The sequence below is a fragment of the Agreia pratensis genome (assembly GCF_900177685.1).
Lineage (GTDB): Bacteria > Actinomycetota > Actinomycetes > Actinomycetales > Microbacteriaceae > Agreia > Agreia pratensis.
In genome coordinates this window covers 163,722-276,469 of sequence record NZ_FXAY01000005.1, presented here as the reverse complement: position 1 = coordinate 276,469, position 112,748 = coordinate 163,722, and the positions used below count along the sequence as shown (strand labels likewise).

Annotated in this window: 111 protein-coding genes and 1 riboswitch (2 of these 112 cut by a window edge); of the genes, 51 read left to right on the top strand and 60 right to left on the bottom strand. The window is 66.3% G+C overall.

The genetic code is table 11. The annotated features are described in order from the left end of the window. The 11 genes from B9Y86_RS15040 to B9Y86_RS14990 form a co-directional block, all read left to right on the top strand. Positions 1–1,057: the 3' portion of an FHA domain-containing protein gene (locus B9Y86_RS15040; RefSeq protein ID WP_085487530.1), read on the top strand. It extends 434 nt beyond the left edge of the window; only the last 1,057 of its 1,491 coding nucleotides appear in the window; its start codon lies off the left edge, out of view; its stop codon occupies positions 1,055–1,057. After that, a complete protein-coding gene (locus B9Y86_RS15035) occupies positions 1,054–2,694 on the top strand; it encodes a serine/threonine-protein kinase (protein ID WP_085487528.1) in 1,641 nt (546 codons plus the stop codon). Before B9Y86_RS15040 ends, B9Y86_RS15035 begins: the two co-directional genes overlap by 4 nt. Next, a complete protein-coding gene (locus tag B9Y86_RS15030) occupies positions 2,694–3,461 on the top strand; it encodes an FHA domain-containing protein (RefSeq protein ID WP_085487624.1) in 768 nt (255 codons plus the stop codon). The genes B9Y86_RS15035 and B9Y86_RS15030 overlap by 1 nt, the downstream gene beginning before the upstream one ends. Before the next feature lie 3 nt (positions 3,462–3,464). Next, positions 3,465–7,922, top strand: coding sequence for a type VII secretion EssC family protein (locus B9Y86_RS15025; protein WP_085487526.1), 4,458 nt, complete (start codon positions 3,465–3,467; stop codon positions 7,920–7,922). Between the two features lie 174 nt (positions 7,923–8,096). After that, the gene (locus tag B9Y86_RS15020) at positions 8,097–8,363 is read left to right on the top strand and encodes a WXG100 family type VII secretion target (RefSeq protein ID WP_044441009.1); all 267 of its coding nucleotides are present in this window, start codon (positions 8,097–8,099) and stop codon (positions 8,361–8,363) included. A gap of 93 nt (positions 8,364–8,456) precedes the next feature. Then, positions 8,457–8,930 carry an LpqN/LpqT family lipoprotein gene (locus B9Y86_RS15015; protein ID WP_085487524.1) on the top strand — a complete coding sequence of 158 codons (474 nt, stop codon included), beginning with the start codon at positions 8,457–8,459 and terminating at the stop codon, positions 8,928–8,930. Positions 8,931–9,068: 138 nt separating this feature from the next. Next, positions 9,069–10,091, top strand: coding sequence for a hypothetical protein (locus B9Y86_RS15010; RefSeq protein WP_085487522.1), 1,023 nt, complete (start codon positions 9,069–9,071; stop codon positions 10,089–10,091). 128 nt (positions 10,092–10,219) lie between these two features. Continuing rightward, entirely contained in the window at positions 10,220–10,933 is a 714-nt protein-coding gene (locus tag B9Y86_RS15005; protein WP_085487520.1) for an AfsR/SARP family transcriptional regulator, read from the top strand. Between the two features lie 112 nt (positions 10,934–11,045). Continuing rightward, positions 11,046–11,819, top strand: coding sequence for an AfsR/SARP family transcriptional regulator (locus B9Y86_RS15000; RefSeq protein WP_176223378.1), 774 nt, complete (start codon positions 11,046–11,048; stop codon positions 11,817–11,819). Positions 11,820–11,902: 83 nt separating this feature from the next. Then, a complete protein-coding gene (locus B9Y86_RS14995) occupies positions 11,903–12,496 on the top strand; it encodes an HdeD family acid-resistance protein (protein ID WP_085487516.1) in 594 nt (197 codons plus the stop codon). Next, positions 12,493–12,741 carry a hypothetical protein gene (locus B9Y86_RS14990; protein WP_085487514.1) on the top strand — a complete coding sequence of 83 codons (249 nt, stop codon included), beginning with the start codon at positions 12,493–12,495 and terminating at the stop codon, positions 12,739–12,741. The genes B9Y86_RS14995 and B9Y86_RS14990 overlap by 4 nt, the downstream gene beginning before the upstream one ends. Before the next feature lie 472 nt (positions 12,742–13,213). Here B9Y86_RS14990 and B9Y86_RS14985 read toward each other — a convergent pair whose 3' ends face one another. From B9Y86_RS14985 to B9Y86_RS14975, 3 genes are read right to left on the bottom strand one after another with little or no spacing between them, the layout of a single operon-like run. Next, complete coding sequence (locus B9Y86_RS14985; protein ID WP_085487512.1) at positions 13,214–13,750, bottom strand: HEAT repeat domain-containing protein; 537 nt, start codon at positions 13,748–13,750, stop codon at positions 13,214–13,216. A 36-nt stretch (positions 13,751–13,786) separates the two neighbouring features. Further along, positions 13,787–15,169: an adenylosuccinate lyase gene (gene purB / locus B9Y86_RS14980; RefSeq protein ID WP_085487510.1), complete on the bottom strand. Its 1,383-nt coding sequence runs from the start codon at positions 15,167–15,169 to the stop codon at positions 13,787–13,789. Positions 15,170–15,214: 45 nt separating this feature from the next. Continuing rightward, positions 15,215–15,751, bottom strand: coding sequence for a low molecular weight protein-tyrosine-phosphatase (locus tag B9Y86_RS14975; protein WP_085487508.1), 537 nt, complete (start codon positions 15,749–15,751; stop codon positions 15,215–15,217). On the opposite strand from B9Y86_RS14975, the gene B9Y86_RS17850 reads away from it, so the two are divergent. The 3 genes from B9Y86_RS17850 to B9Y86_RS14965 are packed head-to-tail and all read left to right on the top strand — an operon-like array spanning position 15,743 to position 17,567. Then, a complete protein-coding gene (locus B9Y86_RS17850; RefSeq protein ID WP_267240126.1) occupies positions 15,743–15,868 on the top strand; it encodes a hypothetical protein in 126 nt (41 codons plus the stop codon). The genes B9Y86_RS14975 and B9Y86_RS17850 overlap by 9 nt on opposite strands. Next, positions 15,865–16,137: a hypothetical protein gene (locus tag B9Y86_RS14970; RefSeq protein ID WP_085487506.1), complete on the top strand. Its 273-nt coding sequence runs from the start codon at positions 15,865–15,867 to the stop codon at positions 16,135–16,137. Before B9Y86_RS17850 ends, B9Y86_RS14970 begins: the two co-directional genes overlap by 4 nt. Beyond that, the gene (locus B9Y86_RS14965; protein ID WP_085487504.1) at positions 16,134–17,567 is read left to right on the top strand and encodes a hypothetical protein; all 1,434 of its coding nucleotides are present in this window, start codon (positions 16,134–16,136) and stop codon (positions 17,565–17,567) included. Before B9Y86_RS14970 ends, B9Y86_RS14965 begins: the two co-directional genes overlap by 4 nt. A gap of 32 nt (positions 17,568–17,599) precedes the next feature. Here the strand turns inward: B9Y86_RS14965 and B9Y86_RS14960 are convergent, their stop codons facing one another. The 3 genes from B9Y86_RS14960 to B9Y86_RS14950 are packed head-to-tail and all read right to left on the bottom strand — an operon-like array spanning position 17,600 to position 21,504. Beyond that, positions 17,600–17,998: a phage holin family protein gene (locus tag B9Y86_RS14960; RefSeq protein WP_085487502.1), complete on the bottom strand. Its 399-nt coding sequence runs from the start codon at positions 17,996–17,998 to the stop codon at positions 17,600–17,602. Between the two features lie 24 nt (positions 17,999–18,022). After that, complete coding sequence (locus B9Y86_RS14955; RefSeq protein WP_085487500.1) at positions 18,023–19,318, bottom strand: glycosyltransferase; 1,296 nt, start codon at positions 19,316–19,318, stop codon at positions 18,023–18,025. Further along, a complete protein-coding gene (locus B9Y86_RS14950) occupies positions 19,315–21,504 on the bottom strand; it encodes a glycosyltransferase (RefSeq protein ID WP_085487498.1) in 2,190 nt (729 codons plus the stop codon). Before B9Y86_RS14950 ends, B9Y86_RS14955 begins: the two co-directional genes overlap by 4 nt. Before the next feature lie 194 nt (positions 21,505–21,698). On the opposite strand from B9Y86_RS14950, the gene B9Y86_RS14945 reads away from it, so the two are divergent. From B9Y86_RS14945 to B9Y86_RS14930, 4 genes are read left to right on the top strand one after another with little or no spacing between them, the layout of a single operon-like run. Next, a complete protein-coding gene (locus B9Y86_RS14945) occupies positions 21,699–22,538 on the top strand; it encodes an alpha/beta fold hydrolase (protein WP_244894783.1) in 840 nt (279 codons plus the stop codon). Between the two features lie 2 nt (positions 22,539–22,540). After that, entirely contained in the window at positions 22,541–24,331 is a 1,791-nt protein-coding gene (locus B9Y86_RS14940) for a sensor domain-containing protein (protein ID WP_085487496.1), read from the top strand. Between the two features lie 42 nt (positions 24,332–24,373). Further along, positions 24,374–24,784 (top strand): hypothetical protein, encoded by a 411-nt coding sequence (locus tag B9Y86_RS14935; RefSeq protein ID WP_139824930.1) that lies wholly within the window; start codon positions 24,374–24,376, stop codon positions 24,782–24,784. Then, the gene (locus B9Y86_RS14930) at positions 24,781–25,446 is read left to right on the top strand and encodes a DUF1345 domain-containing protein (RefSeq protein WP_244894782.1); all 666 of its coding nucleotides are present in this window, start codon (positions 24,781–24,783) and stop codon (positions 25,444–25,446) included. Before B9Y86_RS14935 ends, B9Y86_RS14930 begins: the two co-directional genes overlap by 4 nt. Here the strand turns inward: B9Y86_RS14930 and B9Y86_RS14925 are convergent. Both B9Y86_RS14925 and B9Y86_RS14920 read right to left on the bottom strand, forming a co-directional pair. Further along, positions 25,443–26,483, bottom strand: a complete 1,041-nt coding sequence (locus B9Y86_RS14925; protein WP_217809216.1) for a LacI family DNA-binding transcriptional regulator — start codon at positions 26,481–26,483, stop codon at positions 25,443–25,445. The two genes, B9Y86_RS14930 and B9Y86_RS14925, sit on opposite strands and share 4 nt — an antisense overlap. Before the next feature lie 48 nt (positions 26,484–26,531). Further along, on the bottom strand, positions 26,532–28,076 hold the full coding sequence (locus tag B9Y86_RS14920) for a sugar ABC transporter ATP-binding protein (protein WP_085487492.1): 1,545 nt from the start codon (positions 28,074–28,076) through the stop codon (positions 26,532–26,534). Positions 28,077–28,491: 415 nt separating this feature from the next. Here B9Y86_RS14920 and B9Y86_RS14915 point away from each other — a divergent pair, with 415 nt between their 5' ends. From B9Y86_RS14915 to B9Y86_RS17605, 6 genes are all read left to right on the top strand, one after another. Next, positions 28,492–29,487, top strand: a complete 996-nt coding sequence (locus B9Y86_RS14915) for an ABC transporter substrate-binding protein (RefSeq protein ID WP_085487490.1) — start codon at positions 28,492–28,494, stop codon at positions 29,485–29,487. A 120-nt stretch (positions 29,488–29,607) separates the two neighbouring features. Then, the gene (locus B9Y86_RS14910) at positions 29,608–31,197 is read left to right on the top strand and encodes a sugar ABC transporter ATP-binding protein (protein WP_085487616.1); all 1,590 of its coding nucleotides are present in this window, start codon (positions 29,608–29,610) and stop codon (positions 31,195–31,197) included. Beyond that, positions 31,197–32,264 carry an ABC transporter permease gene (locus B9Y86_RS14905; protein WP_085487488.1) on the top strand — a complete coding sequence of 356 codons (1,068 nt, stop codon included), beginning with the start codon at positions 31,197–31,199 and terminating at the stop codon, positions 32,262–32,264. The genes B9Y86_RS14910 and B9Y86_RS14905 overlap by 1 nt, the downstream gene beginning before the upstream one ends. Beyond that, positions 32,261–33,301, top strand: coding sequence for an ABC transporter permease subunit (locus tag B9Y86_RS14900; RefSeq protein WP_085487486.1), 1,041 nt, complete (start codon positions 32,261–32,263; stop codon positions 33,299–33,301). The genes B9Y86_RS14905 and B9Y86_RS14900 overlap by 4 nt, the downstream gene beginning before the upstream one ends. Positions 33,302–33,459: 158 nt before the next feature. Then, entirely contained in the window at positions 33,460–39,954 is a 6,495-nt protein-coding gene (locus B9Y86_RS14895) for an immunoglobulin-like domain-containing protein (protein ID WP_085487484.1), read from the top strand. Positions 39,955–40,045: 91 nt separating this feature from the next. Next, a complete protein-coding gene (locus B9Y86_RS17605) occupies positions 40,046–40,216 on the top strand; it encodes a hypothetical protein (protein WP_176223377.1) in 171 nt (56 codons plus the stop codon). A 12-nt stretch (positions 40,217–40,228) separates the two neighbouring features. Here the strand turns inward: B9Y86_RS17605 and B9Y86_RS14890 are convergent, their stop codons facing one another. The 3 genes from B9Y86_RS14890 to B9Y86_RS14880 all read right to left on the bottom strand — a co-directional run bounded on the left by B9Y86_RS14890 (position 40,229) and on the right by B9Y86_RS14880 (position 41,728). After that, positions 40,229–40,453 carry a hypothetical protein gene (locus B9Y86_RS14890; protein ID WP_085487482.1) on the bottom strand — a complete coding sequence of 75 codons (225 nt, stop codon included), beginning with the start codon at positions 40,451–40,453 and terminating at the stop codon, positions 40,229–40,231. A gap of 52 nt (positions 40,454–40,505) precedes the next feature. Continuing rightward, positions 40,506–40,916 carry an NAD(+)--rifampin ADP-ribosyltransferase gene (gene arr, locus B9Y86_RS14885; RefSeq protein WP_085487480.1) on the bottom strand — a complete coding sequence of 137 codons (411 nt, stop codon included), beginning with the start codon at positions 40,914–40,916 and terminating at the stop codon, positions 40,506–40,508. 155 nt (positions 40,917–41,071) lie between these two features. Beyond that, positions 41,072–41,728, bottom strand: a complete 657-nt coding sequence (locus B9Y86_RS14880; protein ID WP_217809215.1) for a TetR/AcrR family transcriptional regulator — start codon at positions 41,726–41,728, stop codon at positions 41,072–41,074. A 116-nt stretch (positions 41,729–41,844) separates the two neighbouring features. On the opposite strand from B9Y86_RS14880, the gene B9Y86_RS14875 reads away from it, so the two are divergent. From B9Y86_RS14875 to B9Y86_RS14860, 4 genes are all read left to right on the top strand, one after another. Continuing rightward, a complete protein-coding gene (locus tag B9Y86_RS14875; protein WP_085487478.1) occupies positions 41,845–43,338 on the top strand; it encodes an MFS transporter in 1,494 nt (497 codons plus the stop codon). A gap of 122 nt (positions 43,339–43,460) precedes the next feature. After that, positions 43,461–44,402 carry an alpha/beta fold hydrolase gene (locus tag B9Y86_RS14870; RefSeq protein WP_085487476.1) on the top strand — a complete coding sequence of 314 codons (942 nt, stop codon included), beginning with the start codon at positions 43,461–43,463 and terminating at the stop codon, positions 44,400–44,402. A gap of 4 nt (positions 44,403–44,406) precedes the next feature. After that, positions 44,407–45,630: a sensor histidine kinase gene (locus B9Y86_RS14865; protein WP_085487474.1), complete on the top strand. Its 1,224-nt coding sequence runs from the start codon at positions 44,407–44,409 to the stop codon at positions 45,628–45,630. Then, positions 45,630–46,232: a response regulator transcription factor gene (locus B9Y86_RS14860; protein WP_085487472.1), complete on the top strand. Its 603-nt coding sequence runs from the start codon at positions 45,630–45,632 to the stop codon at positions 46,230–46,232. Before B9Y86_RS14865 ends, B9Y86_RS14860 begins: the two co-directional genes overlap by 1 nt. Before the next feature lie 9 nt (positions 46,233–46,241). On the opposite strand, the gene B9Y86_RS14855 is transcribed toward B9Y86_RS14860, so the two are convergent. Further along, positions 46,242–46,952, bottom strand: a complete 711-nt coding sequence (locus tag B9Y86_RS14855) for an ABC transporter ATP-binding protein (protein ID WP_085487470.1) — start codon at positions 46,950–46,952, stop codon at positions 46,242–46,244. Beyond that, the gene (locus tag B9Y86_RS14850) at positions 46,949–48,013 is read right to left on the bottom strand and encodes an ABC transporter permease (protein ID WP_085487468.1); all 1,065 of its coding nucleotides are present in this window, start codon (positions 48,011–48,013) and stop codon (positions 46,949–46,951) included. Before B9Y86_RS14850 ends, B9Y86_RS14855 begins: the two co-directional genes overlap by 4 nt. A 163-nt stretch (positions 48,014–48,176) precedes the next feature. Here B9Y86_RS14850 and B9Y86_RS14845 point away from each other — a divergent pair, with 163 nt between their 5' ends. From B9Y86_RS14845 to B9Y86_RS14830, 4 genes are all read left to right on the top strand, one after another. Then, on the top strand, positions 48,177–49,367 hold the full coding sequence (locus B9Y86_RS14845; protein ID WP_085487466.1) for a sensor histidine kinase: 1,191 nt from the start codon (positions 48,177–48,179) through the stop codon (positions 49,365–49,367). Continuing rightward, positions 49,364–49,990 (top strand): response regulator transcription factor, encoded by a 627-nt coding sequence (locus tag B9Y86_RS14840; protein ID WP_085487464.1) that lies wholly within the window; start codon positions 49,364–49,366, stop codon positions 49,988–49,990. The genes B9Y86_RS14845 and B9Y86_RS14840 overlap by 4 nt, the downstream gene beginning before the upstream one ends. Positions 49,991–50,385: 395 nt before the next feature. Continuing rightward, on the top strand, positions 50,386–50,730 hold the full coding sequence (locus B9Y86_RS14835; RefSeq protein WP_176223376.1) for a hypothetical protein: 345 nt from the start codon (positions 50,386–50,388) through the stop codon (positions 50,728–50,730). Between the two features lie 47 nt (positions 50,731–50,777). Further along, the gene (locus B9Y86_RS14830) at positions 50,778–51,032 is read left to right on the top strand and encodes a DUF4287 domain-containing protein (RefSeq protein ID WP_085487460.1); all 255 of its coding nucleotides are present in this window, start codon (positions 50,778–50,780) and stop codon (positions 51,030–51,032) included. A gap of 21 nt (positions 51,033–51,053) precedes the next feature. Here B9Y86_RS14830 and B9Y86_RS14825 read toward each other — a convergent pair whose 3' ends face one another. The 5 genes from B9Y86_RS14825 to B9Y86_RS14805 all read right to left on the bottom strand — a co-directional run bounded on the left by B9Y86_RS14825 (position 51,054) and on the right by B9Y86_RS14805 (position 55,787). Beyond that, positions 51,054–52,061, bottom strand: a complete 1,008-nt coding sequence (locus B9Y86_RS14825; RefSeq protein ID WP_085487458.1) for a FecCD family ABC transporter permease — start codon at positions 52,059–52,061, stop codon at positions 51,054–51,056. Continuing rightward, positions 52,061–53,071 (bottom strand): iron chelate uptake ABC transporter family permease subunit, encoded by a 1,011-nt coding sequence (locus B9Y86_RS14820; protein WP_244894781.1) that lies wholly within the window; start codon positions 53,069–53,071, stop codon positions 52,061–52,063. Before B9Y86_RS14820 ends, B9Y86_RS14825 begins: the two co-directional genes overlap by 1 nt. Continuing rightward, positions 53,068–54,018, bottom strand: a complete 951-nt coding sequence (locus B9Y86_RS14815) for an ABC transporter substrate-binding protein (RefSeq protein WP_085487456.1) — start codon at positions 54,016–54,018, stop codon at positions 53,068–53,070. Before B9Y86_RS14815 ends, B9Y86_RS14820 begins: the two co-directional genes overlap by 4 nt. Positions 54,019–54,088: 70 nt before the next feature. Beyond that, the gene (locus B9Y86_RS14810) at positions 54,089–54,979 is read right to left on the bottom strand and encodes a siderophore-interacting protein (protein ID WP_085487454.1); all 891 of its coding nucleotides are present in this window, start codon (positions 54,977–54,979) and stop codon (positions 54,089–54,091) included. A gap of 67 nt (positions 54,980–55,046) precedes the next feature. Beyond that, entirely contained in the window at positions 55,047–55,787 is a 741-nt protein-coding gene (locus B9Y86_RS14805; RefSeq protein ID WP_085487452.1) for an alpha/beta fold hydrolase, read from the bottom strand. A gap of 73 nt (positions 55,788–55,860) precedes the next feature. Here B9Y86_RS14805 and B9Y86_RS14800 point away from each other — a divergent pair, with 73 nt between their 5' ends. The 6 genes from B9Y86_RS14800 to B9Y86_RS14775 all read left to right on the top strand — a co-directional run bounded on the left by B9Y86_RS14800 (position 55,861) and on the right by B9Y86_RS14775 (position 60,050). Continuing rightward, positions 55,861–56,559: a helix-turn-helix transcriptional regulator gene (locus B9Y86_RS14800; protein WP_085487610.1), complete on the top strand. Its 699-nt coding sequence runs from the start codon at positions 55,861–55,863 to the stop codon at positions 56,557–56,559. 41 nt (positions 56,560–56,600) lie between these two features. Then, entirely contained in the window at positions 56,601–57,308 is a 708-nt protein-coding gene (locus tag B9Y86_RS14795) for a phosphoribosylanthranilate isomerase (protein ID WP_085487450.1), read from the top strand. A gap of 264 nt (positions 57,309–57,572) precedes the next feature. Next, a complete protein-coding gene (locus B9Y86_RS17675) occupies positions 57,573–58,358 on the top strand; it encodes a GNAT family N-acetyltransferase (protein WP_244894780.1) in 786 nt (261 codons plus the stop codon). A 52-nt stretch (positions 58,359–58,410) separates the two neighbouring features. Then, complete coding sequence (locus B9Y86_RS14785; protein ID WP_085487608.1) at positions 58,411–59,058, top strand: LysE family translocator; 648 nt, start codon at positions 58,411–58,413, stop codon at positions 59,056–59,058. After that, complete coding sequence (locus B9Y86_RS14780; protein WP_085487448.1) at positions 59,055–59,504, top strand: GAF domain-containing protein; 450 nt, start codon at positions 59,055–59,057, stop codon at positions 59,502–59,504. Before B9Y86_RS14785 ends, B9Y86_RS14780 begins: the two co-directional genes overlap by 4 nt. Positions 59,505–59,594: 90 nt before the next feature. After that, complete coding sequence (locus tag B9Y86_RS14775; RefSeq protein WP_085487446.1) at positions 59,595–60,050, top strand: GNAT family N-acetyltransferase; 456 nt, start codon at positions 59,595–59,597, stop codon at positions 60,048–60,050. An 81-nt stretch (positions 60,051–60,131) separates the two neighbouring features. Here B9Y86_RS14775 and B9Y86_RS14770 read toward each other — a convergent pair whose 3' ends face one another. From B9Y86_RS14770 to B9Y86_RS14760, 3 genes are all read right to left on the bottom strand, one after another. Beyond that, a complete protein-coding gene (locus tag B9Y86_RS14770) occupies positions 60,132–60,968 on the bottom strand; it encodes an alpha/beta fold hydrolase (protein WP_085487444.1) in 837 nt (278 codons plus the stop codon). Between the two features lie 161 nt (positions 60,969–61,129). Next, entirely contained in the window at positions 61,130–61,393 is a 264-nt protein-coding gene (locus B9Y86_RS14765; protein ID WP_085487442.1) for a hypothetical protein, read from the bottom strand. Beyond that, the gene (locus tag B9Y86_RS14760; protein ID WP_085487440.1) at positions 61,383–61,751 is read right to left on the bottom strand and encodes a pyridoxamine 5'-phosphate oxidase family protein; all 369 of its coding nucleotides are present in this window, start codon (positions 61,749–61,751) and stop codon (positions 61,383–61,385) included. Before B9Y86_RS14760 ends, B9Y86_RS14765 begins: the two co-directional genes overlap by 11 nt. Positions 61,752–61,822: 71 nt before the next feature. Here B9Y86_RS14760 and B9Y86_RS14755 point away from each other — a divergent pair, with 71 nt between their 5' ends. Beyond that, positions 61,823–62,158 (top strand): PadR family transcriptional regulator, encoded by a 336-nt coding sequence (locus B9Y86_RS14755; RefSeq protein WP_085487438.1) that lies wholly within the window; start codon positions 61,823–61,825, stop codon positions 62,156–62,158. Then, positions 62,155–62,769, top strand: coding sequence for an HAAS signaling domain-containing protein (locus B9Y86_RS14750; RefSeq protein ID WP_085487436.1), 615 nt, complete (start codon positions 62,155–62,157; stop codon positions 62,767–62,769). The genes B9Y86_RS14755 and B9Y86_RS14750 overlap by 4 nt, the downstream gene beginning before the upstream one ends. 85 nt (positions 62,770–62,854) lie before the next feature. Here the strand turns inward: B9Y86_RS14750 and B9Y86_RS14745 are convergent, their stop codons facing one another. The 19 genes from B9Y86_RS14745 to ykgO form a co-directional block, all read right to left on the bottom strand. Further along, entirely contained in the window at positions 62,855–63,484 is a 630-nt protein-coding gene (locus B9Y86_RS14745) for an MBL fold metallo-hydrolase (RefSeq protein WP_085487434.1), read from the bottom strand. Continuing rightward, positions 63,484–64,578, bottom strand: coding sequence for an S-(hydroxymethyl)mycothiol dehydrogenase (locus B9Y86_RS14740; RefSeq protein WP_085487432.1), 1,095 nt, complete (start codon positions 64,576–64,578; stop codon positions 63,484–63,486). The genes B9Y86_RS14745 and B9Y86_RS14740 overlap by 1 nt, the downstream gene beginning before the upstream one ends. An 89-nt stretch (positions 64,579–64,667) precedes the next feature. Further along, entirely contained in the window at positions 64,668–66,323 is a 1,656-nt protein-coding gene (locus B9Y86_RS14735; protein WP_085487430.1) for an MDR family MFS transporter, read from the bottom strand. Beyond that, positions 66,320–66,955 (bottom strand): TetR/AcrR family transcriptional regulator, encoded by a 636-nt coding sequence (locus tag B9Y86_RS14730; protein WP_085487428.1) that lies wholly within the window; start codon positions 66,953–66,955, stop codon positions 66,320–66,322. Before B9Y86_RS14730 ends, B9Y86_RS14735 begins: the two co-directional genes overlap by 4 nt. Before the next feature lie 65 nt (positions 66,956–67,020). After that, a complete protein-coding gene (locus B9Y86_RS14725) occupies positions 67,021–68,562 on the bottom strand; it encodes a GMC oxidoreductase (protein WP_244894779.1) in 1,542 nt (513 codons plus the stop codon). Further along, on the bottom strand, positions 68,553–70,043 hold the full coding sequence (locus tag B9Y86_RS14720; RefSeq protein WP_085487426.1) for an alpha/beta hydrolase: 1,491 nt from the start codon (positions 70,041–70,043) through the stop codon (positions 68,553–68,555). Before B9Y86_RS14720 ends, B9Y86_RS14725 begins: the two co-directional genes overlap by 10 nt. Continuing rightward, complete coding sequence (locus B9Y86_RS14715) at positions 70,040–70,939, bottom strand: SDR family oxidoreductase (RefSeq protein WP_085487424.1); 900 nt, start codon at positions 70,937–70,939, stop codon at positions 70,040–70,042. The genes B9Y86_RS14720 and B9Y86_RS14715 overlap by 4 nt, the downstream gene beginning before the upstream one ends. Before the next feature lie 143 nt (positions 70,940–71,082). Continuing rightward, on the bottom strand, positions 71,083–71,352 hold the full coding sequence (locus tag B9Y86_RS14710) for a hypothetical protein (protein ID WP_085487422.1): 270 nt from the start codon (positions 71,350–71,352) through the stop codon (positions 71,083–71,085). 11 nt (positions 71,353–71,363) lie between these two features. Beyond that, positions 71,364–71,792 carry an Hsp20/alpha crystallin family protein gene (locus B9Y86_RS14705; protein WP_085487420.1) on the bottom strand — a complete coding sequence of 143 codons (429 nt, stop codon included), beginning with the start codon at positions 71,790–71,792 and terminating at the stop codon, positions 71,364–71,366. A gap of 225 nt (positions 71,793–72,017) precedes the next feature. Beyond that, positions 72,018–73,373, bottom strand: coding sequence for an Ig-like domain-containing domain (locus B9Y86_RS14700; protein WP_085487418.1), 1,356 nt, complete (start codon positions 73,371–73,373; stop codon positions 72,018–72,020). After that, positions 73,363–74,187 (bottom strand): TIGR03943 family putative permease subunit, encoded by an 825-nt coding sequence (locus tag B9Y86_RS14695; RefSeq protein ID WP_244894778.1) that lies wholly within the window; start codon positions 74,185–74,187, stop codon positions 73,363–73,365. The genes B9Y86_RS14700 and B9Y86_RS14695 overlap by 11 nt, the downstream gene beginning before the upstream one ends. Further along, positions 74,177–75,166, bottom strand: a complete 990-nt coding sequence (locus B9Y86_RS14690; protein WP_228515866.1) for a permease — start codon at positions 75,164–75,166, stop codon at positions 74,177–74,179. Before B9Y86_RS14690 ends, B9Y86_RS14695 begins: the two co-directional genes overlap by 11 nt. A 122-nt stretch (positions 75,167–75,288) precedes the next feature. Further along, positions 75,289–76,284, bottom strand: a complete 996-nt coding sequence (locus B9Y86_RS14685; protein ID WP_085487603.1) for an arsenic resistance protein — start codon at positions 76,282–76,284, stop codon at positions 75,289–75,291. Beyond that, positions 76,278–77,411 (bottom strand): NAD(P)/FAD-dependent oxidoreductase, encoded by a 1,134-nt coding sequence (locus B9Y86_RS14680; protein WP_085487414.1) that lies wholly within the window; start codon positions 77,409–77,411, stop codon positions 76,278–76,280. Before B9Y86_RS14680 ends, B9Y86_RS14685 begins: the two co-directional genes overlap by 7 nt. Beyond that, positions 77,408–78,199 carry a class I SAM-dependent methyltransferase gene (locus tag B9Y86_RS14675; protein ID WP_085487412.1) on the bottom strand — a complete coding sequence of 264 codons (792 nt, stop codon included), beginning with the start codon at positions 78,197–78,199 and terminating at the stop codon, positions 77,408–77,410. The genes B9Y86_RS14680 and B9Y86_RS14675 overlap by 4 nt, the downstream gene beginning before the upstream one ends. Next, positions 78,196–78,996: an ABC transporter ATP-binding protein gene (locus tag B9Y86_RS14670; RefSeq protein ID WP_085487410.1), complete on the bottom strand. Its 801-nt coding sequence runs from the start codon at positions 78,994–78,996 to the stop codon at positions 78,196–78,198. Before B9Y86_RS14670 ends, B9Y86_RS14675 begins: the two co-directional genes overlap by 4 nt. Beyond that, positions 78,993–79,994 (bottom strand): ABC transporter substrate-binding protein, encoded by a 1,002-nt coding sequence (locus tag B9Y86_RS14665; protein ID WP_085487408.1) that lies wholly within the window; start codon positions 79,992–79,994, stop codon positions 78,993–78,995. The genes B9Y86_RS14670 and B9Y86_RS14665 overlap by 4 nt, the downstream gene beginning before the upstream one ends. 20 nt (positions 79,995–80,014) lie before the next feature. Further along, positions 80,015–81,106 carry a FecCD family ABC transporter permease gene (locus B9Y86_RS14660; protein WP_244894777.1) on the bottom strand — a complete coding sequence of 364 codons (1,092 nt, stop codon included), beginning with the start codon at positions 81,104–81,106 and terminating at the stop codon, positions 80,015–80,017. 20 nt (positions 81,107–81,126) lie between these two features. Beyond that, positions 81,127–81,249: a type B 50S ribosomal protein L36 gene (ykgO, locus tag B9Y86_RS14655; protein ID WP_044441107.1), complete on the bottom strand. Its 123-nt coding sequence runs from the start codon at positions 81,247–81,249 to the stop codon at positions 81,127–81,129. A gap of 50 nt (positions 81,250–81,299) precedes the next feature. Here ykgO and B9Y86_RS14650 point away from each other — a divergent pair, with 50 nt between their 5' ends. Next, positions 81,300–82,379: a CobW C-terminal domain-containing protein gene (locus B9Y86_RS14650; RefSeq protein ID WP_085487406.1), complete on the top strand. Its 1,080-nt coding sequence runs from the start codon at positions 81,300–81,302 to the stop codon at positions 82,377–82,379. Between the two features lie 120 nt (positions 82,380–82,499). Here B9Y86_RS14650 and B9Y86_RS14645 read toward each other — a convergent pair whose 3' ends face one another. Both B9Y86_RS14645 and B9Y86_RS14640 read right to left on the bottom strand, forming a co-directional pair. After that, positions 82,500–83,126 (bottom strand): HAD family hydrolase, encoded by a 627-nt coding sequence (locus B9Y86_RS14645; protein WP_085487404.1) that lies wholly within the window; start codon positions 83,124–83,126, stop codon positions 82,500–82,502. 135 nt (positions 83,127–83,261) lie between these two features. Beyond that, entirely contained in the window at positions 83,262–83,711 is a 450-nt protein-coding gene (locus B9Y86_RS14640; protein ID WP_085487402.1) for a DUF6278 family protein, read from the bottom strand. A gap of 114 nt (positions 83,712–83,825) precedes the next feature. Here B9Y86_RS14640 and B9Y86_RS14635 point away from each other — a divergent pair, with 114 nt between their 5' ends. Continuing rightward, positions 83,826–84,464: a hypothetical protein gene (locus tag B9Y86_RS14635; protein WP_085487400.1), complete on the top strand. Its 639-nt coding sequence runs from the start codon at positions 83,826–83,828 to the stop codon at positions 84,462–84,464. A gap of 35 nt (positions 84,465–84,499) precedes the next feature. After that, positions 84,500–84,898, top strand: a complete 399-nt coding sequence (locus tag B9Y86_RS14630) for an META domain-containing protein (RefSeq protein ID WP_085487398.1) — start codon at positions 84,500–84,502, stop codon at positions 84,896–84,898. A 5-nt stretch (positions 84,899–84,903) separates the two neighbouring features. On the opposite strand, the gene B9Y86_RS14625 is transcribed toward B9Y86_RS14630, so the two are convergent. Next, positions 84,904–85,866, bottom strand: coding sequence for an NAD-dependent epimerase/dehydratase family protein (locus tag B9Y86_RS14625; RefSeq protein WP_085487396.1), 963 nt, complete (start codon positions 85,864–85,866; stop codon positions 84,904–84,906). 119 nt (positions 85,867–85,985) lie between these two features. Here B9Y86_RS14625 and B9Y86_RS14620 point away from each other — a divergent pair, with 119 nt between their 5' ends. Further along, a complete protein-coding gene (locus tag B9Y86_RS14620) occupies positions 85,986–87,368 on the top strand; it encodes an FUSC family protein (protein ID WP_085487394.1) in 1,383 nt (460 codons plus the stop codon). On the opposite strand, the gene B9Y86_RS14615 is transcribed toward B9Y86_RS14620, so the two are convergent. The 12 genes from B9Y86_RS14615 to B9Y86_RS14560 all read right to left on the bottom strand — a co-directional run bounded on the left by B9Y86_RS14615 (position 87,258) and on the right by B9Y86_RS14560 (position 103,873). Further along, entirely contained in the window at positions 87,258–88,775 is a 1,518-nt protein-coding gene (locus B9Y86_RS14615; protein ID WP_085487392.1) for a glycoside hydrolase family 32 protein, read from the bottom strand. The two genes, B9Y86_RS14620 and B9Y86_RS14615, sit on opposite strands and share 111 nt — an antisense overlap. 6 nt (positions 88,776–88,781) lie before the next feature. Beyond that, on the bottom strand, positions 88,782–89,792 hold the full coding sequence (locus B9Y86_RS14610; protein ID WP_085487390.1) for a LacI family DNA-binding transcriptional regulator: 1,011 nt from the start codon (positions 89,790–89,792) through the stop codon (positions 88,782–88,784). 28 nt (positions 89,793–89,820) lie between these two features. Next, complete coding sequence (locus B9Y86_RS14605; RefSeq protein ID WP_085487388.1) at positions 89,821–90,717, bottom strand: carbohydrate ABC transporter permease; 897 nt, start codon at positions 90,715–90,717, stop codon at positions 89,821–89,823. Next, positions 90,714–91,595 (bottom strand): carbohydrate ABC transporter permease, encoded by an 882-nt coding sequence (locus B9Y86_RS14600; RefSeq protein ID WP_085487386.1) that lies wholly within the window; start codon positions 91,593–91,595, stop codon positions 90,714–90,716. Before B9Y86_RS14600 ends, B9Y86_RS14605 begins: the two co-directional genes overlap by 4 nt. Before the next feature lie 61 nt (positions 91,596–91,656). Next, on the bottom strand, positions 91,657–93,006 hold the full coding sequence (locus B9Y86_RS14595; RefSeq protein WP_085487384.1) for an ABC transporter substrate-binding protein: 1,350 nt from the start codon (positions 93,004–93,006) through the stop codon (positions 91,657–91,659). A 72-nt stretch (positions 93,007–93,078) separates the two neighbouring features. Beyond that, positions 93,079–94,569 (bottom strand): glycoside hydrolase family 32 protein, encoded by a 1,491-nt coding sequence (locus B9Y86_RS14590; RefSeq protein WP_085487382.1) that lies wholly within the window; start codon positions 94,567–94,569, stop codon positions 93,079–93,081. 245 nt (positions 94,570–94,814) lie between these two features. Further along, positions 94,815–96,329, bottom strand: a complete 1,515-nt coding sequence (locus tag B9Y86_RS14585) for a bifunctional hydroxymethylpyrimidine kinase/phosphomethylpyrimidine kinase (RefSeq protein ID WP_139824929.1) — start codon at positions 96,327–96,329, stop codon at positions 94,815–94,817. Next, entirely contained in the window at positions 96,326–96,991 is a 666-nt protein-coding gene (gene thiE, locus B9Y86_RS14580) for a thiamine phosphate synthase (protein WP_139824928.1), read from the bottom strand. Before thiE ends, B9Y86_RS14585 begins: the two co-directional genes overlap by 4 nt. Next, the gene (thiM, locus tag B9Y86_RS17395; protein ID WP_139824927.1) at positions 96,988–97,794 is read right to left on the bottom strand and encodes a hydroxyethylthiazole kinase; all 807 of its coding nucleotides are present in this window, start codon (positions 97,792–97,794) and stop codon (positions 96,988–96,990) included. Before thiM ends, thiE begins: the two co-directional genes overlap by 4 nt. After that, positions 97,788–97,880: riboswitch (TPP riboswitch) on the bottom strand. Its footprint overlaps the gene before it by 7 nt. Positions 97,881–98,123: 243 nt before the next feature. Next, complete coding sequence (locus tag B9Y86_RS14570; RefSeq protein WP_085487374.1) at positions 98,124–100,067, bottom strand: YhgE/Pip domain-containing protein; 1,944 nt, start codon at positions 100,065–100,067, stop codon at positions 98,124–98,126. Then, positions 100,064–103,075 carry an MMPL family transporter gene (locus B9Y86_RS14565; protein ID WP_085487372.1) on the bottom strand — a complete coding sequence of 1,004 codons (3,012 nt, stop codon included), beginning with the start codon at positions 103,073–103,075 and terminating at the stop codon, positions 100,064–100,066. Before B9Y86_RS14565 ends, B9Y86_RS14570 begins: the two co-directional genes overlap by 4 nt. A gap of 420 nt (positions 103,076–103,495) precedes the next feature. Next, positions 103,496–103,873 (bottom strand): bleomycin resistance protein, encoded by a 378-nt coding sequence (locus B9Y86_RS14560; RefSeq protein ID WP_085487370.1) that lies wholly within the window; start codon positions 103,871–103,873, stop codon positions 103,496–103,498. Positions 103,874–103,988: 115 nt separating this feature from the next. On the opposite strand from B9Y86_RS14560, the gene B9Y86_RS17600 reads away from it, so the two are divergent. The 5 genes from B9Y86_RS17600 (at position 103,989) to B9Y86_RS14535 (ending at position 107,910) form a co-directional block, all read left to right on the top strand. Further along, on the top strand, positions 103,989–104,531 hold the full coding sequence (locus B9Y86_RS17600; RefSeq protein WP_085487368.1) for a hypothetical protein: 543 nt from the start codon (positions 103,989–103,991) through the stop codon (positions 104,529–104,531). A 74-nt stretch (positions 104,532–104,605) separates the two neighbouring features. Continuing rightward, positions 104,606–106,375 (top strand): DUF7125 family protein, encoded by a 1,770-nt coding sequence (locus B9Y86_RS14550; RefSeq protein ID WP_085487366.1) that lies wholly within the window; start codon positions 104,606–104,608, stop codon positions 106,373–106,375. Then, entirely contained in the window at positions 106,372–106,659 is a 288-nt protein-coding gene (locus tag B9Y86_RS14545) for a circadian clock KaiB family protein (protein WP_085487364.1), read from the top strand. Before B9Y86_RS14550 ends, B9Y86_RS14545 begins: the two co-directional genes overlap by 4 nt. Before the next feature lie 56 nt (positions 106,660–106,715). Continuing rightward, positions 106,716–107,123, top strand: coding sequence for an ASCH domain-containing protein (locus tag B9Y86_RS14540; protein ID WP_085487362.1), 408 nt, complete (start codon positions 106,716–106,718; stop codon positions 107,121–107,123). Between the two features lie 88 nt (positions 107,124–107,211). Continuing rightward, positions 107,212–107,910 (top strand): phosphatase PAP2 family protein, encoded by a 699-nt coding sequence (locus B9Y86_RS14535; protein WP_176223375.1) that lies wholly within the window; start codon positions 107,212–107,214, stop codon positions 107,908–107,910. A 345-nt stretch (positions 107,911–108,255) separates the two neighbouring features. On the opposite strand, the gene B9Y86_RS14530 is transcribed toward B9Y86_RS14535, so the two are convergent. The 3 genes from B9Y86_RS14530 to B9Y86_RS14520 all read right to left on the bottom strand — a co-directional run bounded on the left by B9Y86_RS14530 (position 108,256) and on the right by B9Y86_RS14520 (position 110,552). Further along, complete coding sequence (locus tag B9Y86_RS14530; RefSeq protein ID WP_085487358.1) at positions 108,256–108,843, bottom strand: TetR/AcrR family transcriptional regulator; 588 nt, start codon at positions 108,841–108,843, stop codon at positions 108,256–108,258. Beyond that, positions 108,836–109,657: an alpha/beta fold hydrolase gene (locus tag B9Y86_RS14525; protein WP_085487356.1), complete on the bottom strand. Its 822-nt coding sequence runs from the start codon at positions 109,655–109,657 to the stop codon at positions 108,836–108,838. The genes B9Y86_RS14530 and B9Y86_RS14525 overlap by 8 nt, the downstream gene beginning before the upstream one ends. Before the next feature lie 115 nt (positions 109,658–109,772). Then, positions 109,773–110,552: an L-threonylcarbamoyladenylate synthase gene (locus B9Y86_RS14520; protein ID WP_085487354.1), complete on the bottom strand. Its 780-nt coding sequence runs from the start codon at positions 110,550–110,552 to the stop codon at positions 109,773–109,775. Positions 110,553–110,819: 267 nt separating this feature from the next. Here B9Y86_RS14520 and B9Y86_RS14515 point away from each other — a divergent pair, with 267 nt between their 5' ends. Together B9Y86_RS14515 and B9Y86_RS14510 are read left to right on the top strand one after the other, a co-directional pair. Continuing rightward, positions 110,820–111,818: an acetamidase/formamidase family protein gene (locus tag B9Y86_RS14515; protein ID WP_085487352.1), complete on the top strand. Its 999-nt coding sequence runs from the start codon at positions 110,820–110,822 to the stop codon at positions 111,816–111,818. Then, a complete protein-coding gene (locus B9Y86_RS14510) occupies positions 111,797–112,195 on the top strand; it encodes a YybH family protein (RefSeq protein WP_085487350.1) in 399 nt (132 codons plus the stop codon). Before B9Y86_RS14515 ends, B9Y86_RS14510 begins: the two co-directional genes overlap by 22 nt. A 28-nt stretch (positions 112,196–112,223) precedes the next feature. Here B9Y86_RS14510 and B9Y86_RS14505 read toward each other — a convergent pair whose 3' ends face one another. Both B9Y86_RS14505 and B9Y86_RS14500 read right to left on the bottom strand, forming a co-directional pair. Further along, complete coding sequence (locus B9Y86_RS14505; protein WP_139824924.1) at positions 112,224–112,607, bottom strand: VOC family protein; 384 nt, start codon at positions 112,605–112,607, stop codon at positions 112,224–112,226. Positions 112,608–112,723: 116 nt separating this feature from the next. After that, positions 112,724–112,748 carry the 3' portion of a hypothetical protein gene (locus tag B9Y86_RS14500; RefSeq protein ID WP_085487346.1) on the bottom strand. 257 nt of this gene lie beyond the right edge of the window, so only the last 25 of its 282 coding nucleotides appear in the window; the start codon falls outside the window, past its right edge; its stop codon occupies positions 112,724–112,726.

Here is a 112,748-nt window from a genome sequence, read left to right as displayed (position 1 = left end):
CACTATGAACGGACAGTCGTCGGGAGCGGCCGCGTCTGTCGTCGCGGTGGATGCGGCGCCCGTCCCGACCCCCGTGCCCGTCCCGACCCCCGTGCCCGTCCCGACCCCTGTGTCTGCTCCGACGCCTGAGCCCGTGCCCGTCGAGGAGTCTCCTCCGGTACCCGTTCAGCAATCGGCACCAGAGCCTGATCCCGTTGTCGTCTCTGATCTAGACGATCCCGATGACACGGTCGACGACGTCGAGCCGATCGAGGCGGAAGACTTCGGCCCCACCGTCACCGAGCTTCCGGACGACGCCTACGATCACCTCTGGGGTGCGACCGTCGTCAAGTCGGTCGAGGAGGCCGCAGTGCGCCTCGATGACGAGGAGTCCTCAGAGGAGGAGAGTTCGTCTGCCGCAGCAGCCGCACCCGCCGCGGCGGCTACGGCGGCTCCCGCTCCTGCGGCTCCTGCGGTCGAATCCTTCACTCCCCCGACGGCTTCGAGACCCTCTTCGAAGGAGTGGACCGCTCCGCCCCCCACGGGTCTCATCGATCGGGTGCCGGGATTCGCCGGAGTCGGAGCAGCGGCCACGAACTGGAATGACCAAGCCACTCCTGCCGTTCCGTCGGCCTCGGCGTCGGACGAGAGCGATCACGACGGCCTCACGGTGACGGTCTCCGAGCTCGAGGCGATGCGCCGCCTCGAGTCGGCCGACGACGCAGCGACGACCGGGGGCCCCGGGCGCATCGTGCTCGCCACCGGAGACGTGGTCTCGCTCGACCGCCCGGTTATCGTGGGTCGCCGCCCGAGGGCGCAGCGCGTGCAGGGCGATGTGCTGCCTCACCTGGTCACGGTTCCGAGCCCTGAACAAGACGTGTCGCGCAGTCACCTGGAGGTGCGCGTCGAGGGACGACACGTTCTCGTGGTCGACCTCGACACCACCAACGGCTCGGTGCTGCACCGAGCGGGCACCCCACCCCTGCGGCTGTCGCCCGGAGAGGCCGTGCTCGTTCTGAACGGTGACATCGTCGACATCGGCGACGGCGTCACCCTGCTCTTCGAGGATCTTCCGTGAACGCGCGCCGGCCGCCGTCGCCGCCACCCGAGATCCCGGGTTTCACGCACGAACAGCTGCTCGGTTCCGGCGGGTTCGCCGACGTCTTTCTTTATGAGCAGCGGATGCCGCGGCGGCGCGTTGCCATCAAGGTCCTGCTCAGCGAGGCGCTCACCGCCGGAGCGCGCGAGAACTTCGACGCCGAGGCGAACCTCATGGCGCAGCTCTCGACGCACCCCTCGATCGTCACCATCTATCAGGCCGATATCGCGGCCGACGGTCGACCGTATCTGGTCATGGAGTACTGCTCCAGGCCGAATCTGGCCGCCCGCTACCGGCGCGAGAAGATCAGCGTGGCCGAGGCGCTGCGCATAGGCATCCAGGTGGCCGGCGCGGTGGAGACCGCGCATCGCGCCGGAATTCTGCACCGTGACATCAAGCCCGCGAATATTCTCACCACGGAATACAACCGCCCGGCTCTCACCGACTTCGGAATATCGGTGACGATGGTGGGCGGCGGAGACGACGCGGCCGTCGGCATGTCGATCCCGTGGTCGCCCCCGGAGGTGTTCGGGCAGAATTCTTCGAGTGGCCCCGGCGGCGACATCTATGCCCTCGGCGCCACGGTGTACACGCTTCTCGCAGGGCGGAGCCCCTTCGAGGTCGTCGGCGGAAGCAACGGCGGCCTCGACCTCATTACGCGCATCCAACAATCGCCTCTATCGCGCACGGGCCGCGCCGATGTGCCCGACTCTCTCGAGCAGATCCTCGCCACTTCTATGGCGAAGCGTGAGGAGGACCGCTTCGGCTCAGCGCTCGAGTTCGCCCGGGCCCTGCAGAAGGTGCAGCTCGAACTGAGCCTCTCGGTGACTCCAGCCGACGTGCTTGACGACTCGCTTCCATCGGCCGCCGAAGAAGAGGAAGACGACGGCAACACGCGCATCCGGGGCATTGTCACAATCGACCCCACCGCGCCCGTGGCGGGAACGGCGAACCGACGCCCCACGTCATCGGCGGCCGCCCCGGTACCACCCGTGGGCATCCCGCCGGTGACCTTCAACCAGCCGAATCGCGCAGCCATGCCGGATGCCGTGGAGGCGACCCAGCGCCGCGGTCAGATTCCGACCGCGGCATACGTTCCATCATCCACTCCCGCGTCGTTCGGACTCACCGCGCCGGCGATCGAGCAGACCCAGCATCGTGCTCCTCAGCCCACCCAGCATGCCGAGGCGCCGCAGAGCAGGAGGTCGAAGAAGCTGCCCATTCTGATCGGCGCGATCTCGCTGGTCGTCCTGCTCGCTGTCGGCGGCACGATCTTCGCGATCAACGCCGCAGGAGGAAGCCCAGCGGCAGTGAAGACCGAAGACCCCGTCGACCCGGTCGACGTGATTCCCAGTGGAACCGTCGCGCCGCCCGTGGGCGTCGTAGGGGCCCCCGGTGAGGGCGGCGTCGTCTTCACCTGGACGAACCCCGAGCCTGAGAAGGGAGACGTGTACCAGTGGGGACTGCTCGTTCCCGGAACCGAACCCACCCTCGCATCGACCACGGATGCGACGGTGACGGTGGTGCCGGCGGAGGGGCAGAAGACCTGTATCGAAGTGAGTGTGCGTCGCAAAGACGGGCGCGCCTCTGAACCAACGACGGGATGCGCGCCCTGATGACCGACGTCACCACCACCGAGACGACCACGACAGACGCCAGTGTCGAGTACTGCGGCGAGTGGTTCACGCTCGACAGGAACAAACCCTTCGACATCGGCCGCGATGCCGACCTCGACATCGACGACAATCAGTATCTGCATCGCCGCTTTCTGCAGATCGCCTACATCGACGGACTCTGGTGGCTCATCAACGTGGGCTCCCGACTCTCGGCGTCGATCTCGGATGCGACGGGTTCGATGCAGGCCTGGCTCGCGCCGGGCGCGCGGTTGCCGGTCGTCTTCGGCCTGACCTCCGTGGTGTTCACCGCCGGGCCGACGACATACGAATTCGTGGTGCACACCTCGACCCCGGCCTTCGTCGACTCGAAGCCCGTATCGTCGAGCGACGGAACCACCACGGTCGGAGCGGTCACCTTCACCCGCTCGCAATGGCTGCTGATCCTCGCTCTCTCCGAGCCCATGCTCAAGCGTGAGGGAACGGGTACGAGCGAGATTCCGTCTTCGGCGGCGGCAGCCGAACGACTCGGCTGGGTCTTGAGCCGATTCAACCGCAAGCTCGACAACGTGTGCGACAAGCTGAGCCGCCAGGGCGTCGACGGCCTTCGCGGCGGCGTCGGGGCGCTCGCCACCAATCGGCGCGCGCGGTTGGTCGAGTACGCCGTGCTGTCTCGACTCGTCACCCCGGCAGATCTTCCCGCGCTCGACGACGACACGGCCGACACTCCCCAGGCTCCCGCCGCGACCCCATCGAAGGATGCCCGCTAGTCCATGCACATCAAACTCACGCTTTCCCGCGGCGGCGGAACCTCGACGAATGTCGCCGTCACGGCGGATGCGACCACATCGGTCTCGAACGTGGCCGAGGCTCTGTATACGGCCGATCCGAACAACGACGTTCAGGTCGCACCACCGCGGCTGACGCTGCAGGTGACCGAGACGTCGGGCCAGACCCGCGTGCTCGACCCCCAGTCGAACCTCCTCGATTCCGGAGTGCGCTCCGGCTCGACCATCGAGATCCGCCAGCACAGCGACGACTTCAACGCGCCGGGTTCCGACAGGGGCGCCGCCGCCGCGACCCTGCGGGTTCTCTCAGGCCCGGATGCCGGTGCCGAGTTCGCGCTGCCCTTCGGCACCAGCTACATCGGCCGTGAGCGCGGGGTGGATGTGCGACTCACCGACTCGCTCATCTCCAAACGGCACGCCCGCATCAACGTGGGCGAGACCGTCGAGATCACCGACATGAACTCGGCGAACGGCTTGCTGATGGGTGGAGAGCAGGTCGCGCGCACCGTGCTCAGCTCGGCCGACGTCGTCGTCTTGGGCGACACCGCACTCTGCGTCGTTCCGCTGCAGCGCCTCGGAGGGGCAGCTCCTTCGACGCCGGTGATCGAGTTCAACCGCTCTCCCCGCGTGGTCGCCCGTTACCCGGGTGACAAGTACCCGGCCCCCGAACCGCCCGGACGCCCGCAGCCGCAGCGCTTTCCGATCGTCGCCCTGGTCGCGCCGCTCATCATGGGCGTCGTTCTCTATGCCTTCACCCGCAACATCCTGAGCGTGGTCTTCATCGCCCTGAGCCCGCTGCTGATGATCGGTACCTACATCGATCACAAGCTCACCACGCGGCGCCAGATGAAAGACGCGATCAAGCAGTTCACCCTCTCGCTGAAGGCGTTCGTCGACAAGCTGCACGAGCGCCAGCGCTTGCAGCGCGCCGTTCGCCTGGGCGAGGCGCCGTCGGTCGGGGACAGCCTCGAGTCGGCTCACCGGCTTGGTCATCTGCTCTGGACACACCGGCCGGAGCACGGCGCCTTTCTCGCTGTGCGGCTGGGGCTCGGAACGGCGCACAGCCGCGACAGCGTCACCCTGCCGCAGGCCAATGACACCCTCCCCGAGTACTGGGGTCAACTCGAAGAGGTCGCCGAGAAGTTCTCGCTCATCGACAACGTGCCGATCGTCGCAGACCTGCGCGAATCGGGCGCCCTCGGTGTGGCCGGCAGCCTCGAGCTGCGCCGCGGTGTGACACGCGGCGTCGTCGCTCAGCTCACCGCACTGCACTCCCCCGCCGAGCTCGTGGTCTGCGCTCTCGTCTCACCGGCATCGCGCGAAACCTGGGAATGGCTCGAGTGGATGCCGCACACCGGTTCGCCGCACAGCCCGCTGGCCGGCGATCACCTCGCCGACAACCCCGGCTCCGGGCTCGCCCTGTTGTCTCGACTCGAAGAACTGGTCGCCCAGCGCACGACTGGGGCGCCCAGCGCTCGCGGAGCGCTCGAGAGCCCGGACCTGCGGCCGAAGAAAGACGACGAGTCCGACGTTCCGCTTCCCATCACCCCTGCCGTCATCGTGGTCATCGAAGACGACGTGCCCGTCGACCGGGGCCGACTGAACCGCCTCGCCGAGCGGGGCGCCGATGCCAACGTGCACATCGTGTGGTCCGCGCCATCCATCGCCCATCTGCCGGCCGCATGTCGCAGCTTCGTGAGCGTCGATTCGGACGCCGCCGGCGGCACGGTGGGCCAGGTTCGGCTCGGTGAGCACACCTACCCCGTCGTCTGCGAGACGGTCGAGCTCGACGCAGCCCACCGCTACGCCCGTCACCTGGCACCGGTCGTCGATGTCGGCTCGCCGATCGACGACGAATCCGACCTGCCGCGCTCGGTGTCGTACCTCTCACTCGTGGGCCCTGAGCTCGCCGAGCAGCCCGACGCCGTTGTGGAGCGTTGGCGAGAGAGCAACTCCATCGCTCTTCGCGACGGTTCGCCTCCCGTGCGCCGCAAGAAGGAGGGCTCACTTCGTGCCCTTGTCGGCCACAGCGGAACCGAGCCGTTCTATCTCGACATTCGCAACCAGGGCCCGCACGCCCTCGTCGGTGGAACGACCGGAGCCGGAAAGAGCGAGTTCCTGCAGTCGTGGGTGCTCGGAATGGCCGCGGCGCACTCCCCCGACCGCGCGACCTTCCTCTTCATCGACTACAAGGGAGGCGCCGCGTTCGCCGATTGCGTGGCACTGCCCCACACCGTCGGACTCGTCACCGACCTGTCGCCGCACCTCGTTCGCCGCGCCCTCACGTCGTTGCGAGCGGAGCTGCGCTACCGGGAGCACCTGCTCAACCGCAAGAAGGCGAAGGACCTGGTCTCGCTCGAGAAGACCGGCGACCCCGAGACTCCGCCCAGCCTGCTGATCGTGGTGGACGAGTTCGCCGCGCTGGTGCAGGAGGTGCCCGAGTTCGTCGATGGCGTCGTCGACGTCGCTCAGCGTGGTCGATCTCTCGGACTGCACCTGATTCTCGCTACCCAGCGCCCCGCCGGCGTCATCAAAGACAATCTGCGCGCCAATACGAACTTGCGCATCGCTTTGCGCATGGCCGATGCCGAAGACTCCTCCGACATCCTCGGAACTCCGATGGCCGCCTACTTCGATCAGTCGATTCCGGGGCGCGGAGCCGCGAAGACGGGTCCTGGCAGGCTCGCTTCCTTCCAGACCGGATACGCGGGCGGGTGGACGACGAATGAGCCTCCACGTCCACGCATCGACATCAGTGAGATGAACTTCGGCGCCGGAGCGGAATGGGAGGTGCCGGAGGTCGAAGTGGTCGAGGCGGCCGACCCCGGGCCGAACGATATCGCGCGACTGGTCGCATCCATTCGCACGGCGGCCCGCAGGGCCGACATCCCCGACCCGCGCAAGCCGTGGCTCGACGAACTCGCCGCTGTCTACGACTTCTCTCTGCTGCCCAACCCGCGCACCGACGAGCGGCTGCTGCTCGGCGTGATCGACGAGCCGGAGAATCAGATTCAGCCGACGGTGTTCTACGAGCCCGACCGCGACGGCAACATGGCCGTCTACGGAACGGGTGGCTCTGGCAAGAGCGCCACATTGCGCACGATCGCGGTCGCCGCGGCCATCACGCCCCGCGGCGGTCCGGTGCACGTCTACGGTCTCGACTTCGGATCGAGCGGGCTCAGCATGCTCGAGGAGCTGCCCCACGTGGGCGCGATCATCGACGGCGACGACGAGGAGCGGGTCATCCGCCTGCTTCGCATGCTGCGCGACACCGTCGACGACCGTTCCGTGCGGTACTCGGCCGTTCGGGCAGGCAGTATCGGCGAGTACCGGCGCATCGCCGGGGTTCCCGAGGAGCCCCGCATCATCGTCCTGGTCGACGGCATCGGTGCCTTCCGCGAGCAGTACGAGTTCGGCGGGCACTCCGCCTGGTTCACGACGTTCTCTCAGATCGCGAGCGACGGACGCCAGGTCGGTGTGCACATCGTTCTCTCGGGCGACCGTCCCAACTCGGTTCCGGCCTCACTCGGATCCACGGTGCAGCGCCGACTGGTGCTGCGCATGGCGAGCGAAGACGACTATCAGCTGGTGGGAGTGCCCAAAGACACCCTTACCGTGACCTCGCCTCCCGGCCGTGGCCTGATGGGCGGAAACGAGATCCAGATCGCCGTGCTCGGTGCCGACCCGAACGTGGCGATCCAGTCGCGCGAAGTATCCAAGCTCGCCGAGGCCATGCGCCGCCAGGGAATCCCCGAGGCCCCGCCCATTCAGAAGCTGTCCGACTCGATTGCGCTCTCGACCCTTCCCGCCACGGCGGGCGGGCTGCCGGTGATCGCCGTGCGCGACGACAACCTGGCCCCGCTCGGCATCGCGCCGCGCGGAGCGTTCATGGTGTCGGGCTCCGGACAGAGCGGCCGTTCTACGGCGCTCGCGACCATGGCTGCCGCACTGCGTCGGGCGCAGCCGGGCATCCGGCTCGTGCACATCTCGCCGCGCAAGACGTCGCTCACGCCCCTGCCGTTCTGGTCGATGTCGATCTCCGACCCGACCCAGGTCACCGCTTTCGCCGATGACCTGCAGAGCCAGCTCGACGCAGGAACCCTGCGGCCCGACTCGCTCGCGATCTTCGTGGAGAACATCGGAGACCTCACGGGGACGATGGCGGAGAACGATATCGACCGCCTGATCAAGCGGGCGCTGCGCGATGACGTGTTCGTGGTGGGCGAGAGCGAGACGGCCACCTGGTCGGCCGCGTGGACGCTGGCCGGCTCGTTCAAGGGCGCCAAACGCGGCCTGCTGCTGGTTCCGGGCGAACTGGATGGCGACACGCTGCTCGGCACATCGCTCGGCCGCTTCCGCCGCGCAGACCTGCCGCCGGGCCGCGGATTCCTGGTGCAGCAGGGCCGCATCACCAAGGTGCAGGTGGCGCTCCCCGATGCGTGAGATCCTGCGCTGATCGAGTAGCGAGGAACGAGCGTATCGAGATCATTCGCCGCATGGGGAGTTCTCCCCATCGACTCCACTAGCCGCATCGCCCTAGTCTGAACACGTGAGATCGACTCACAGGATGTAGCGAAACCGGAACCGCCGGCTCGCCAGGAAAATAAGGAGAAAACAATGGCCGTATGGGGTCTTGACGTTGACCAGGTTCGTAGCCTCGGAAAGCAGCTCAACCAGCAGTCGCAGCAGGTCCAGACGATCCTGACGACGCTCACCAGCGCACTGCAGAGCGTGCAGTGGACCGGTCCTGACGCGGAGAACTTCCGCAGCGAGTGGAGCGGAACTCACACCGCCGCCCTCAAGCAGGTCATCGCCGCACTCGAGGACGCTTCGCAGAAGGCAGCAAAGAACGCTGCCGACCAGGAGAGCACCTCGAACGCGTAGCACTCTTCTCCGGGTTCTCCGGAATCAGGCGGGCGTCGAGCATTCGACGCCCGCCTGTGGTGTTTCTCCCCTCATGAAAGGCTCCACGGCTCGATGTCGCGCACACTGACCTTCCCCAGTTCGGATGCCCCGGCACTTCCGATCGTGTCGATCGACGTGCCCGACGACTGGCACGTGCTGTCGACAACGGCCGCGCTGCTCGCCACAGCCAAAGAGGTCGAACAGGGCGAGTTCCGTCCCAACGTCGTCGTGGCCATCTCACGGTTCGGGCAGGGCTACACCCTCGACACCGCCATTCGTGCCGTGATCGAGAAGGTCTCGTCTATCGAGGGGGTGGCCGAGCTGGGCCGCGATCGCCCCGAGGTTCTCGGCCGCGCCGGGTTCCGCATTGAGTTCAGCTACCCCGATCGGCGCGCGGGCACGCTCATGCAGGCCGTTCGACTGGCCCTCGTCTCCAACGGCCCTGCACTCGATCTGGTGCAGGTGACGGCCACGGCCACGGCCACTCAGGCCAGGGAGATCTGGGCCGAGATCCGCTCGATTCAGGCCAGCGCCACGCTGTCCTGATCCGCTGTCACTGCGGCGTCACTCGCGGGTCACCGTCGTGTCATACCCGTGTCACGGATGCGTTATGGCGCCGTCACGACAGAGTCACGGCCCGGTCATGGGTGCCAAGCGAGACTTCTCTTGATTAGGGGAGTCATCATGACCACACACGTCCGCGCTCAGTCGCGACACTTTCTCGGCCTCGGGGCCGCTCGCCGCAGACTGCTCGTCGCCGCCGCGCTGCTGGCCGTCGCCGCCGTCTCGTGCCTGCCGCTTCTGGGAGCGAGCAGCGCATCCGCCGTACCGCAGCCGATCTCGCAGTGCAACGGCACAGACAACGACACGAACCTGGCCGTCGAGTGCCGCGTGGTCGTCACGAACACAGTGAACGTCGCCACCGGGGTGAACAGCAGCTCGACCGTCGTCACCGAGTGCCACGGGGTCGCCGGTGCGCCTCCTCTCTGCGCGACGCCTGTGACGTTCAACACGAACGATCTGGTGTCGACGGTCACCCAGTGCAACGGCTCGGGCAATGGCACGGGCGGCACGGTGATCTGCCGGGTGGATGTCGTGAACAACATCGTGGGAACGGCCACGCCGCAGTCAATAACGGTCAACCAGTGCCAGGGCTCGGCGGATGGCGGTGGCACCTTCCTCAACTGCTCCTCTTTTGAGAGCACCGACCCGTCGACCGCGACGGTCGTACAGTGCAACGGCTCAGGAGTGGGTGGTGGCGGCGGCGTGACGTGCACCGTCGGCGGCAACTCGACAGCCTCGATCATCCCGACCAAGGTCAACCAGTGTGTCGGTTCCGGCACTGCAGGTGGAGCCTTCGTGACCTGTGCGGTGACGTTCACGACGAACATCGTTCCTGCCCCGACTGACGGCGGTACCGACGGGGGAACCGGCGGGACCGATGGGGGAACCGGCGGTACTGACGGAGGAACCGGCGGTACGGACGGTGGCACAGGTGGTGGCGACTCAGGCACTCCCGGCGGCCCGGGAACGCCTGGCAACCCCGGAACCCCCGGAAACCCTTCGGGAACCGGTGCTGGAGCGGGCGGAACGCTCGCCAATACGGGAATGCCTGTCGAGAACATGCTGCTCGGTGGGGCGTCGGTTCTGCTCCTCGGACTGGGCGTAGCAGCACTCGCGCGTCGCCGACACACAGTGAAGCGCTGAACGCCCAGGATTCGCCGCTGGCTCCACATGCCCGCATATGGGAATATGTGTCTCTAGGAGCGAATCCATCACATGTTGCCTCAGCACAGCCCGAGCTCTCCGGTCGTTACGACACGGAGGGTTTCGGGGTGGGCGGCGACATGATCGAGGTCGACGTTCTCGGTCCCTTGACCGTTCGCTACGACGGTCACGAGATACTCGGTCTTTCGGTCGGAACCAAACGGCTTATCGCTTTTCTCGCCCTCAGGCCGCGAGGAGCGCGTCTAGCCATTTCCGGCGAAATGTGGCCCGATGTCACCGAACGTCGTGCCAGTGACAGCCTGCGCTCGGCACTCACCCGCCTCGAAGACGCGATCAAACCGGCGATCACGATGACGCCGGCCGGGCTCAGCCTGGCTCCCGGTGTGATCGTCGACCTGAACGTGGCACGAGAATCGGCGAGGCGTCTGCTGCAGCCCGGCAACGCATCCACGGCCGCTGATCTCAGCACGGCCGCAATCGAGGCTTTCGCCACTCGCATCCTGCCCGACTGGTACGACGAGTGGGTTCTCTCCGAGGTCGAGGATTGGCGCCAGCTTCGGTTGCACGCGCTCGAGGCGCAGGCGGAGCTGCTGATTCTCGAGGGCAATCTCCGCGCTGCTGCATGGGCGGCTCGCGCCGCCATGAGGGTGGAGCCGCTACGTCAGAGCGCGATCGTGAGCCTCATCAAGGTGCACTTGGCCGAAGGCAATCAGTCGGAAGCGCTGCGTGACGTCGATATCTATACGGCACTACTGCAGAAGGAGCTCGGACTCGAGCCCACGTCGATTCTCACCGATCTGGTGGCGCCGCTTCGCCGCTAGCCGCTGATGCTCGCCTGCGCGTGCGCTCTTGACCTTTCTCAGGGGCGGGCGCAATCCCCCTCGGTCACATGGCATGGTGTGGGAGCGTGTCTCCCTAGGGGGTCGACATCACATGTCGTCACAAAACTGGATTCACCGGATCTATCCCGTCGATGCGCCCGAGCTCGGGACGGGCTCGGCCATGATCGAGATCGATCTACTCGGGTCGTTCGCGGTGCGCCACAATGGCGCCGAGGTACTCGGCCTATCGTCAGGAACCAAGCGTCTCCTGGCCTTCCTGGCCCTGCGAGCACATGGAACGAGGCTCGCCATCTCGGGCGAGATGTGGCCGCATGTCACCGAGCGGCGCGCGGGCGACAGCCTCCGCTCCGCGCTCGCCCGCCTCGAAGACGAGATCAGACCCGCCGTAACCATGGATCATGCCGGCCTGGGTCTAGCACCGGGCGTCAGGGTCGACCTCAATCTGGCAAAGGAGGCGGCGCGACGGCTGTTGCAGCCGGGCGAGGCATCCATCGTCGACGATCTCGGCATCACGGCGATCACGGCCTTCTCGTCGCGTATCCTTCCCGATTGGTACGACGGTTGGGTGCTGGCCGAGGTTGAGGACTGGCGGCAGTTGCGCCTGTACGCTCTCGAAGAACAGGCCGAGCTGCTGATCGGCGAGGGCAATCTCAGGGCGGCCGCTCAGGCTGCGCGGGCGGCGATGCGAGTCGAACCGCTTCGGCAGAGCGCCGTCGTCAGCCTCGTCCGCGTGCACCTCGCTGAGGGCAACCAGTCGGAGGCCCTGCGGGACTTCGAGGCCTACAGGACACTCCTGCTGACGGAACTGCACCTCGAACCGACGGCCATTCTGACCGATCTCGTCGCACCGCTGCGCACGCACTGAGGGAGCGCAGCGGCATATGGGCAACGACAAGCATCGGGCCGCGTAAACTGGAGCAGTTCACGAACTCGAAAGCAGGCCGCGCGGTGACTACCCAGCACGCCACGCTCGAGGCGCAGTCGCCCTACTGGGGCGTACCGATCGCCCGGGCGATTCCGGCGATCGTCGTAGCCCTCGTGGTCACCTTCACGCCGAACCATTCGAGCGTCATCGGCCTTCTGGTTTTCGGTGCCTTCGCGCTCGCATCCGGCGTACTGACGGGCATCCTGACCCTGCGGGCCGTGCCCGCGGGCACGAACCGCAGCCTTCTTCTGACCCAGGCCGCCACGAGTGTCGTGGCGGGCGGGCTCGCGCTGGGGTTGCAAGGCTTCGGGCTCGGCTTCCTGCTCTATCTCGTGAGCGTCTGGGCCGCGATAACCGCAATTCTCGAGCTGGTCACCGGGCTGCGCTCGCGGAGCGAAGCGCCCGCGAAAGACTGGATCGCCATGGGCGGGCTCACCGGTGTTCTCGCGCTGGTCTTCCTTCTCCTCCCTCTCACAGACCTCGTCGCCGTGGGCCTCTTCGGCGCATACGGAGCGGTTCTCGGAATCTATCTCGTCATCGCGGGGCTGTCGCTCCGCTGGGGCACGCAAGCCGCCCCCTCAATGAAGGACAATGTGATCCCGCAGGTGCAGCCGTGACCCAGCCATCCAAGCGCGACGTCTTCAAGCCGGTCGAACTCATCGTTCTGTCGGCCGTGATGGCCCTGTTCGTAGGGCTCACTGTGCTGCTGTCCACGCGCAATCCGTTGCTGGCGGTGATCTTCTTCGGGGTCGCCTTCATCGTCGTTCTCGTGGTGATCGCGATGATGGTGTTGACGTTCAAGCCGAACAAAGATGAGCAGACGGAGCTCGATGACGAGGAACTGCCGCCTTCTGGGCATTAGGGGTTCTTTGTGGGGCGCGGGTTGGGGTGGCTCGGCTCGGGGTGTGCGTTTTCAGCTCAGACAATGACTGTGGATGACGACCACTCCGCGGCGCTCGTTCCTCGCGCTGCTCCGGGTCATCATCCACAGCCATAACTCGCAAGAAAACGCACACCCCTCCCCGGGCTGAGTTCGCTTCGGTCGCCGAGTTCGCTTCGCTCACCGGCTGCTTCGGCTTGGATGCGCTGTTCCCCATCCGTTCTTCTCTAGAACGGGAGGAGATTTCGCACATCGACGCGCTATTTGCGTCGGATGTACGTAGTTCCTCCCTTTCGTACGCGCGGATGGCTCGAGGTCGGCGTGCGCCAGGGGAGGACAATCCGCTTGGAAGCTAGCGGTGCAACGTATTCAGGCGCGGGTTCCCGCTGCTTCGCAGGTCGCGAACACGAAAGTGTGCTCAGTTCGCCAAAAATGCTTCGGGAGGAGTGACCCCTTAAGACAGGGCTTCTTTCAGGGTCTTGAGGGACTGCTGGGCGGTTCTGCGCACCTCTTTGTCGGGGTCGCGCAGGAGCGACTCGAGCGTGTCCTGAGTCGAGGGGTCGCCTGTCGCCGCGAGTGCTCTGGCCGCCGCCGCGCGGACGCGGGCGTGGTCGTCTGTCGTGAGGGCCGTGAGGGCTTCGGGGGCTGCGATCGAGCGCAGGGCCGCCACCTTGGCGCACATCTCGCGCACCCGCCATGCCTGGTTGCCGAGGCCGGCGATGACGGCCGGCGCCGCGGCATCCGACCAGACGTAGTTCAGGGCGCGTGCGCCCCACAGCTCGGGCCAGTAGAGCGACGGCGCGCCAGCAAGGATTCCGTCGGCGTGTGGGCCCCCGACGACGCGCAAGAACTCCTCACCCTCGTAGCCGCCCTCGAGCAGAGACCGCGCGCGCAGCACAACCGAGGTCTCGCCCTCGCTGTCGACGGCTGCCTGGATGCGCTCTTCGAGCGACGCGGTGTGGTGGGAAGGAGTCTCGCTGTCGTGTGCCATAAGACACCAAGGCTACCGCGGGCGCCCGAGAGGGCTTTAGAGGATGTGCTCCACCAGAGCCGAGGAGATGCCCACATAGGTGTGCGGGGTGAGTGCGAGCAGCCGCTGCTTGGCCGCGTCGCCGATGTCGAGGCCATCGACGAACGCGGCCAGGTCGTCGGCGCCGATGCGCTTGCCTCGGGTGAGCTCTTTGAGCAGGGCGTAGGGATCGGTGATCGACGAACGACCGGCCGTTATCTCGGCCCGCACCACGGTCTGGATGGCCTCCGCCAGGACCTCCCAGTTGGTGTCGAGGTCTTCGGCCAGCAGCTCGCGGTTCAGTGAGATCTGGCCGAGGCCTGCCGTGATGTTCGACAGCGCGAGCAGCGAGTGACCGAGGGCGACGCCCACATTGCGCTGCGTGGTCGAGTCGGTGAGGTCGCGCTGCAGACGGCTGGTGACGAGGGTCTGCGCGAGCGAGTCGAGAAGAGCGCTCGAGAGCTCGAGGTTGGCCTCGGCGTTCTCGAACTTGATCGGGTTGATCTTGTGCGGCATGGTCGACGAGCCCGTGGCGCCAGCGACGGGGATCTGGGTGAAGTAGCCGAGCGAGATGTAGGTCCACACGTCGGTGCAGAGGTTGTGCAGAATGCGGTTGCCGTGGGCGACCTGAGAGTAGAGCTCGGCCTGCCAATCGTGCGACTCGATCTGGGTGGTGAGCGGGTTCCAGGTGAGTCCGAGCGACGTCACGAACTCGCGCGACACCGCCTGCCAGTCGAGGTCGCCGTCAGCCGAGAGGTGGGCTGCGAAGGTTCCGGTGGCGCCGGAGAACTTGCCGAGGTACTCGGCCGCCTCCACCTGCTTGCGGATGCGCTCGAGACGGTAGACCGTGACGGCCAGCTCTTTGCCCATGGTGGTGGGCGTCGCGGGCTGCCCGTGGGTGCGAGCGAGCATGGCATCGTCGCGGTACTGCACCGCCTGCGCCCTGAGCTCGTCGATGACCGCCCGGAACGCCGGCAGCCAGACCTCGGTCACGGCATCCCGAATGACGAGCGCGTAGCTGAGGTTGTTGATGTCTTCGCTGGTGGCCGCGAAGTGCGTGAGCTCGGCGATGTCATTGAGGCCCAGTTCGCTGAGCCTGCGGCGCACGTAGTACTCCACGGCCTTCACGTCGTGCTTCGTCGTCGACTCGAGGGCTCCGAGCTCTGCGACCTCGTCGTCTCCGAAGTTCGGGGCGAGCTGGCGTAGCTGGCGCTGCTTCTCGAGCTCGATCGGAGTCGAGCCGAAGAGCGAGTGGTCGGTGAGGTAGATCAGCCATTCGACCTCGACCTGGATGCGGGCGCGGTTGAGCCCGGCCTCTGACAGAAACTCGCCCAGCTCGGATACGGCCGACGCATAGCGACCGTCGAGGGGGCTGAGGGGCTGGGGGGAAAGGGCGCTCATAGTGAGGGGTAACTCCAGGGCTGGGCGGCCTTCAGGCCGCGATGGTCAAGCGTGGGTGGATGTCTGCGGCGCGCGAAACGCCGGCTCGAGCTGGGCGAACAAGGCCGCGCAGGCCTGCTCGATGGTGGTGAGCACGGCCGCGAACGTGGCCGGGTCGGCGTAGTACGGGTCTGGAACGTCGAGTTGGCGCCCCGGATCGGTGTCGAAGCTCGTGAGCAGCCTGATCTTCGACCTGTCGGAGTCGCTCGATGCCCACGAGCGGATTGCCCGCTCATGCGTGCGGTCGAGCGCGATGATCAGATCGAGGTCGTCGAACGACGACGAGTCGAACTGCTTGGCTCGATGCATGGATGCGTCGTAACCGCGATCCGCGAGGGCGTCGATCGTGCGCGGGTCGGCTTGCTCCCCCACGTGCCATTCGCCCGTGCCAGCGCTGGTCACCGAGACCCGATGGCCGAGGCCGGCCTTCTGAACCATGTCGCGAAGCACGATCTCCGCCATCGGAGAGCGACAGATGTTGCCCGTACAGACCATGCAGACGCGAAAGACTCCAGGGGGAATCTCGTCTCGCTCGTGGGGCATGCCTCTATCTTGGTGCAGATTCCTCTCCTCCACATCAGCCGTCTGCTCATCACCGCTCCCCCGATCGTGGCCGCGGCTGCGTCGTCGACCGGATCGACGGTGACACTGGTGCCGTGACAGATCATCCAAACCCCCTTCTGACCCACGTGAGCTCCGCCCTCGAGCACGACCGAGCCGCCGTGCAGGCACTGAGCACCGCCCTCTGCACCGAACTGTTGCCCACCGTCGTGCGCGACGACTCACCGGGGTGGCAGGGCCTCGCACGACGGTCATTCGACATGAGGTGCGAGCACGTGGCAGCTGATGTGCGCCGAGTGTCATCGGCTCTCGGCGAGATCGACGGCTTGCTGGTCGGCGCCATCGAGAGGCTCGGAGCGACGCCGTGACCCGTGACACAGACGAACTCGTGGTTTCTGGCGGGGGCAGTTTTGCCGTATCGACAGACGAGATCGCGACCACCGCCTTTCGGCTGAGATCCATCGAGACCGAGGCACTCGCGGCGGCCGGGCGGCTCAGGGCACTCCAGCTCTGCCTCGACCCGCTGGTGGCCGCTCAGGCGCCGACAGTGCCGACGCTGGTTCTGCAGGCCGCGCACGAGCTCGAACAGGCATCGCACACTGCGGGCGAACTCGACTTCTCTCTGCGGTTGGCCGCCGAGGCATACGGAATGGTCGAGGACACCATGGTCGACGGAATCCGCATGGCCTCCGGCGTCGTCGGCAACGTGCTCGGGCATATCGCCCCTTTCCTCTTTCTGGCGGGCTCACCGCTTCTTGCTGCAGCAGGATCGGGGGTGCTCTTCGGCCTGGCGACGCGGCCGGGCACCTCGAAGAATCCCGCCGATGCCGCCGAGTGGATGCGCGAGCATCCGGAACTCGCCAACAACCCGGCCGTCACGGCCGCCGTTCGCCTGCTCTTCTCATCGAGTGACGACATCATCGCGGGGCTGCTCGGAGTTCCTCCCGGCGCGGGCGCCGTCATCGGCGATGATGGGCTCGGTCTCTTCGGCATCAGAGAGGCCGCCGGGCTCGTGCTCGTCGCGGCAGGGGTCGCGGGCGCTGGCAGTGCGGGGCGTGGGCCACTCATCGAGACTCCAGTGCGCACCACGAGGGTCTCGACATCGCCTGTCACGGCACCCTCCAGCATCTCTGATCTGGCTTCTCGGATGCCGGCCACGAGCAGCGCGGGATCGCAGATCAAGATCGAGAAGTACGCCGACGCCGACGGAAACCCGTCGTACATCGTCTATCTCGGCGGAACCGTCGACATGAACGCCATGCCGAGCGGTGAAGCGTTCGACATGACGAGCAACGTCACGTCGATGGGTGCGGGCGACGGCGCCTCGTACCGCGCCGCGGTCGAGGCGATGCGTGATTCGGGCATCCAGCCGGGCGACCCGATCTTCGAGGTCGGCTACTCGCAGGGCGGTCTTCTGGCCGTGCAACTCGAGCAGTCGGGTGACTACAACGTGCAGGGCGTGGTGACGCTCGGCTCACCCGTGGGTCAACTCGAGACCGACGCGCCGACGCTCACCATCGCTCACACCGAAGATCTCGTACCGGCCCTCGGCGGCCTCGACACGGCATCCGGCGACGACCGCGTACTCGTTCGTCGCACCCTCTACGACGATGCGCCTATCCCCGTGGGCGACGCCTTTCCGTCGCACGATCTGGGCGCCTACCGAGAGACGGCCGAGCTGGTCGACGGATCGAGAGACCAGAGGGTCGAGAAGTTCATCGACGATGCAGCGCCGTTTCTGTCGGGAACAGCGCCAGGAACGGCGACGGAGTATCGCGCCGAACGGGTCGAGAGGTGAGCGCAGCTGTGACCAGGCGCCGTCGCCTCGGGTCAGTCCTTGTCGTTGCCGGCGAGGGGGCGCAGGATCGAGCCGATGATCGCCGAGAGGATGGCGAGCACGAGGGCGCCGAGCACGGCCCAGCCGAAGCCGGCCACTGTCAGGCCGAATCCGAAGAGCTGCGAGAACCAGGCTGCGAGCATCAGGAGCAGGGCGTTGACCACCAACGAGAGCAGGCCGAGGGTGAGGACGTACAGGGGGAAGGCGACGATGCGGATCGCCGTGCCCACGATGCCGTTGACCACACCGAAGATCAGCGCCACGAACAGGAACGAGAGAATCGTGCCGAGAGTGTCGTCTTCAAAGGGGTCGACGGCGACTCCTGTGACGATGAGCGTGGTCAGCCACAGGGCGATCGCGTTGGCCACCAGAGAGACGAAAAATCTGCGCATGCGCCCAGTATTCCAGGTCGTCGGCTAGCTCGACAGCGCCCCGTAGGCTCTGTCGCGACCGGGCGTCGCGCGCAGCTCGGAGCCGAGCAGACGGCTGCGGTCGCGGAGTTCTGTGTCGGTGAGCAGCGACTGGGCAGCGGCGCGCAACTCGTCGACCGATGCCGTATTCGGGGCCAACGCGAGGCCGTATCCCCGCGATTCGACAGCCTCTGCGCCCGCGAATTGGTCGGTCGAGAACGGCAACACCAGCATCGGCACCCCGGCCGTCGCCGCCTCGGTGACACTGTTGTTGCCTCCGTGCGTCACGGCGAGCACAGCGTGCTTCAGCATCGTGACCTGCGGCAAGAACTCGCGCACCAGCCACGTGTGGGGCAGCTCGCCCAGATCGCGTCGGTCGGCCGAGCCGATGGCCACCGCCACCCGCACGTCGAGCGGCCGCAGCGCATCCGCCACTCGAGCCAGCACATCGGCGCGAACAGAGAGAAAACTGCCGAAGCTCACGTAGACGATCGGCGCCCCTCCCCTGCTGAGCCAGGCGTCGACCTCGGGGTCGGCGGGCTCGTCACGGATGGCGGAGCCGAGAAAAGCGTGCGTAGCGAGCTGCGCCGTGCGCTCCGGGTCGTGCAATTGGCCCGGGTAGTTGAGCAGCAGAGTATCGCCGTGCTCGGCGAAGGCGTCCGACGACGAGGCAGCACTCGGATCCAGCACGGCAAGTGCGTCGTTCCATTGCTCGGTGAAACGATCGCGCACGAGAATGCAGCTGGCGCGCAGACGCTCGAGCGCATCGACGTCGGGATCGAAAGCTCGCGGCCATGACGTCGGATAGCCGTATACCTCTCCGGCTATGGGTAGTGCGCTGGGGTGGCCGAGCACCACATCGGCGTGGCGGATGCCCGCGGCCTGCAGGGCGAGCCGGGCCGTGAACGCGAGATGGTCGACGATCACCGCATCCGGTTTCACCTGATCGATGACCTTCAGTACAGCGCTCGCGGTCTCGAGCGGCTGCCACAACAGATCGGTCGTGCGTTGAGACGCCTGATAGGCGAGGGTGTCGACGAGTCCTCGACGGGTGGCATCGAAGAAGCCGCGCAGGGAGTCGTCTTCGCCCGCCGGTTGCTCCTCCGCGCGGATCGTTCCCGGATTGGAGCCACGCCCGAGTCGCAGCTCGGCGCCGCGAAAGCCGAACGACGAGACGATCGACGAGGTCGCGGGCCCGGATGCGACGACCACGTCGTCTCCTCGGTCGCGCCACGCTGTGGCCAGGGTTGCAAGAGGCAGCAAGTGCGACGCGTAGTCGGGGCTGATGACGAGCAGCGTCACGAGGCGTTGCCCGTGCTCGACAGCGACATGCCCTCGAGGCGCCTGGTCTCGGCGACGTTCGTGTACACCCGCTCGAGAGCCGTAGCCATGGCTTGCACGGTGAAGCGATCGCGCACGATGCCGCGGGCAGCCTCCACCCGGGCAAAATCATCGTCGGCGGCGATTCGCAGGGCCTCGGTCATGCCGCGACGCACCCCGGTGGCAGAGCCGGTGTCGACCAGAATTCCCGTGACACCGTCGTCGACATACGTCGCCGGACCGCCCGCATCGGGCGTGACCACGACGAGCCCGGCAGCCAGGGCTTCGAGAATCGCGATGCCGAACTCCTCTTTCAGACTGCCGCACACGTAGATGCCGGATGCGCCTACGAGATCACCCGATCCGAGTCGCGTCGCGGCGAGCCAGCGTGACACGACATCGTTGGGTCGATGCCCGGCGAGCACGAGGCCGTCGGCTGCTCGAGGGTTCTCGCGCAGCACCCGGTCGATCGCGTCGAGTTGCGACTGCTCGTCGGCCGACGGTGCGAGCAGGTCGCCACCCACGATCACGAGATTGCAGTTGTCGAACAGAGCCGCATCCGTCGCCCAGGCCTCGACGATGGTCGCCATGCCCTTCACCCGGTGAAGGCGGCCCACGCTCAGCGCGATGGGCAGGCCTCGACGGTGCTCCGGTAGGGCAGCGATCAGCGCGTCGAGCGCATCGATGGCGTCATGTGCTTCGCCGGCGCCGGCGTTGCGCGCCTCGACCTCGATGAGTGCGTTGTCGATGGTCGCGAGGTCGATTCCTTCGGGCACCACGGTGTAGTGATCTGGTGACTCGTCGATGTCGATGCCCAGCAGCTCTTGCAGTTCAGCGCGCAGCGCGGGTCGGGGAAACAGCACGGTGTGCTCGGCGTCGGCGGCGAGACGCTGCACGAGCCGGTGACGGAACCAATAGTGCTCCTGCTCGTCGACGTCGCCGAAGTTGGCGGCGGTCAGAGAGCCCGCAACGTCGAGTGCGCGAATGACGCCGTGGGGATCGGGCGCCAGCGTGAACACCACAGGGATTCCCAGCTCGCGAGCCACGCTCGACGCGGCCATGCTGCCGACATCGGCCATCCGCAGATGAAGAACGTCGACAGGGCCGAGCGCCGTCAGCGCGCGACGAATTCCGCGCTCGGCCGCGACCCTGGTGTGCCATGAGCGGGCCTGCGGGCTCGGCTCCGACAGCAGGGGCACGGGAACGAAGTCATGGTCGGCGCCCGTGCGCGCTGCAAGGTCGAGCAGGCTGTCGGCAGCAGCGCCGGCATCCCCTCGAGACATGGTCAGCACACGGTCGATGCCATCGAGGTTGGCCAGGGCGTCGCCGAGGCGCACGAGCAGCGTGGCCACTCCCCCGTTGTCGCCGGCGCCGGCGCGGGTGAGGCCCCGGTCGATGTCGGCATGCAAGAAGAGCTGGGCCACAGTGAGGCCGTCGCCGAGCCGGATGGCGGCCGGAGCGTCGCCGAGGTCGATCAGGGCCAGGCGCGCCGCGTTGGCGATCGTTCGCGATCCCGTGGCGTCGGCGTCGCTGTCGACCGAGGCGAGTTCGCGCACCAGATTGAGTCCACGCTCGTCGCCTCTGCGGTCGCCGAGTCCGGCGATCGCGGCGATCCGCACGTCGTCGTGCTCTGCAGTGTCGGAGGCGATCTCGCGCAGAGCCCGCCCGGCGACCCGCCCGGATACGAGTCCGAGCGTCTCGACGAGCCGGGTTCGTGCGTCGATCGCGACCTCGGCGACGAGAGCGCCCTCCAAAGCCAACGCGACGTGATCCGGGGCCGAGACCGCCCACTGCTGCAGCGTGCGCTGAGCGAGCATGCCGGTGAAGCCCGCCTGCACGACGCAGGCGACAAGACGCGACACGGCATCCAAGCGGGGAAGTCGGCTACCGAACGCCCAGGCGGCGTGCTCTCTCAGAAACGCCCTGTCGCTCGAAAGCAGTTCAGATAGAGCGTCGTCGGCCTCGTCGTCGAAGACGCGGCCGAGCGCGTGCACCGCGGCTATCGCCACGAGCTGGTTCTGTTCGTCGTCGATGGCACGACGCAGGATGCCGACGGCCTGGCGCCCTCCCGCCCGCGATGCGGTCAGCGCGAGATCATCGGCGGCGCGCACCACATCGAGGAGGAAAGGGGTTCGGCGAAGACGCTCGAGGGCGGCGGTCAGTTCCATCGCGGTGGTGTTTCCATGGTGCGGGTGATCCGAATTCGTGAGTATGAGGTGTCGCGGGTCTATTCGGAGCCGTCACTGTGACGGATCGGACTCGTACTCTTCGAGTACACGCGACTTCTCATTGCGCTGCAATGCCATTGACAGGCGCCCACTCAACACACAGTTGGAGCCGCGCATGTGCGAAGGTGGAGCGTATGGCACTCATGCGAAACGCCACGGCCCGGGCAGGCGAGGTGATAGTGCGCAATAACGTGCAGATCTCCGGTCCAGACGACGCGCCAGTGCTGGTGTTCGCTCACGGCTTCGGCTGCGACCAGACCATGTACTCGCGCATACTGCCCTATTTCGAAGGCCGGTACCGCATCGTTCTGTTCGACCACGTGGGCTCAGGCCGGTCGTCTCTCGACGAGTACGACGCGGTCAAGTACGCGACGCTCGACCAATATGTCGACGATCTCATCGAACTCTGCCATGCGTTGCAACTCACCGACGTGACCCTGATCGCGCACAGCTTCTCGGCCCTGCTCGCCATCGCCGCAGGCGTCACGTCCCCCGAGATCTTCCGTGAGCTCGTTCTCCTCGCCCCGACGCCCTCCTACATCGACGACCCCGACACCGGCTACGAAGGCGGGTTCAGTCGCGCGGACATCGACGGACTCATGGAATCGCTCGACGACAACCATCTGGCCTGGGCTGCGATGATGGCGCCGGTGGTCATGAAGAACCCCGAGGTGCCGCAGTTGACCGACGAGCTCGAGGAGAGCTTCTGCCGCGTCGATCCTCGGGTGATGCGCACATTCGCCCGGGTGGCCTTTCTCTCGGACGTGCGCCCATTGCTGCCGCAGGTCGAGGTGTCGACTCTTATCGTGCAGTGCACGAACGACTCCCTCGCGCCGCTCCACGTGGGCGAGTACATGGAGGCGCACATGCCCCGCGCGACCGTCGTCGTTCTCGAGGCCGAGGGGCATGTGCCGCAGGTGAGTGCTCCAGAGGAGACCTCTCGCGCGATCCTGCGGTTTCTGGCCGAGCGCTGATCATGCCGACGCCGGGGCCCGTGGAGTTCGATTACGAGACGCTCTTCCGATCGGGGCCGGGCGGAATCCTGATCACGGATTCGAGCAACACCATCGTGCAAGCCAACGATCACATGCTCGCGTGGACCGGTTTCTCGAGGGACGAGCTGATCGGGACATCGTTGATCCGACTTCTCCCGCCGGCCGACCGCATTCTGTTCTCGGCTCGCGCAGTACCGCTGCTCCATCTCGAGGGGCGTGTCTCTGACATGTCGTTCAACGTGCTGGGCAAGGACCGCTCCGCGCGGCCCGTGCACCTCTCGGCCTCACGAGTGAATCAACGGCCTCAGGTTGAGTCGCAGAGGGCGGCTTCGATCGTCGGCACGACGGTGTTTCTCTTCACTCCTCGCAGAGATCGCAGCGCGGAGGAGGAACACCTCATCAGTGCGGTGCGTCACGCCGAGAAAGCCGATGCGCTGAGGCGAGAGGCGGAACACGATCTCGCTCGGTCAGCTCAATTCGATGCGCTGACATCTCTTCTGAGTCGTGTGGGTCTGATGCCGCGCCTCGTAGACATGGTGAGCCACGTGGAGCCCGGCGACGATCTCGTCACCATCGCGCTCGGCCTCGACCATTTCAGGGTCGTGAACGAGAGTTTGGGACAGGCCGCCGGCGACCAGGTCCTGAGAGCGATCGCGGGGCGCCTCGAGACTCTCGCCGACGGAGGTCTGCTCTGCGCGAGAGTCGGGGGCGACGAGTTCGTCGTGGTCGGTTCAGGACAAGGCCGTGGCGTGTCGTTCGCGGAGAGGATCCTCGAACTGGTCAGCGAGCCGATTCGGGTCGATGATCTCGACATCGTGGTAACCGCGAGCCTGGGGTTTTCCAACGCAGCCATCTCAACGGCACACGGCGATCGGCCGGCCAGCTTTGCGCGCTTTGCGGAGCTGCAGGTGCGTCAGGCCACGACGGCCATGTACAAAGCGAAGGCGACAGGCCGCAACCGGTGGAGACGCTTCACCTCGGCCGTCGACGACTCGGCGATCAATGAGATCAGGCTGCTCGGCGAGATTCGCAGTGGCCTTGCACACGCGCAGTTTCGCCTCGAGTATCAACCCCAGCTCCACGTCGAGACGGGGAGGCTTCACGGCTACGAGGCGCTGATGAGGTGGGATCATCCCGACCGGGGGGTGATCGGACCGGATGGTTTCATCGACGTGGCGGAGAGATCCGGCCTCGTGAACCACCTGGGCGCGTGGGCATTCCGCGAGGCCATCGACAGGTGCGTGCGGCTCAATGCTTCGCGGGGCGCGCTGCCCGTCACGATGTCGGTGAACGTCTCCGCTCGCCAACTGGACGACCCGCGCCTGGCCGAGATGATCGGCGAGCTGCTGAGTCAGAGCGGCCTCGACCCCGCGCTGCTCACACTCGAGATCACCGAAACCGGTCTCATCACCGACAGCCCGAGCGCCCATCGAAACCTCGAACTGCTGCACAGCCACGGCGTTCGACTCTCGATCGACGACTTCGGCACCGGTCACGCCGGCTTCGCCTACCTCAAGGACTTTCCCGTCGACGAATTGAAGATCGACGGCTCGTTCGTCACCGGGTTGGGCATCTCTGCCGAGGACACCGCCATCGTCGCCAGCTGCATCGACATCGGCCACGCCATGGGCATGACCGTCGTAGCCGAAAGGATCGAGACCCGCGAGCAGCTGGAGCGGCTCACCGAGATGGGTTGCGACATCATTCAGGGCTACTTCTACTCGGTACCCCTGGCAGAGGAGGCTCTGGAATCATGGCAATCGTCGGCGTGATTACCAGGCCGATCGAGATGTGCAGGCTGTAGCGTCATGCGTATGCCAGTGACCGACGCCCCGATTCCTCCGTATGACGGGCCCCGCGGCATCCTGCACGCCGACAGGCACGACGTCGCCGCCCGCCTCTTCGTTTCGACATTCCTGAAGAGGAATACATCGACGCTGCCCCGGGTCGACTTCGAGGTAGTCGGGATGGCCGGCCTTCAGGGCGAGCTGGCCGAGCTCGGCGGGTACTCGATGGGCTCGTTCACCCTCTTCGCAACCAGGCAGCCCTGGGCGATCACGACCCAGCTGGCCCTCGAGTGTGTTCTGATCTGGGAGCGGGCGTCGATAGCCGCGCGTTACGGGGACCAGGTCGTCGTGCTCGAGCCGGGCATGCGCATCCTCGTGTCGAGCGAGCCGGAGGCCGCAGCCGACCGGGCCATGGAACGAACCAGGCCCACATCGTGAGCAACGCGAGCGACACCCGGGACTTCACCGACTTCTGGCATCGAGCTGGGGTTCGTGCCGCCGTGGTGCTCGTCATCTTCGCCGTGGTCTTCTCGATCACAGGCATCGTCGGATCGTGGTTGTTCGCACCTGCTGTCGGCTGGATCGCGGCTGCGGGAACCTTTACCGTGTGGGTGTGGCTGTCGGTGCTGCGGCTGGATGCCGCCGATACGGCTGCTCATGCGACTCGGGAGGACCCCTCGCAGCGTATGGCGCAGACGCTCTTGATTCTGGCGAGCATCGCCAGCTTCGGTGCGATCGCGCTGTTGTTGGTCGAGGCGGGAAAGCTCGGCGAGAGAGCCACGCTGGGTCTTGTCGCCACGGCCTTGGCCACTGTGGCAGCGTCGTGGTGGCTGGTGCACACGCTGTATACGCTGCGCTATGCCGGCTTCTATTACAGAGCAGGTGGAAAGGGCATCGAGTTCAATCAGGACGAGCCGCCGCGCTACCTCGATTTCGCCTATCTGGCCTTCACGCTCGGGATGACCTTCCAGGTGTCCGACACCAACATCACGAGTTCGGTCCTGCGTGCCGAGGCGCTTCGACACGCTCTGCTGTCGTTCTTGCTCGGCGTCGTGGTGGTGGCGTCGACGATCAATCTCGTGTCGAGCGTGCTGAACTAGTCGACATTCGTCGCGGGGCCCGTCGACGACCTCTCGATGAGCTCAGGCAGCGATTGCGGCAGCTCGGTCGAGCGATCACCGTCGATGCGCGAGAGCAGGGTGCTGAGCATGTCGCGGCCGATCGTCTCGAAGTCCTGGCGTACCGTGGTGAGTGGCGGGGATACATATGCCGCTTCAGGAATGTCATCGAAACCGATGATGCTCATGTCGTGCGGGACGGTCAGGCCGCGCTCGTTGAGCGCATGGATCAGGCCGATCGACATCTGGTCGTTCGCGGCGAAAATCGCGGTGAGGCCCGTGAGATCGCAGGCTTCACCGAATCGGTGACCGGATGACGGTGACCAGTCGCCGACGCCGATCACCCGTGCCGAGAGATCGTTCGCTCCCAGTTCGTCGCGCCATCCGCGCTCGCGCTCGCGGGCGTCGACCGAATCTGCCGGGCCGGCGAGGTGGGCGATTCCACGGTGTCCCAGTGCGATGAGGTGTCGTACGGCGTTTCGTGCGCCGTTGTACTGGTCGGCGCCGACGGTGGCCAACCCGGTATGAGGGGTGGCTTCGAGGGCGACGAGGGGAATCGTCAGTTCCATTCCGGCGACGACGTCGACCGAGCCCTCATGGCCCGAGATGACAGCGATGCCTTCGACGTTCTGGCGCAGAAAGGCCTCGACCGCCCCTCGGATGGATCCGGGATCGCTATCGGTCATGTTGGCGGTGAAGACCGACCAGCGCGCATCGCGAGCCGCCGCATTGAAATACAGAACGGTAGAAGACGGCCCGTACTCCGGACCGCCGGTGGCGATCAGCCCGATTGTTCTCGATCGTCGCGTGACAAGTGCCCGCGCAGCGGGGGAGGGCACGTAACGAAGCTTCTTGATCGCCTCTTCGACGCGTACCCGTGTGGACGAACGCACATTCGGCAGGTCGTTGACCACTCGCGAGACCGTCTGATGCGACACACCCGCTAGCCGGGCTACGTCGAAGATCGTCGCTTGGCGCGGCGCCTCTTCCGTCACGTAGTCCACCTTATCCAGCGACACGCCCGTGATCGTGTCGTGAATCGAACACTAGTCGACTGCCACTGCGGCTCAGTCATCATCGCCGTCGCTCGAGTTCTCGGCGATGATCGTGAGAAGTCTCGCCACCGTGAGGTCGTGGTTCTCGAGGTCGGCCACTTTTCTCTTCTCGCGCAGGATGGCGATGCGGTGGCTGATGCGCAGCACCTCTTCGAGCTCAGCCGAGATGAAGACGACGGATAGCCCGTTGTCTGCCAGGTCGGAGACGAGGGTCTGAATCTCGGCCTTCGCGCCGACATCTATGCCTCTGGTGGGCTCGTCGAGAACGAGAAGGCGCGGTGCGATAGCAAGCCAGCGTGCCAGGAGAACCTTCTGCTGATTTCCCCCCGACAGCGTTCCCATCAGAGCGTCGGGGTCGGCAGGCCGGATGTTCATAGCCTGGATGTAGCTCGCGGCGAGCTCGTCTTGACGACGGCGGGGGATGCGCCGGAACCAGCCCATGTCGGCCTGCAGGGCGAGGGCGATGTTGTCGCGCACCGACAGATCACCGATGATCCCCTCGGTGCGCCGATTCTCGGACGCGTAAGCGATGCGATTCTGCATGGCCTTGCGCGGATTCGTCAGGCGCTCGGCTCGACCGTCGATGAGCAGTTCTCCGCCGTCGGCACGGTCGATGCCCGACAACAGGCGGGCGAGCTCGGTGCGCCCAGAGCCGAGAAGCCCTGCGATGCCCACGACTTCGCCTTCGTAGACCCGCAGATCGAATGCCTCGATCGCCCCTCGCCGCCCGAGCCCGATGGCGTTGATCAGAGGTTCCTCGTCGGAGAGGCCCCCTTCGACGTCGCTGTTGCTGGTGTGCGCGCGGATCGTCGCCAATGCGGGCAGGTCTTTGCCGACCATCTTCTGCACCAGGTCGATGCGCAGAAGGTCGGGGGTGAGGTACTCGCCGACGAGCCGCCCGTCGCGCAGAACGGTGATGCGGTCGGAGATCTCGTAGACCTGGTCGAGAAAGTGCGAGATGAAGAGAATCGCGACGCCCGACTCTTTGAGCCCCGCGATGATGCGGAACAACTCTGTCACTTCGTCGTTGTCGAGACTGGATGTCGGCTCGTCGAGCACGAGAACGCGTGCCTCGACATAGATGGCTCGGGCGATGGCGACGAGTTGCTGGATGGCGGGGGAGTGGTCGGCGAGCATCGACCGCGGATCGATGTCGAGTCGCATGGTCGCCAGGAGTCCCCGAGTTCGCTCGTGGGCGGCGCGCCAGTCGATGCCCCCGATGCGGGTGCGCGGTTCACGCCCGAGCATCACGTTCTCGGTGACGCTGAGATTGGGCAGGAGGTTGACCTCCTGGTAGACCGTGCTGATTCCTGCGCGTTGCGCTGCACTGGGAGTCGAGAACGACACCGGCCTGCCGTCCATCTCGATCGTCCCGCCGTGGATCGGCTGCACGCCGGTGAGGGCCTTGATCAGGGTGCTCTTTCCGGCGCCGTTCTCTCCCATGAGGGAATGGACTTCGCCCGGGAACAGGCGGAAGTCGACACCGTCGAGAGCCCGTGTGGCGGTGAACGTGACGGAGACGTCGGTGAAGCGGATGACGGGCTCAGCCTCGTTCACGTTCGCCTCCAGCGAGGAGTCGTCACAGGGGAACCTCCTCGTTCGTGCACGCGAGGACGCGTGCTCCCAGTGGGAATGTTAGGGCTCACATTTGGCATGCACAAGTCGAGGCCGGCGAACCTCGCCGGCGGTTCCGCGCCGAAACCTCCGTTGCCGATTCGTTATCGACGCCGTGCTGATACTCGCTTGACAGGGGGATCGGCACGCGGATATCGTCTCGCCTAAGCAAACTGTGAGCGCTAACAACTTTTCACAAAACGCCGAAGGATCTCAGGGACGAGATGACACGCTCCCGAAGTAGAGCCGCCCGGCCAGCGAATTGTTAGCCCTCACAACCTCAGCCCATTGCATCAATCACGGTTCACATTCACTCCGTCGGCATCTTCCTAGCCGACGGGTCTCAAGGAGGAGATCAATGTTCAAGGCACCTCGATTCAGGTCCATCGCAGGCCTCGCTCTGGTGGGGGCAGTCGCCCTCAGCCTGAGCGCCTGCTCGGCAAGCGGCGGCGGCGACGACAAAGCGGGCGACGGCAAAGACCTGACCACCATCGGGTTCGTCGCGGTCGGCCCCGAGGGCGGATGGCGTACGGCGAACGAGAAGAACATCCAGGACTCGTTCTCGGAGGAGAACGGATTCGAGCTGAAGTACGCTCCGGCCACCAACGGCGACCAGAACTCGCAGATCACGGCGTTCACCTCGTTCATCGATGAAGACGTCGACGCGATCCTGCTGTCGGCCACGGAGGCCACCGGCTGGGAGAGCATCCTCGAGCGGGCCAAGGAGGCCGAGATCCCCGTCGTGCTGCTCGACCGCGGCATCGAGCCGAACGACACCAAGCTCTACACGAGCCACATCGCGCCCGACAACGTCGGCATCAGCGCATCTGCCGCTGAGTGGGCGAACGAGCAGTTCCCCGACGGCGGCAACTACGTCGTGCTCGAAGGACCTCCCGGACTGTCGGTCGTGAACGACCGCAACAAGGGTTGGGACGAGAAGATCGACTCCAAGCTCACCAAGCTCGAGAGCCAGTCGGCCAACTGGTCGACCGAAGAGGCGAAGAGCGTCTTCGAGACGATCCTCAAGGCCAACAACAACAACGTCCAGCTCGTGTTCGCACAGAACGACGAGATGGGTCTCGGCGCGGCGCTCGCCGTCGAAGAGGCCGGTCTGAAGCCTGGCACCGACGTCAAGATCATCACGATCGACGGCACCAAGGCCGCTCTCGAGGCACTCGCGGCAGGTCGCCTCAGCTTCGTCGCCGAGTACAACCCGCTGTTCGGTGACACCGCTATCGACGTGGTCAACAAGGCCATCGCCGGCGACAAGGTCGAGTCCGACATCGTCGTTCCGAGCGTGACCTTCGACTCGCCCGAGGCCGCCACGACGGCGCTGCCCGACCGCAAGTACTGATTCACCCCGCTCATTCGGTTCCCCGAGCCACACGGCTCGGGGAACCGAATGGGCTCCCGCGTGGGAGACTCCATGCGACTCAAAGACGAGGCCGGCAGACGGCAGAACGAGCAGGCAGACATGGCAGCGACAGAGCCGATCGTCGAGATGACCGATATCTCGATCGAGTTCCCTGGCGTCAAAGCCCTCCAGAACGTGCAGCTGCGGCTGTACCCGGGTGAGGTGCACACCCTGATGGGTGAGAACGGTGCGGGCAAGTCCACCCTCATCAAGGCACTCACCGGTGTCTACAAGATCGACTCCGGCAGCATCCTGGTTTCTGGCGGCCCTCGGCAGTTCTCGGGAACGGCCGACGCCCAGAGCGCCGGCATCTCGACCGTCTATCAAGAGGTCAACCTCTGCGACAACCTCACCGTGGGCGAGAACGTGATGCTCGGAAACGAGATCCGCGGCGCCTTCGGCATCAACTGGAAGAAGACCCACCAGGCCGCCCACGAGGCCCTCGTCGGTCTCGGCCTCGGAGACCTCGACCCCCGTCAGCCCCTGTCGAGCATCTCGCTCGCCCTGCAGCAGCTCGTCGCCATCAGCCGTGCGATGGTGGCCAAATCGAAGGTGCTCATTCTCGATGAGCCCACCTCGAGCCTCGACGCCAACGAGGTCGAGGGTCTCTTCACGGTCATGCGTCGCCTGCGCGATCAGGGCGTCGCCATTCTCTTCGTCTCGCACTTTCTCGACCAGGTCTATGCGATCAGTGATCGCCTCACGGTGCTGCGCAACGGCGAGTTCGTGGGGGAGCACCTCACCCGCGACCTGGGCCGCAGCCAGCTGATCTCGCTCATGATCGGCAAGGACTTCGAGACTCTCGCATCGCTCGGCTCGAATAGACGACGGGATGCGCGGGAAAGCGGCGAGCAGCCCTTCTACAGCGCCACAGATCTCGGCCGAAAGGGCTCGATCGAGCCCGTCGACATCGCCGTCTACCCGGGCGAGGTGGTGGGCCTCGCCGGGCTTCTCGGCTCCGGCCGCACCGAACTCGGCCGCCTGATGTACGGCGCCGACCGCCCCGACTCGGGAGCGGTGACCATCGGAGGCAAGAGCACCGAGGTGCACAGCCCCGTGGCCGGACTCGCCACCAAGATCGCGTTCTCGACCGAGAACCGCCGCGACGAGGGAATCGTCGGCGACCTCACCGTGCGCGAGAATCTCATTCTTGCCGTACAGGCCCGACGCGGGTGGGCCCGCCCGCTCTCGAAGCGCGAGCAGAAGGAGCTGTGCGACAAGTACCTCGTCGAGCTCAACGTGCGACCGAGCGACCCGGAGCGTCCCATCAAGAACCTGTCCGGCGGCAACCAGCAGAAGGTTCTGCTCGGCCGTTGGCTCGCAACGAAGCCCCAGCTGCTGATTCTCGACGAGCCCACTCGCGGCATCGATATCGGCGCCAAGGCAGAGATCCAGGAAGCGATCGCGACCCTGGCCGAAGAGGGAATGTCGGTGGTCTTCATCTCGTCGGAGCTCGAAGAGGTCGTGCGCCTCAGCGAAAGAATCGTGGTCTTGAAAGACCACCGCAAGATCGGAGAGATCATCAACGGGCCAGACATCACCGCCGACACGATCGTCGACTTGATCGCATCGGACGGAGCCGAGGCGCAGGGCGTCGAGGCATTCGAGCCGGAGCCTGCTGCTCTCGCCTCCGAGGGGAGCGTCAACTGATGTCGAACCCCCCATCGGGCGCAGCGTCCTTCGTGAAGACCAGCGTCAAGCAGCCCTACATCTGGGCTATCGCGGCTCTCGTGCTGCTGCTGATCATCAACCTCATCAAAGACCCGTCGTATCTCGGCATCTCGGTCAACGCCGTCACCGGCGATCTCTCGGGAAACCTCATCGACATCCTTCGCGCCAGCGCGCCGATCATGATGATCGCCGTGGGCATGACCCTGGTCATCGCTACACGGGGCATCGACCTGTCGGTCGGTTCGGTCATGGCCGTCTCCGGAGCGGTGTCGATGGAGTTCATGCACGATGCCGGCGACGGATCGCTCGGCTCCGCTCTTATGGCCATCGCGCTCGCCCTCGGCATCAGCGCCTTCCTCGGCCTGATCAACGGTGTGCTCGTCTCGATCGTGGGGCTCCAGCCGTTCATCACCACGCTGATCATGATGCTGGCCGGTAGAGGACTCGCCAAGGTCATCACCTCCGGCCAGAACACCTCGGCCAGCAACGAGTTCTTCCGTTGGATCGCCAACGGCACCGTCCTCGGCTTTCCCGTCGTCTTCGTGATCGGAGCGGTGATCGTGGCGCTCGTCGCGCTGCTGGTGCGCCGCAGTGCACTCGGCCTGATGATCGAATCGATCGGCATCAATCCCAAGGCCGCACGCATGGCGGGCATCCGACCTGTCGGCCTGCTGATCTTCGTCTACATCCTGAGCGCCGTTCTGGCCGGAGTGGCAGGAATCTTCAGCACCGCCAGCGTGATGACCGTCGAGGTGGCCAAGACCGGCTTCTCTTCCGAGATGGATGCGATCCTCGCCGTGGTCATCGGCGGCACCTCGCTGGCCGGCGGCAAGTTCTCGCTCACCGGCAGCGTGATCGGCGCTCTACTGATCGCCACGCTCGACAAGACCATCGTGTTCCTCGCCATCCCGTCGTCGGCGACCCCCGCGTTCAAGGCCATCGTCATCGTGGCGATCTGCCTCCTGCAATCGCAGCGTGTACGCGCACTCTTCAGCCAGCGTCGTGCCAGAACCAGCACGCCACGAAAGGAGGCGGTGTCGGCATGACCTCCGTCATCGAACGCCCGAGCGCGCCCCAGAGCCCGCACACCCCGTCGCTCGTGAATCGCCTCAAGCCCAACCTCGAGACGCTGCCGACCCTGGCCGCCATCGTGATCTTCGTGGGCATGATCATCTACGGCGAGATCGCCTACGGCCGCATCCTGCAGTTCTCGACGCTGTCGAACCTCTTCATCAACAACGCCTACCTGATCATCCTGGCGGTCGGACTCACCTTCGTGATCCTCACCGGTGGAGTAGACCTCTCTGTCGGTGCCATCATCGCCATCAGCAGTCTCGTGGGAGTGATGCTCGCCAATTCGGGCTGGAATCCGTTCGTGGTCATCGTTCTGATGATCCTCATCGGCTCGGCCTTCGGCGCGGCGTCGGGAATCCTGATCCAGTACTTCAATGTGCAACCGTTCATCGCGACGCTCGCGATGATGTTTCTGGCCCGTGGTCTCGCATCCATGCTCTCGACCACGCCCGAGCGCCTGGCCGACGAGTCGCCCATCCGCACTCTGTCGACCGAGATCAAGGTGATCGACGGCCCGAAGATCAACGACCTCGTCACCACCCCGAACGTGATCATCGCAGCGGTCGTCGTGATCATCGCCTTCTATGTGCTGCACAAGACGCGCTTCGGACGCACGGTCTACGCGATCGGCGGATCCGAGCAGTCGGCGACGCTGATGGGTCTGCCCGTCGTGCGCACCAAGCTCGCGATCTACATCATCAGCGGAACGCTCGCCGGCCTCGCTGCCGTGGTCTACACGTCGAAGCTCGGAATCGCGCAGAACATCACGGGCGTGGGCTGGGAGCTCGACGCGATCGCCGCCGTCATCATCGGAGGAACCCTGCTCACCGGTGGCGCCGGCTTTGTGCTCGGCTCGGTCATCGGCGCACTCGTTCTGGGCCTGATGAACGTGCTCATCACTCGCGACGGCAGTATCCCGCCTGAGGCGACCACCATCATCACCGGCGCGATCCTGCTCGTCTTCGTGCTGCTGCAGAGGCTCGTCGTCTCACGTAAACGCAAGACCTGATCCGCACTCCTGCGCTGATCGAGTAGCGCTCGCGACGAAGGAGCAGCGCGTATCGAGATCACCCTCGCGGTGATCTCGATACGCCCGCTCGTTCCTCGCGGGCTACTCGATCAACGAAAAAAGTGTTCTGCCGAGAAAACCCACAACGGAGTGAGTTCATGCTGAAATCCCGAATCGCCATGCTGACCGTCTTCGCGGTCGCCTTCAGTACCCTTCTGGCCGCGCCTCCAGCACCCGCGGTGGCTGCGTCGATCGACGACGGTCTGGTCGCCTGGTACAAGCTCGACGAGACGACGGGCACCTCGGTGGCCGACTCGTCGGGCAACGGGCGAACCGCGGCCGTCGAGGGCACGGCAGGCTGGAACGCCGGTCACGGCTTCGTCTTCGGCGGCGGCGCATCCGGCAGCGGCAACGCGGTGAAGCTGCCGAACGACCTCACTGCGGGACTCGACTCGATCACCGTGACGTTCGATGCGTGGGTCGATCCGAGCCTCAAGGGAAACCACTTTCTCTACAACCTCGGCAACCTGGCGGTCGGCCCCTCGAACTCGGGCACCGGCTACCTCTTCACCACGTCGACCCCCTACCGCTCGGGTATCTCTGCCGCGGCCTGGGGCGGAGAGAAGGTCACCTCGAAGGGCTCCGATCTCGCGAAAGGCACGTGGAAGCGCCTGAGCTACACGCAGACGGGGACCGTCGGCACCCTGTATGAGAACGGCACCCAGGTCATGCAGAACACCGGAGTTACCGTGACCCCGGCCCAGATCGGTGCAGGAAAGACCAACCGCAACTACATCGGTCGTTCGGCCTACGCGGATGACAACTCCTTCAAGGGCCTCATCGGCGACTTCCGCATCTACAACCGCGCACTGTCGACGAGCGAGATCGGCGAGCTGACAACGCAGTCTGCGACCGCGCTCGCGACCTCCGACGCAGCCTGGGCCGAGAGCTCGCTCGGCGACGTCTCCGCCGTTACGGGTAACCTCTCGCTGCCGGCTACCGGCCCGGCGAAGTCGACCATCACGTGGGCGTCGTCGAACCCGGCCGTCGTCTCGGCAAGCGGAACCGTGACTCGCACGACATCCACGGAGAAGGTCGATCTGACCGCCACAATCACGGCCGGTGCCGCCACCGTGACCCGCACCATTCCCGTCACCGTCGTGGCCACAGCCTCGCCCGACGGCGACGCGGCCCAGTCCGCGCTCGACGCGATCGTCGTGCACGGCCTCGACGACGTGCGCGGAAACCTCACTCTGCCCGCATCCAGCGTCTCTGGCGTCTCTGTCTCGTGGGCGTCGAACGACGCGGCCCGAATCGCCACCGACGGCGTCGTCTCGCGCCCGGCACACGGCGACCCCGCGGCATCCGTCACCCTCACGGCGACGGCCACCAAGGGCGAGGCCACTCTGACGCGCACTTTCACGGCGACCGTTCCCGCCCTGCCGGCGAAGCAGGAGTACGAGTCGTACCTGTTCAGCTACTTCACCGGTGACAGCGTCGCCGGCGAGAAGATCTACTTCGGAGCCAGCACCGGCAACGACGCTCGCAACTGGCTCGCCCTGAACGGCGGCAAGCCCGCCATCACGTCGACGAAGAGCACCACGGGCCTGCGCGACCCGTTCATCGTGCGCTCTCCCGAGGGCGACAAGTTCTACATGATCGCCACCGATCTCTCGATCGGCGGCGGCACGAGCTGGGACGCTTCGCAGCGCACCGGCAGCAAGTTCATCGAGGTGTGGGAGTCGACCGACCTCGTGAACTGGTCTGAGCAGCGCCACGTGCAGGTCTCGCCCGACACGGCAGGAAACACCTGGGCGCCCGAGGCGTTCTACGACGAATCGCTCGGTGCCTACGTCGTGTTCTGGGCGTCGAAGATCTACGCGGCCGACGACCCCAACCACACCGGTTCTGCGCCGAACGTCATGATGTACGCCACGACGCGCGACTTCCAGACGTTCACCGAGGCGAAGGTTTGGCAGAACACGGGTGTCTCGCGCATCGACAGCACCGTGATCAAGGAGGGCGACACCTACCACCGCTTCACGAAAGACGAGGCGCAGTCGATGGGCTGCCTCGACGTGTTCGAAGAGACGTCGACCGATCTGCTCGCCGTCACCACGAAGACCTCGACGACGGGCGCCTGGGCGCTGCAGGAGAGCTGCATCGGCAAGAACGCGGGAACGGGAGCCGTGGAGGGCCCGACCATCGTCAAGGCCAACCCCGGTGACGTGAACGGCGAGGGCTACTACCTCTTCGTCGATGAGTTCAGCGGTCGCAAGTACATTCCGCTCTTCTCGAAGAAGCTCGGGGCAGATGCGGACTGGACCATTCCTGCCAACTACACGCTGCCGAACCCGGCACCCCGACACGGCACGGTGCTCCCCATCACGGCAGAGGAGCAGAAGCGGGTCTTCGACGCGATGCTCCCTGCTGTCACCGAGGTGAAGCCCGTGTCACTCACCACTCAGGTCGGCACCGAGGCGGCTCTGCCGAAGACAGCCACGGTGGTCTTCGCCGATGGCTCGCAGCAGGACCTGCCCGTCACCTGGGAGAAGACTCCGGCCGGCTACGCCGACACCGCGCAGACGATCACCGTGAAGGGCGAGGTGACGAGTGTCGCCCGTGCCGTCACCGCCACGATCAAGGTCGCCGCAGCACAGGGCGATCTGCGTCTGCACTACGACTTCTCGAAGACATCCGGCACGACCGTACCCGACTCGTCTCCCTACGGGAACGACGGTGTGATCAAGGGAACGGGCGCCAAGGTGACCGGTCCCGAGCTCGCTCTTCCGGGCGGCTCGAGCAGCAGCAGCGGAGCGTACGTGCAGCTGCCCACCGGCCTGTTCGACGGCCGCGACACCCTGACCATCTCGACCTGGCTGCGCAACGATCGGGCATCCGGAAACTACGCGGCCATGTTCTTCGGCTCCGCGAGCAACCCGCCGGCCCAGTACTGGCTGCTGAATCCCAAAAACCCGAGCGGTCTGTTCAAGTCGGTCATCACTAACGGCAGCTCGCCCGGTTCCCCGTGGGGTACCGAGGCCGGCATCTCGCCCACCAACGCGGGCCAGGGAATCGCGGGACCCGCGACATCCAACGCCTGGGGCCTGTACACGACCGTGATCGAGCCGAACCGCATCACCGGCTACTTCAACGGCAAGAAGATCGGATCGGTCGCGACCACACGAACGGTGAGCCAGTTCGGCTCGAACCTCGTGTCGTACATCGGCAAGTCGTCGTACCCCGACGACCTCTACAAGGGCGGAGTGCGCGACGTGAAGGTCTGGACGACCGCGCTCGACGATGCGTCGATCTCGGCCGAGTACTACGCGTGGGCCGACGACGCCACCGTGCAGGCGGCCCTCGAGGCAGACGCCGCAGCGTTGAACCCGGGCTCCGGAGCCATCACGACCGACCGCGACCTCGCGGCCCGGGGTGGCAACGGCTCGACCATCACGTGGGCGTCGACCCGGCCCGACACGATCGCCACCGACGGAACCGTGACCCGCCCGACCGTCGACGGCGACGTGCCCGTGACGCTCACGGCCACGCTCACGCTGGCCGGCAAGACGATCACCCGGGAGTTCCCGTTCACGGTTCTCGCCGATACCCCGCAGAACAACCTCGCGGTGGCTGCGAACGGCTACGACCTGGCCATCACCCGCGTCAGCGACGACATTGTGCTGCGCACGTCGGTCGGCGAGGTCGCCGTCTCGTGGGCGACATCGGATGCGGCAGCGATCGCGGCCGACGGCTCGGTCACCCGGGCGCCGGCCGAGAAGCCGGTCACCCTCACGGCGACCTTCACGCTGGGCGAGCTCACCGCGACCCGCGAGTTCGCTGTCTCTGTGCTGGCCCAGGATGCCGGTCGCATCGGCTCGTACATCGTCGACGGCGACACGAACCGCACCGACGTGCTGCACCTCGCGGCGTCTTCGTCGCCGGATGCTGCGGAGGGGGACTACACGGGCCTGAACAAGGGTCGCGGGATCCTCTACCCGACGCTCGGCGCAACGAAGTTCGGCCCGCCCGTGCTGCTGCGCGCACCGGACGGAACCTTCCGTCTGGTCGCGATCGAGAACGGTCAGGGGTCGCGCCTCTATGTGTACGACGCGGCCGACCTGACCTCGTTCACGAATGAGCGTCTCGTGTCGTTCGTGCCGTCGATCGTCTCGGCCACCGCTGTCTCGGCTGTGTACGACAACGGCATCGGCGCCTACCGCGTGGGCTACACGGCCCAGGGTGGGGCGCGCTTCGAGGTGACGACCTCCGACTTCGTGACATTCAGCTCGCCGGCGGGGGCCACAGAGCTCACGCCTGCTGCGCCCGACAGCTCCGGAGACTTCCCCTCCGGAGCATCCGGAGCCTCGAGCATCGGCGTGACCGCCGCCGAGTACGCGAGCGTCCAGAAGACCTACGGGCGCGTGGTGAACACCGGAGTGCAGTCGTTCGGTGACGTGAAGATCGGCGAGGGCGAGACCCCCGCGCTGCCCGAGACGGCCACGGTCGAGTACTCGAGTGGCGACACCTCATCGATGCCCGTCGACTGGAATGCCGAGCAGCTCGCAGCCCTGAAAACGGCGGCCCCCGGTACCTACACGGTCGACGGAACGGTCACGCGACCGTCCTTCCCCGACCCGCTGGTGGAGCGCCGCGCCGACCCCGACGTCACCCTCGGAGACGACGGCAAGTACTACTTCACCGGCTCCTACCCGATGACCCGTGCCGACGACCCGAACGGCTACGACCGCATCGTGCTGCGCAGCGCGGACACGATCCAGGGGTTGAAGAACGCACCTGAGTCCACCATCTGGCACGAGAACACCGATCCTGCTCTCAACCGCTACATCTGGGCACCCGAGCTCGAGAAGATCGGTGACGACTGGTACATCCTGTTCACGGCCGGACGCACGAGCGGCTTCGACATCCGGCCCGCGATGCTCAAGTTCACCGGCGATGAGTTCGGCGGAGACGCCGCACTCGATCCGGCGAACTGGACGAGCCTCGGTTACGTCAAGGCGGCGGCCGGAGACGGCTCCGCGTTCACGAGCTTCTCGCTCGACATGACGCACTTCGAGGAGGCCGGCAAGCACTACGTGGTCTGGGCCGAGAAGCCCGCCATCGGATCGACGCTGCGCATGGCCGAGATCGACCCGGCCAACCCGAATCAGCTGATCTCGCAGTCGATTCTGCTCTCCGCGCCGACCCTGGCGTGGGAGAAGAACAACGGCGACTCGATCGACGAGGGCCCGGCCGTGATCAAGAAGAACGGCAAGATCGTCATCGCCTTCTCGGCGGCGACCGTCGACGACAAATACTGCGTGGGCGTGCTCACCGCGGATGCTGCGGCCGACCTGATGAACCCGGCGTCGTGGGCGAAGAACCCCTACCCGCTGCTCACGACCGACGACGTTCCCGGACAGGTGGGCCCGGGCCACAACTCGTTCACCGTCGACGAATTCGGCAACCCCGTGATCGTCTACCACTCGCGAACCGTGAACGACTCGTCGAACCCGGGCGAGGCGACTGATGCGGGTCTGTTCGACCCCCGCAGGCACGCCCGCGCCGCCCTGGTGCACTGGACGGCCACCGGCCTGCCGGTGTTCGCGATGGCTGCCGACGAGGAGTTGGCTCCCGAGAACGCCGCGGTGAAGATCCGCGTCGTCGTGGGAGACGACGTCGACCCCGAGGCTCCGAGCGTGATCGCCACGACCGCCCCGGGCTCACCGGATGGCTCCGCGGGCTGGTACCGCACGGCGCCGGTCGTGAGCCTGACGTTGGGCTCGGATGCGCCGGCAGACCTGCAGTACCGCATCGACGGCGGCGAGTGGACGGCCTACACGGCGCCCGTCTCACTGCCTGAAGACGGCACTCGCACTCTCGAGTATCGGGCGAGCGTAGGGGGATCTCCGGTGGAGTCGTCTGTCGGCTCTCTCAGCCTGCCCGTCGACCGCACGGCGCCGGGCGTCAGCGCTCTCGCTTCGCCGTCGACTGCAGTCGGCACGGTCGAGCAGCCCGTCGTCGTGACGCTGTCGGCATCCGATGCGACCAGCGGAGTGGCGGCACTGGAGTACCGGCGGAACGCGGGGGAGTGGGCCGCCTACGGCGAGCCGCTCAGCTTCGACACGGTCGGCTCGACGTTGCTCGAGTACCGCTCGGTCGATGTGGCCGGCAACACCTCGGCGCCCGGGTCGCTGTCGGTCGTCGTCTCAGGCCCCGACACACCGGATGCCTCGATCGCCCTGAGCGCGTCGGGTGTGGTCGCGGGCGACACGGTCACCGTGACGGGCCGTGGATTCGGAGAGGGCGAGCGGGTCGAGCTGACCCTGTTCTCCGACCCGGTGTTCCTGGGCGCGGCCGACGCCGACAGCGACGGACGCTTCACGGCGACCGTGCGCATCCCGCTCACGACACCCGCCGGGGAGCACACCGTGCGCGCTGCGGGAAGCACGTCGGGAGCTCTCGCGGAGGCGAAGCTGACCGTGCAGGCGGTGCCTGCCGCGCCCGTGACGCCTGCGGCTCCCGCGGCCGGTGACGGCGGCGGACTGCTGAGCCAGACTGGCTCGGGAGCGCTGTTCGCAGGGATTGGAGCACTCGTGCTGCTGATCGCCGGAGCTGCAGTGTTCGTGCTGCGCCGCCGCCGCACGCAGTAGTCACCACAGTGGACAGGGGGTGCCGGTGCGCCGGTACCCCCTGTCTGCATCTGTCCCTGTTATCTGCCGAGCCGGTGCATAGACTTCGGTCATGGATGACACCGAGCCGCGCGCAGCCGAACATGCCGACGGCGTCGAAGCGAGCCCGCCTTGTCCTACCTGCGGTGCCGCGCGCGAGCTGGTGATGCTCGAGCGCTTCACCGGCTGGTGGTGCCGCGACTGCGCTGCCGCCGGGCGGCCGCCGCACTCCGCACCTCAGTGAGGCGTGACCGAACTACGCGTTCGGCTCCTCGGACGCCGCGTCGGCTGCACGCTTTCGGGCTCGTCGTGATCTCACTATGGCGATCACTGCTGCGATCGTGGTGAGGCTGGAACCGGCCACGGTGAACAAGTTGCCGCTGCCCTGCGAGATGAACACCAGCGTCGCGATCACGACCAAGGAACTGATGATCGCGACCGCGAGCAGAATGGACTCGGTTCCTTTGCTGCGGTCGTTCATTGACGTTCGTCCTTCCTCGAGGGTGCGTGTTACCCGCGTCGGGTGGCCCGTATCAATTGATGATCTCGCCGCGTTCGTCTGCGCGCAACGCGGCCAGTCTCTCGTGCCACTGCTGCAGAGCCTCGGGGGTGAGCCGAGGCCAGTCGATGACCTCGCCGGTGATCGTGAGCGGCTCGGTGCTTCGGTAAGACCGCGTGGGGTTGCCAGGGAACTTCTTGTCGGTCACGTTGGGATCGTTCTCGAACGCGCCCGTCGGCTCGACCTCGTAGACGCGTGGGGCGCCGTCGCCCGCGGCGAGCTCGGCGGCGAGGCCGGCGCCGTTCTGCAACGCCGTGAAATAGATGTGGTTCATCACGATCTCGGGGCGGTAGTTCGAGTTGAAGCCGGCCATCAGGAGGTCTCCGACATGGAGGTCGGCCTTTGTTCCGTGAAAGAAGGGGCCTTGATCGAGTACGTCGCTCATCGGCTCAGTGTAGGAACTGCAGTGCCGATCGTTCAACAGGACGAACTGTCTCAGGGTCGGCGTTTCTTGGCCCCGAACACGGCGTGTCCCACCATTCGTCCTGTCGAACGCGTGACGATCCCAGCGACGAGGCTCGGCTGAGAGGTGGAGAGTGTCTAGTGACCGATCGGGGCCAGGAGTGCCCGCAGCGCCTGGGTCAAGGGGCCCGTCAACTCGTGCGCGCTCGCGGATGCCACGGGCTCTACTACAGCCGAGGTGCGCAGCATCACCACGCCCAGCGAGGTAGCGATCGCGAGTTGAGCGCGCAGCAGGATGGCCTCGGTGTCGGGATCGTCGGACCTCCAGCCCGCTGCCGTAGCGAGCTGACGGGTGAAGTGCTCCAGGGTTCTGCGGCGGATCAGGTCGGCGTTCTCGTCTCCCGAAGACCGCAGGAGAAGCAGGAGTTGGAGTGGATCGTCACGGTCTGGTGCGTTGACGACGTGTTCGATGAGTCGTTCGATCACCTCGTCGATGCTCTTCGATGGCCTGGATGCTCGGGTGTCGAGTTCGTCTGACGTGCGCAGCATGCACGCCTCGAACAGGCCCTCTTTCGACACGAAGTAGCGGTTGATGAGGGCCACGTTCACTCCCGCATCGGCCGCGATCTGTCGAACGGTCGTGGCGCGGTAGCCGTCTGTCGCGAAACGTCGGCGCGCGGCTCGGACCAGTGCGCGCCGAGTCAGGGCGGCGTCGCGACCCGAGCGGATCAGTTCATCGTCGGCATCAGCCGGAAAATCGGAAGGCTCCGTCGACGTCGTCGTCTTGCTGCTCATGTATCAACTCCTGCCTCCACTGTAGCTGCGCCGCGCCTCAAGTAAACGATTGTTGACAAAGATCATCCACGGGTGAATACTCGTCAAGTCAGCAAGTGTTTACATCGAGGAGATTCATGTTTGTCACCGACCACAGCCCGAGCACGGGCTCTATCAGTGCCCAGTCAGCGGGAGCCGCGAAGACCCCCGGTTCCCGCTCGGTCGCGATCGTGCTCTTTCTCTCGCTCGGAGGACTTTCGTTCGCCGTGCTGCAGTCGCTCGTCGCGCCGGCGCTCGGAACCATCGGCTCCGACCTCGGCGTCGCCACCTCGGACGCGAGCTGGGTTCTCACGGCCTACCTGCTCTCCGCCTCGGTACTCACGCCCATCCTGGGTCGACTCGGCGACATGGTCGGCAAGCGCAAGGTGATCATCGTCGTACTGGCGCTCCTGCTCGTCGGCACCGTGCTAGCCGCCCTGGCTCCGAGCCTGGGCGTGCTCATCGTGGCCCGCGTGCTGCAGGGCGCGGCCGGTGCGGTGATGCCGCTCTCGATCGGCATCGTGCGCGACGAGCTGCCCAGGGAGCGCGTCAGCGTGACCATCGGTCTGCTCTCGGCCATCTTCGGCATCGGAGCGGGCGTCGGCATCGTCGCCGCCGGCCCCATCGTCGAGGCGCTCTCGTGGCACTGGCTGTTCTGGCTGCCGGCCATCCTCGTGGCGATCGCCCTCCTCGGTGCGATCTTCGGCATCCCGGAGTCGCCCCGGCGCACACCGGGCCGTCTCGATCTGGTGGGCACCGGCATCCTGTCTGTCGGTCTCGTCGCCCTGCTGCTCGCCATCGGCGAGGGCCAGAAGTGGGGCTGGGGCGACGGCAAGACCGTGGGGCTGCTCGTTCTGGGCGCCGTCGCGCTCGTGGTCTTCGTGTTTGTCGAGCTGCGGGTGAAGGAGCCGCTGATCGACATGCGCCTGTTCCAGCACCGCGGTGTGTGGACGGCTCACATCGTGGCGCTCGCGTTCGGCTTCGCCATGTTCGGCACGTTCATCCTCGTGCCGACCCTCCTGCAGCTGCCGAGCGTGCTCGGCTACGGCTTCGGCAAGACGGTCAGCGAGTCGGGCCTCTATCTGCTGCCGACCGTCGTCGCGATGGTGCTGTCCGGCGTGGCCGCCGGCATCCTGATCCGTAAGATCGGACCGAAGATCCCGATGATCGTCGGCGGGGTCTCCGTGGCGGCCGCGTTCATCATCCCCGCTCTCGGCCACGCCGAGGAGTGGCAGATCCTGGTCTCGGGCATTCTGACCGGAATCGGCATCGGCATGGCGCTCGCTGCCACGTCGAACGCGATCGTCGAGAGCGTTCCCGCCTCGCAGACGAGTGAGGCGATCAGCGCCAATACCGTGATCCGTACTATCGGCAGCAGCATCGGTACAGCCGTGATCGCCGCTCTGCTGTCGTCGAATGTCACGGCCCAGGGAGCGCCCACCGACGACTCGTTCACCATCGGGTTCTGGGCGTCGGCCGGGGTCGGTGTGATCGCCATCCTGGCGGCCCTCGCCGCCCCGTCGCTGCGTGCTCGCCGTCGGGAGGCCGCGGACGCCGGCGTCGACGACTTCGACGAGCTGGGCTCGCGCTGACGGCGTGACATGTGTCACGAGGGGACATGACATCGCGGCACTTCCGGGTTACGCCGGCGTTCGCTTGGCTTGAGGTGTAGCCGCGCGACAGCCGCGTCGGCACACCCCGAAACGAGGATGTCGTGCGAAAGCCGCTGAAGATCACACTGCTGACGATTGGTGCGCTCCTGGCGATCCCGGTGGTGACTCTCGCCACCACGTCCATCGTGAACGTGGTGGCCACGAAGTCCGATCTTGCGGCCATCACGAGCTACGGCACTCTCGTTCCCGTCGAGGGCAAGCAGATGAACGTGGTCGACACCGGGGGAACCGGCGAGACGATCGTGCTGCTGCCCGGACTCGGAACGGCGGCCCCGGGTCTCGACTTCGGGCCTCTGATCGATCAGCTCCACGGGTCGTACCGGGTCATTGCGGTCGAACCGTTCGGCACCGGCCTCAGCGACCAGACCGACAGTCCGCGCACCTCGGAGAACATCGCGCACGAGGTTCATGAGGCACTGCAGCAGCTTGGAGTCGATCGCTACGTGCTGATGGGGCACTCCATCGCGGGCATCTACGCCCTCAGCTACGCCGCCGAGTATGCCGACGAGCTCGTCGCGTTCGTCGGCATCGATAGCAGTGTTCCCAATCAGCCCGGCTGGGACGAACCGATTCCCACCGACGGGCTCGTCGCGCTGCGAGACCTCGGCGTCATCAGGGCACTGTCGTGGATCTCGGGTGACGCCGATCCTGGGCCTTTCGACGACCGCACGGCCGAGCAGATGCGCCTGCTCACGACGCGTAACTCGACCTCGCCGACAATGCTCGACGAGATGGATCATTCGAGGTCGAACTTCGGAGCGGCCCGCGACCTCGCCTTTCCGACAACGCTTCCGGTGCTGCTCTTCGTCGTGAAGAACGACGCCGAGCTCGACGGCTGGCGCGAACTGCACGACAAACAGGCTGCGTCTGTCGATCACGGACAGGTCGTCGCTCTCGACGGCGAGCACTACCTGCATCACACCCAGTCGCCCGCGATCGCGGACGACACCGCAGCCTTCCTCGAATCCCTGCCAGTACGCTGACCTCATGATGCCTGCCGATAAGTCGCGCATGCAGGCCGGCGTCTCCGACTTCCGCACCATGCGGGCCTCCACGGCGGTGGGGCTCTGGGTGGTGGTCGTGATCGCCGGCTTTCTGTCACTGGTGTTGGGAACGAACGAGCCCAGCGAACCGCGGACGATCGCGCTCATCGCTGTCTCGGTCGTGTCGACAGTGTTGGGACTGCTGGTCGTTCCGCTGCTGCTGCGGGCATCGGTAACGGCGGCGGCACGGCATCCGCTCCTCATCGCCTTGATTGCCTGCGCGGGTGTGACATGGGTACTCGCACTCGTTCCACCCTTTGCCGGCTGGGCCTGGGCATTCCCGCTCGTCATCGCCGGTGGCATCCTGAGCTGCGTGGTACCCGGGTGGTGGCGTGCGGCCGTGCCCATCATTACTCTCGCTCTCATCTTCATCACCGGGGCGTTGGTATCTCATCCGACGGGCAGCGGGTCGCTCGCGTCGAGCCCGCTCGCCACAGCGGGCCTCGCATCACCGGCCGATCTCATCGTGATCGGCACGCTGGTGCTGCTGGTCTTCACACCGCTCAGCACCGTCTGGGCGCTGCAGGTCGTACTGCGTCTCGACGAAGCGCGGCAGACGGCATCCGATCTCGCCGTAGCCACCGAGCGGCTGCGATTTGCTACCGATCTTCACGACATTCAGGGCCATCACCTGCAGGTCATTGCGCTGAAGAGCGAGCTCGCAGAGCGTCTTCTCGTCAATCAGCCGGAACGGTCGGCACGTGAGATCGCCGACATTCGCGAGATCGCCAAAGCGGCGCTGGAGGATACGCGAGCGGTCGTGAACGACTACCGAACGGTCACCGTTGCGGTCGAGGTGAGAAACGCCGCTGCCGTCCTGCGTTCCGCAGGGATCGATTGCGAAGCGCGAATCTCTGCCCCGGAGCTCTCAACGTCGGTGGGAGCGGTCTTCGCCATCGCGATCCGCGAGGCCGCCACTAATGTACTGCGTCATAGTCGCGCCACTGAGGCGGGCATCGCCCTCTCCGTGGTGGGCGGAGAGTATCGGCTGACTGTCTCGAACAATGGAGCGGGAGCGCTGCGTTCCGGGGGCACTGGCCTCAGGGGTTTGCGGGAGCGGCTCACCCCGTTCCTCGGAACTGTGCAGACCGCGCGCGTCGATGACGTCTTCACCCTCACTGTGCGCATCCCTGTGACGGCCGACTCCGCACCGGTGGATGCGCGCTGATGATCCGCATCCTGATCGCCGACGACGAGGAGCTGATCCGAGGGGCCCTGGCGGCTCTGCTGTCGATGGAATCCGACATGGAGGTCGTGGCCGATGCCCGCGACGGGCGCGCCGCCGTCACCGCTGCGCAACAGCATCGCCCCGACGTCATTCTTCTCGACCTCGAGATGCCCGAGCTCGACGGGGTCCAGGCGGCCATCGAGCTCGGTCCGCTCGTCGACTCCCCGGTCATCATCGTCACGAGGCACGCGCGCCCCGGAACGCTGAAGCGCGCGCTGGCCGCGGGCGTGCGCGGGTTCGTGCCGAAGTCGACGCCCGCCTCCGAGCTGGCCGTGATCATCCGGTCTGTCGCCGATGGCGACCGATACATCGACGCGACCCTTGCTGCCGCCGCGCTGACCGAAGACGAGAGCCCCCTGACGTCGCGCGAAACCGAGGTTCTGCGGCTCACTCAGGAGGGTCTGGCGACGAAGCAGATCGCACGGGCGCTCGGCCTCGCGCACGGAACGGTGCGCAACCACCTCTCGATGGCTATGGCGAAACTGCACGCCGACTCGAGAATCGCCGCGGCCGTCGTCGCCCGCGACCGGGGCTGGATCTGACTCAGGGCGCTACGCCGTGGCCGCAGCCACCCGGCCCTCGACCAGCGCCCCGTCGACCAGGCGCAGCACGCCATGCATGCGCGGAATGTGCACGAGGTCGTGCGTCACCAGCAGGGTGCAGGTGTCGAGCTCGTCGGTGAGGCGCAGGATCAGCTCGATGATGCTCGCGCCCCGCTCCTGATCGAGCGCGCTCGTCGGCTCATCGACCAGCAGAACACTGGGCTCGTTCATCAGCGCACGGGCGATGTTGACCCGCTGCCGCTGTCCGCCCGAGAGCTGATGCGGGCGCTTGTGCCGCTGGTCGCCGAGGCCGACGGCATCCAACAGCATCGCTGCGCGATCGGATGCGACGGCTCGGCCGCGCCGCCCGGCCAGACCGCCTCGCGCCCCGAGTTCATTCATGACCATCAGCTGCTCCTGCGCGGTGAGCGACGGAATCAGGTTGGACTGTTGGAAGACTATGCCGATCTTTTCGCGGCGCAGCTCCGTGGCCTCCGTCGCGCTCAGGCTGGCGGCGTCGACTCCGTCGATGAGGACCTCGCCCGAGTCCGGGCGGATCAGGGTGGCGGCGACGGCGAGCAGGCTCGACTTGCCCGAGCCGCTCGGGCCGGTGATGCCGGTCACGGTTGCCGGATGCGCCGTCAGCGACACGTGGTCGATGGCCGTGATGCGGGTGTCGCCGTCGGCGAAGGTCAGGGTGACGTCGTTCAGGCGGATCATCGGGTGCTCCCAAGTGCGGTGAGGGGGTCGGCGGAGGTGACGGAGCGCAGCGCGAAGGCTGCTCCCGCGAGTCCGAGCGCGATCATGATCGCCCCGGGCAGCAGGGTGGTGACGGGGCTGAGCAGAAAGGGCAGCGCCGAGCCGGCGAGCAGCCCGAGTGCGATCACGACGCCGAGGCCGGCCCCGATGCCGACGACCAGAACGACGAGAGCCTGGCCCAACGCATCCATTCGCAGAGATCGGGTGCTGGCGCCGAGAGCCTTGAGCACGGCGATGTCGCCCTTGCGCTGCATGGTCCAGACGGTGAAGAACGCCCCGATCACCAGGCCCGAGATGCCGAAGAGCATGGCCACCATCAGCAGCAGAGAGCCGATCTCCGAGCGGAAAGCGCTGAGCGCGGTGAGCGAGCCGAGCACGCTCGTCGAGACGGTCGCGGTGGCCGTGTTAGCCGCGTTCCAGTCGGGGGTTCCGGATACGGCCAGCACGGTCGCATAGCTGTCGGGGCTGCCGGTGGCGGCCGCGTAGGACTGCCAGTCGGCGAGAGTCATCCAGACGACGGGAGTGTGGCTGTACCACGCGTCTCCGGCGACGCTGTCGACGACGTAGTCGGATCCTCCGATCGTCACTGAGCCACCCGTCCTCACCCCGAGCGCTTTCGCGGCCGGCGCGGCAAGGCTTACGTGTCCGCTCTGCGTTGGCGCGGCCGGGGTGAAGCCGGGCTCCACGCCGAAGACGGCGATCGCCGCCCGGGTGTCGCCCGCCTCGGCGCGGGTCTGCGTGATGCCGATCGGCCGGGCGGAGGTGACCCCGCCGGTGCCGGCCCACGCCGCCTCTTGTTTTTGGGTGATGGTCGAGTCTGAGTAGCTCGCGGCCTCGCCGCCCGGGCTCGAGAAGACGATCCGGTCGCCCGGCAGCTGCAGAACCGCCGAGATGTTCTGGGTGGCCAGGCCGCCGGTGAGGCCGCTGAGAAAGCCGACGAGAATCGTGATGAGGGCGACCACCGAGCCGATCAGAATGAATCGTCCTCGGGCGAAGCGCAGGTCGCGGAGTGCGACGAACATGAAGCGTCCTTTCGTGCCACCGGTGCGGCGACCTTCTTCACTTTTCCGCGGAACCCGGCCCGAGGCATCCATCGCGGGCACGGCGCACGACGGCCGATCTATCGGCCCTGCAGTCGTCCTTTTGGACGATGACGTGGGGCTGCCGACGCGTAAAGTTCGATTCATGGCTCATTCCGCGCTCACCCCTGTCTTCGTGGGGCTTCGCACCGGGCTGCACGTTCTCTTCGCGGCGCTCGCGGCGCTGGTGATCGTTCGCGCCGTGGTGGTTCCGAGCGAGCGCAGCGGAGCAGTCGTCGCTCTCGCGATTCTGCTGCTCGTCAGCTACGCGCTCGGGGGAGTCGTGGCTCGGGCGGCGCGCTCTCACAGTCGGCGCCGTCTCGCCGGTTCGGCGTGGCTGGCCGCGATCACCCTCGAGTGGATCGCCCTGCTGTGGCTCACGCCCGAAGCCGCCTACCTCGTCTTTCCCCTCTTCTTTCTCTATCTGCATCTGCTCGGCCGGTGGTGGGGGTCTGCGGCGATCGTCATCGCGACCGGCGTCGCGATCTGTGCCCTCGGCATCCATGGCGGATGGACCGTCGGCGGCGTCGTGGGCCCGCTCGTGGGCGCCGGTGTCGCGCTTCTCATCGGCCTCGGCTACCAAGCGCTGGCCCGCGAGGCGCAGCAACGCGAGGCCCTGATGCAGGAGCTGCTGGCGACGCAGGGGCAGCTCGCCGCAACCGAGCGCGAGTCGGGGGTTCTCGCGGAGCGTGCCCGCCTTGCCCGCGAGATCCATGACACGCTCGCCCAGGGTTTGTCGAGCATCCAGATGCTGTTGCACGCGGCCGAGAGGGCCGACCCCGAACGGCCGGGCGTCGAGCACATCCGCCTCGCGCGCGAGACCGCGGCCGACAACCTGGCCGAGGCGAGGCGCTTCATTCGCGAGCTCACCCCGCCCGACCTCGACGACAACGGGCTCGGCGGTGCACTCCGCCGGCTGGCTGCGGGGCAGTGGCAGGCTCAGGGCCTCGACGTCACTGTGCGGGTCTCCGATTCTGTCGAGTTGCCGATGCAGCTGCAGACCGCGTTGCTGCGCATCGCCCAGGGCGCGGTGGCCAATGTCATTCAGCACGCGCACGCTTCGACGGCCGCGATCTCTCTCGAGACCGACGGTGTCGGCCTGCGCTTCACGATCGTCGACGACGGCGCCGGCTTCGATCCTCAGGCGGCGGATGCTCGGGGCGGCCGGTCGGATTCGTTCGGCCTGAAGGCTGCCCGGGAGCGCGTCGACCAGCTCGGGGGCGTGCTGTCGGTTGAGTCGCAGCCCGGTCGTGGCACGACCGTTCGAGTCGATCTCGCGCTCGAGAGCATCGCATGATCAGGCTCGTCGTCGCTGACGACCACCCCATCGTTCGCGCCGGAATCGCCGCGCTCTTCGGCCTCGAACCCGACATCGAGGTCGTCGCCGAAGCATCCACGCCAGACGAGGCCGTCGCGGCGACCGTGCACGAGAACCCCGATGTCGTGCTCATGGATCTGCAGTTCGGCGCCCGCTCGCAGGCGACGGGCGCCGACGCGACCAGGCGCATCCGGGCTCTCGACGCCGCGCCCTACGTTCTGGTTCTCACGAACTACGACTCGGATGCCGACATCTTGGGCGCCGTCGAGGCCGGGGCGAGCGGGTATCTGCTGAAAGACGCCCCGCCGCACGAGCTCATCGCAGCGGTGCGGGCGGCGGCCGCGGGCGAGAGCGCCCTCGCGCCGGTGATCGCGTCGCGTCTGCTGAGCCGCATGCGGGCGCCGCAGGCGAGTCTGAGCTCGCGCGAGATAGAGGTTCTCGAGCTTGTGGCCGCTGGTCGTTCCAACACCGAGGTCGCCGGCGATCTGTTCGTGAGCGAGACGACGGTGAAGTCGCATCTCGCGCACATCTTCACGAAACTGGGCGTGAGCTCGCGCACCGCGGCGGTGTCTGCGGCCCGCACCCGCGGCATCCTGCGTTAGGGCTTGTCTGGGGCCCGCGTTCCGCCGGTCGGGCGGAGATTCGGGGCATCCGACGCGCATACGAGCACGGACCCATCGAATCTCCGCCCGGAACGACGCAAAAGGGAGGAGTTCTGGCAATTCAGCGCCCTATTGGCGATGGATGCGCGAATCTCCTCCTGTTTGAGCGTTGCTCGGCGGCCCATCGGTCGTTTGTCCCACGCGAGTGACCGGGCAGACTTGAGGCAGGAAAGCTGAGGGAGGAAGTCGATGCGCGTGATGCGAAAACATCCGACCGTGGTGCTTGCTGCCGCCTGCGTCATTCTGCTCGTGGGGGTTGTCACTGCTGGCCTGGTTTTTGGTCGTCCGTGAACTCGCTCACTGTTGACGACGTCACCGCCGAGGTGACAAACGGCATGGATGATCTGCAGGCGCAGCTTCCGTCGACCTCGATCGCGTCGGTCGCTGACACTGTTCGAGCCGAGCCGTGCCCGGACGGCGGAGAGGGAACTCTCGTCGCCGTCGAACGTTCGATCGTGACAGCAGACGGGTTCGATTTGACCGGGTGGGTGCGCGAGCTCTCGGCCACGTATGGAGCCAAGGAAGGGTGGAGTGCGACCCTGGATTCTGAGCAGGGGCCAAGGCCTAAGCTCACTCTGGCGAATCGGTCGCTGATGCTTTTTACGCTGGAGCCCTTCACTACCGAGCAGCCGCCGACGTTGGTGATGAACGCGACCTCCCGCTGCTCGACGGTCGACTGACCAGCGGGGCCGTTGCCGCGGCCAACCGCGTCTTCTATCGTGACTTCATGACCAGCCACCGCGTTGTCGCCCCCGAGCAGCCCACCGACGGATCGAAGCTCAAGGGGCCGGCCTCGTATTTTGCGAGCATCGAGAAGACCTACGGCAAGCCCATTCAGGAGTGGCTCGATCTCGTCGTCGTCGAGCTCGCCGACCACCCTCACATGCAGGTGGTGTCGACGCTCAAATCGGAACACGGGCTGGGGCACGGACACGCCAACGCCATCGTCGCCTATGTGAAGGCCGCCCTGGCCAAGCAGTGACGCGTCGCACGGCTCCGCTGTTCAGCCCACTCGCCGGGTCGAGCGCGCTTCTCGCACGAGAAACCACACGAGGTAGCAACCACCGACGACCACGGTGACGACGCCGACGGGCAGCGTGACCGGGAGCGCGTGCTGGGCGATGAGATCGGAGCCGCTGAGCATGACCGCGCCGAAGATCGCCGTGGTCAGGAGTGGGATGTGAGGAGTGCCGACGAGACGCCTCGCGATCTGCGGGGCGGCGAGGGCGACGAATGCCACGGGCCCCGCCACGGTGGTGGCCACGCAGACGAGAAGCACGCCCACCGCCAGCATCGTGATGCGCGTGAGAGAGATGCGCACTCCCGTGACGATGGCGACATCGTCACCCAGGCCGAGTTGGTGCAGCGCGCGCACGTGCAGGGGGACGACGGCGAGCAGGATGCCGATGAGCACCGTGGCTGTGGCAACGCCTGCTGCGGTCACACCCGCGAGAGTGCCCGCACCCCAGGCGGAGGCGAACAGTGCCGTGTCGAGGTCGACCTGCAGCAGCAGCCAGGTGCCGAAAGCGGCCGCCATCGACGAGATGGCGACTCCCACGATGATGAAACGGAAGCCTCCGAATCCCACGCCGCGTGAGAACGCGAAGATGAGCAGCGCCGTGGCGAGGCCCCCGAGCAGGGCGCCGATCGTGCGCGATTCGACAGACGAACCGGCCACGACAAGCGACACGAGCATCCCGACGAAGGCGCCGTTCGACAGCCCCAGCACATCGGGGCTCGCGAGTGGATTGTGGGTGACCGTCTGAAAGAGGCCGCCTGCGACACCGAGCGCCGCTCCGACCACGATGGCCGCCGCGATGCGGGGCAGTCGCCACTCGAGCACCACCGTCGTCGTGAGATCGTTCGCCGTGCCCGAGATCACCTTCATGAGATCGGGGAAAGGGATGGGAAAGTCGCCCGACATCGCCCCGATCGCGGCGAGTACGGCGAGTGCGGCCAGCAGTGCCAGGGTCACTGTCGCGGGCCGGATGCGGGTTCGTGCGTTACGCATCACAGCCCGGTCACCCGCCGGTTGCGCCGCACGAGCAGAACGAGAACGGGAGCGCCGACGAATGCTGTGACGATACCCACGGGCATCTCCGCCGGCAACGCCACGAGCCGCCCGACGATGTCGGAGGCGAGCACCAGAACGGGCGCGGCGACGATCGATCCGGCGATGATTCGACGGTGATCGACTCCAACGATCCACCGTACGACGTGCGGCATCATCAACCCGACGAACGAGATGGGCCCGGCCACGGCGGTGGCCGTTCCGGCGAGGAGGGTGATGGCGACGACCGCCAACAGCCGGGTGCGCGGAACGCTCACACCCTGACCCGTGGCCACATCGTCGCCGAGCGCCATGGCGTTGAGTGCCGGACCGATAGCGAGTGCGAGCGCGATGCCGGCGGCCAGCGGAAGAAGCACCGGCGTCGTCACATCGAAGCCGCGGCCGAGCAGGCTGCCGGCAGACCAGCCGAGCATCCGTTCGAACGCGTCGGGATTGGTGAGGGTGAGGCCCGTCGTGAGCCCCGATAGAACCGCCCCGACGGCCAAGCCGGCGAAGGTGAGAGTGAGCGGATCTGCCCGACGCGGGCCGGCCGATCCGAGAAGAAATACCGCCACCGTCAGAACGAAGGCGCCGGCATAGGCGAACCACACATACTGGCCGGGGCTGTTGACGCCGAGGAACACGATGGCGACGGCGACCGCAGCAGCGGCGCCGGCGTTGACGCCGAGGATTCCCGGATCGGCCAGCGGATTGCGCGTGACTGCCTGGATGAGCGCGCCCGCGCCACCGAGACCGGCTCCGACCGAGAGTGCCGCCGCTGTGCGCGGCACTCGTTGGTCTAAGAGGATGAACCGCGACTCTTCCGTTCCGCCGCCCGTCAGGGTGTCGAGAAGCACGGTCGGCGCGATCATGTTCGCACCGATCATGAGTGAGAGAACGACGAGCAACGCGATGAGCACGCAGGCCCCCGCGACGAAGAGGACGAAGCGTCGGGTCGGGTGAGTGGTCACTGAGCGTCGCGGAGGATGCTCTCGATGTCATCGAGCACCTTGAGGCCACCCATCGGTCCTACTCCGGTGATCCAGTACGACTGGTCGACGAGGTGCACGTTGGGGAACGACGACGCGTTGGCGGTGATGGCCTCGGGCATGGTCGAGGGGTCGTCGACGTTCGTTGTGGTCACGACCACGAGGTCTGCGCTCGCCTCGAGGACCTTCTCGGGCGACAGGTCGACGGAGATCGAGTTCTGCCAGTCTCGCGCTGGTGTGGTGAAGCCGACGCACTCGAGGGTGCTGCCCGCGAAAGACTCCGGTCCGTAGACCGTGAGCAGACCGTCGCGGGGGCGGATGAGCTGCGCGGTCTTGCCCTCGACGGCGAACTCGGCCTTGACCTCGTTGCAGCGAGCGTCGTAGTCGGCGAGCAGCGTGTCTGCCTGGTCGGCGAGGCCGAGAGCCTTGCCCACCAGTTTCACGTTGTCTTTCCACGGGTCTGCCTGTGAGGCGAGAAAGACCGTGGGCGCGACCGAGGAGAGCTGGTCGTACAGAGCCGAGTGGCGCGACTCGGTGCCGATGATGAGGTCGGGCTTGAGGGCGGCGATCTTCTCGACGTTGGGCTCGGTCACCGTGCCGACTGACTGGATGCCGCTGGCCGCCTTGCCGAGATACGAGGGGATTCCGGCGGCCTCGTTGAGCACGGCGGCGCCGACCGGAACGACTCCGAGGGCGACCGAGGCATCGAGCGCCACGGGCTCGAGAACGACGACGCGCTTCGCCTTGGCGGGTACCTGCGACTCGCCGCGGGCGTGCGTCACCGTGATGGTGCCCGCATCCGCCGAATCTGGCGAGGCCGGAGTCGTCGATTCGGCCGAGCAGCCGGTGAAGGCCAGGGCGGCGATGACGAGCCCCGCAAGCAGGGCGGGGCGTCGGAGGCGGCGGGAAGCGGGGCGGAGCGGGGGCATGGAGAGTTCTCTCGTTCGACGTCGGGCGGAGGCGTCGACGACGGTGGCGACCCAGGTTAGGGTACCCTATCTAACTCGTCGTCCCGCGTGCTCCGAGATTCCAATAACCCTGCGAATGAACGAGCTCGCGCGAGATTCCGACGTCGGCGATTACCCTGCGAATGCGAGGAATCGCGGAACTCTCCGCTGCGACCCAGCCGGCGAAAGCGGCGTCCGCGGCTCGCGCAGCCCCAGCATCCGATACCGCCCACGAGCCCGCGGCGGCGGCGAGAGTGTCGCCGGCACGGCGGCCCTCGCGGGCGAGATATTGCACGTTCACACCGCTCGGGACGCGCTCGATGGCCGGGCACGCATCGATGTCGTCTGCCTCGACGACGATGCTGCCTCGGGTGTCGGCGGCGAGGGAGGCGACGATGCCTGTGAGAGCGGGAATAGCCGTTTCGTCGCCCAGGAGGAGAACGGCCGCGGGTTGCGCGGCTGGCCGCCATTGGATGCCGTGCCGCCGATCGTTCGTCCGCGCATCCGGGCCGGAGACCAGAATGCGATCGCCGGCAACGGCGGAGGTCGCCCAGATCGACGCGGGTCCGGTCGGGTGGTGGATGAAGAAGTCGATGTCGAGCTCGCACTCATCAGGCCGCGCGCTGCCCGTCGTATAGGTGCGTGCGAGGTGGCGTTCGTCTGCGGGCATGCCGGCGAGAGCGGCTCGCCATTCGGCGACGGAGAGTCCGTCGGCGTCGCCCTCGTTGGAGAAGGGCCCGTGCCAGGGGTGCCGGTGCTGCCCGGCCTGCCCTGCGTCGTGCGGAAGGATGAGTTTGAGCCGCTGGTCGAGGCCCCACGGAGCGAAGTGTCGAAGCGAAGGCGATCCGAGCGTGACCCGAACGAAGGTGGGCGTCAGTTGCCGAGTACGGATGACCCGAGTGTCGAAGAGGCGGTACGCGGGGGCGCCGGGCACGATCGTCACCCGAGGGAGCCTAGTCGGGGTTAGCGGGAGAATGCGGTTCGATCGCCCGCCTGTGCTGAGGATGCGATCAGCTGGAATGCGTTGTCGCCGACTGAATGACCTCGGCTAGATCGCCTGCTCGGCTCCACATCGGCCAATGCCCCGTCGGGAGATCGATGACGTCGAGCGTTTCGAGATTCGCGACCTCGGCGAACATGGGATGTCTTCCTCGGGCCATCTCCAACACCTGGCTGCTCGAGATCGAACAGCAGACCATTGTGGTCGGCACGGTGTGTCGGGCGTCGTTCGCAAGCTCCACACTCTGCCGAACCACGGGCCCAGGTTCAGGGACCGCCCTCGCCCGGAAGCGATCGAGCGCCTCGGTGCTCAGTCCATCGAGGCTTGCCTGGCGAGCGAGGATGTCGAAGGGTGGCAGCGGAAGCTCCGTGGCGTCTTCTGGAAAGTCTGGGGCGAAGGCACTCCCCGGTGCCATCGGGCCTGAGTCGACCCACACCACCCGGCTGACGAGTTCGGGATGGCTGTCGAGGATCAGACTGACCGGGGCGTTGGCGCCACTGTGAGCAACGATCATCGCGGGCTGGCCATCCGAGACATGGAGTCGGGTGAGGAGGTCGCGTAGTGCCGAGGCCTGGTCGTCGAGCGTTCTCGTCGCGCGCGAAGGGTCGTCCTCGTCGAGTCCGGGCAGCGTGATCGCGATAGCGCGGGAGCGGGTGGGATCGAGGTGTTCGAGGACGTCATCCCACGCCCAGGCGCCCAGCCAGTGGCCGGCGATGAGAACGATGGTCGGTCTGTTTTTCAGAACTGTCATACATCCACCTTCGTGGGCTCTCTGGGCAGGTGTATGTCACTATCTATGTCATGAATCTGAAATGTGCGGAGCGGTGAAGCGAGCAGAACGACTTCATGCCTTGTCTGAGTTGCTGCGCCGCAATGGTTCGCGGGGTAGCTCGGCAGAAAGGCTGGCGAGAGAGTTCAGCGTGTCGGTGCGCACGATCAAGCGAGACCTCGGTGCGCTCGAACGCAGCGGTGCGCCCATCTGGTCTCGCCCTGGTCCCGGCGGAGGCTACGGCGTGGCGGCGGGGGCGTCCTTGCCGCCCGTCAGCCTGTCTGCCGCTCAGGCCGTGGCCCTGATGGCGGCCGTGTCCGCCGCACCCGATGCCCCATACGCCGACCTGGCGGCATCCGGGGTTCAGAAAATTCTCGATGTCCTCGACCCCCGAACCCGAGCGCGAGCCGAGCAGCTGGCCGACCGCGTCTGGGTCGACGTTCCTCCCACCCCTTCGCGAGCGATCAGGTCGGCGCTCGAGGAGGCCATGGCCGAGCAGCGAGTCGTGCGCATTCGCTACACGTCTCGATCCGACGTCGGTACCACCCGCGACGTCGAGCCTGTGCTGTTCGCCTCTACGAATGGCCAGTGGTACCTCATCGGATGGTGCCGGATGCGCAATGCCATGCGATGGTTCACCGTGTCGCGTATCGAGCGGGCCAGCGTGACCAAGACTGCTTGCGAAGGCCACGGCATCGACGAGGTCGGGACGCCGCCGGCCAACGCCAGACCTGTGCATGGTCGGGGCGTGTAAGCCCATCAACATCTTCGCTAAGAACGGCTAGGCTCGCCCGCATGATTGCCTCCTCGCTCACCGTGAAGATCTGCGGCCTCCGCACGGAGGCTGCTATCGACGTGGCCATAGCGGCAGGGGCGGATGCGGTGGGTTTCGTGATCGCGGAGGGCAGCCCGCGGTTCGTCGATGCCGAGACGGCTCGCCGACTCATCGAGCACACCGCAGGGCGGGCGACCACCGTGCTCGTGACGAAGGGTCTCAGTCCCGAGGCTGCGGCATCCGCGGCGTATGGATGCGGCGTCGACGTGCTGCAGGTGCATGGATTCGACCGGCCGCAGGTCGAGCGCACGCTCGAACTCTTTCCGCGCGTCTGGCGGGCCACGTCGGTGAGCGCGGCAAATTTCGTGGGGGGCCTCGACTCCTGGGGCGAGGAGCTCCTGCTCATCGATTCGCCTCGTGCCGGATCGGGGGAGCGGTGGGATCTCGGCGCCCTGCATGAGCAGCGGCCGTCCGGCCCCTGGCTGTTGGCCGGCGGATTGGATCCAGATAACGTTGCGCAGGCCGTCGCCCAAGCCGGGCCGACAGGAGTCGATGTCTCAAGCGGCGTCGAGTCGGCGCCAGGGGTCAAGGATCACGCGCTAATCGAGCGTTTCGTGGCCAACGCCCGGTCGACTTCTCGCGGGAGCGCAGATCGCGCCGAAACCGAGCCGAACTCTGGCAAGCTTTCCAGCAATGACGATCATCACATCCCCGTGGCTCGATCCTGAGCCCGATCGGCACAGCCTCCGTCTCGAGATCGTGCCCGAGCAGGTTGTGCACACCCTGGCGATGGGTGGCTCGGCTGATCTGATCGGCGAGCAGGTATCGGAATACCTTGCCGGGCCTGAGTGCGCCGGCCTCTGGCATATGAGGAGCAAGCAACTCCACGAGACCCCCGCCGATGCGCCCTGGATCACGCGATTCATCGTCGACCCGCAATTCGCCCTGCCGGTCGGCTGGCCGGTTTTCACGGTGCCCCCGACGAGGCGGGAATGGTCGAGGTCGGATATCGAGTCGATCCTGCGTTCAGGCGACGGGGCTATGCCAGGCGTTCCCTCGAGACTCTGCTGCATATCGCGCGGCAGCACCCTGATGTGCGCACGGTTCGCGCCACCGTGAGCCCAGACAACGCCGCCTCGCGGTCGCTCATAGCGGACTACGGCTTCGTCGAAACCGGTGAGCAGTGGGACGAGGAAGACGGGTTGGAGATCATCTACGAAGTCTCGGCAGAGGCGGAGTCGAGCCACACCAGCTTCGCGAGCGGGTCTGAGATGTCTCGCGCGATGGTGGCGGAGGTCTCCCGTGCTTGGGAGATCCTTCCGCGGATCAACGCGGTCGCGCCGGGAGACTTCGCCGCGATGCGCGAGGTTCTGGCTGAGCTCATCGGCGAGGAGCTCGACCCGACTGTGCGGGTGTTGCCCCCTTTCTACCCCGATGGCGGCCACAATCTGCGATTCGGCAGAAACGTCTTCGTGAACCACGGATGCACGGCGGTGGTGGTCGGCGGAATCGACATCGGTGACGATGTGATGATCGGACCCAACGTGCAGCTCATCAGTGGAGGGCACTCTCTCGACCCTGCCACCCGCCGCTCGGTGTGCACCTGCGCTCCGATTCGAATCGGCCGGGGCGTCTGGATCGGAGCGGGTGCGACGATCCTGCAAGGGGTGACCGTTGGAGATGACGCGGTCGTCGCCGCGGGTGCTGTGGTCACGAGAGATGTTGCGGCCCGCGCCCTCGTCGGCGGTGTGCCGGCACGCCTCATGCGCGAGCTGTAGGCAGCCTTCACATTCGCTCAGCGGTGATGCCGATACTCGCTACATTGGCATGATGACTCTGGCCCAAGCTGTTCTCTCATTCGCATTCGTGGTGGGCCTGCTCACGATTCTTCCGGGGCTGGACACGGCGCTGGTGATTCGCGGCACGGTGACGAGGTCGCGGCGATATGGAAGCGCTGCAATTCTGGGGATTCAGGTCGGAACTCTGCTCTGGGGTGCGGCTGCTGCCTCGGGCGCCGCTGCCCTTCTCGCGGCGAGCCAGCTGGCTTACGCGGTGCTCAGCTATGCCGGTGCCGGCTACCTCATCTTCATGGGTGCCGCCATCATCGTGAAGACGTTCCGCCGTTCTGCACAGACGGAGACGTCACCCGAATCATCGTCGGTACCCCGGCGGGCGGGCATGGCAGAAAGCCGCAGCGGTTTTCTGCTCGGACTGATCACGAACCTCACCAATCCCAAGGTCGGCGTCTTCTACATGGCGACGATCCCCCAGTTCGTTCCCGCGGGCTACTCGCCTCTCTGGGTCGGACTTCTCCTTGCCGGTGTGCACTGCCTCATCGGCACGACCTGGCTTGGGCTGATCGTCGTCGGAGCGAACCGCCTTGCGCCGAAGCTCCGTTCGGTCAGTGTCGTCAAGTGGATCGACCGGGTCACCGGAGGGTCGCTGATCCTCCTCGGCGGAAAGCTGGCGACGCAATGATCGATGCGCAGGATGCTCTTCGCGACCTCGTCGTGGCGGCGCGGCGATCCCCGGGCGCCACACTCGTCACGATCTCGACCATCGATGTCGATCAAGACCAGATGACTCGCGTGTACTCGACTGATCCAGAGAGCTATCCGGTCGGAGATCGGGAGAAGCCACTTCGAGAGGCAGAGGACGACCCCTGGTACGAGCGCGTCGTGGTGCAGCAGCAGCCCTGGGTGAGTCTCGACGTCGACGACCTTCGCGCGACCTTCGCAGACTACGAGCTCATCGAGTCTCTCGGATGCGGAGCGATCATCAACGTTCCCGTCGTTCGCGAGGGCACCACGATCGGCTCGATCAACCTGCTCGATGCCGCTGGGCGTTACGATCTCTCATCGGTAGACGCTGCGCTCGCGCTCGCGGCCCGCATCGTTCCGGTCTTGGCATCGCTCGCGAATTGAGTAGACGCCGAGTCCATCCCCGAATCAGGGCTCGCCATCACAGGTTCTGGGCCGCGGATTCATCCCAGGGCTGATGGGCATAATCGATGCGTGGAACTGGAACGCGTGTCCCCCTCTGACATCGACCCGATTCGAGAATTTCTGCGGACTGCCGATCTGACACTGGCCGGGCTCGATGCGCCAGGGGTGCATCTGTGGGTCGAGCGAGACGGGCGCGGCCGAATCGTCGGCAGCACGGGATTCGAGCTCAGCACAGATGGCCGGCACGCGCTGATCAGGAGCGTTGCGGTGGATCCGCAGCAGCGTTCAGCCGGGTCCGGCTCACGACTCGCGCGATTCGCGATGGATGCCGCGCGGGAGGCGGGGGTCGAACGCGCCTGGTTGTTCTCTAGGCGATCCGGGCCGTTCTGGCAGAAGCTGGGCTTCATGGCTGCCGACCGAGACGAACTGGCGGCGGCTCTCGCCGACACCCACCAGGTGCGCCTGTTCGTCGAGACCGGGCAGCTGGGGCGAGAGGTCGCGTGGTCGTGCCCTCTGTCGAGGTGACGACATGACGAACGGCGCACCCCGATCATGCCGGAGTGCGCCGTCTGTCGCGAAAGAACTCAGCCCTGAGGGCCGAAGCCGCTACTGCTGAATGAACGCCAGCAGGTCGGGGTTGATCACGTCGGCGTGCGTCGTGAGCATGCCGTGGGGGTAGCCCTCGTAGATCTTCAGCGTCGAGTTGGCGAGCAGTTCGTGCTGCTTCAGTGAAGCATCCTTGTATGGAACGACCTGGTCGTCGTCGCCCTGGGTGACGAGAACCGGCACCGAGATCGCCTTCAGATCTTCGGTCTGGTCAGTCTCGGAGAAGGCCTTGATTCCTTCGTAGTGGGCCAGGGCGCTGCCCGTCATTCCCTGCCGCCACCAGTTGTCGATCACCGGCTGAGAGACTTTGGCCCCCTCGCGGTTGAAGCTGTAGAAGGGCCCGGATGCCACGGCCACGTAGAACTCGGCCCGGTTGGCGGCGAGGGCTTCGCGGAAACCGTCGAAGACCTCGAGGGGTGTGCCATCGGGATTGGCGTCGGTCTTCACCATCAGCGGAGGCACGGATGAGACGAGCACGGCCTTCGCGACGCGGCCCTGCGGCTCGCCGTACTTGGCGACATAGCGCGCCACCTGGCCGCCACCGGTCGAGTGGCCGATGTGGATGGCGTTCTTGAGGTCGAGGTGCTCGACGACGGCCGAGACGTCGCTGGCGTAGTGATCCATGTCGTGACCCGTGCCAATGTCGGTCGATCGGCCGTGACCACGACGGTCGCTCGCGATGACGCGGTAGCCCTTCGAGTGGAAGAAGAGCATCTGAGCATCCCAGTCGTCGCTCGACAGGGGCCAGCCGTGGTGGAACACGATGGGCTGGGCGTCCTTCGATCCCCAGTCTTTGTAGTAGATCTCGGTGCCGTCTTCTACGGTCACAAACGCCATGATTGACCTCCAATTTCGTGTCGAACCAAGTCGTGCTCGGGACGACTGCGTGTGGGAATTCCGCTCGTCGATGAGGTGAGGAGCTTTTTCACAGTAGCCCCGCAAAACGGTGCAATCGAGGGAAAGGGCGAGGGTTCCGACATCTGTTCAGTGAGGCCCGATCATCCGTCGAAATCAGAGAGCAGATCTGGCTCGAGCTGCATGCAGACCAGCCTCGGTCTCTCCTCCCACGACGTCACCGTCTCGAAACCGCGCGCGCAATACAGCCGGATGGCGTCGTCGCGAGTATCGCCGAGGTGCGCGGCCTTCTCCACCTCGGTCTGCCTCAAGTAGGCCTCGACGAACTGGCTCACTCGTTCGCCGTCCGGTCCTGACAGATCGGCCCGACGCACGGAGATGGGATATGCGCTGTCTTCACGATCCACCGAGCAGCCACCTCTCTACGGGGATCTCGAGGAGCACTCGTGGACCGTCGACCGACTCGTCGAGCGGGTTCCAGCCGTCGTACTTCTGCGCAAAGAGCGAGGCGAGGATGCGGAAGGCGGCGATGTCGCGGTGGACGAGAGCGCGACCCTGGGCGACGTGCGGGTCGGCTGCAGATCCGTCGATGGCGAGCGACACCCGTTCATCTGCGGCGATGTTTCGCACCTTCACATTCGTCGCAGCCGACGCGACCCAAAAAGTGTCGTCGACCAGGATGAACCAGACCGGGGTTGTATGCGGTGAACCGTCGGCACGCGATGTCGTGATCCACGCACATTGGGCATCGGCGGGAGATCTCATTCGACCAGTATTGCGAGGACGGCGGCGCCTTGCGCTTGCAACTATCTTGCATCGCACGTAACGTGTGATGCATGGTAGCGGACGTCGGCACACAGCTTCGCAAGGGCGTCGTCGAGTTCTGCGTGCTCGGACTGCTCTCGCGGCAGGCCATGTACGGCTGGGAGCTCTCGGAGCGACTTGTCGCGAGTGGGCTGATCGCGAGCATCGGAACTCTCTATCCCATGCTCGCTCGTCTGCGCAGTCAGGGGCTCGTCACCGCTTACGACGAGGCGTCGGCCTCCGGGCCGGTGCGCAAGTATTACAGGCTCACCGATCAAGGCGAGGCGCAGCTCGAATCGTTCCGCCTGCAGTGGGCCCCCTTCGCCGCCACCGTGGATCAGCTCGTCGGAAAGGACAGCGGCTCATGACCGAACAGACCTCGAACACCGTCAAGACCTATCTCGCCCGCCTCGATGCGGCGCTCGCAGGAGTCGACCCCGACGTGCGCTTCGAGATCGTGTCGGGCATCCGCGAAGAACTCGCCGGGCTCGACGAGCAGGCGGCGGCCGCGCGTATCGCCGAGATGGACGACCCCGCGTTGATTGCCGCTGAGGCCCGCGCCGAGATGCCGCCGCCGCCCATGCCCCCGGCGCCGGCCGTGGCAGAACCCGTTCCCGGTCGCGCCTTCTCGATCACCGCAGTGATCGTTCTCATCGTCGGCACGTTCGTTGTGCCCGTGATCGGGCCGCTCGTCGGGCTCGTCTGGGTCAGCATGGCGAAAGCATGGACGCGCCGCGAGAAGATCGTGGCCTGGGCGAGGCCCATATCTGCCGGATTGATCGTGCTCGCGCTGTCGTTCGTGACGAGCCTGTTCGGGCAGAACCAACAGAGCGGCACCAACCAGCCTGTGCTGGCCTTCGCGTTTGTGGCGCAGTGGCACCTCGTGCTCATCGTGATGTTCCTCGTGCTGCCGATCGAGGGCATCGTGCTCCTGGTGCGAGCCAACAAACGCGGATGGCGAGCGCCCGCGCAGCCGTAGCCCGCTCTACCTCAGGAAGAACCGCGCCGCGGCGTGCGAAGCTCGCCCATTCGGCCGGTTCTTCCTGAAAACGAGCGAGCGGGAGTCAGTGCCCGCGCGCGATCCACTCCTCGAGATGCGGAGCCTCCGCGCCGATCGTGGTCGAGTCGCCGTGTCCGGTGAGCACGACCGTGTCGGCGGGCAACGTCAGCAGCTTCGCCGTGATCGACTCGATGATCGTGCCGAAGTCGCTGTACGAGCGGCCGGTCGCTCCCGGTCCGCCGTTGAACAGGGTGTCGCCGCTGAAGACCGTGCCCAGCGAAGGCGCATAGAAGCAGACCGCTCCGGGGGAGTGCCCCGGTGTGTGCAGCACCTCAAGTTCGGTGCCCGCGACCGTTATGACCTGGCCATCGACCAGGCCGGAACTCGGCGCGGCGTCGGGGTAGACCGCGTCCCAGAGCATCCGGTCGCCGTCGTTCAGCAGCACCGGCGCGCCGGTCGCGGCCTGCAGCGCAGCCACGGCGTCGATGTGATCGTTGTGGGCGTGCGTCAGCAGAATCGCCGTAACCGTGCGGTCGCCGATCGCGGCCAGGATGGCGTCGGCATCGTGGGCGGCGTCGATCACGACGCACTCACGATCGTCGCCGACGATCCAGACGTTGTTGTCGACATCCCACGTTCCGCCGTCGAGGCTGAAGGTGCCGGATGTGACCAGGTTCTCGATGCGAGCGGCCATTACAGAACCACCACCGAACGCAGCACGTCGCCGCTCGCCATACTGGCGAACGCCTCTTCGATATCGCGGATGCCGATGCGCTCGGTCACGAATTCGTCGAGAGGCAGTCGGCCCTGCAGAAACAGGTCGGTCAGCATCGGGAAGTCGCGTTCGGGCAGACAGTCTCCGTACCAGCTCGACTTGAGCGAGCCGCCACGGCCGAACACGTCGAGCAGCGGGATCTCGAGCATCATGTCGGGAGTGGGAACTCCGACGAGAACGACGGTTCCGGCGAGGTCGCGCGCGTAGAACGCCTGTCGCCACGTCTCGGGTCGGCCCACCGCGTCGATCACGACATCGGCGCCGAAGGAGTTCGTGAGCTGCTGCACGGCGGCCACCACTCCGGCCTCGTCGAGGTCACTGGAGTCGATCACGTGGGTCGCTCCGAGCGCCGCAGCCTTGGTGAGCTTCTTGGCATCTCGATCGATGGCGATGATGGTGCTCGCGCCGGCCAGCTGGGAGCCGACGATCGCAGCGGTACCCACGCCGCCGCATCCGATGACCGCGACGGAGTCGCCGCGCGTGACGTTGCCGGTGTTCATGGCGGCGCCCAAGCCGGCCATGATGCCGCAGCCGAGCAGGCCGACTGCGGCCGGGTCGGCATCCGGATTCACCTTCGTGCACTGTTTGGCGTGCACAAGGGTCTTCTCGGCGAACGCGCCGATGCCGAGCGCCGGGCTGAGCTCGGTTCCGTCTTCGAGGGTCATCTTCTGCGTGGCGTTGAAGGTGTTGAAGCAGTACCAGGGCTCGGCGCGAACGCAGGCGCGGCACTCGCCGCACACCGCACGCCAGTTGAGCACCACGAAGTCGCCGACCTTCACATTGGTGACGCCCTCGCCTATGGCGCTGACGCGGCCGGCGGCCTCGTGGCCCAGCAGAAACGGAAAGTCGTCGCTGATTCCGCCCTCGCGATAGTGGTAGTCGGTGTGGCAGACACCGCAGGTCTCGATGTCGACGACCGCCTCGCCCGGGCCAGGATCGGGGATGACGATGGTGGTCAATTCGACGGGTGAACCCTTCGAGCGGGCGATCACACCGGTCACGGTGGTGGACATCGGGAACTCCTTTGGGCGCGGGTGGGGCGCTGTTTCAGCGTACCCGGCGGCCCCGCGGAGTTCTCGGTGGGGCTGGTCGGCGCGATGCGCTACACCGAGGGAATCGACCTCGTTCGCGTGGTGAGTACCGGCTCGGCGGTCGGGTTCGCTCCGGTCGAGAGCGACTCCTCGAAGGCTTCGAGGCGAGAGGAGGCCTCGTTCTCGACCTTCTCGATGCGCGTTGCCAGCGGCTTCTCGACCACGAACGCAAGCAGCACGGCGGCCACCAGCATCAGCGGAACCATCAGCAGGAAGATCGGCGTGAGGGCATCGTTGTAGGCGTTCACGATCACGGTGCGGGCGGCTTCGGGCAGGGCTGCCACGGCTGCCGGCGTGAGCGAATTGGTTGCCGGGCCGGCGGATGCCCCTGCCCCGGTTCCCGCTCCCGACGCCAGGATGTCGGTCAGTCGAGACACGAACAGGCTTCCCACGATGGCGGCTCCGAGAGATGAGCCGATCTGCCGGAAGAAGTTGTTCGAACTCGTGGCGGTTCCCACGATGGCGCGAGGGAACGAGTTCTGCACGACCAGCACCAGGATCTGCATCGACATTCCGAGGCCCAGGCCCATTACGGCGAGGAACACGCACATGATCCAGATCGCGGTGGATGCGGTCATCGTCGAGAGAAGGAATAGTCCGAGGGCCGTGACGAGCGAGCCGACGATCGGGATGAGCTTGTACTTGCCGGTGCGGGACACGATCTGGCCGGAGCCGATCGATGCCACCAGCAGCGCTCCCATCATGGGGATCATCAGCAGTCCGGCGCTGGTGGCCCCGACTCCGGTGACCATCTGCAGGTAGGTAGGCATATAGGCGAGAGCGCCGAACATGGCCACACCGGTGATGAGGCCGGCGCCGGTGGTGAGATTGAAGTTGCGGTTCGCGAACAGCTTCAGGGGGATGACGGGCTCAGCGGCACGGCTCTCGATGAACACGAAGAGGATGGCGAACACGACCGTGGCGACGATGAGGCCGATGATCACGGGTGAGTCCCAGTCGTAGGTGGTGCCACCCCAGGTCGTGAAGAGCACGAGGCTCGTCGCGGCCATGGCCAGAACGATCATGCCCGGGTAGTCGATGCGCGGCTTCGCATACTCGCGCTTCGGCAGGGTGAGGAAGAAGATCGCAGAGACGATGGCCAGGATGCCGAGGGGGATGTTCATCCAGAAGGCCCAGCGCCATCCGGGGCCGTCGGTGAAGAACCCGCCGAGCAGCGGGCCGGCGACGCTCGAGACGGCAAAGACCGCGCCCATGATTCCGGAGTACTTGCCGCGCTGCCGGGCCGGAACGACATCGGCGATGATCGCGAGGGCGAGGATCATGAGCCCGCCACCGCCGAGCCCTTGAACGGCGCGGCCAGCGATGAGGGTGCCCATCGAGTCGGCCAAGCCGCCCATGACGCTTCCGACGAGGAAGATGCTGATGGCGGAAATGAAGAGCCACTTGCGACCGATCAGGTCGCCGAGCTTGCCATAGACCGGCATCACGATGGTCGAGGCGAGGATGTAAGCGGTGGTCACCCACAGCATGTGTTCGACGCCGTTGAGTTGCCCGACAATGGTCGGCAGTGCGGTGCTGAAGATCGTCTGGTCGAGCGACGCGAGCAGCATCGCCACCATCAGGCCGGCGAAGACGAGAAGCACGCTGCGGGTCGAGGGAGTTCCCTCGATCTGCGCGTCGCGCTGGGGTGAGGCACTGGTGGTCATACGATTTTCTCCATTACGGTTCTGAACGCCGAGACGGCGTCGTCAAAGTTCTTTCTGGTCTCAGCGGAAGTATTCGAACCTCTCGGTGCGCTGGCCCACTTCTTCATCGCCCCGCGAACGGTGGCAAGGCAGACGCCGAGGATGATCTGTGCCGCGTCGCGTCGCTGCTCGTCGCTGCCCTCCGCAAATCTCGCATCGTCGACGAGCCAGCCCGCGATGATGCCGCTGAGGCGATCGTCGAGCTCGGCCACGCGAACCATCTGGCGAGTCATGAGTTGCGGATGCTCGTGCATGACCTTGCGCTTCAGGTCTGCGCGCGTACGGTTGCCGCCGCTCGCCTCGAAGACCGCATAGATCAGGTCGAAGACGGCGACGAGTACGTCGGGATCATGCTCGCGTTCACGGTCGAGTTCGGCCGCCACGGCCGATTCGTCGATGCCGAGCATGGCGTCTTCTTTCGACTGGAAGTAGTTGAAGAAGGTGCGGGGCGAGACGTCTGCCCGGTCACTGATCGCGTCGATCGTCGTGGCATCGAGCCCTCGCTCGAGTGCGAGTTCTGCGGCGGACACGTGAATGGCCTCGGCGGTCTGCGCACGCTTGCGCTCGCGAAGGCCCAGGGATGAATCATGCATGTGAACATTGTTGCACTCTCTGCAACTTTGCGTCAATGCAAAAGTTTACTGTGCGCAGTATTCTCTCAGCGCAGCATGAGGTCTGCTGTGCGCAGCGAGAGCGCCTGCTGAACGAGGCACGGATTCGCGCTCAGCGAGCTCGGGAATGTCGAGTTGTCCGAGATCCACATGTTCGGGATGTCGTGGCTGCGCCCGTCGGCATCGACCACACCCGAAGACGGGTCGGCGCTCATGCGGCATGTTCCGAGCGTGTGCGCGGTGCGCGCCAGCACACGGGTCTCGAGCGCTCCGGCCGCCTCGAGGATGCGCGTCATCGTGGCGGTCGCGTGCTCTTCGATTGCCTTCTCGTTCGACCCCGCCGTGAACGAGACCACCGCGCGCGGCACGCCCCACTCGTCCAGCTCGTCTGAGAGATCGAGCCGGTTGCTCTCCGCCGGCAGGCACTCGCCGTTGATGCCGATACCGGCGGAGTATCGCCACGCATCCAGGGCTGTCATCAGCTCGTCGCCCCACAAGCCCGCGCCGCGCACGAGTGTGGTGGCGTAGTTCAGCGGCATCACGCCGAGGCTCTGGAGGAGGTATCCTCCGGCGAAGTCGACGCCGTCGGGGCGCACGAAGTCTTCGCTGATCAGCGACGAGGGGTAGCCGCGGTAGCCGCGGATCTGCTCGTCGAAGCGGCCCCACACCTGCACGCCGCCGTGAGCGAGAAAGTTACGACCCACCTGGCCACTCGAGTTCGCGAGGCCCGTGTTCAGCAGAAGGCGCGGTGTCTCGATGCCACCGCCCGCCAGCACGAGGTTCGCGCAGCGCTGGCGATAGTCGTGCCCGTCGCGTCGATACACCACGGCTGACACGTGGCCCTGTGGGTCGAGCTCGATGCCGTGCACCATCGAGTCGGCACGAATCTCCGCTCCGTCGGCGACTGCCGCGGGCAGGTACGTGTTCGCCGTCGTGGCCTTGGTTCCATAGCGTTCGCCCTGGTGGATGCTGCCCAGGTTCTGGCTCGACCTGCGGTTTCCGAAGTGCGGCTGGTCGCGATCGCGACTCAGGATGGCCGCCGGCGCATCCGTGGCCCGGATGCCGAGCCGCGCGCATCCGGCGGCCATCATGTCGGCCGAGGCGTTGCGATCGACGGGCGGCTCGAGGTACTCACGCTCCGGATCCCAGGGGTAGGGAGTGGGGCCGGAGACGCCGATGGTGCGCTCGACCTCGGCGACGTAGCGGGTGAGCTCGGCATGGTCGATCGGCCAATCCTCGCCCACTCCCGTCTCGGTGCGCAGACGCAGATCGCGTGCATCGGGGCGTGGGGTGAAGGCGCCCCAGTGCAGCGTGCCGCCACCCACACCGAAGCCGCTGTTGTTCGAGCCGAAGGCGGTGGGGTCGTCGCCACCCGAGAGTCGCTCCGACATCCAGTTGATGCGCGGAGCCTCGACCTCGTCATTCGTGAAGCCGTCGGGATCGGTGTTGGGCCCGGCCTCGAGGGCCACGACCTTCAGACCGCGCCCGGCGAGGCGGGCGAGCAGCGGGCCTCCGCCCGCGCCGGTGCCGACCACGACCACGTCGACGATCTCTTCGGTGTCGTACGTGCGCATGCGGCTCAGATCCACGCGGCATTCTCCTCGACGGTTCGGGCGTTGTTCAGGGCGGGGTGGTCGTGGTGCGGGTCGTCATCTCGATCGTCATCGTCATCATCGGATGCGACGCTCCCGAGCTCGGCCGGCTCCCACGGGTCGCGCTCGTCGGCAGCGACGCTGACATACCCGGCGGGGCCGGTCGCCGGCCCGCTGGTCGCGAATCCGTCGTAGCCGACGCGGGCCATCGATGCCGGATGCGACAGCCAGACGCGGGTCAGGTCAGTGCGCACGTCATCGAGCCAGTGCTGGAGCTTCGTGCCGCTCCAGTCGGAGCCGCCGACGGCATCGAACTCGTTCAGTTCGCCCGAGATGATGCCGTCGATGAGAGCGTCCTGTTCAGCTCGGTCGTCGGCGGGCCACAGCGCCGCCAGGTCGTCGAGCCCCAGACGATACGCCGCAACGTCGGCGGGTTGGCCGGTGTTGCGCCAGCCGTCGCTGCGGCCGATCGCGAGGTCGTCGTCGACCCGCGCGGCGAGGTCGATGCGGGGCGACTCAGGCTGTGGCACAAGCCGGTCGGCCAGCGCGCGCAGCATCGTGAGCTGCTCAGGCGACAGCGCTCGCGGACTGTAGTTCGGGTCGTCGGCGATCGCCCTGCGCGAGAGGAACCCGCGGGCCTCGGGGGCCGTGCGTTCCGAGGCAATGAGGCGACCCCACTCGGGCGTGAGTTGCGGGGTCGCCGACACCGTCGCATCCCACAGCCGAACGATCTCGGCGGCGACCGCGGCGGGCCGCTCGTACGGCAGCAGATGGCCGGTCGCTGCGAGCGAGACGAAGCGGGCCTGCGGGTACACGCCGTCGAGCAGGCGGGGCTGCGCGGATGCGCCGAGGTCGTCGTCGTCTTCGCCGGCAAGCACGACGACGGGAAGATCGATCGGGCCGACGTCGTGAGACACGTCTTCGGTGCTGCCCTCTTCGAGCCAGCGACGCCAGCCCAGCGGCGACATCAGACGCACCTGCGCGATGGCCGCGCGCTCGTCGTCGTCGGCGAGGGGAGTCGACACGTTCTGCGCCACGAATTCCGTGGCGTGATCCTCAGAGATGATGCCGTTCGCCACCCACGAGAGCATCTCGGCGCGTTTGTCGTCGGACATGGGCTCGGGCGTGCGCGGTGACGGCGCGAGAAGCACCATGCCGGCGAGGCCGAAGACGTTGGCGTCGCCGCTCAGGATGCGGTCGGCCACGAGGGCCGCGACCTTGCCTCCCATGCTGTGGGCTGCGAGAAAAAAGGGGCCGCCGTCGGCTTCGGCCTCGATGACTGAGACCACGCGGTCGGCGAGGGACGAGACCGAGCCATTCGGCGCATCCGGAGACCCGCCGTGGCCGGGCAGATCGATGCCCACGACCCGAAAGCGGTCGGCGGCCATGCTCTCGAGAGCGGCGGCGAGCGGCGCTGACGCTACCGCGTCGAATCCGAGGCCGGGGAGAAAGAAGATCGTGCCGTCGGGAGCGGTCACGGGGTGACCATCGCTCCGTTGACATTGAGCGTCTCGCCCGACACGTAGCTCGATTCGGCCGAGGCGAGGAACACGAAGGCGGGTGCCAGCTCGGCCGGCTGGCCTGCCCGTTGGTAGGTGCTCTCGTCATCGAAAGCCTTCATCTGCTCGTCGGAGACGCCCTGCGACACCTGCAGAGCGGTCCACACCGGGCCCGGTGCCACGACGTTGACCCGGATGCCTCGCGGGGCCAGCTGCTGGGCCAGACCTTTCGAGAAGTTGTTGACCGCGGCCTTGGTCGACGCGTAATCGAGGCGGTCGGGCGCGGGTTTGTAGGCCTCGAGCGACGCGGTGTTGATGATGGTCGCCCCCTCGGGCAGATGGGGGAGGGCCGCCTTCGTCAGCCAGAAGTTCGCGAAGACGTTCGTTCTGAAGGTTTGCTCGAACTGCTCGTCACTCAGGTCTTCGAGGCGATCGATGGCCACCTGTTTGCCGGCGTTGTTCACGAGGATGTCGAGGCCCCCGAGCACGCTCACGGCCTCGGCGACGATCGCGCGGCAGGTGGCAGCCTCGGTGATGTCGGCCGCGATGGAGTGGCCCTTCGCTCCGGCCTCCTCGATCAGGCCCACGATGCGATCTGCATCCTGCTGTTCGGCTGGCAGGTGCACGATCACGACGTCGGCGCCCTCTCGGGCGAACGCGATCGCCACGGCGCCGCCGATTCCGGAGTCGCCTCCGGTGATGAGCGCTTTGCGACCGGTGAGCCTGCCGGTGCCGCGGTAGGTCTTCTCGCCGAGATCGGGCACGGGCGTCATCTTCGCCTGCACTCCCGGTTCGGGCTGGTGCTGAACGGGGGGTTCGACCCGATCGTAGAGGGTGACCGGGTTGCCGAACGTGTACTGGTCGCGTGCAGTCATAACGACCAGGCTAGGCCGGTGGCCCGATTGGGCGAGGGCATTGCACGCCCTGCGATTTCTGGTAATGCCGGGCGGGCTCCGCGAGCTGATAGCTGACATGAGTGAAGCGGTGCCAGACGATCTGGCACCGCTTCGCTGTTTTGTCACTTCGGAGGCGGAGACCTACTCCTGCCCGGGTGTACCCGAGGAGATGGAGTCCAGACGCTGGAGTCGTCGTCGGGTTCATCCGTGTGCGCCGACCACGCATCCGGCTCCGGCTCGCGGGCGTCGACCTGTGCCGACAGCTGCCGAACGATGTCGTCGAACAGCGCGCTCACGACGATTGCCTCAGCCTCAGCGAGGACGTCATCCGATGCCTCTGCCGATACCGTTCGCGGTTCGTCGCGAGGCTTAATCGAGGCGACGAGAAACATGGCTCACCTCGTCAACTCTGCAGTGCGGCCTGCTCGCGGGTCGCGCTGCCGTGCACCTCGATCTTTCGAGGCTTCGCGCGCTCGCTCACCGGCAGCAGCACCGAGAGAACGCCGTTGTCGTAATGAGCCGTGATGCTCTCGGAGTCGATACCCTCGCCGACGCTGAACTGCCGCACGTACGACCCGTGCGGTCGCTCCTGGGTGAGCCACTTCACGCCGTTTCGGATGTCGGCGGTGCGTTGAGCCCGGATCGTGAGCACCTGCCCGTCGACGTCGATGTCGACACTCTCCGGATCCACTCCGGGGAGGTCGGCGTTGAGCACGTAGTGATCACCCTCGCGGTAGAGATCGACGGGCATGAACCGCTGGCCGGTCTGGCCGCTGTTTAGGCTGCTCGCAAGGCGGCCGAACTCGGTGAAAGGATCAAAAAACATAGCCATGATGAGGAGTCCCCTTTCTGATATCGCGTGTGGAATTGTGCTGGTTGCCGAGGGTTTTCACCTTCGGACGGCAGCATAATAACTCCACCCGAAAGGCCGAATCAAGTCTTTTTTGAGTGCCTTTTTCGCGAGCTGTGCCGCAACGCAGGAAAAGTCGTTTCACCGCGCACGAAACCGCCCACGTCGACCGGTTTTTCCTGAATTAGAGCGGTCCGCCCAGGCGCCTCATCGGGCCGAGCACCAGTTCGCGTCGTGGCCGTCGACGGTGCTGAGGGTCTTGCCGTCGGCGAGGTCGACGTAGGTGATCTGCTGTGCACTCGTGGTGATCGCGGCGTAGAGGCCGTTGGGTGCGACGCAGACGCTCGTGACGGATTGCCCGGCGGGTTCGAGAGAGTCGAGGGAGAAGAGGGCGCTGCTGCCGCCGGCTTCAAGAGTTGACACCGTCGTGTCGGAGCCATGGCCCGAGTCCTGTATCTCGAGAGTGGCACCCGAAGCATCCACGATCGCGGAGTCGGTGCCCCCGAGGTCGCCGGCTACCGAGGGAAACGCGCTGCTCGGGTGCTCGGGCTGAGCGAAGTCTGTCGCGGTCCGCGCGCCGCCCGTCGCCGTGATCAGCGTCTTCGTCGTCGGAACGAACCCGACCAGCGAGTCTGCGCGGCCGATCGGTACCGGGCCGGAGGTTCCATCGCGCTCGCCGAGTGTGTCGACCAGCAGCAGGTCCGAACTCTCTGTCTGGGCGACCAGCGAGGTGGTGCCGGGAATGAGCATCCAGTCTTTTGCCGTGAGTACCTCGAAATCAGTGCCCGTGATGGGAATCGAATAGTCGTTTCCGCGCGTGATGTCGTAGACGTAGAGCTGATCGGGCTGCGCCTCGAAGTGCGCAGACGGCTGCGGTGTGAAGGTGTAGCCGAAGAGCTTGCTCGTGGGGTCGGCCTTGAGGCTGGTGATGGTGCCGGAGCCCGCGAGATTGACGACGATGGGCGCAGCGCCCGTGAGTGACACGATGGTGAGCGCATCGGTTCCGTCGTCGTTCACTGTGTCGACGACCAGGGTGTCGCCTAGCGCCACGAACTGCCGGATGCGCGGGGCCTGGTAGACCGGCGTCGGTGCGCCACCGCCGATGGGTGCAGACAGAACGGCGTCGCTGAACTGCTCTCCGGCTTTCGACGGTGACAGGAAGTACGTGGTCGGATTCGCCGTGGTGAAGGTGTAGTCGAGGGTCGACGCGCCGCCACCCGCGACGCTGCGAACCTCGGGCACGGAGACGGTGTAGCGGGTGTTGTAGCTGAGAATTCCGGTGAACTGCACATCGATGGTGTCGCCGTCGACCGTCGCTGTGGCTGCCGCTGCCGGGCTGACCGTGAGCTTGCCCGCGGCCGAGGGGTCGAGCGGCTCGTTCGCCTGCAGCAGCAGGCGTTGGCCCGAGCGTTCGACCGCGGTGTTCACGTTGATCTGTGCCGATTGCAGCTGTGGCCCGTGCGAGAAGTTCGCGACGACCAGCGCGGCCGCCATGACCGAGACGACGGTGATGCTGCCGTAGAGCAGTCGCCGAAACCTGCGGCCCGCGTTATCAGTAGACATAGGGCTCGGAGGGCTGGTCGACGGCGGTGAGGCTGTCGGGGCGAACGACGGTTGTGGCCGCGCTGAGCACGCTGGGATTCGCCTCGAACTGGCCCGTGACCGTGACCCAGCTGTCTGTGGCGTAGTTGCTCGACCAGCCCGGTGAGTAGACCGGAACCCCCACGGGCTGCGCGTCGACCGCGCAGCAGGTCACCACGAAGCGGGCGACGTAGAAGACGTTGTCGGGATCGTCGGCGTCGGGAGTCACGAATCCGGTGAGGGTGGCGGTGCGGCCACTCAGGTCGTCGGCGCTCGCACCCTGTCGAATGAGCGCGGCCCAGTCTTTGACCGAATACGCCGAGGTGTCGTCTGAGGAACCCGGGGGCGGGCCGGCGTTGGCGAGGGTGTTCGACGAGCCATTGAGGCTGCGCTGCTCGACTGCCGCCGACGTGAGCGAACTCGGAGGTACGACCAGCAGGGCGACGGCCGCGGCGGCGACGATCACGAGGGCGGTGAGCGATCCGCCGAACGCGAGCAGCGGGCGGCGGCGACCGGCCCCGCTCTCGTCGGGGGCGTCGGACCCGCGCCCATCCGGCTTGCCATGGCTGTCGTGATCGTGATCATGCTCGTCGTCTTCGCCTGGCCCAGGAATCACGAGGAGCGCACCGATCGTGAGCACGAACGCGATGCCGGCCATGATCAGGGTGAATACGTAGTAGCGCGGGTTTATGTAGAGCCCGAGCTGGCCCGTGACGCCGAGCCAGACAGTTGCGATCGCGGCGAGCAGGGTGAGAGCCAGGCCCTTCCAGCGCGCGATGAGACGACTAAAAAACAAGGTTCACCGCCAATCCGATGGCCGCGGCGCACACGGCGATGAGCACGCTCACCTGCACCAGAGTGCGCACCGTGAAGGTGGTGCGCATCAGAGCGAGCATCTTGATGTCGATCATGGGACCGAAGATGAGAAAAGCGACGATGCCGCCGGGCAAGAAGGTGGAACCGAACGAGAGGATGAAGAACGCGTCGACGTTCGAGCAGATGGCGACGATGAACGCGAGAGCCATGAGCGCGAGCACAGACCAGAGCGGATTGCTGCCCAGGGTGATCAGCAGATTGCGCGATACGGCCACCTGGATGAGCCCCGCAATGCCGGCACCCACGATCAGAGCGGGCATCATGGCGGCGGACTCGCGCCCGAAGCTGATGAGGGTGCGGCGCGTTCTGGTGCCGTGCTCGGCGTGCGGATCGACGGCGCAGGCTGCCTGGAAGCCACGCGTGAGGAGGGTCTGCGGAGCGGGGTGGGCGCTGTAGATGAAGCCGACGAGGTTCGCGATGAGCAGGCCGCCGAGGATGCGGCTGATGAGGATGCCGTCGTTCCAACCGAACGCCTGATAGGTGGTGATGATCGTGATGGGGTTGATGATGGGTGCCGCGAAGAGGAAGGCCATCGAGTCGGCCACACTGAGGCCGCTGACGATGAGCCCTCGGGTCAGCGGCACGTTTCCGCACTCGCAGACCGGAAGCAGTACCCCGAGCAGAGAGATGATGCTGCGACGCAGCACGGGGTTTCGGGGAAGTCTCCTGAGAAGAAAGCCCGCGGGCAGCCAGATCTGCACGATGGCCGAGAGCAGGATTCCGAGAATGACGAACGGCAGCGACTCGATGATGACGCTCACCGAGAGCGTCACGAAGTCTTTCGCCGGATCGGTCATCCACGAGGTCCACTCGGCCGGCGCGAACACTCTGATCGAGATGAGAAGCAGCACCGCGGCGACGCCGATCGTGGGCGTCCAGCGCCATTCCGATCGGGTCAATTCGCGCAGGGTGGGATGCGTCGCGGGTGTCGTGCTCAGCGTTCGCTCCTCGCTCTGTCGACCGTCGATTCGGCTACCCCATCATTGTGCGCTCATCCCGTGCAGTAGCTGGGCGTGGGTTCTCACGCGGTGACGCTGGCTCTGGTCGCCCCGTCGAGTTGCTTCTTCTCCTGACGTCGCAGCAGATGAGTCAGAGCAGTGAGGTGCGGGAACTCGATGAGCATGCCGAGGATGATCGCCGCGTAGACGACAGGCTGGTCTGGCAGAGCGATGGTCGTGACCGCGAGCATCAGCGGAGCGTTGCGAGCCGAGGTCGTCATCGTCAACAGCGCCTTGGAGGGATACCCGAGGTGGAACAGGCGCGCGACTCCTTCGACGATCACGAACACGACGACGAAGAAGAGGAAGACGACCAGCAGCACCCACGCGAATGCGGCAGGGTCGGCGAGGATGGTTCCGACGTTGCCGGCGAAGAGTCCGACGATGACCACGGCGATCACCAGAGGAACCAGGCTGTCGGCCGCCTGCACGACGCGCTCCCGCGCCGTGGGAGCGAGGCACAGCCACAGGAACAGTCGCGCTGCGAGCGCAATTCCGGCCGGCACGGCGAACCACGTCACGAGCGTCGGCGCGATCTCGATGGGTGAATTCCCCACCTGCTGCCCACCGAAGAGGCCGAGCCAGACGGGATAGAGCACCAGCTGCAGGGACATCTGAATCGGAATGAGCGACGCCCCCGTCGTCGTGTCGCCGCCGGCCATGCGGGTGAAGCCGAGGAACCAGTCGGTGCAGGGGAACAAGCAGTAGATCAGCACCCCCAACCGCAGCGCCTGATCGGGCAGCAGGAGCGAGGTCAGACAGAACGCGATCACCGGAACCAGGGCGAAGTTGAAGGTCAGCGCGAGCAACACGGTTCGGGGGGCCCGCTTCAGCGCGGCGAGGCTCTCTAGTCGGAGAGTGAAGACGAGCAGTCCCACCAACACCATGATCGACGGGTCCACCACAGACGCGATCACGCTGCCCGTGGCGGGAGCGAGCGCACCGGTCAGACTGCCGACGAGGATGGCGGCGACGAAGAGTATGGTCACCGCCCAGGGGCGAAGTGCTGCGGTCAGCATGCGCACTCCACCCCGCAGCACGACAGATCGTCGGTGAGCATGCCGGCCGTTCGCCACTCCTCGAGGCCGCCACACTCCTTGCCCTGTGCCTCGCCGATCACACGGGCGATGTGAGCGAAGCGCTGCCGGAACTTGTAGACGAAACAGAACTTGAGTGCTCCGTGCCGCATCGCGGGACCAGAGAGGAAGAGGCCGGGGGTGATGGTGGACTGGTCGTCGTCGTCGAGTTCGGGCCAGCCGTCACCGCGGAGCGTGAACAGCCCCGAGACCGGGCCCAGACCCGGGCCGAAGCCGGTTGCGGCGATCGGGCGAGAGTCGGCTCGGATGCGCGTGCCGTTGCCGAGGCTTACGACCCATTCGGCGCCGTCACGTTTGATGCTGCTCGCGTGAGCCCCTGTGAGGGTCAGTCGGCCGGTCGCGGCGGCAGCGTTGAGACGCATGCGTGAACGCGGGGCGAGGCGGAACGAGGGGTCGGAGCCCGGACCGGCGTCCCAGGGACTCCCGGCATCCACGACCGTGACCTGCGCGCCCTGCTCGATGTGATGGCAGGCGATATCGATGCCCGACTCGTATCCACCGATCACGATCATCCGGCCCGAGCGAGGCTCCCAGGCCGCGCCGGTCGCGGAATGATCCGACAGGCTGATGCCGGCCAGGCGCGCCTCGGGTCGATCGGAGAACTCGCCACCGGCCCACACGACGGTATGAGCAGACACAGGTCCGCGCGAGGTCGTCACCGTGAACTCGTCGCCCGCGGGCTCCACCGCGGTCACCTCGGTGTGTGGCAGAACCGGCACCTGAAAGTGCTGCACCACGCTGCGCAGATACTTCGCGTACTGCGGCCCGGTGAGGTAGTCGGTGCCGAGGCTGTATGCCGGTGACGTGCGCGGGTGCACCGCGTTGAGGTCGGTCGCACCGAACCCGTTGCCCGTGAACGAGGGAGTGAGGAACGTCTGCTTCGTCGGCCAGTCGAGGAACGTCTGGCCGATCTGACCGCGATCGATCACACCGATCATGAGGTCGTCTACCGCGGAGAGGGCGAGGGCCGTGCCGATTCCGGCCGGGCCGGCGCCGATGACGAGCGCGTCGAGGGTTTTCGGGGCGGGAGCTCCGTCGCTGCCGGTCATTGCGCCACCACCCCGTAGACCACGTGGTCGTCGAGATACTGCCAGACGGTTCCCGTCTCGGCGAATCCGGCGCTGGCAAGGCTCTCGAGGTGAAAGCCGAGCGTGACCTTCGGCGGCGCCTCGTGCAGTTCTGCTCCCCAGACCTCGGAGCGCCGAACGAGGGCTTCGGCGTAGCGGGGAACGTCGGCGACGGCCTGCCACCACTCGTCCCACGTGTCGGTGTCGCCCGCGAACGTCGACTCCTGCATCGCGGCGTCGTCGGCCAGTGCGATGCGAGCGAGGGTGCTCTCGTGGTGGGCGCTGTACGACAGGTGGTCGCCATTCAAGACGATGCCGCCTGGGCGCATCAGATCGGGCAGGGCTCGATAGACATCGGCGAGGGTTCCGGGCTTCAACCAGTGCAGTGCGGTCGACGACACGACGGCGTCGAACGGCGCGGCTGCGATGGCCGGATGCTCGGTCCAGTCAGCGTGAGCAAGGTCGACTTCGGCGGTCTGCAGACGAGCATCGTCGGTCGCCAGATCGGAGGCGATGGCCAGGAGGGCCGGATCCTTGTCGGCGATGACCGCCCGGCCGTTCGGAACATGACCGAGAACGTGCAGGGCAAGCGAGCCCGTGCCGCCGGCGAGGTCGAGGATGCGCGGCTCGGCGACGTCGGCGCAGACGGCGGCGACGACCCGGGCGATCGTGTCGAAGAGCTCACCCCGGTGCCGAATATAGCCGGTCTGCTGGGCATCCCACCGTGCTGCGAGCTCGCGAGCGGTGTCGAGGGTGCTGAGGTCTGTCATGCGGATTCCTTTTCATGTGACGAAGAGAGGGGGAGTGGCGAGGGCAGGCTGAAAGAGAGGCGCGCGCGCCCATCCGGCCCGGGATGCGCGTGGGTCGTCACGTCGTACACGGCGTCGAGCAGCGGCGGCCTAAAGAGTTCGGCCGGTCGCCCAGCACCCGCGACGCGGCCACGATGCAGAACGACCACGTGATCGCACACCTCGGCCGCGAGGTCGAGGTCGTGCAGAACGATCAGCACGGTGGGGGCGATGCGCCGCAGCAGAGCGACGATTTCGAGCCGATGTCTGATGTCGAGGTGATTGGTGGGCTCGTCGAGCAGAACGTGGCTGGCGCCCTGGGCGAGCGCACGGGCCAGGGCCACGCGCTGCAGCTCTCCGCCCGAGAGCGTCGACAGTCGGTCGAAGGCGCGATGCGACAGTTCGACCGCGTCGAGGGCATCAGCCACGCGGTCGTCGAACGCGGCCCCGCCCGAACGCAGAACGCCGTGCTCGGCGAGCCCGCCCAGCGACACCTCGTCGACGACGCGCAGCGACGGGTCGGGCTCGCTGCGTTGGCCCACCTCGGCGACGTGCCGTGCGATCCATCGTCGGGGCCGGATGCGGAGATCGTCGCCATCCAGAACGATCCGGCCCGACGATAGTGGAGCGGCGCGAACGAGCGCGCGCAGCAGAGTGGTCTTGCCGCTTCCGTTCGGTCCGACGATGCCGGTCACCGCTCCGGTCTGCGCGGTGAACGAGACGTCATCGAGCAGTACTCGGCGGCCGGCGCGCACGGTAACGGCCTGCGCCTCGATCACGGCAGTGTTGCGAGAAGCCCGCGCAGCTGCTGCGGACCTGCGATCGAGAGCATGCTGGGCGGGTCGGTGTAGGGAAACTGCAGCGCCACGACGCGACCTCTCTGCACGGCCGAGAGGGCGGATACCCCGGGCGCACTCATGAAGCTGTCGATTACGTCTTTGGGCTCGCCACTGGAGTAGAGCAGAACGATGGTTCCCGGGTCGCGCGAGATGATGTCCTCGATATTGGCGTCGAAGACCCGCTCCGCGGAGTCGGCGTAGACGTTGGTCAGTCCGGCCGCCGTGAACACCGGCGTGACCATGCTCGGGCCGCCGTAGGGCGAGAGCACGCTTCCTCCGGATGAGACGTAGAGGGCGGCGGCGGTTCCGGCATCCGGTGCCTGAGAGCCGAGGCTCGCCATGCCCTGTGAGACGATCTTTTCGGCCTGATCGCTCTCGCCGAGGAGGGTGCCGAGGGTGCGCACTTCGCTCCACACGCGGTCGAAGGTCGCCGGCTTGCTGAGCTCGGGGCCGGGGTCGGCGCAGTAGGCGCTGGGCGTGTAGACCGCGATTCCACTGGCGGCGAGGGCAGCGCGGTCGACGGCGTTCTCGGGCGCGATCACCAGGTCGGGTTGGGCGCCGAGGAGGCTCTCCTGCGACACGATCGATCCGCCGGTGGCGTTCTTCTCGGTCGAGAGCTGGTCGAGTGAGGCGAGGGTCTCGTAGGTGGAGTCCTTGTAGAGGCCCGGCTGCACTGTCGAGGTGAGGGCGACCACGCGGTCGACTGCGTCGAGCGCCTCGAGGTTGGGCAGCGAGTCGTTGTTCACGAGCACGATGCGCTTCGCGGGCGCCTTGAGAGTGACCTGCGATCCGCAGTTCTCGATGGTGATGGGTGCGTCGGCGGCATTCGTTGTGGATGCGCTGCTCGCCGGGGTGCTCGCGCAGGCGCTCAAGGTCGCGAGGGTGAGCGCGGCGATGGTAAGGGCCGCCGGCAGGCGCCGGAGGAGGGGTGTCTTCATCGGGTTCTTTCTAGATGGGGTTACGAGGCATGGATGGACGAGGAGGGCGTGCGGAGCAGGAGAAGCAGGAAGGGGGCGCCGATGATTCCGGTGATGACGCCCACGGGAATCTCCTGGGGAGCGAACGCGGTTCTCGCCACGGTGTCGGCGGCGACAAGCAGGATGGCGCCGAGAAGCGCGGAGATCGGCAGCACGACGCGGTGGCGGCCGCCCGCCAGTCGACGCGCGAGATGGGGCACGACCAGGCCGATGAACCCCACGCCGCCGACCGCGGCGACCGTGACGCCGACCATCGCGGAGACGCCGACCATCAGGGCGATGCGGGTGCGCTCGGGGTCGATTCCCGCCGAGCGCGCGGAGTCGTCACCGGACGCCAGCGCATCGATCATCGGGGCGATCACGAGCAGGATGCTGATTCCGATGACCGCAGAGACGGCCGCGGCAGCGAGGGCCAACGGCTGCACCGCAGCCAGCGAACCGAGCAGCCAGAAGAGCACTGAGCGGGCTGCTTCAGGGGAGTCGCTCGAGAACACGAGAAAACTGGTGGTCGCGTTGAGCGCGTAGCCCACGGCGAGGCCGGCCAGAACCAGGCGCAGGGGACCCCGTCGATTGGCCACCCCGGCCAGCATCAGTACGAGCAGAACCGCCCCGATGGCACCGGCGAGAGCGGCGCCAGAGAACAGCAGCGCGCTGCCGCCGCCGATCACCAGCACGACGAGGGCGACGCCGGTGGATGCGCCGGAGTTGAGTCCGAGCAAATAGGGGTCGGCGAGGCTGTTGCGCACGAGAGCTTGAAGCATCGCTCCCGACACGGCAAGCACCGCGCCCGCGACCAGGGCCATCGCCACACGTGGCAGCCGGGTGCCCCACACGATCTGCTGCGCAGAGTCAGACCAGTCGCCGTGACCCGTCGAGAAGAGTCCGTCGGTGATGATGCCGACGACGGCCGATGGCGCTATGGGCACGGGCCCGATGCTGACCGCGACCAAGGCCGTGATGATCGCTGCACTCGCCAGCGCAGCGATCATCACGGCGCCGCGTCGTCGACCACGCCTGATCGACGAGACGACCTCGTGCGTGGCGATCGAAGCCGCCCCAGGTTCGCTGACCACCCGCAAGAGGCCTTCGTTTCTCACCCCTGGCGAGCTTTGAAACGAGGGTTGAGTTTGTTGATCACGAACACGCGACCACGCCGTCTGACGACTTGCGAGCCGGGCATCTTCTTCATCGACTTGATCGAATTGCGGACCTTCACAGCCACCTCCATTTGTTATTGAGAACCATTCTCAAATAGAGTAGCTCACTATGAACGAGCCTTCCGACAGCCCCCCGGTCTCCCGTATCGCCGGTCTGGCGGTCACACTTGTCTCATCGAGCGATCGGCTCCGCGCCGAGCATGTCGCTGCCATCCTCAGCGGCTGCACTGTCTCGGAATCTCCCGTCGAACTCGATGTCGGAGGCGACGACGACGCCACGTTCGCGGTCGAACTCGCCGAGCAACTCGCATCCGAATACGACGACGGCCTCACCGGCAACACCGTGGTGGTGCTGGAGCCGAGCGCAGACATTGTCGAGGTGGCCCTGGTGCTCGAGCACATGCTCGACGGCCGGCGACCCCGCGTGCCCGTGGGCATTCGCGATGTGGTGGCGGTGACCTCGGTGCGCGAGGTAGGCCAACAGCTCTTCGGCTGGCCGGCCGAGCGCTCTGCGCGGGGCGACGACTTCACGTCGCCCGGGCGCTTGGCTTCGCGACTCGAATTCGCCAGCATGATCGTTCTGACCGATGCGCCCAACGCGGCTGCCGCAGACGATACGCGGCTCGTGCTTGCTCTTCTCGAACGATTGGCCCCGTCTGCTCTTCTGTTGACGCCGTTCGACGTGGCTCACGCGCGTCAGCTGTCAGGGTTGCTGGTGCGCGGTCGCGCCCGCCGACTCGGGGCTTCGATGGGGTGGCAGCGTGAACTGGTGGAGGGTGCGCCCGCGCATCCGGTTTCGGCGTGCTCGACGTATGTGTTTCGTGACCCGCGACCGTTTCACCCGGGTCGACTGCACTCCGCCGTGACCCTGCGCCTGACGCCCGAGAATGTGGGATGCATCGCGCGCTCGCGGGGGTTCGTGCGGCTGGCGACGCGCGGTGGCCGGGTCGGATCGTGGGCGACGGCCGGCAATGTGCTCGACCTGGACCCGACTGAGATGCTCAGCTGGAGCACGGACTCGCCGATCGGGCAGGAGATCGTGTTCTTCGGCCCGGGCCTCGATGAGATCGCGCTCGAAGCGGTGCTGTCGGAGTGTCTGCTGACGACCGAGGAGTTGGCTGCGGGGCCCGAGGAGTGGATGAGCTATCCGGATCCGTTCCCTGAGTGGATGGTCGAGCACCACCACTGAGGTTGGTGCTGCGCTGCTCTGCAGGAAAAATCGACCGTCCGCGTGCAGAACTGCCCTCTTTCGGCGAATTCTCCTGAATGTGAGCGGTGCCGCGGCGGCGAACTTCGTGATCTCCGGGTGTCAGCTCAGGGCGGCGGTCAACTGCGCGAGCGAGTCGAGGCGGATGTCGGCGAGGTTCGCTTCCTCGCGTCGGGCGTGGATGTAGCCCCACGGGCCCCGGCGGAGAAGGGCGGTGCGCATTCCGGCGTCACGGGCAGGCAGGATGTCGTTGTCCAGGCGGTCGCCCACGTAGAGGATGGCGTCGGGAGTCAGGTCAGCGCGCTGCGCGATTCGAGCGAAGAACTCCGGCGACGGTTTGGAGACACCCCAATCGGTCGACGATGCGACGAAATCGGCGTCGAACTCCAATGCGCGCAATTGGGCGACGGCGCCGTCGGGCTGGTTGCCGGCGATGCCGACGACATGGCCGGCTGCGCGAGCGGCCTGTAGACAGGAGATCGCGTCGGGATACAGGTCGGCTCGCTCGATCCGCACCGTGGAGTCGGGCGGCTCGACGTCGAGCATGTCCCAGACCTGTCGATGGTCTTGATCTCGTTCGATGAGTGCCCCCAGAACTCCCATCAATGCAAACGGCGTGACGCCGACTTCCGTGGCTTTCAGAGACCATGCCCGCGACTCGTCGACCAGCGTCTCGCCGACATCGAAGACGATCGCCCGCAGCCCCGGTGGAAGGGTGATCTTGTTCATGGATCACATTGTCGCGCGAAGTCGGCGACCTGTTGCATCGAAGGAAGAACCGACCCTCCGCGTGCAGAACTGCCCCTTTTCGGCGCATTCTCCTGAGTTAGAGCGGCCTTATGGTCAGGGGCGGTGTCGCATTCGTCAGGTGCCCGAGTGATCGGCCATCTTGTCGAGATGGTCGAGCACGTCGACGAGGGTGTGTCGACCGTCGGTGAACCGGGATCTCGCGACAGCCATGACGTCGGCCATGTTTCCTCCCGGCACCTCGACGAGGGGCTCGCCCTCTCGGATGACTCTCCACTGGCTTCCGGGGATGGCGTGGATGACGACGTCGCCGAAGTACATGGCTACCGCCTCTTCGAGACCCTCGGCAAGAGCCGGTATCGCGGCGTCGAATGCCGCCAACCCGGCTCGGCTCACCTCGATGTTCATTCCGATGTGTTCGGCCGCAGCGATGAGTTCGTCATAGCCGCCGACATCGGTGATCGGCACTCCCGGCAGCTGGTCGGCCGGTGCCGGTCGGTAGCTCGCGTAGCGACGGGCCATGCCGATAGGAAGGGTCTGGGTAGCCTGCCGATAGGACCGATTCATCTATCCACCATCTGTCGGTTTTGGAGCGCTGTCAAGAGGCGCTCTCGCCTCTGAGATGCCGCCGGTGTCTGGATTTCCCTAGAACGCCGAGGCGCCTCGTTGCCATAATTGATCATGACGAATTCCCTTCGCGAGTCCTGGGCGGCGACGACTCACAACTGGACCCACGACGTCGACTTCGAGCATCTTCGCGTCGCACGTAAGCTCGTCGGGCCTGTTGGCTGTGCGCAGCTCATGCACATGGTGCTCGAGGTCGCGGCATACGCCGACGACGAAGCCTATGACCAGCAGCGAATCGGCCTAGTTCTCATCGAGGTATCTGACGACCAGATCAGCGTTGCTGACGATGGGCGTGGAACAGACACCCGAAGAGACGCACACGGCGTCGCGGTCAGGAAACCGGTGATGGCAACGCAAGACATACGTTTTTTCGCAAGGCAAGACGCTCCCGCCCTACCCGATGGGGAGCCTCGCCGAGGCATGTCTGCCGTGGCGGCGGCCTGTGAGCAGCTTGTTCATGAGAACCGTCGGCATGACGGCGCGTGGTCTCAGACGTACGAGCGCGGAGTACCGACCTCGGCCCTCGAAGATGCGGGGCAGCAGAGCGAGACAGGGACGGTTGTGCGGCTGTGCCGACTCGACCGCCAGGTGGTCGCAGATGTAGACCTGGCCAGGCTCCGATCGTTGCTTGGCGCGTTCCGGCATATCGAGGTCGTCGTGCGGTCACTCCGAACCACGGCCCAAGCCCAGTAGACCACCGGCCATCGAAGAGAGCGGAACAACTGAGCATGACGGTGCTACGCAGAGCACGTGTCACAGCGACGATCCTGCTCGGGGTCATGGTCCTCTCTGCATGCACCCCCGGTTCCTCCCCGGGCGCAACGAACGACGCGGCTCCATCCCCTTTCGTCGGCGGGTGGGCGGAGTCGGCGGCGACGGGCGACACGACCATCACCTTCGACGAGACCGGAGAATTTGTCGGTTTCGACGGCTGCAATACGCAGAACGGCTCGTTCGTCGCGTCAGGGCCAGGCATCACGCTGAGCATCACCAGCGCCACGGAGGTCGCCTGCTCTGAGGATGTGTGGCTCGAGAAGGTCACGAGCGCGCACCTCGACGGAGACTCCCTCGTCATGACCGATTCGAGCGGTGCGCAACTCGGCCGACTGCTCAAGACCGAGCCGTGAACCGGTCAGTGAGCCGATCGAAGTATCTCCTGCTCGTCAACCGCGCTGAGCCCCGACCGGCGCTCGCGGTCGATGCCGCGCGCGAGTTCGTCGGCGTGCACGCGCGACAACGTCTCGCTGAGCGATCGCCGGATGCCGCCTGACGCCAGGTAGGCGGCTCCGGATCGCTGCGCAAAGGCGACGTCGGTGAGCGGGAGCCACAGAGGAAGCGACCTCGGCCCGGCCCAGTAGCCGACGTCGTGAGCCAGAAGAACGTCGTCATCGACCTCGACGAGTTCGCCGTCGTAGCGTGCCGCCGCAGCGGCAGCACGCAGGAATTCTGAAAACGACACGACCTCGCCGACGGCGTTGACCACGCCCGACAGGCGGTCTCGCCCCGCGCGCTCGATCCACGAGGCGAGGTCGGAGACGTCGATCGCCTGCACGAAACGATCCGCAGTTGTGGGTATGAGCGCAGGCCCGGTGCGGCTGAACCGCGCAGGCCAGTAGCCGAATCGGTCGCTCGGGTCGCCGGGGCCGACGATGAGTCCCGGGCGGGCGACGAGCAGGCGATCTCCGAGGTGCTTCAGGCTTATGAGCTCCGCCGCGACCTTCGCATCGGCGTAGTTCGAGGTGTCTCGAGGCTCCACGACGGCGGCCGACTCGTCGGCATCCGGTTCATCGTTTCGGCTGTATACCGAGACGCTCGACACGAGCGTCCAATGCGCGGCGCTCGACGCGAGGGCCTCGAGGGCCGGGCCGACGAATCTCGGATCGGAGGAGAGCTCGATCACGTCATCCCACTGACCCGTCACGCCGTCGTACGCGTACGGCGACAGGCGATCGACCGGTACGAGACGCGAGCCGTCGGGAACCGACCCCGACTCGCCGCGAGCGAGGCAGGTGACATCAGCACCCTCAGCCACCGCCCGCTGCGCGATCTCGCGCCCCAGCCATCCAGTTCCGCCCAATACAAGCACTCGTCGCATGAGCCCAGTCAAGCGTCACTGGCGGGATCGCGAGGCCGGCTTCGCCGCAGGCGCAATCGGTGAGTGAGAGCTCTGACCCGTGCAGCCGATCGAACACCGCTCGGGTATAGCGTTGCCTCATGCAGAGAGGGATCCGGGCCAAGTTGGTCAGGGGTTGCGTCGCGCTGTCGGCCGTATCGCTCATCGTGGCGGTGCTGATGGCCGTCGATCCGGAGCCAGCCGCTGTGATGCTCGGAATCACGCTGGGTTCGTCGCTGAGCAGGAGTCAGCTCGGGCACCATGGCCGTGAGCGACTGCAAGCCCTCGGGTTACTCCCTCTTCTGGGGATGGCTACCATCGGTCTGGGCATGCTGCTTCAGCTGCAGTTCGTCCTGGGCGCTGCGGTCTACGTGCTCGTCTTAGTCGGCACGGTGCTTCTGCGGCAGACCGGCGATCTGGGAAGACGCTTCAGCAGTCTCGCCGCGACATCGTTCCTCGCCGTGCTGTTCCTTCCCGGGGGCGCGGGCCGAGACCACGGGCCAGTGCTCGCCGTCGTTGAGCCCTTGTCGATCGCCGTCTTCGCGTGGCTCGTGGTCACCGCGGTGCAGCTTCTCGCCCAGCGCCTCACCGTGCTGCCTTCTCCCGCCAGGCGCCCGACGGTTGAAACGGCCTCACCGACATCGCCGCCGAGCAACAGTCTCCGTCCTTCGTCGACCACGCGTTCTGCTCTTCAGCTCGGTGTCGGGCTCACTCTTGCCTTCGTGATCGCGGCCGCCGGCTTCGGCGATCACTGGGCATGGGTCGTGCTGAGTGCCGTGATCGTCGCCTATCTGCCGCGGGGCCGAGCGGATGCCGTGAGCAAGGGTCTGCACCGACTGCTCGGCGCCGCTGCGGGGTCGGTTTTCGCGCTGCTGCCGCTCGCCACCGGCCCCGGAGACTCGACGATTCTGGTCATCGCCGCGCTCTCGGCGATCGGGATCGGACTCCTGCTCAGAGAGGTCAGCTACGCGGCCTGGGCATTCGGGGTGACGGTCGCCCTGACCCTGCTCGATCGTCTGACGGGCCAACCCTCACCACTCATCGGGATGCGTCTGATCGAGATCGCCATCGGCGTCACGGTGGGATTGCTCCCGGTCTGCCTCCTTCTGCCGGTGCGCACCACTGACGTGGTGCGCTCGCGGCTGCGGCCCGTGCTGGCTGCCGTGGCGGAGCGTCTCGCCGCCGCGGATCCGAGCGCGCAGGCCGCCGCGCAGCGTCGCATCGAGGCGGATCTGCGTGAACTCGATCAGGCCGGTGCGTCGTTGCAGGAGGCGGCTCGCGCGCTGGCGATCGTGCGCCGCCCGCCGCCCGAGGGTGCACAGTGGGTGCGAAACGCGCACACGATCGCGACCGCGGCCATCGACTCGACGCCTTCAGCCGGCGATGAACTCTCCCAGGCCGTCCGCGACGCGCGGCGAGCGCTTCGCGACCCGGCCGCGCTCGGCTCCGCCCTCAGCGTCGCATCGCGGCTCGCGCAGCGGTGACACAGTCACCGTGCCGGTGCCGGATGTCGCCGCGACCCTGAGCACGTCGGCGTCAGCCGGCGCAAAGGCGAGGTCGGTGAACGTGACGGCCCCCTCGTCGGCGAAGATCTCGACGACACATTCGTCGACGATCACGGTCAGCGAGAGTCGGCCGTCGCGGAGCGGAACCGAGGTCTCGTTCACCGTGGCGAACCCGGGGTGAAGATCGACGATTCCGGATCGCCGCCGGTCGAGGCTGAGCGTCATCGTCGCGGTGTCGTAGCCGATCGTCACTTCGCCGTGTGTTCCCGCGAGCACGTCGAGACGCAGTATCGAGTCCGGCCCGGCCTGCCAGTCGATCGTCAGAACGTATCGTCGGCCCGCGATCGTGGTCGACGGTGAACCCGACACGATCGGCATCCTCACCGTTTCGGATTCGACGCTCACTGACTCGAGGTCGAGTACGGGAGTCTGGATGAGGGCGAATCCGCCTGCGGTGCGTGTCAGGCTCAATTCGCGCGGCGACGACATCACGCCACGCCAGGGCGCCGTCGGTGTCTCGGATGCGTATTGCCAGTTTCCCGCCCAGCCCAGCGCGATCCGGCGGTCGTCGGGGACGCCGGAGAAGGTGACGGCCGCGTAGAAGTCGCGGCCATGGTCGACCGGTGTCCACGAACCGGCCGGATCGACGACGAACGAGTGGCCGTCAAACGATCCGACGAGGTAGCTCATCGACGAGTCGACCGCATCGCCGACGCCATTCGTGCTGACCAGGAGCACCCACATGAGTCGTTCATCGTCGCCATCCACGGGCAGTGCGAACAGATCGGGGCACTCCCACACCACGTCTTCGGGGCCGAAAGGTCCGATCGACGATTCGAAGATCCAGTCGCGGAGGTTCTGCGAACTGTAGATCAGCACCTGGCGCAGCGTCGCCTCCACGGCGACCATGATCCATGTCGAATCGCCGGTCGGCGAGGTGTATCTGAACACCTTCGGGTCGCGAAAATCCGGCGAATCGCGATCGAGCACAGGGTTGCCGGCGTATTTCTCCCACGCGTACCCGCCGTCGGTGCTGAACGCCAGAGCCTGGGTCTGGATGCCATCCGGCGACACACGCGTGTAGACGGCCACGAGCGGGGGAGACTCGATGGAGCCGAGCTCAGAGGTATTCAGGCTGTCGACGACGACCGAACCGGAGTAGATCTGTTCGGTCGGGGTGCAGGCGATCGCGACGGGCAGCTCGTGCCAGCTCGTCAGATCTCGGCTCGTGGCGTGGCCCCAACTCATGTTGCCCCAGGAATTGCCGAACGGGTTGTACTGGTAGAAGAGGTGGTAGACGCCCCTGTCGTAGACGAGCCCGTTGGGGTCGTTCATCCAGTTGCGTGCGGGCGTGAAGTGGATCAGGGGTCTGTCGTCGCTGCTCATGTTCGATCAGATCGACGACCGCGGCACGGCCGGGCACGAGATGAGCAATGGTCCCTCGGCCGGCGCGGACTGCAGGCCGAGGAGGACTCGCACCCCTGCGGCGCCGATCTCGTAGTGCGGAAGGGCCACAGTCGAAAGGGGCGGACGCAGATGGGCGGCGATGACCTCTTGGTTGTCGAAACCCGCCACGGCGATGTCGTGCGGAATCGAGAGCCCGAGTTCCCGCAGCCCGTCGTACAGTCCCATGGCGACACGGTCGTTGTGGCAGAAGACGGCGGTCACGCCCAGAGCGCGTATTCGCTCGGCTACTGCGTACCCGCCTTCCTGTTGCGGTTGTTCACGGAGGACCAGCGCAGGATCGTATTCGATGCCCGCATCGTGCAGAGCCTGGCGGTAGCCGTGCAAGCGACCGGTCTGGGCGGGCGAGGGGGTCGTCGTATTCACGAAGGCGATTCTGGTGTGACCGGCGTCGAGTAGAAGCCGGGTCGCCGTGCGGCCGCCCTGCCTCTCATCGGGCACGACGGCGGGAGCCGGAGTCTTCTCATCGAAGCAGTCGACGAGAACGTACTCGGTCTCCTTGAGCGCTTTGGGCGCGACGACAGAACGGTGGAACCACGTGGAGTAGAGGATGCCGCGCACCTTGTGCTCGAGCATCATCGAGATGGCGGCATCCTCGGCGTCGAGATCGCCCTCCGTGTTGGCGACGAGAAGAACGTATCCGTGCTTCCACGCCTCGTCTTGGGCGCCGTGGATGATCTGGCCGGCGAAGGGGGTGGTGGCGATCGCGTCGGCGACCAATCCGATGAAGTTCGAGCTGCCGCTCGACAGGTTCTTCGCCAGCGCGTTCGGACGATAGCCCAGCTCTCTGACCGCTTCGAGCACGCGCTGCCGCGCGCCCGGGCCGATGCGGGCGCCCTTCTTGTCGTTCACGACGTGCGACACCGTCGCGATCGAGACACCGGCCGCATCCGCCACCTGGCGCATGGTCACCGGGTGCGCGGATCGATCCGCGTTCATCTGCTCACTCGTTTCAGACACGTGATGATCATCCCTTAGTGGCGCCGCTGGCGAGGCTGTATGTCATGGCTTTGTTCAGCACCAGGAAGACGAGAAGCAACGGAGTGATGCTCACGCAGACGGCAGCGAAGGTCGCCGTCCAGTCGATCTTGCCCATGGCGCCGATGTAGTTCTGGAGGCCGAGGGGGATCGTCTTGAGGTCGTCGGTCAACACGAAGGTGTTGGCGAAGATGAAGTCGTTCCAGATGAAGATGCTGTTCACCATCGCGACGGTCACCATCGTGTTCACCGAGAGGGGAAGCGTGATCTGAGCGAAGATGCGATACGGCCCCGCTCCGTCGAGCGACGCGGCCTCGTAGATCTCACCCGGAATGTACTCGTAGAACGACGAGAAGAGATAGATCGACGTCGGCAGCGCGAACCCGGCGAGCGGGATGATGATCGACTGGTAGGTGTCGAGCAGATTGACCGCGGCGTAGTCGACGAAGAGCGGAACCAGCGCGACCTGTACCGGAACGATGATTCCGATGAGGAAGAGCGCACGCACGAGCTTGCTGAATCGAAAGCCCAGCACCTGCAGAGCGTAGGCGCCCATCATGCCGAGAAAAACGATGACGACGATCGAGCCGACCGTGACGATGAACGAGTTGAGGATGTTCAACCCGAGGTTTCCGGTGGCGAAGGCACGTGCATAGTTGTCGAACGTGACTGTCGTCGGCAGGGCGAAGGGGTTGCCGCCGGCGAAGTCCTTCTCGGTGCGCAAGCTGGTGATGAACAGCCAGGCGAGGGGATACACCTGCACGATCACGATGAGCGTGACGATGATGCCGGTGATCTTGCCTTGCAGATTCAGCGGTTTGCGTGGTGGTTTCTGCCGCCGCTCGGGGGCGGTGGGACTGGTGGTGCGGGATGCCGTGAGCGTCATGCGTCGGCCTTACGTCGAAGGAGTAGGAAGATGAGACCGACGGCCGCGAGACACTCGACCACGACGAACACCGAGATGGTGCTGGCGTAGCCGTAGTTCGTGCTCGTGAAGGCCGTCTTGTACATGTAGGTCGTCAGAAGTTCCGACGACTGGCCCGGGCCGCCGTTGGTGAGCAGGTACGGAATGTCGAAGCCCCTCAGTGCGTTGGTCGTCGCGATGATCGTCGTGGTGATCCAGACCGGCCTGATGTAGGGAAAGCGGATGCGCCAGAATGTCTGCCACCACGACGCTCCATCGAGTTTCGCCGCCTCTTCGAGTTCGGTCGGAACGGCGAGGAGAGCTGCGTAGATGATCAGCATGTAGAGACCCGTGAAGCGCCATCCCTCAGGAACAGAGACTGCCGCCAGTACGGTACTCACGTCTGACAACCAGGCCTGCTGAAGGTGTCCGAGGCCGACGAATTCGAGCACCTGATTGATCAGGCCTTCGGGGTCGAGCGAGTAGATGCGCTGGAAGAGGAATGCGATGGCTACCGTCGAGATCACCGCGGGCAGGATGTAGAGAGTCTTGACGACTTCACGGCCGCGCCGCAGAAGGGTCAGGAGGCTCGCCACGATCAGGGCGCCGCCGAGTTGGAGGATCAGACAGATCACCACGTAGCCGAGGGTGTTCCGGAAGGCGATCCAGAAGACGGCATCGCCGGTGAACATGTGCACGTAGTTGTCGATTCCGACGAAGAGCATCGGGCTGATGCCGTCCCAGTCGAAGAAGCTCAGATAGAGCGACTGAAAGATCGGCAGCAGAACCGCGATGCCGTAGAGGGCGAGCGGCGGTATCAGAAAGACCAGAACAGAGAGTCGTGACCGCTGGGGAAGCACGGCGTCCCCTTCCTGTGGGGCCCGAAGGCCCCACATCAGGCGTGGATGAGGTGGGCGTCGACTACTTGAAGGCCTTAGGCCCGTTGTCGGCGATGACTCCGTCCATCGTGGTGATGAACTCGTCGGGTGCGACCTCGCCCTGCAGCAGCAGAGTCAACTCCTGCTGCAGTCGGGTGTTGGAGGTCGGGTCGAGCTGGGTGTCCCACGGCATGGCTGTCTGCTCGCCGACATCGTTCGCCTGGTCGACCGCCCGCTGGTACAGCGGGGTCGCGTTCGCCGGCACGGTGGTCTGCACGGTGGTCGTGGGTGACAGGGCTCCGGTGGCGGCGTACACCTCGGGGTAACGCTTCAGTGCGAACGAGAGGAAGTCCCGAACCAGCGGGTCGTAGGTCTTGGTGTTCACGGCCATGCCGATTCCGGAGGGTGAGACATACTCGTTGGCGGCCGTCACCGAGTCCTTGGCGACCGGGAGGGTGAAGTAGTCGATGTCATCGCGCACCGAGGGGTCGAGTGCGTCGGTGGCCAGGCTGTTCAATTCCCACGTACCGATGTTGTAGACCGCGGCCTTGCCCGAGGTGAAAGAAGCCTGGGCGTCGGAGTAGCCGGTCGACGAGAAGCCGTCTTGGAAGCATCCGGCCGACCCGAGGTCGCTGAGCCACTTCACCGCCTGCTCGCCGGTCGGGTCGCTGAACTTCGCGTCGCCCTTCTTGAGCTGCTCCACGTAATCGGGGCCTGCGGTTCGGAACGGGTAGTAGGCCATGTAGCGCTCGAGCGGCCACTGATCCTGCCCATCGAGGGCGATGGGTGTGATTCCCGCAGCGCGCAGCTTCGTGCACATGGCAGGAATGTCGTCGAGTGTCTTGGGGATCTCGACGCCGGCTTGCTGGAAGAGCGCTTTGTTGTACCAGAAGAACTCCAGCTGGAACTCGAACGGCACCATGTAGAGCGAGCCATCGTCGAATCGCTGGTAGTTCAGCGCCGCCGGTCGATAGTCGTCGTACACGCCCAGGTCTTTCAGGAGCGCCTCGGCATCCATCATCTTGCCCTGCTTGGCGAGCTTCTGCGCGAACGGGGTCGCGTCTGTGTCGAACAGTTCGGGCAGTTTGTTGGCCGCGGCCAGGGTCTCGTATTTCTGGATGTACGACGGCCGGTCGGGCGTGGTGATCAGGTTCAGCGAGAATCCCGGATGCTTCGCCGCGTACTCGTCGGCGATCTGCTCCATTGCGGTGATGACGCCGCCGTCGGCGGGACGCGACAGAAGCCACGAGATCTCCCGTGGCACGATCTCGCCCTTAGGGTCGACGTTGGTCGGATCGGAATTGCCGGATGCGCCGGCCGAGCAGCCGCTGAGCAGCAGCCCGACGGCGGCCACGCCGGCCGCGATGGCGAGTCGTGCGCGATTGGTTCTCATGTGTTCATCTCCATTGATTGAAAGGGTCGGACGTTTGATCGTGGCGCGGTGGGAAAGGAAAAGTAGACGGGGTCAGGCGAGCTGATGCTGGTGGGCATCGGCCGACACCGACGTGGACTGAGACGGATCGGGGCGCACAGCCATCCTGAAGTGGCGCGCACTGACAGATCCTTCGCCGACGAACACGCCGATGCGTCCGGCGGTGTGGTCGTAGATGCGGGTGCTGAGCGTCGTACGACCGTCGAGGTTGACGACGCACAGGTCGTTCTCCACGATCACCTCGAGCCGGTGTCTGCCTGCCGAGAGATCGCAGGGGCGTTCGAGCTCGATCATGAATGGCACGTCGCCGGAGATCTCCCATTGGCCGTCTCCGGTGGATCGCCGAGGCCAGCGGTCGAAGACCATTCGATTGCGTTTGGGCTCGAGTCGCACGATGTACGACGAGTCCCCGTCGGCGCTCGATCGCAGGAGCAACCCGCATTCCGTCGTGCCCGCTTCGATGTCGAGATCGACGGAGGCGAAGTAGGCGGCTGGGGCGTCATCCTCCGAGATCACAGCCGTGTATCCGTCGGGAGATGACAGCTCGAGCGGAACGCCGTTCTCGACGTCGGCCAGACCGACGGGCGTCACCTCGCTGAAGCTGTTGCGCGTTTCGGATGCGAATCCGAAGTCGAGGGTGCCATCGGGTCTTTGCTTCGCCTCGACGACCGACATGGTTCCGGCCCACTGCCACGCGCCGTCGTCTCGCGAGTCTTCTTTGCTGGCGATCCAGCCGAAGAAGAAGCGGCGTCCGTCGAACTCTGCGGTCTTCGAGGCGTAGTACGCGCGGCCGTCGACGCTGTCGTATTCGGGCACAATCCACGGCCCGTCGAGGGTTTTCGCCATGCGGTACCGCGTGGTGAAGTTCTCTGAGAACTCGGAGTAGACCATGTACCACCAGTCGCCCCACTTGAAGACATCGGGGCACTCGTGCGCGATGTAGCGCCGCGGATCCCAGAAGGGTTCGGTCGGTTCCCATGTCACCAGGTCGGTCGATACGCACTGCGCGATTACACCGCGGCGACGCTCGGGGCCGTCGGAATGACGGGCGGCGATGAGCATCCGCCAGACACCGGCTTCGTCGTCGTGAAAGACGAAGGGGTCGCGCCAGTCTCCGGATTCGTAGCCGGCCGGGGCTCCGAACGTGTGCTCCGGATGCCGAGTCCAGCTCGCCATGTCATCGGAACTCGTGGCGTGCATGACCAGCTGAAGCGGCAGGCCGTCTGCGCCGAGGTGAGTGGGGTTCTGCCCGGTGTAGAACAGGTGGGTCAGGGCTCCGTCGCGCACGATGCTGCCCGTGTAGACGTTGAAGTCAGAGTCGAGCGACGACCCGTGTTCGAAGGCGAGGCCCTCGTCTTCGAAATCGACCAGGTTGCGTGTTGTAGCCAGGTGCCACGGAGTGCCCGGCTTCGGGTCGGAACGCTCCTCGTACAGGTAGAAGAGCTTGAATTCCCCATCGCTCTCGAACGGAATGATGTCTCCAACCCACGCGTCGTGCGGCTGGAAGAAGATCTGTTGGGGCATCGTCGTTGAGTCCTTTGGTTAATCGCTTGATCACACCATAGACAAGCCTCACAACGTGATCAAGCGGTTAAGCAAATTAAGCAAATTAACCACACTGCCGCCCTCGCGCTCCACTTCAGGAAGAACAGGCTGACCGCGTGCGAATTCGCCCGATTCGCGGCAGTTTTCCTGAGTTGTGGCGGGCTCCGCCGTGACAGGCGCCGCCGCGGCGAGTGCCGCCGCGCACGCCGCCGTCGCGGTGGCCGCTACGACCCCAGCGGCGCCGCGAAGAACGCCAACTCGTGCTCCGCCGACCGCACGAACGCCTCGCGCATCGCCTCGCGACCCCGCTCATCAGCCCGGGCGGCAGCCTGCGTGACGAACCCGACCGCCGCCTCCGTCATCTCGGCGATGCCGGCGTCGGCGTAGGTCTCGATCCACGATCGATACGGATGCGCGTCGTGCGAGCGAGGCAGCAGCCGCACCCCGATGTCTTGATACAGCCAGAAGCACGGCAGCAGCGCGGCGATGAGCGTGTCGTAGTCGCCCTCGGCGCACCGCGCGAGCAGATGATCGAGATAGCCGATGGTCGCGGAGTCGGGCCGAGTTCCGGCGTACGCCCCGTCGGCGAGCCACGATTCGTGCAACTCCAGCTCGGCGGTGATCGAACCCTCCGAGGCCGCCGCCCAGAACGCCTGTTCTGCGACGGTCGGAGCCAGGGCGCTCGCGGTCGCCAGAGCCCGTGCGTAGTCGCGCAGGTAGAGCGCATCCTGAGCCAGGTAGCCGCGAAAGGCGTCATCGCGCAGCGACCCGTCGCCCAAGCCCATCAGAAAAGGCAATGCATCGATCTGCTCGCGCACGTCTCGGATGCCGTCCCACCACTCGGTTCGGATCTCGCTGGCCGTGGGCCGAGTCTCGAGCCCCGCGCGCTGCCACATTCCGGCGAAGTGGTGGATCGGCCCGTTGCCTCCGCCGACGGCTAGTTCGCCACCGCCCCGGATGCTCTCGCTGATCCAGCGCTTCACCTCGCCGACCGCGCGCGCCGGCTCGACACCGCCGACCAGCCGAGTCGCGAGGCCCGACGAGAGCGAGCATCCGGTGCCGTGCGTGTTCGTAGTCTCTATGCGCGAGGCGTCGTACATGGTCACGAAGAGCTCGGGGCCCGTCGCGTCGACCAGCGCGTCGGGAGCGGTGTCGCCATCGAGGTGTCCGCCCTTTGCCAGCACGAGTACGCCGAATCGCGCCGACACCCGCGCCGCCTGGTCGAGAGTCTGCTGCCAGGTCGTCGCCGGTGGCTCATCGGCGAGAATCGCGAGTTCTGGGATGTTCGGGGTGACGACGTGCGCCAGCCGCGCCAGTTCACGAAGGGCACCCTCGGCGTCGGCGCGCAGCAGCCGGTCGCCACTGGTCGCCACCATCACGGGGTCGAGCACCACGATCGGCGGTGCGACCCGAACCAGCCACTCGCGCACGGCAGCGATCACGTCGACGTCGGCGAGCATGCCGATCTTCACCGCGTCGATCTCGACGTCGTCGCTGACGGCATCGAGCTGCTCGCGCAGAAACGCCACCGGAGGCACATGCACCGAGCGCACCCCGCGCGTGTTCTGCGCGACGAGGGCTGTGACCACGGCCATGCCGTAGCCGCCGTTCGCCGCGATGCTCTTGAGATCGGCCTGAATGCCGGCGCCGCCGGTGGGGTCGGTGCCGGCGATGCTGAGAACGCGAGGTACGGCGCGGGGCGCGGTCAGGGCCGCGTCGCGGGTCGCTTCCGCGCTCATCGGGCGTTCCTCCATTCGCTCGCCAGTTCTCGAGCGGCGTCGCCGGGGCTCGCGGCTGAGCAGATGGCCGACACCACGGCGGCCCCGGCCGCACCCGCTCGGCGCAGCGGCGCGATGTCTGCCCGCCCGATGCCGCCGATCGCGACGGCCGGCAAGCGGGTGGATGCGGCCAGCGCCGCGAACGCCTCGAGCCCCAGGGGCCGGGGCGCGTCGGTCTTCGTCGTGGTCGCATGCAGCGCTCCGATGCCGACGTAGTCGATGGCCCCGGGGTCGTTCTCTGCCTCGATCAACTGCTCGGGGGTCGACGCGCTGAGTCCGAGAACGGCGTCGGGGCCGATCAGCTCCCGTGCGAGCGCGGGCGGCAGGTCGGACTGTCCGAGATGAATGCCGTCGACCGGCACACCGAGCCTGCGGGCGGCGAGAAAGACATCCACTCGGTCGTTGACGATCACTGCCACCTCGTCGGGCACCGCTTCGGCGACCCGGCACACCAGGTCGAGAAACTCGCGGGCCGTGGCGTTCTTCTCGCGCAGCTGCACGACGGTCACGCCGCCCGCGACGGCCTCGCGCACGACCGTGAGAATCGGATGCCCGGCCGCCGTCGCGAGGGCCGTGTCGGTCACGAGATAGAGAGACAGATCGAGCGACGAATCGAGGCTCACGAGATGCTCGCTCGCGCGGCGATGTCGTCGGCGTCGACGGAGTACAGCGCGTCGAGGAAGGCGACGCCGAAGCTTCCCGGGCCGGCCGACTTCTCCGCGGCCAGCTCGGCGGCGACCGTGTAGACGGTGACCGCCGCGACCGTGGCGGCCAGCCGGTCGTCGTGGGCCGCCAGGAATGCGGCCATCACGGCGCCCAAGGCGCATCCGCCGCCCGTGATGCGGGTGAGCAGCGCGTCGCCGTTGGCGATGCGCACCACGCTCGCGCCATCGGTGAGCAGATCGACGGGGCCGGAGACGGCGACGATGCCCGACGTCGTCTCGGCGAGCGAACGCGCGGCGGGGAGGGCGGCCTCGACCGAGTCGAGGGCGTCGACACCGCGGCCGCCCTCGCCCATGCCGGAGAGCGCGATGATCTCCGAGGCGTTGCCTCGGATGACCGTGGGGTGCAGATCACGCAGCCGGTAGGCGAGGGGCGTGCGCACCGGAAGCGATCCGATGGCCACGGGATCGAGCACCCACGGGGTGTTGCCGGCGGCGGCCCCCGCCTGCGCCTCGATCATCGCGGCGCGCTGCTCGGGCGTCGGTGTGCCCAGATTGATCAGCAGGCCGGATGCGACGGTCGCGAATGGCCCGGCCTCGCCGACTATGTCGACCATCGCGGGCGCGGCCCCCACGGCGAGGAGTGCGTTGGCCGTGAAGTTCACGACCACGCTGTTGGTGATGCAGTGCACGAGCGGGCTGTTCAGCCGCACCTGCTCGAGGGCATGGATGGTGGATTCGATGAATGGTTTTGACGTGCGCATGAGCGCGACATCCCTTCGCTAGTACGAACTAGATCAGGTTCGACGGGTGTGTTCTCAGCCCTTGATGGGCACCCCGTGTCACGTAATTGCGGCCAGCCTAGCAAAGCGCCGGGTCAGAGCAGGGCGGCATTGTTGTTCCACGGCGGATCGGCACTAATTGCAGCGCGGGCGGAGATTCGGGTGCACCTGGCGCCATAGACGCTCGGATTGGCGGAATCTCCGTCCGATCAGGAGGTTGGGACCCAGCCATGGCCGCAAACGGGAGGAGATTCGTGAAACCGATGCTCTATTCGCGTCGGATGCGCAGATCTCCTCCCGTTTTCGCGTAATCAGGGGAGTGGCCGCATGCGCCGCCGCGAGATCGCCACCAGCGTCAGCGCCACTCCGACGGCTCCGGCGATCACCAGCGACGCCGTCGCCGCACCGACCTGAGCCCAGCCGCCGTCGCCCGTCGCGAGTGCCTGCAGGGCCCGCGTCGCCTGGGCCAACGGAAGACTGCCGGCGAGCGACTGCAGCGGATTGTCGGCTCCCGCCCGCGCGAACAGGGTGCCCACGGCCGCGAGCTGCAAGGCGACGAAGGCCAGCGAGATCGCCCAGCCGATGCGCCCGAAGAGTGCCACGAGTCCCTGGTGCAGCAGCACGAAGGCCAGTGAGATACCGAGAACAACGAGCACGCTACCGGCATGGTGAACAGGCGATACTCCGACGACTGCCAGCCAGATGAGTACCAGCACCGCCTGCGCCAACACGAGCGCGGCCACGACCGCGAACGAGCGCGCCCCGATGCGCCAGCTCGACGCCGCCGACAACAGCGCCCTCGGAGGGAACGGACGCAGCAGCACGAACAACACGAGCGCGCCGATCCAGAGCGCGAGCGGCAGCACGGCGATCGACACCGCGGTCTTCGGCGCGGGCGCAGCAGTGATGTCTTTCGTCGTGGTCACGATCGGGTCGCTGACCACGGTCGACAGGGTTTTCTGCTGGTCGTCGGTATAGCTCGGCACGGCGTCGGCCGCCGCGCGCAGGCCGGATGCGAGTTGCCCGGTATTGCTCGACAGCTCGGCCGCGCCGCTCGACAGCCCCGTAGCCGCCCCGTTCAGAACCGACGTGCCGGTCGCCAGTTCGACCGCTCCGCCGGCAAGCAGGGTGAGGCCGCCGCTCAACTCGGGAGTCGTGGCGGCCAGCTCGCCCGTGCCCGTGGCGAGCAGCTTGTTCGCCACGGTGATGACGCCCGAACCCAGGGTTGCCGCGTCGAGGTCGACTCCGAGGTCGATGGCCTGGGCCTCGGTGGTGTTCGCGGTCGTCTGCGATGCCTCGAGCTTCTGCTGCAACTCGAGTTTGAGGGGTGCCAGCGCGGGGTCTGTCGTGGTGTCGATGCCGTCGATGACGTGCCGCAACGCATCCATCTCGCCGCGTAGTTGCAGCTGGTTGGCCTGAAGGGTCTCGGCTTTGCGGGCTGTGTCACCGAGCCCCGAGGTCAGCAGTGTCGACAAATCGACGGTCGCGCCGGCCAGCTCGTTGAGCTTCTGGGTGGCTGCGGGCAGGCCGGCTGCGCCGGAGGCAGTCGTGGAGAGCCCGCTCGACAGCTGCTGCGCGCCCTGGTCGACCTGCGCCGCGCCCGTCGACGTCTGCTGCAGTCCCGTGGCCAGCTGGCCTGCGCCCGTGGCGAGGGCATCTGTGTCGTCTGCGACCGTGCTGAGCTTGTCGTGCAGGTCGGTGTAGCCGACGAGCAGTTGAGACACGAAGCCCTGGGTGAAGGTGGTGGCGATACTCTCGTGCAGGCTGCGGGAGAGCGCCGACGCGAGTGCCTGCGCCGAGGCTCCCTGCGCGCTGCTGGTCTGCACCTCGAGCTGGGCCTGCACCGGGGTGTCTCCGGTACTCGAGATGTAGGCCGCCGAGAAGTCCGACGGAATCGTCACCACGGCCGAGTAGAGCCCGTCGGCGAGCCCTGCCGTCGCAGCAGTCGGATCGGTCAGCGTCCAGTCGAAGCCGCTGTCCTCAGCTGATATCAGCTGCTGGGTGAGCAGTTTTCCGGCGGCGACAGGCGTCGATTTTCCGCCCGCTTTGCTGTCGATCGGGGTGTCGAGGTTCACGATCGCGGCTGGCAGGGCGGGCACACCATTGGCCGCGGTCGGTGTCGTCGGCGTCATCGCGGTTACCGCGACGCCGGCGACGACGAGTGGTGCCACGAGAACAAGCGCGAGGATCACTCCGCGCGCCCAGCGCGGCCGCCGGGAGTCGGCGTCGTTCAGTAGGCCGGTGAGCGCGCTCATGCCAGCACCTTTCCATTCAGGTCGCGTGCCGGGTCGTCGACGGCCAGGTTCAGGTCGACGATATGAGTGATGCGACCGGGCGCTTCTGAGGCGGCCGCGCCGGTTCTGTCAGCCGTGCTCGACTCGAGAGCGATCAGCAGAGTGACGTCGCGTTCGGCGGCTTCGGCGAGGGCGACGACGAAAGCGGATGCGTGCCGCGGCTCGAGCGCACCCGTCTCGACAGCGATAAGCGGCCGGCCCGACGAGAGCGCGACAGCCGCGTCGACGGCGAGCAGTTGCCCGGTCGAGAGCTCGTGCAGCGGGGTCGTGTCGGTCACGCGCTTCGCGCCGGATGCCGCGCCCCCGGCCGCCTCGTCACTCACCGAGGCGAGCAGAGCGGGCAGGATGCGGTGCGCGGTTCCGCGACGATCCGCGCGGTGGCCGCGCGGCGCATCCATGGCGATCTGGGCCGTGAGGTAGCGGCCCAGGGTCGACGGCTCGGCGGGCTGGGCGAGCACGAGCTCGCTCTGCGCGCGCAGGGCGTGTGCGTCGAAGGGCAGTGCGTGGCCGAGCACGGTGAGGTGGCCGGATACCGGTCGCGCGCGGCCGACGAGCGTGGCGAGCAGCTCCGTTCGAGCAGATGCGGGCGCTCCTGCGAGCAGCAGCACGTCGCCCACCGCGGTGTCGAGGTCGATAGGGGAGAGCCCGGCGACGGTGAGGTCGCGAGCCTCGATGCTCGGCGCGGGCTGGGCCCAGCTCGGATCGGCAGCATCCGGAGCCGAACCGGCCGTGGCCGCACCGGTCTCGGGGTGCCAGCCCCGGGCATCCAGAAGCTCGTGCACCGTCTCGCCCTCGATGTCGACGTTCGGCACGATGCGGTCGAGCCAGCGCGGAAGACGCCACGCCCGATCGCCCAGCAGCGCCATCAGGGCAGGGATGAGGGTCATGCGCACGAGGAAGGCATCGATGAGCACTCCCACGGCGAGGCCGCCGGCGAGCGGTTGAAGCACGGCTCCTCCGCCCGGAACGAACGAGGCGAAGACGCTGAACATGATGAGCGACGCGGCCGTGACCACCCGGGCCGACGCCGTGAAGCCGTCGATCACCGAGCGGTGCGCGTCGCCGGTCTTGATGTAGTCCTCGCGCATGCGCGTCACGAGAAAGACCTGATAGTCCATGGCGAGCCCGAACAGAACGGCCATCACGAGAATGGGCATGAAGCTGATGACAGGGCCGACCTTCTCGACTCCGAGCGGGTCGGCGAGCCAGCCCCAGTTGAATACCGCGGTGACGACGCCGAATGACGCGCCGACCGAGAGGAGGAAGCCGAGGGTCGCCGTGAGCGGAACCGCCAGCGAGCGGAACACCATGGTGAGCAGCACGATGCACAGACCGACCACCACCAGGGCGAAGGGCAGCAGCGCATGGCTGAGTCTGTCTGAGATGTCGATCGCGACCGCGGTCTGGCCCGTCACCATGTAGCCGAAGCCGTTCGCTTTCTCGAAGGCGGGCTCCCTGTCGCGGATGCTCTTGACCAGCGCCGTGGTCGCATCGGAGTCGGGCGCGCTCGACGGGGTGAGCGAGATGATCGCCATGTCGAGCGCCTGATTAGGAATCGCCTTGCTCACGGCGGCCACGTCGGCGACGCCGGTGAACTGCTTCTCGAGCGCGTCGAGCGCATCCTCTATCTTGAGCGTGCCACTGATGTCGGCGGTCACCAGCAGCGGGCCGTTGAATCCTGGGCCGTAGCCCTTGGCCAGCAGGTCGTACGCCACCCGCGCCTGCGTTCCGGGAGCGTCGTACCCGGCGTCGGGAACGGTGAGCTTGAGCCCCAGAGCGGGAACGGCGAGCAAGCCGAGTCCCAGAACAGTGGCGACGACGGTGATCAGGGGGCGACGGGTCGCCATGGTCACCCAGCGGTGCCGGATGCTCGTCTCCTCGGTGCGCGGGCGTCGCGGGCGTCGGGTGGCGGGCTTCTTCGACGTCTTCGCCTTCGGGGCCTTCGGGGACTTCGGGGTTCGCACGCGGGGAATCATGCGTTTTCCGCAGAGGCCGAGGATCGCGGGCAGCAGCGTCACGGAGACGGCGATGGAGATCACCACTCCGAAGGCGGCGCCCGCCCCCATGACCGAGAGGAACGGAATGCCGACAACCGAGAGGCCGAGCAGTGCGATGATCACGGTGAGACCGGCGAACACCACTGCGCTTCCGGCTGTCGCGGTCGCGAGCGCCACCGATTCTCGCGGCGCCATGCCCGCCGCTAGCTGCGCCCGGTGCCTTGACACGATGAAGAGCGCGTAGTCGATTCCGACGGCGAGGCTCAGCATCTCGGCGAGCACGGGGGCTGTTGCTGAGATCGTGACGAAGGCCGAGAAGATACCGATGCCGCCGATCGAGATGCCGACGGCGACAAGGGCGGTGATCAGGGGCATCCCGGCTGCCAGAAGCGAGCCGAAGGTGATGGCGAGAATCACGAAGGCCACTCCGAGGCCGATGGCTTCCTGGCTCAGATCGGGGGCGGCCTTGGGTGCGGTGAGACCGGAGTAAGAGACCGTGAGCCCGTCTTGCTTGGCGCCGTCGCCGATGCTCTGGATGTTCACCTCGGCCTCCGGGGACAGCGAAGCTTGCGGCACGTCGTACTGAACCGAGACATAGGCAAGCGACTTGTCGGCACTGATCTGGCTGGCGTTGCCCGATGCGAAGGGATCTGCCGCGTTCGCCACGTCGGGCATGGCGCCGAGCTTCTGAGAGATAGCGCTGATCTGGGTGGCGTAGCTGTCGATGTCGTCGCCCGCGGGCGCCTCGAAGATCACCTTCGCGCTGCCGCCACCGGCCTGAGGAAAGCGCGTATCCAGCATGTCGATGGCGGTCTGCGACTCGGTTCCCGGAATCTCGACGCCCTGCTGCATCTGCCCGTTGAGAACGATGGATGCGCCGAGCGCGGCTGCGGCCAGCAGCAGCCACGTCGCGATAACAATAAAGTGCCGACGGGCAGAGAACGCCCCGATCGAATACAGCAGTGTTGCCATGAGAAAGCACGTCCCCCGATGAGCGCTCGCACCCCAGCGGGTGCGCCGCGCGGTCGCGGCCACGGGGCATGCCCACGATACCGGAGGAGGGGCTCAGACGCGACGAAACATCGCGATTCTGCGCGGGCGGAGAATCGAGCAGTCCGAGCGCGAGAGGCCGTCGGAGGGGCGGAATTTCCGCCCGCGGCCGTGGGGCTCCGGAGCGTGTGCGCGCAAACGGGAGGAGATCTGCGAAACCGACCCTCTATTCGCGTCGGATGCGCAGATCTCCTCCCTTTGCCGGATCTCGCTAGCGTCGAGCACAGGATGATGCGCGAACACGGCTGGATGCCCTACCGCAAGCGGATCCGCCTGGCCGGAGAGTTCACGCCGGCCGGAGTCAGCGTCACGCTCACCGCTTTTCGTCAGGACTGACATCGCTCAGGCGGAGTCTGCCGCCCTGTTCTCGATGAGACTCAGCTGCGTGCCGTCGGGATCGATGAGGAATCCGGCTCGATGACCCCACGGCTGCAACGTGATGGGATGCAAGCGCGGTGCGCCAACCGACTTCTCCTCGACGCCGGCCCGCTCGATCTGCCGGTAGAGCTCATCGATGTCGTCGACGCGAATGCTGCACATGAACGAACTGTCTTCGGGAACGAGCTCGGCAAAGGGAAAGAACTCCAGGTGTATCTCGCCGCGGCGCAGGATCAACCAGTCGTCGCTTCGGTAGCTCGGCTCGAATCCGAACGCGCCGTAGAACGCGGTGGTCACGTCGAAGTCTCGAGACGGCAGATTCGGCACGGCGCGGTCGTTCATAGAACGAGGCTAGTGAGACGGATGCGTCGGGGCCAGCTCCAAAGACACAGTGCGTGCGACCGGATGCGGTGGTGCGGCAATATTGAGCGCGACGACATCGAGGAGGTTCTCATCCATGACATCGCCTAGACCTGCGAGGCTCGCTCTGCTGCTCAGCGCCGCTCTTATCGCCGCCGCGCTTGCGGGATGCTCCACGACGGCGGCCACTGACCCGCCGGCCCCCACCCGAGCATCTGCTTCGGCGACGCCGACCCCGACTGCGACGCCCGACGCATCCGCTGGGTCTGCGGGCTCTGCCGACGAGCGATACGCGACCTTGTGCGCCGCGAACTCCGCTGCGGCAGCCGCGAAGGCTGGCACGGTCGGCGAGGATCTAGAGGCGGTCAAGGCTCAGGGCGTGGCCATTCGGCAGCTCTTGCCGATGACGGACGTGAGCCCAGACGTCGCGGCCGGCGCAGAGGTGTTCGCCACGTCGACAGACGAGACCGCTGGGATTCTCGCGCAGTTCCCCGCCGACAGCCTGGTCTCCGACGTGGGGCTCGATCCGAGATTCACGCAGTCGCAGTCGATGCAGAGTGCCATGACCGACCCGAACTATCAGGCCTTCATCGCGTGGACCATCCAGACCTGTGGATTCGGTTCATCCGAGGCGGGCTGATTTCGCTGTCTTTCGGTATTATCGCGAGACCGGGCATTCATAGGGAGCCTGCCTGACATCAACGAACGGATGGCATGGACGAGCAACCGCAGTTTCACGAAGTCGAAGCACGGTCTGTCCTCGAAACGGGCATAGTCGGTCTCGACCACATCACCGGAGGCGGTCTGCCGCGGGGGCGTGTGATCAGCATCTTCGGGGCGGCGGGCGCCGGAAAGACGGTGCTCGGTCTGCAGATTCTCGCCCATCGGGTGAGCGCGGGTGAACGTGCGGTTTTCATCAGTTTCGAGCAGACGGCCGATAGCGTGCTCGAAGACATGGCGGGCTTCTCTTGGGGTGCCGATGGATTTGCCGAAGACGAGCTGATCGTGCTCGAGACCGGGGTGCCGACCGATCTGCACGTCTCGGGCCGGTTCGACATGCAGGGTCTCATCGCCACCTTGCTCGCCGTGACCGACGCTTCGGGCGCCACGATCGTGATGCTCGACGGACTCAACGCGCTGCTGTCACTGCTTCTCGAAGAGGCTGACGAGCGGCGCGAGCTTCTGCGCCTGACCGACTGGGTGCGCAGTCAGGGGCTCACTGTTCTGATCACGGCGAAGGCGAGTGCAGAGAACGAACGTGCGCGCACCCGGGCTGAAATCCTCGACTACCAGACCGACTGCGTGCTTGTGCTCGACCGGCTGCAGACCGGCAACGCCATCTCGCGGACCCTGCAGGTGACCAAATATCGAGGTGCCGCACACATCGGGCACATCGTTCCGGTGGTCATGACGAACAATGGTGTCGAGGTCGTCATCGCTGGGGGACTGGCATCCGAGACACTCGCGCCGGGCGCCCCGGCGTCGCGGCCAGATCAGCGGATGCCTACCGGCGTCGAGGAGCTCGACCCGCTGCTGGGCGGCGGATATCTCGTGGGTTCGAGAACCCTGCTCTCGGGTGCGCCCGGAACGTCGAAGAGCACCCTCGCCGCCGCATTCTCCCTCGCTGTGGTGCAGGACGGGGGCCGGGTTCTCTACGTGAGTTTCGACGAGGTGCGCGCTCAGCTCGAGCTGCATACCGCGAGCGTTGGCTATTCATTCCGTGAGCCGCTCGAGAACGGGAGCCTGCGCATTCTCGAGGAGTCGGCGTCGGGCGGCACACCTGAGGAGTCGGCCCTGCGCATCGTTCGCGCCGTCGACGACCTGGGTGCCAATGCGGTGGTCATCGACCCTGTCTCGGCGTTGACCGGTTCCGGACATCCTTTCGCCGATGAGGCGCTCAGCTACCTTCTGACGAGCCTCAGCCAGCGTGGGGTCACGGTCCTGCTGACCTCGTTGCTGCACGGCGCCGCCACGGTCGATGAGGCGACGAAGAGCAATATCTCGACGATCGCAGATAACTGGATCCACCTCACCTACATAGCCAATGGTGGAGAGCGCAACAGAGCACTGACGATCGTCAAGTCGAGGGCGACGGCGCATACGAATCAGGTGCGAGAACTCGTGATCACGTCGGAGGGCATCGAGCTGCGCCCCGCCTACGTCGCCGACGGCGACGTGCTTCTCGGCTCGGCGCGCGCCCAGAAAGAAGAGCAGGATCGCACGGAGGCCTGGCTGCGCGCCGTGGAGTATGAGCGGGGCGAGGCCGAGATCCTCGCCTCGATGGCCGAGCTCGAAGGCCGCATCTCCGGTCTGGGCAACGAGGTCGACCTGCGCCGCCGAGACCTCGAGCGGCTGAGAACGACCAGAGACGGCGCACTCGAGCGCACAGCCACCGCTCTCGAGGCTCGCGTGGCCGCTCGCAGGTCGGGCAACCTCGCGAACGACGGCGACCTTGCGAACGACGGCGAAGGAGCCCACGAATGACCGAGACGTCGACATCGAGAAGCGCTGAGTTGACCCTGCTCGTGGCCGGAGAATCGTCGGCCTCGCGATCGGCTCGGGCCACGCTCGACGCTCTGATCGGTGACGGTCTGGCGGAGGCCTCCCAGGTGCGCGTCATCGACGTGTTGCAGCAGCCCGACTTCGCGCTGCGATACAAGGTCTACTTCACGCCGAGCCTCATCGTCGAGACATCGACCACCACGACGACGATCGTGGGAGACCTGCACGAAGTCGACGAGGTCAAGTCGCTTCTCGCCGCTGCCTGAGGTCTCGGCAGCGCCGCTGATTTTTCGCGTCGGCCGGCACCTGCTTAGCTGGTCGGATGCGTGACCAGCTTCCTGTAGTCGAATTCGCCTTCCCTGGTCCCCTCCGGGATCGCCTCGTCGATGCCATCCGATCCGGCGCTAAGACGGCCACCAGTTCGCTGCTGCGCGAATACGAGGTCGGCGAAGAAGCGCTACCTGTCGTCGGCGAGGTCGGCGCCGTCATTGATTCGAACGGCGAACGGGTGGCTGTGATCCACACCACCGCCGTGCGGGTCGTCGCCCTCACAGATGTGCCGCTAGAGCACGCCCTTGCCGAGGGGGAAGGCTACGAGTCCGTCGCAGACTGGCGCGCGGGCCACACCCGCTTCTGGACGTCGGCAGCCATGCGAGCCGAACTGGGCGATGGTTTCGAGCTCACCGACTCGTCACTCGTCGTGCTCGAGCGGTTCGTTCTCTCAGGCTGAGCGCACCGTCGCCCCGGCCCATTCGCAGCTTGGCGCGAGCGCAGATGCCTACTCTTGGTCGCGACCCGCGAACAACCGAATGGACCGTATGCCCGCCGTGAAGCACGCCGCACCGATGCCCGGGGCGCAATCGCGCATTCTTCGGGCCGACCCGCATCCTCGTCGAACGCTGATCGTCGCGGTGTGCGCCGTCGCTGTACTCACCCTTATCGGATTTCTCCTCCGCTCCCACCCCGTCGACCTGCCGATCTCGCAGGCCCTCAATGCGGCTCATATCGGTGCCCTCGGCGCGTTCACCTCAGCGGTCTACGTCGCGATCGGTCCGGGGCCCGCGATCATCGTCACGGCTCTGGTCGCGGTGGCGATCGGCTTCGTCGGCGGCAATTGGCGCAGGGCCGCCGCCTTCGCCGGAGTCGTCGCCCTCACCTGGGTTCCCGCGGGCCTGGTGAAGGTTCTCGTCGATCGGCCACGACCGGATGCGCAGGCGCTCGAGCATCCCTACTCTCCGGCGCAGATCGACGCCTCGTACCCGAGCGGGCACACGGTCTTCATCGTGGCGCTCGTGATCGCCGCGCTGTATCTGCTCGCGGGCACACGCTGGTTCCGCACGGGAGTGGTCATCGGCAGCGTGCTCGTCGTGGTCGTCGTGCTCTCTGTCGTGATCGACGGTCTGCACTACTCGACCGATGCGCTCGCCTCGGTCGCCTGGGCTCTACTCGTGGCGCCGGCCGCCCGCCTCGTGTGGGTCGACTGGATCCTCGCGCGGTTCTGGCCCGGCCGGCGCTAGAACTCGGTGCGCTGCAGCTCAGGTAGAACCGCCTCGCGGCGTACGAAGTCACCCGATTCGGCGCAGTTCTCCTGAATTGTGGCGCACCGGCTCGGAGCACGCACGCTCAACGCCCGGCAGTGACCGGGGCAGGCGCATTCTCGACGGCGAGAGCTGAGGGTCGGCGCTAAATGAGGACATATTGCTCGGAGCAGAGAAGTCCGACGGATTCAGCCTCGGAACTCTACACCTTGGGTTGGGGCGGAACGAAAATTGTCCTCAGTTGGCTATCGGACTCGTCGACCACATCGCGTTGCTGAGGGCTACGGACGCACATGTTTAGTAGCACGCCGGTGTCACAGCTTGCTAGCTCTGGGCACCGTCGACCGGGTCCTTCCAATGGTCAAGCGCAACCGTGAAGCCGCGGATCAGCCGCTCGAAGCTGCGGTCGATGTCTGCCTCGAGGGCGAATCCGCCCGTGGTCTCGAGCGACACGAATCCGTGGAGAAGCGAGCGGAAGGCGCGGATCGCATCCACGGAGTCATCACCCTCGAGCCGATACGCGGTGAGCACGTCGGCGATGACCTGTACGGCAGACATCATGGTGGCCTCGTCCTCGACATCTCGCGGCGCCACAGGGCTCTGCGTGACGTCGTACCTGCCGGGGTGCTGGATCGCCCAGTTGCGGTACGCGTGCGACATGGCGAAGATGGCGTCGGAGCCGGAGCGACCGATGGCGGCGCGCGAGATCGCCTCCCCGAGTTCGCGCTTGGCGAGCAGAGAGACGCTTCGGTGCAGGCCCGCCAGCGAGTCGAGATGCTTGTAGAGCGAGGGTTGCTTGACGCCGAGTCGTTCGGCCAGGGCGGCGAGTGTCAGGGAGTTGAGCCCCACCTCATCCGCCATGATCGCGGCCGTTTCGACGACGACGTCGCGGCTGAGGCCCGCCCTAGGCAACGGGAGCCACTGTGGAGAGGAAGTCCAGAACCGCGGGCGTGGTGATCTCGGGACGCTGCGACTGCGGGTAGTGCCCGGCCTCGGGCACCATGACGACGTCTGCGTGCAGCTTCTCGCCGATCCAGGTGGCTTCGCCGGCCGGGTCTTTGAAGTCGGGATCGCTGTCGCCCATGATGACGATGGCCGGAGCCGCGACCTTGCCGAGGCTGGCCTCTGCGGGGGCGTGGTCGGTCTGCCTGGTCGTGAGCGAGAACGCCTTGCCGTATCCGGGGCGCTTGAGGCTCGCGACCACGCTCGCGCGGTACTGCTCGAAGTCGGCGGGCTTCTTGCCCTTGTAGAGCGTGGGCATATAGGCCTTCCACATGGTGGTCACCCACAGCGGGGCCATCATCGTGCGGAACATCCAGGTCTCGAACCCCGAGGCTTGTGGATTGCGAACGAACGGACCGAACAGCACCAGGCCGGAGACCTTCTCGGGGTGCCCTGCGGCGACGATGACTGCGGCGCCGGCGGCGAGCGAATTGCCACCGATGACGGCCTTTCTGCCCAGTTCGTCGATGAGGGCGTCGATGTCACCAGCGGTCTCGGGGTCGCCGTAAGACGAGAAGGTGATGTCGCTGTCTCCGTGGCCGCGAAGGTCGGTGGTGGCGACGGTGTACCCGGCAGCGACGAGCTCGGGGGCCAGGTAGCGGTAGGTGGCGCGCAGGTCGCCCATGCCGGGAACCAGGACGACGAGGGGGCCGGCGCCCTGAACGTCGTAGGCGATGCGGCCTTCGGGCCGGACGATGTAGCGAGTGGGGGAGGAAGTTGTCATATGGCTAGTATGCATTCCTGTTTGGCTAAGGTCAATAGCCAAAACCAACCGAATAGGGGAACGAGAGGTGCCGGCCAGGCGCGCACCCGGTCGACACCTCTCTACCGATCTCGGCTTAGTAGTACTCGCCCTGGCGGTAGTCCCAGCTCGAGAACGTGTCGGCCAGCAGCGACATGATGCGGTCGACGGCCAGTCCCTTGCGAATGAGCGTCGGAGCGGGAGTGATCGATCGCTGCCCGTTCTGTTCGGGAACGAGGGTGCCGAATACGTCGACCATCGACACCATGACGCCCTGCTCGTAGCGACTGTCGGCATCCTTGTCTGGCTGGATCGACGCGACGTAGTCGTCGGCCTCGATGATCACGTCGGCGGCTTCGAAGATGCGCTCGCCGATGCCTTCGACGAGGCCCCGGTTGCCCTTGCCGGAGGGGTTCGCGGAGCTGGCGAAAGCGATCTTGCCGTGCTTCTCGTAGAGTTCGCGGGCCGTGTTCTCGGCCGGAAGTCCGAACTTGATGACGAAGCACGACGTGCCACGGGTATCCATCATGAGTTCGTCTGAACCATCGGCGGGCAGCGATGCCCTGCCGTCCTCGCTCCAGGGCAGGATGCACCCCAGCAGCACGTCCTCGTTCCAGCATCGCTCATAGAGCGAGTCGATCTCGGGGGTGAGCTGCGCCAGCTTGCGCAGCATCTCGAGCGAGCTCACAAGCACGACGCCCGGTTTGTTGCGGTTGCGCTCCTTGGCGTCGAACTTGCGCTCGAGGCCCTCTTTGTCGCTCGTCATAATGATGTAGCCGACCTTGGTGGCGACGACGGCGATGCCGCCCTCGCCCGAAAGCAGATCGACTGCCTCGGTGGGGGTGCCGCCGGTCCAGTGGATGGGTGTGGTGCTCATCGGGTTCCGTTCAGTGAGTCGTGACGCGGTGAATGATGTACGCCCCGGCGATCTCATTAGACGATCGTCTGAGCAAGTTGATCGTACGGTCGTCGACGTGGTGCCGGATGCCTGACGGCGGCTTTAGCGGCGGGCATTCAGCGTCTTCAAGGCGGGAGCGAAGCTGGGGATCCGTTTAAGCGGTGCGAGCGTGAGATCGCGACAATTGACGCATCCGGCGGCCCGCTGCGTCGAGCAAGATGGCACTACCGAGCTGAATGGGGAGCAATGCCTGAGCCGCACGTCGTTGAATCGACCACTGACACCATCCGATCCGGTTATCTCGACCCGACGGCCCCGCCGGTCGTGTCGATCGCCTCGGGAGACCGTGTGTCCTTTCCCAACACCTGGACTCATTGGGGAAACGAGGCCGTGTTCGGCATGACGTTCGCCGAGCGGGAGCCGCTGCGCCACAAGTATCCGCAGGGCCCTTACTCGATGCTCGGCCCCGTCGAGGTGATCGGAGCCGAGCCTGGCGATGTCATCGAGTGCAGCATCGAGACGCTGAGGACTCTGGATTGGGGCTGGAACAGCTTCCCTCTCGGCGTTGGAGCGCTACCCCATGATTTCTCCGAGCCCTATCTGCACTACTTCCGCTTCGACGACGACCGTCGGCGCGCCGAATTCGTCCCCGGTGTCGAGTTCGATCTGAACCCCTTCGTGGGAGTCATCGGCACCGAGCCGTCTGGCGAGAACGCGACGAGCGCCATCCTGTCTGGACCGTATGGCGGAAACCTCGTGCTGAACGCGCTCACGGCCGGCACCTCGGTCTTCCTTCCCGTGTTCAAACCGGGTGGACGGGTCTGGTTTGGAGACATCCATGCCGTTCAGGGCGACGGCGTCGTCGACCAGACGGCGATCGAGACGGCCGCCGAAGAACTCGTGATTCGCTACGACCTCCGCAAAGACGTTCCCTTGTCTGGGCCGTTGGTTGAGACAGAGACGGAGTGGATCGGATTCGGGTTCAGCGACACCCTCGACGACGCGCTTGTGCAGTGCCTGCGCGGCCTCATCGCGTGGCTTCACGTAGCAGCGGGAATCAGTGAGAGTGAGGCCTACGCTCTGTGCAGCCTCGCGGTGAGCTTTCGGGTCACCCAGTTCGCCAACCAGACGGGGTCGGCATACTCATCGGTACCCGCGAAGACGGTGCACGGCGTGGTTCCGAAGCGAGTGTTCTCTCCCGACAAGGTGGCGCAGATCAATGCATGGCTGAGGCCCGCGACGTGAGCGCGCTGTCCGACGCTGATCAGCAGCAGATCGTCGCGGTGATTCGTCGAGCGGACGAGCTCGCGACGGCACGCGACGTCGACGGGTATCTCGCACTCACGACGCCCGACATGGTGCTCGATGGAACTCAGGGTGATGCCTCCGGCCGCGACGCAGTTCGGTCGGCGATTGGTGGCATCTGGGCGGCTGAACCTGTCGGCACGCGGCATGTCACGAGCGATGTCGTCGTCACGTCGAGTGACGACACGAATGCAAATGCCCACTCCACCCTCACCCTGATAGGTGCTGACGGCGAGGTGCGCGCCGTCGCCAGCATCTCGCAGTCGCTGCGTAAGACGGATGGCACGTGGCTGATTGCCCGCCGCTCCGTCGGTTAGAACCGGATGCGCACGATGTGCCTCGCCATCAGTCTTTCGGCGCGGCCTCTCTCACAGAGAAGAGGTTGCCGAAAGGATCGAGCATTTGGCACAGGCGCTCACCTGTGAACACTGTTTTCGGCCCTCGATGTGCCACCGCGCCGTGGGCGGTCCACTCCTCGACGAAGGCGTCGACGTCGGAGACGGTCCAGTAGGGACTGGTTCCGGCCGGACCAGGAGAATTGAGTTCGTCTTTCTGATGCAGCGTCAGCCTGGTGCCGTCGAGGTCGAAGGCCACGAGTGCTCCGCCCCGCACGACCGGCTCACGTCGGAGTCGCGCGGAGTACCACTCGATCGCCGCATCGAGGTCGTCGACGAAGTAGAAGACGTTGCCGACCCCGGCGAACTCCACTGCTGCTGGCTGATCCGACATCACAGACCTCTTTCCCCTCCGGTGGTGCGATCATCGCCAGCCTACGAGCGGGTGCAGCCGCGTGACGAGCCCTCGTGGGGTCACCCCGCCGCATCCGAGATGCGACGATCAAGAATCTACTTCTCCGGCTTCTCCCGAACC

Excerpts from the sequence above, each read along its gene's own strand:
- B9Y86_RS15030 (WP_085487624.1), top strand. The coding sequence starts at position 2,694 with ATGACCGACGTCACCACCACCGAGACGACCACGACAGACGCCAGTGTC.
- B9Y86_RS15025 (WP_085487526.1), top strand. The coding sequence starts at position 3,465 with ATGCACATCAAACTCACGCTTTCCCGCGGCGGCGGAACCTCGACGAAT.
- B9Y86_RS15020 (WP_044441009.1), top strand. The coding sequence starts at position 8,097 with ATGGCCGTATGGGGTCTTGACGTTGACCAGGTTCGTAGCCTCGGAAAG.
- B9Y86_RS15015 (WP_085487524.1), top strand. The coding sequence starts at position 8,457 with ATGTCGCGCACACTGACCTTCCCCAGTTCGGATGCCCCGGCACTTCCG.
- B9Y86_RS15010 (WP_085487522.1), top strand. The coding sequence starts at position 9,069 with ATGACCACACACGTCCGCGCTCAGTCGCGACACTTTCTCGGCCTCGGG.
- B9Y86_RS15000 (WP_176223378.1), top strand. The coding sequence starts at position 11,046 with ATGTCGTCACAAAACTGGATTCACCGGATCTATCCCGTCGATGCGCCC.
- B9Y86_RS14985 (WP_085487512.1), bottom strand. The coding sequence starts at position 13,750 with ATGGCACACGACAGCGAGACTCCTTCCCACCACACCGCGTCGCTCGAA.
- purB (WP_085487510.1), bottom strand. The coding sequence starts at position 15,169 with ATGAGCGCCCTTTCCCCCCAGCCCCTCAGCCCCCTCGACGGTCGCTAT.
- B9Y86_RS14975 (WP_085487508.1), bottom strand. The coding sequence starts at position 15,751 with ATGCCCCACGAGCGAGACGAGATTCCCCCTGGAGTCTTTCGCGTCTGC.
- B9Y86_RS14960 (WP_085487502.1), bottom strand. The coding sequence starts at position 17,998 with ATGCGCAGATTTTTCGTCTCTCTGGTGGCCAACGCGATCGCCCTGTGG.
- B9Y86_RS14950 (WP_085487498.1), bottom strand. The coding sequence starts at position 21,504 with ATGGAACTGACCGCCGCCCTCGAGCGTCTTCGCCGAACCCCTTTCCTC.
- B9Y86_RS14945 (WP_244894783.1), top strand. The coding sequence starts at position 21,699 with ATGGCACTCATGCGAAACGCCACGGCCCGGGCAGGCGAGGTGATAGTG.
- B9Y86_RS14940 (WP_085487496.1), top strand. The coding sequence starts at position 22,541 with ATGCCGACGCCGGGGCCCGTGGAGTTCGATTACGAGACGCTCTTCCGA.
- B9Y86_RS14935 (WP_139824930.1), top strand. The coding sequence starts at position 24,374 with ATGCCAGTGACCGACGCCCCGATTCCTCCGTATGACGGGCCCCGCGGC.
- B9Y86_RS14915 (WP_085487490.1), top strand. The coding sequence starts at position 28,492 with ATGTTCAAGGCACCTCGATTCAGGTCCATCGCAGGCCTCGCTCTGGTG.
- B9Y86_RS14910 (WP_085487616.1), top strand. The coding sequence starts at position 29,608 with ATGGCAGCGACAGAGCCGATCGTCGAGATGACCGATATCTCGATCGAG.
- B9Y86_RS14905 (WP_085487488.1), top strand. The coding sequence starts at position 31,197 with ATGTCGAACCCCCCATCGGGCGCAGCGTCCTTCGTGAAGACCAGCGTC.
- B9Y86_RS14900 (WP_085487486.1), top strand. The coding sequence starts at position 32,261 with ATGACCTCCGTCATCGAACGCCCGAGCGCGCCCCAGAGCCCGCACACC.
- B9Y86_RS14895 (WP_085487484.1), top strand. The coding sequence starts at position 33,460 with ATGCTGAAATCCCGAATCGCCATGCTGACCGTCTTCGCGGTCGCCTTC.
- B9Y86_RS17605 (WP_176223377.1), top strand. The coding sequence starts at position 40,046 with ATGGATGACACCGAGCCGCGCGCAGCCGAACATGCCGACGGCGTCGAA.
- B9Y86_RS14890 (WP_085487482.1), bottom strand. The coding sequence starts at position 40,453 with ATGAACGACCGCAGCAAAGGAACCGAGTCCATTCTGCTCGCGGTCGCG.
- arr (WP_085487480.1), bottom strand. The coding sequence starts at position 40,916 with ATGAGCGACGTACTCGATCAAGGCCCCTTCTTTCACGGAACAAAGGCC.
- B9Y86_RS14880 (WP_217809215.1), bottom strand. The coding sequence starts at position 41,728 with ATGAGCAGCAAGACGACGACGTCGACGGAGCCTTCCGATTTTCCGGCT.
- B9Y86_RS14875 (WP_085487478.1), top strand. The coding sequence starts at position 41,845 with ATGTTTGTCACCGACCACAGCCCGAGCACGGGCTCTATCAGTGCCCAG.
- B9Y86_RS14865 (WP_085487474.1), top strand. The coding sequence starts at position 44,407 with ATGATGCCTGCCGATAAGTCGCGCATGCAGGCCGGCGTCTCCGACTTC.
- B9Y86_RS14860 (WP_085487472.1), top strand. The coding sequence starts at position 45,630 with ATGATCCGCATCCTGATCGCCGACGACGAGGAGCTGATCCGAGGGGCC.
- B9Y86_RS14855 (WP_085487470.1), bottom strand. The coding sequence starts at position 46,952 with ATGATCCGCCTGAACGACGTCACCCTGACCTTCGCCGACGGCGACACC.
- B9Y86_RS14850 (WP_085487468.1), bottom strand. The coding sequence starts at position 48,013 with ATGTTCGTCGCACTCCGCGACCTGCGCTTCGCCCGAGGACGATTCATT.
- B9Y86_RS14845 (WP_085487466.1), top strand. The coding sequence starts at position 48,177 with ATGGCTCATTCCGCGCTCACCCCTGTCTTCGTGGGGCTTCGCACCGGG.
- B9Y86_RS14840 (WP_085487464.1), top strand. The coding sequence starts at position 49,364 with ATGATCAGGCTCGTCGTCGCTGACGACCACCCCATCGTTCGCGCCGGA.
- B9Y86_RS14835 (WP_176223376.1), top strand. The coding sequence starts at position 50,386 with ATGGATGATCTGCAGGCGCAGCTTCCGTCGACCTCGATCGCGTCGGTC.
- B9Y86_RS14830 (WP_085487460.1), top strand. The coding sequence starts at position 50,778 with ATGACCAGCCACCGCGTTGTCGCCCCCGAGCAGCCCACCGACGGATCG.
- B9Y86_RS14825 (WP_085487458.1), bottom strand. The coding sequence starts at position 52,061 with ATGCGTAACGCACGAACCCGCATCCGGCCCGCGACAGTGACCCTGGCA.
- B9Y86_RS14815 (WP_085487456.1), bottom strand. The coding sequence starts at position 54,018 with ATGCCCCCGCTCCGCCCCGCTTCCCGCCGCCTCCGACGCCCCGCCCTG.
- B9Y86_RS14805 (WP_085487452.1), bottom strand. The coding sequence starts at position 55,787 with ATGACAGTTCTGAAAAACAGACCGACCATCGTTCTCATCGCCGGCCAC.
- B9Y86_RS14795 (WP_085487450.1), top strand. The coding sequence starts at position 56,601 with ATGATTGCCTCCTCGCTCACCGTGAAGATCTGCGGCCTCCGCACGGAG.
- B9Y86_RS17675 (WP_244894780.1), top strand. The coding sequence starts at position 57,573 with ATGGTCGAGGTCGGATATCGAGTCGATCCTGCGTTCAGGCGACGGGGC.
- B9Y86_RS14785 (WP_085487608.1), top strand. The coding sequence starts at position 58,411 with ATGACTCTGGCCCAAGCTGTTCTCTCATTCGCATTCGTGGTGGGCCTG.
- B9Y86_RS14780 (WP_085487448.1), top strand. The coding sequence starts at position 59,055 with ATGATCGATGCGCAGGATGCTCTTCGCGACCTCGTCGTGGCGGCGCGG.
- B9Y86_RS14770 (WP_085487444.1), bottom strand. The coding sequence starts at position 60,968 with ATGGCGTTTGTGACCGTAGAAGACGGCACCGAGATCTACTACAAAGAC.
- B9Y86_RS14760 (WP_085487440.1), bottom strand. The coding sequence starts at position 61,751 with ATGAGATCTCCCGCCGATGCCCAATGTGCGTGGATCACGACATCGCGT.
- B9Y86_RS14755 (WP_085487438.1), top strand. The coding sequence starts at position 61,823 with ATGGTAGCGGACGTCGGCACACAGCTTCGCAAGGGCGTCGTCGAGTTC.
- B9Y86_RS14750 (WP_085487436.1), top strand. The coding sequence starts at position 62,155 with ATGACCGAACAGACCTCGAACACCGTCAAGACCTATCTCGCCCGCCTC.
- B9Y86_RS14745 (WP_085487434.1), bottom strand. The coding sequence starts at position 63,484 with ATGGCCGCTCGCATCGAGAACCTGGTCACATCCGGCACCTTCAGCCTC.
- B9Y86_RS14740 (WP_085487432.1), bottom strand. The coding sequence starts at position 64,578 with ATGTCCACCACCGTGACCGGTGTGATCGCCCGCTCGAAGGGTTCACCC.
- B9Y86_RS14735 (WP_085487430.1), bottom strand. The coding sequence starts at position 66,323 with ATGACCACCAGTGCCTCACCCCAGCGCGACGCGCAGATCGAGGGAACT.
- B9Y86_RS14730 (WP_085487428.1), bottom strand. The coding sequence starts at position 66,955 with ATGCATGATTCATCCCTGGGCCTTCGCGAGCGCAAGCGTGCGCAGACC.
- B9Y86_RS14715 (WP_085487424.1), bottom strand. The coding sequence starts at position 70,939 with ATGACTGCACGCGACCAGTACACGTTCGGCAACCCGGTCACCCTCTAC.
- B9Y86_RS14710 (WP_085487422.1), bottom strand. The coding sequence starts at position 71,352 with ATGTTTCTCGTCGCCTCGATTAAGCCTCGCGACGAACCGCGAACGGTA.
- B9Y86_RS14705 (WP_085487420.1), bottom strand. The coding sequence starts at position 71,792 with ATGGCTATGTTTTTTGATCCTTTCACCGAGTTCGGCCGCCTTGCGAGC.
- B9Y86_RS14700 (WP_085487418.1), bottom strand. The coding sequence starts at position 73,373 with ATGTCTACTGATAACGCGGGCCGCAGGTTTCGGCGACTGCTCTACGGC.
- B9Y86_RS14685 (WP_085487603.1), bottom strand. The coding sequence starts at position 76,284 with ATGCTGACCGCAGCACTTCGCCCCTGGGCGGTGACCATACTCTTCGTC.
- B9Y86_RS14680 (WP_085487414.1), bottom strand. The coding sequence starts at position 77,411 with ATGACCGGCAGCGACGGAGCTCCCGCCCCGAAAACCCTCGACGCGCTC.
- B9Y86_RS14675 (WP_085487412.1), bottom strand. The coding sequence starts at position 78,199 with ATGACAGACCTCAGCACCCTCGACACCGCTCGCGAGCTCGCAGCACGG.
- B9Y86_RS14665 (WP_085487408.1), bottom strand. The coding sequence starts at position 79,994 with ATGAAGACACCCCTCCTCCGGCGCCTGCCGGCGGCCCTTACCATCGCC.
- B9Y86_RS14650 (WP_085487406.1), top strand. The coding sequence starts at position 81,300 with ATGAACGAGCCTTCCGACAGCCCCCCGGTCTCCCGTATCGCCGGTCTG.
- B9Y86_RS14645 (WP_085487404.1), bottom strand. The coding sequence starts at position 83,126 with ATGAACAAGATCACCCTTCCACCGGGGCTGCGGGCGATCGTCTTCGAT.
- B9Y86_RS14640 (WP_085487402.1), bottom strand. The coding sequence starts at position 83,711 with ATGAATCGGTCCTATCGGCAGGCTACCCAGACCCTTCCTATCGGCATG.
- B9Y86_RS14635 (WP_085487400.1), top strand. The coding sequence starts at position 83,826 with ATGACGAATTCCCTTCGCGAGTCCTGGGCGGCGACGACTCACAACTGG.
- B9Y86_RS14630 (WP_085487398.1), top strand. The coding sequence starts at position 84,500 with ATGACGGTGCTACGCAGAGCACGTGTCACAGCGACGATCCTGCTCGGG.
- B9Y86_RS14625 (WP_085487396.1), bottom strand. The coding sequence starts at position 85,866 with ATGCGACGAGTGCTTGTATTGGGCGGAACTGGATGGCTGGGGCGCGAG.
- B9Y86_RS14620 (WP_085487394.1), top strand. The coding sequence starts at position 85,986 with ATGCAGAGAGGGATCCGGGCCAAGTTGGTCAGGGGTTGCGTCGCGCTG.
- B9Y86_RS14615 (WP_085487392.1), bottom strand. The coding sequence starts at position 88,775 with ATGAGCAGCGACGACAGACCCCTGATCCACTTCACGCCCGCACGCAAC.
- B9Y86_RS14610 (WP_085487390.1), bottom strand. The coding sequence starts at position 89,792 with ATGAACGCGGATCGATCCGCGCACCCGGTGACCATGCGCCAGGTGGCG.
- B9Y86_RS14605 (WP_085487388.1), bottom strand. The coding sequence starts at position 90,717 with ATGACGCTCACGGCATCCCGCACCACCAGTCCCACCGCCCCCGAGCGG.
- B9Y86_RS14595 (WP_085487384.1), bottom strand. The coding sequence starts at position 93,006 with ATGAGAACCAATCGCGCACGACTCGCCATCGCGGCCGGCGTGGCCGCC.
- B9Y86_RS14590 (WP_085487382.1), bottom strand. The coding sequence starts at position 94,569 with ATGCCCCAACAGATCTTCTTCCAGCCGCACGACGCGTGGGTTGGAGAC.
- B9Y86_RS14585 (WP_139824929.1), bottom strand. The coding sequence starts at position 96,329 with ATGAGCGCGGAAGCGACCCGCGACGCGGCCCTGACCGCGCCCCGCGCC.
- thiM (WP_139824927.1), bottom strand. The coding sequence starts at position 97,794 with ATGCGCACGTCAAAACCATTCATCGAATCCACCATCCATGCCCTCGAG.
- B9Y86_RS14570 (WP_085487374.1), bottom strand. The coding sequence starts at position 100,067 with ATGAGCGCGCTCACCGGCCTACTGAACGACGCCGACTCCCGGCGGCCG.
- B9Y86_RS14565 (WP_085487372.1), bottom strand. The coding sequence starts at position 103,075 with ATGGCAACACTGCTGTATTCGATCGGGGCGTTCTCTGCCCGTCGGCAC.
- B9Y86_RS14560 (WP_085487370.1), bottom strand. The coding sequence starts at position 103,873 with ATGAACGACCGCGCCGTGCCGAATCTGCCGTCTCGAGACTTCGACGTG.
- B9Y86_RS17600 (WP_085487368.1), top strand. The coding sequence starts at position 103,989 with ATGACATCGCCTAGACCTGCGAGGCTCGCTCTGCTGCTCAGCGCCGCT.
- B9Y86_RS14550 (WP_085487366.1), top strand. The coding sequence starts at position 104,606 with ATGGACGAGCAACCGCAGTTTCACGAAGTCGAAGCACGGTCTGTCCTC.
- B9Y86_RS14545 (WP_085487364.1), top strand. The coding sequence starts at position 106,372 with ATGACCGAGACGTCGACATCGAGAAGCGCTGAGTTGACCCTGCTCGTG.
- B9Y86_RS14540 (WP_085487362.1), top strand. The coding sequence starts at position 106,716 with ATGCGTGACCAGCTTCCTGTAGTCGAATTCGCCTTCCCTGGTCCCCTC.
- B9Y86_RS14535 (WP_176223375.1), top strand. The coding sequence starts at position 107,212 with ATGCCCGCCGTGAAGCACGCCGCACCGATGCCCGGGGCGCAATCGCGC.
- B9Y86_RS14525 (WP_085487356.1), bottom strand. The coding sequence starts at position 109,657 with ATGACAACTTCCTCCCCCACTCGCTACATCGTCCGGCCCGAAGGCCGC.
- B9Y86_RS14520 (WP_085487354.1), bottom strand. The coding sequence starts at position 110,552 with ATGAGCACCACACCCATCCACTGGACCGGCGGCACCCCCACCGAGGCA.
- B9Y86_RS14515 (WP_085487352.1), top strand. The coding sequence starts at position 110,820 with ATGCCTGAGCCGCACGTCGTTGAATCGACCACTGACACCATCCGATCC.
- B9Y86_RS14510 (WP_085487350.1), top strand. The coding sequence starts at position 111,797 with ATGGCTGAGGCCCGCGACGTGAGCGCGCTGTCCGACGCTGATCAGCAG.
- B9Y86_RS14505 (WP_139824924.1), bottom strand. The coding sequence starts at position 112,607 with ATGTCGGATCAGCCAGCAGCAGTGGAGTTCGCCGGGGTCGGCAACGTC.